The 112,636-nt window shown below is 68.7% G+C and carries 104 protein-coding genes, 1 pseudogene and 1 riboswitch (1 of these 106 cut by a window edge); of the genes and pseudogenes, 58 read left to right on the top strand and 47 right to left on the bottom strand.

Features of this window, described 5'->3' with window-relative positions; all coding sequences use genetic code 11:
- The first annotated feature begins 190 nt into the window (after nt 1–190).
- From BMW54_RS11295 to BMW54_RS11320, 6 genes are all read left to right on the top strand, one after another.
- Nucleotides 191–673 carry a hypothetical protein gene (locus tag BMW54_RS11295; RefSeq protein WP_090055953.1) on the top strand — a complete coding sequence of 161 codons (483 nt, stop codon included), beginning with the start codon at nt 191–193 and terminating at the stop codon, nt 671–673.
- Between the two features lie 469 nt (nt 674–1,142).
- Complete coding sequence (locus tag BMW54_RS11300; RefSeq protein ID WP_090055956.1) at nt 1,143–2,879, top strand: hypothetical protein; 1,737 nt, start codon at nt 1,143–1,145, stop codon at nt 2,877–2,879.
- Between the two features lie 19 nt (nt 2,880–2,898).
- Nucleotides 2,899–3,468 carry a relaxation protein gene (locus BMW54_RS11305; protein ID WP_139206093.1) on the top strand — a complete coding sequence of 190 codons (570 nt, stop codon included), beginning with the start codon at nt 2,899–2,901 and terminating at the stop codon, nt 3,466–3,468.
- 272 nt (nt 3,469–3,740) lie between these two features.
- A complete protein-coding gene (locus tag BMW54_RS11310; RefSeq protein ID WP_090055963.1) occupies nt 3,741–3,920 on the top strand; it encodes a hypothetical protein in 180 nt (59 codons plus the stop codon).
- Nucleotides 3,921–4,075: 155 nt separating this feature from the next.
- On the top strand, nt 4,076–6,703 hold the full coding sequence (mgtA, locus tag BMW54_RS11315; RefSeq protein ID WP_090055964.1) for a magnesium-translocating P-type ATPase: 2,628 nt from the start codon (nt 4,076–4,078) through the stop codon (nt 6,701–6,703).
- A gap of 128 nt (nt 6,704–6,831) precedes the next feature.
- A complete protein-coding gene (locus tag BMW54_RS11320; RefSeq protein WP_090055967.1) occupies nt 6,832–7,311 on the top strand; it encodes a hypothetical protein in 480 nt (159 codons plus the stop codon).
- A gap of 78 nt (nt 7,312–7,389) precedes the next feature.
- Here the strand turns inward: BMW54_RS11320 and BMW54_RS11325 are convergent, their stop codons facing one another.
- The 4 genes from BMW54_RS11325 to BMW54_RS11340 form a co-directional block, all read right to left on the bottom strand.
- Nucleotides 7,390–9,219, bottom strand: coding sequence for a GGDEF domain-containing protein (locus BMW54_RS11325; RefSeq protein ID WP_090055970.1), 1,830 nt, complete (start codon nt 9,217–9,219; stop codon nt 7,390–7,392).
- Between the two features lie 9 nt (nt 9,220–9,228).
- The gene (locus tag BMW54_RS11330) at nt 9,229–9,498 is read right to left on the bottom strand and encodes a hypothetical protein (RefSeq protein WP_090055972.1); all 270 of its coding nucleotides are present in this window, start codon (nt 9,496–9,498) and stop codon (nt 9,229–9,231) included.
- Nucleotides 9,499–9,587: 89 nt separating this feature from the next.
- Complete coding sequence (locus BMW54_RS11335) at nt 9,588–10,382, bottom strand: SAM-dependent methyltransferase (RefSeq protein ID WP_175472840.1); 795 nt, start codon at nt 10,380–10,382, stop codon at nt 9,588–9,590.
- 592 nt (nt 10,383–10,974) lie between these two features.
- Nucleotides 10,975–11,418 carry an REP-associated tyrosine transposase gene (locus BMW54_RS11340; RefSeq protein WP_090055973.1) on the bottom strand — a complete coding sequence of 148 codons (444 nt, stop codon included), beginning with the start codon at nt 11,416–11,418 and terminating at the stop codon, nt 10,975–10,977.
- 376 nt (nt 11,419–11,794) lie between these two features.
- Between BMW54_RS11340 and BMW54_RS11345 the strand changes: the two are divergent.
- From BMW54_RS11345 to BMW54_RS11410, 14 genes and pseudogenes are all read left to right on the top strand, one after another.
- Nucleotides 11,795–12,883, top strand: a pseudogene (locus BMW54_RS11345) (acyltransferase); the annotation flags it as partial.
- An 11-nt stretch (nt 12,884–12,894) separates the two neighbouring features.
- Nucleotides 12,895–13,132: riboswitch (cobalamin riboswitch) on the top strand.
- A gap of 113 nt (nt 13,133–13,245) precedes the next feature.
- Nucleotides 13,246–15,123: a TonB-dependent vitamin B12 receptor gene (gene btuB / locus BMW54_RS11350; RefSeq protein WP_254779296.1), complete on the top strand. Its 1,878-nt coding sequence runs from the start codon at nt 13,246–13,248 to the stop codon at nt 15,121–15,123.
- A 21-nt stretch (nt 15,124–15,144) separates the two neighbouring features.
- Nucleotides 15,145–15,726: a hypothetical protein gene (locus BMW54_RS11355; protein ID WP_090055975.1), complete on the top strand. Its 582-nt coding sequence runs from the start codon at nt 15,145–15,147 to the stop codon at nt 15,724–15,726.
- 23 nt (nt 15,727–15,749) lie between these two features.
- The gene (gene cobO / locus BMW54_RS11360) at nt 15,750–16,352 is read left to right on the top strand and encodes a cob(I)yrinic acid a,c-diamide adenosyltransferase (protein WP_090057051.1); all 603 of its coding nucleotides are present in this window, start codon (nt 15,750–15,752) and stop codon (nt 16,350–16,352) included.
- A complete protein-coding gene (locus BMW54_RS11365; RefSeq protein ID WP_254779298.1) occupies nt 16,349–17,638 on the top strand; it encodes a cobyrinate a,c-diamide synthase in 1,290 nt (429 codons plus the stop codon). Before cobO ends, BMW54_RS11365 begins: the two co-directional genes overlap by 4 nt.
- A gap of 14 nt (nt 17,639–17,652) precedes the next feature.
- Nucleotides 17,653–18,543, top strand: coding sequence for an adenosylcobinamide-phosphate synthase CbiB (gene cbiB, locus BMW54_RS11370; RefSeq protein ID WP_217642655.1), 891 nt, complete (start codon nt 17,653–17,655; stop codon nt 18,541–18,543).
- Nucleotides 18,536–19,561 carry a threonine-phosphate decarboxylase CobD gene (gene cobD, locus BMW54_RS11375; RefSeq protein ID WP_090055982.1) on the top strand — a complete coding sequence of 342 codons (1,026 nt, stop codon included), beginning with the start codon at nt 18,536–18,538 and terminating at the stop codon, nt 19,559–19,561. The genes cbiB and cobD overlap by 8 nt, the downstream gene beginning before the upstream one ends.
- Complete coding sequence (locus BMW54_RS11380; RefSeq protein WP_090055984.1) at nt 19,558–21,021, top strand: cobyric acid synthase; 1,464 nt, start codon at nt 19,558–19,560, stop codon at nt 21,019–21,021. The genes cobD and BMW54_RS11380 overlap by 4 nt, the downstream gene beginning before the upstream one ends.
- Nucleotides 21,015–21,539, top strand: a complete 525-nt coding sequence (cobU, locus tag BMW54_RS11385) for a bifunctional adenosylcobinamide kinase/adenosylcobinamide-phosphate guanylyltransferase (RefSeq protein WP_090055986.1) — start codon at nt 21,015–21,017, stop codon at nt 21,537–21,539. Before BMW54_RS11380 ends, cobU begins: the two co-directional genes overlap by 7 nt.
- On the top strand, nt 21,536–22,579 hold the full coding sequence (cobT, locus tag BMW54_RS11390; RefSeq protein ID WP_090055990.1) for a nicotinate-nucleotide--dimethylbenzimidazole phosphoribosyltransferase: 1,044 nt from the start codon (nt 21,536–21,538) through the stop codon (nt 22,577–22,579). The genes cobU and cobT overlap by 4 nt, the downstream gene beginning before the upstream one ends.
- Nucleotides 22,576–23,115: a histidine phosphatase family protein gene (locus tag BMW54_RS11395; protein WP_090055992.1), complete on the top strand. Its 540-nt coding sequence runs from the start codon at nt 22,576–22,578 to the stop codon at nt 23,113–23,115. The genes cobT and BMW54_RS11395 overlap by 4 nt, the downstream gene beginning before the upstream one ends.
- Nucleotides 23,112–23,828 (top strand): adenosylcobinamide-GDP ribazoletransferase, encoded by a 717-nt coding sequence (locus BMW54_RS11400; protein WP_090057053.1) that lies wholly within the window; start codon nt 23,112–23,114, stop codon nt 23,826–23,828. The genes BMW54_RS11395 and BMW54_RS11400 overlap by 4 nt, the downstream gene beginning before the upstream one ends.
- A gap of 203 nt (nt 23,829–24,031) precedes the next feature.
- A complete protein-coding gene (locus tag BMW54_RS11405; RefSeq protein WP_175472841.1) occupies nt 24,032–24,367 on the top strand; it encodes a thioredoxin family protein in 336 nt (111 codons plus the stop codon).
- 337 nt (nt 24,368–24,704) lie between these two features.
- On the top strand, nt 24,705–25,391 hold the full coding sequence (locus BMW54_RS11410) for a hypothetical protein (RefSeq protein WP_139206094.1): 687 nt from the start codon (nt 24,705–24,707) through the stop codon (nt 25,389–25,391).
- A 246-nt stretch (nt 25,392–25,637) separates the two neighbouring features.
- Here BMW54_RS11410 and grxD read toward each other — a convergent pair whose 3' ends face one another.
- The 4 genes from grxD to BMW54_RS11430 form a co-directional block, all read right to left on the bottom strand.
- Nucleotides 25,638–26,546: a Grx4 family monothiol glutaredoxin gene (gene grxD, locus BMW54_RS11415; RefSeq protein WP_090055998.1), complete on the bottom strand. Its 909-nt coding sequence runs from the start codon at nt 26,544–26,546 to the stop codon at nt 25,638–25,640.
- Between the two features lie 70 nt (nt 26,547–26,616).
- A complete protein-coding gene (locus tag BMW54_RS11420) occupies nt 26,617–27,483 on the bottom strand; it encodes a UDP-2,3-diacylglucosamine diphosphatase (RefSeq protein WP_090056001.1) in 867 nt (288 codons plus the stop codon).
- 73 nt (nt 27,484–27,556) lie between these two features.
- A complete protein-coding gene (locus tag BMW54_RS11425) occupies nt 27,557–28,174 on the bottom strand; it encodes an SGNH/GDSL hydrolase family protein (RefSeq protein ID WP_090056004.1) in 618 nt (205 codons plus the stop codon).
- Nucleotides 28,174–29,418 (bottom strand): aminotransferase class I/II-fold pyridoxal phosphate-dependent enzyme, encoded by a 1,245-nt coding sequence (locus BMW54_RS11430; RefSeq protein WP_090056006.1) that lies wholly within the window; start codon nt 29,416–29,418, stop codon nt 28,174–28,176. Before BMW54_RS11430 ends, BMW54_RS11425 begins: the two co-directional genes overlap by 1 nt.
- Before the next feature lie 118 nt (nt 29,419–29,536).
- Here BMW54_RS11430 and rsgA point away from each other — a divergent pair, with 118 nt between their 5' ends.
- Nucleotides 29,537–30,592 carry a ribosome small subunit-dependent GTPase A gene (gene rsgA / locus BMW54_RS11435; RefSeq protein WP_090056008.1) on the top strand — a complete coding sequence of 352 codons (1,056 nt, stop codon included), beginning with the start codon at nt 29,537–29,539 and terminating at the stop codon, nt 30,590–30,592.
- A 99-nt stretch (nt 30,593–30,691) separates the two neighbouring features.
- Nucleotides 30,692–32,884 (top strand): autotransporter outer membrane beta-barrel domain-containing protein, encoded by a 2,193-nt coding sequence (locus tag BMW54_RS11440; RefSeq protein WP_090056011.1) that lies wholly within the window; start codon nt 30,692–30,694, stop codon nt 32,882–32,884.
- Nucleotides 32,885–32,895: 11 nt separating this feature from the next.
- Here BMW54_RS11440 and BMW54_RS11445 read toward each other — a convergent pair whose 3' ends face one another.
- From BMW54_RS11445 to BMW54_RS11460, 4 genes are read right to left on the bottom strand one after another with little or no spacing between them, the layout of a single operon-like run.
- Complete coding sequence (locus BMW54_RS11445) at nt 32,896–33,912, bottom strand: Csu type fimbrial protein (protein WP_090056013.1); 1,017 nt, start codon at nt 33,910–33,912, stop codon at nt 32,896–32,898.
- Nucleotides 33,909–36,212: a fimbria/pilus outer membrane usher protein gene (locus tag BMW54_RS11450; protein ID WP_175472842.1), complete on the bottom strand. Its 2,304-nt coding sequence runs from the start codon at nt 36,210–36,212 to the stop codon at nt 33,909–33,911. Before BMW54_RS11450 ends, BMW54_RS11445 begins: the two co-directional genes overlap by 4 nt.
- Nucleotide 36,213: 1 nt before the next feature.
- Entirely contained in the window at nt 36,214–36,912 is a 699-nt protein-coding gene (locus BMW54_RS11455; RefSeq protein WP_139206095.1) for a fimbrial biogenesis chaperone, read from the bottom strand.
- Between the two features lie 53 nt (nt 36,913–36,965).
- Nucleotides 36,966–37,475, bottom strand: coding sequence for a Csu type fimbrial protein (locus BMW54_RS11460; RefSeq protein WP_090056021.1), 510 nt, complete (start codon nt 37,473–37,475; stop codon nt 36,966–36,968).
- A gap of 351 nt (nt 37,476–37,826) precedes the next feature.
- Between BMW54_RS11460 and BMW54_RS11465 the strand changes: the two genes are divergently transcribed.
- The 4 genes from BMW54_RS11465 to BMW54_RS11480 are packed head-to-tail and all read left to right on the top strand — an operon-like array spanning nt 37,827 to nt 41,485.
- Nucleotides 37,827–38,021 carry a helix-turn-helix transcriptional regulator gene (locus BMW54_RS11465; protein ID WP_090056024.1) on the top strand — a complete coding sequence of 65 codons (195 nt, stop codon included), beginning with the start codon at nt 37,827–37,829 and terminating at the stop codon, nt 38,019–38,021.
- A 4-nt stretch (nt 38,022–38,025) separates the two neighbouring features.
- Nucleotides 38,026–39,582: an alpha/beta fold hydrolase gene (locus BMW54_RS11470; protein WP_090056028.1), complete on the top strand. Its 1,557-nt coding sequence runs from the start codon at nt 38,026–38,028 to the stop codon at nt 39,580–39,582.
- The gene (locus tag BMW54_RS11475) at nt 39,579–40,313 is read left to right on the top strand and encodes an ABC transporter ATP-binding protein (RefSeq protein WP_090056031.1); all 735 of its coding nucleotides are present in this window, start codon (nt 39,579–39,581) and stop codon (nt 40,311–40,313) included. Before BMW54_RS11470 ends, BMW54_RS11475 begins: the two co-directional genes overlap by 4 nt.
- Nucleotides 40,310–41,485, top strand: coding sequence for an ABC transporter permease (locus BMW54_RS11480; RefSeq protein WP_090056034.1), 1,176 nt, complete (start codon nt 40,310–40,312; stop codon nt 41,483–41,485). Before BMW54_RS11475 ends, BMW54_RS11480 begins: the two co-directional genes overlap by 4 nt.
- Nucleotides 41,486–41,556: 71 nt before the next feature.
- On the opposite strand, the gene BMW54_RS11485 is transcribed toward BMW54_RS11480, so the two are convergent.
- Nucleotides 41,557–43,665 (bottom strand): TonB-dependent receptor family protein, encoded by a 2,109-nt coding sequence (locus BMW54_RS11485; protein ID WP_090056036.1) that lies wholly within the window; start codon nt 43,663–43,665, stop codon nt 41,557–41,559.
- Nucleotides 43,666–43,904: 239 nt separating this feature from the next.
- Between BMW54_RS11485 and BMW54_RS11490 the strand changes: the two genes are divergently transcribed.
- Complete coding sequence (locus BMW54_RS11490; RefSeq protein WP_090056039.1) at nt 43,905–44,747, top strand: class I SAM-dependent methyltransferase; 843 nt, start codon at nt 43,905–43,907, stop codon at nt 44,745–44,747.
- The gene (locus BMW54_RS11495) at nt 44,748–45,281 is read left to right on the top strand and encodes a pseudouridine synthase (RefSeq protein ID WP_090056041.1); all 534 of its coding nucleotides are present in this window, start codon (nt 44,748–44,750) and stop codon (nt 45,279–45,281) included.
- Between the two features lie 44 nt (nt 45,282–45,325).
- Here the strand turns inward: BMW54_RS11495 and dgoD are convergent, their stop codons facing one another.
- The 8 genes from dgoD to BMW54_RS11535 are packed head-to-tail and all read right to left on the bottom strand — an operon-like array spanning nt 45,326 to nt 53,355.
- Nucleotides 45,326–46,477, bottom strand: a complete 1,152-nt coding sequence (gene dgoD, locus BMW54_RS11500; RefSeq protein WP_090056044.1) for a galactonate dehydratase — start codon at nt 46,475–46,477, stop codon at nt 45,326–45,328.
- A gap of 2 nt (nt 46,478–46,479) precedes the next feature.
- Nucleotides 46,480–47,091 carry a 2-dehydro-3-deoxy-6-phosphogalactonate aldolase gene (locus BMW54_RS11505; RefSeq protein WP_090056046.1) on the bottom strand — a complete coding sequence of 204 codons (612 nt, stop codon included), beginning with the start codon at nt 47,089–47,091 and terminating at the stop codon, nt 46,480–46,482.
- Between the two features lie 5 nt (nt 47,092–47,096).
- A complete protein-coding gene (locus BMW54_RS11510) occupies nt 47,097–47,906 on the bottom strand; it encodes an SDR family oxidoreductase (protein ID WP_254779300.1) in 810 nt (269 codons plus the stop codon).
- Nucleotides 47,903–48,805: an SMP-30/gluconolactonase/LRE family protein gene (locus tag BMW54_RS11515; RefSeq protein ID WP_090056049.1), complete on the bottom strand. Its 903-nt coding sequence runs from the start codon at nt 48,803–48,805 to the stop codon at nt 47,903–47,905. Before BMW54_RS11515 ends, BMW54_RS11510 begins: the two co-directional genes overlap by 4 nt.
- Nucleotides 48,805–49,806 carry an L-arabinose ABC transporter permease AraH gene (araH, locus tag BMW54_RS11520; RefSeq protein WP_090056051.1) on the bottom strand — a complete coding sequence of 334 codons (1,002 nt, stop codon included), beginning with the start codon at nt 49,804–49,806 and terminating at the stop codon, nt 48,805–48,807. Before araH ends, BMW54_RS11515 begins: the two co-directional genes overlap by 1 nt.
- Nucleotides 49,807–49,814: 8 nt before the next feature.
- Nucleotides 49,815–51,341 carry an L-arabinose ABC transporter ATP-binding protein AraG gene (gene araG / locus BMW54_RS11525; protein ID WP_090056052.1) on the bottom strand — a complete coding sequence of 509 codons (1,527 nt, stop codon included), beginning with the start codon at nt 51,339–51,341 and terminating at the stop codon, nt 49,815–49,817.
- A gap of 2 nt (nt 51,342–51,343) precedes the next feature.
- Complete coding sequence (locus BMW54_RS11530; protein ID WP_090056055.1) at nt 51,344–52,333, bottom strand: arabinose ABC transporter substrate-binding protein; 990 nt, start codon at nt 52,331–52,333, stop codon at nt 51,344–51,346.
- Nucleotides 52,334–52,356: 23 nt separating this feature from the next.
- Complete coding sequence (locus BMW54_RS11535) at nt 52,357–53,355, bottom strand: 2-dehydro-3-deoxygalactonokinase (protein ID WP_090056057.1); 999 nt, start codon at nt 53,353–53,355, stop codon at nt 52,357–52,359.
- A 104-nt stretch (nt 53,356–53,459) separates the two neighbouring features.
- On the opposite strand from BMW54_RS11535, the gene BMW54_RS11540 reads away from it, so the two are divergent.
- Nucleotides 53,460–54,335: a LysR substrate-binding domain-containing protein gene (locus tag BMW54_RS11540; protein WP_090056059.1), complete on the top strand. Its 876-nt coding sequence runs from the start codon at nt 53,460–53,462 to the stop codon at nt 54,333–54,335.
- 30 nt (nt 54,336–54,365) lie between these two features.
- Here the strand turns inward: BMW54_RS11540 and BMW54_RS11545 are convergent, their stop codons facing one another.
- From BMW54_RS11545 to rpsU, 5 genes are all read right to left on the bottom strand, one after another.
- Nucleotides 54,366–54,983 carry a DedA family protein gene (locus BMW54_RS11545; RefSeq protein ID WP_090056061.1) on the bottom strand — a complete coding sequence of 206 codons (618 nt, stop codon included), beginning with the start codon at nt 54,981–54,983 and terminating at the stop codon, nt 54,366–54,368.
- Between the two features lie 91 nt (nt 54,984–55,074).
- Nucleotides 55,075–56,820 carry a DNA primase gene (dnaG, locus tag BMW54_RS11550; protein ID WP_090056064.1) on the bottom strand — a complete coding sequence of 582 codons (1,746 nt, stop codon included), beginning with the start codon at nt 56,818–56,820 and terminating at the stop codon, nt 55,075–55,077.
- 52 nt (nt 56,821–56,872) lie between these two features.
- On the bottom strand, nt 56,873–57,046 hold the full coding sequence (locus tag BMW54_RS11555) for a DUF1328 domain-containing protein (RefSeq protein ID WP_090056066.1): 174 nt from the start codon (nt 57,044–57,046) through the stop codon (nt 56,873–56,875).
- 228 nt (nt 57,047–57,274) lie between these two features.
- Complete coding sequence (locus tag BMW54_RS11560) at nt 57,275–57,718, bottom strand: GatB/YqeY domain-containing protein (protein WP_090056068.1); 444 nt, start codon at nt 57,716–57,718, stop codon at nt 57,275–57,277.
- A 133-nt stretch (nt 57,719–57,851) separates the two neighbouring features.
- On the bottom strand, nt 57,852–58,067 hold the full coding sequence (gene rpsU, locus BMW54_RS11565; protein WP_029213735.1) for a 30S ribosomal protein S21: 216 nt from the start codon (nt 58,065–58,067) through the stop codon (nt 57,852–57,854).
- 65 nt (nt 58,068–58,132) lie between these two features.
- Between rpsU and tsaD the strand changes: the two genes are divergently transcribed.
- The 5 genes from tsaD to BMW54_RS11590 all read left to right on the top strand — a co-directional run bounded on the left by tsaD (nt 58,133) and on the right by BMW54_RS11590 (nt 62,359).
- Nucleotides 58,133–59,173 carry a tRNA (adenosine(37)-N6)-threonylcarbamoyltransferase complex transferase subunit TsaD gene (gene tsaD / locus BMW54_RS11570; RefSeq protein ID WP_090057057.1) on the top strand — a complete coding sequence of 347 codons (1,041 nt, stop codon included), beginning with the start codon at nt 58,133–58,135 and terminating at the stop codon, nt 59,171–59,173.
- Between the two features lie 153 nt (nt 59,174–59,326).
- On the top strand, nt 59,327–59,686 hold the full coding sequence (gene folB / locus BMW54_RS11575) for a dihydroneopterin aldolase (RefSeq protein ID WP_090056070.1): 360 nt from the start codon (nt 59,327–59,329) through the stop codon (nt 59,684–59,686).
- On the top strand, nt 59,683–60,951 hold the full coding sequence (locus BMW54_RS11580) for a mechanosensitive ion channel family protein (protein ID WP_254779302.1): 1,269 nt from the start codon (nt 59,683–59,685) through the stop codon (nt 60,949–60,951). Before folB ends, BMW54_RS11580 begins: the two co-directional genes overlap by 4 nt.
- Nucleotide 60,952: 1 nt before the next feature.
- On the top strand, nt 60,953–61,444 hold the full coding sequence (folK, locus tag BMW54_RS11585; protein ID WP_090056073.1) for a 2-amino-4-hydroxy-6-hydroxymethyldihydropteridine diphosphokinase: 492 nt from the start codon (nt 60,953–60,955) through the stop codon (nt 61,442–61,444).
- A 60-nt stretch (nt 61,445–61,504) separates the two neighbouring features.
- Nucleotides 61,505–62,359, top strand: coding sequence for a DUF6159 family protein (locus BMW54_RS11590; protein ID WP_090056074.1), 855 nt, complete (start codon nt 61,505–61,507; stop codon nt 62,357–62,359).
- Here BMW54_RS11590 and BMW54_RS11595 read toward each other — a convergent pair whose 3' ends face one another.
- Complete coding sequence (locus tag BMW54_RS11595; protein ID WP_090056077.1) at nt 62,360–63,097, bottom strand: pteridine reductase; 738 nt, start codon at nt 63,095–63,097, stop codon at nt 62,360–62,362.
- Nucleotides 63,098–63,238: 141 nt separating this feature from the next.
- A complete protein-coding gene (locus tag BMW54_RS19040; protein WP_254779304.1) occupies nt 63,239–64,177 on the bottom strand; it encodes a hypothetical protein in 939 nt (312 codons plus the stop codon).
- Between the two features lie 383 nt (nt 64,178–64,560).
- Between BMW54_RS19040 and BMW54_RS11605 the strand changes: the two genes are divergently transcribed.
- Together BMW54_RS11605 and BMW54_RS11610 are read left to right on the top strand one after the other, a co-directional pair.
- On the top strand, nt 64,561–66,669 hold the full coding sequence (locus BMW54_RS11605) for a TonB-dependent receptor (RefSeq protein WP_090056078.1): 2,109 nt from the start codon (nt 64,561–64,563) through the stop codon (nt 66,667–66,669).
- Nucleotides 66,670–66,728: 59 nt separating this feature from the next.
- Entirely contained in the window at nt 66,729–67,922 is a 1,194-nt protein-coding gene (locus BMW54_RS11610) for a class I SAM-dependent methyltransferase (protein WP_090056081.1), read from the top strand.
- Here BMW54_RS11610 and BMW54_RS11615 read toward each other — a convergent pair.
- The 3 genes from BMW54_RS11615 to BMW54_RS11625 all read right to left on the bottom strand — a co-directional run bounded on the left by BMW54_RS11615 (nt 67,919) and on the right by BMW54_RS11625 (nt 72,262).
- Nucleotides 67,919–69,145, bottom strand: a complete 1,227-nt coding sequence (locus BMW54_RS11615; RefSeq protein ID WP_090056082.1) for a multifunctional CCA addition/repair protein — start codon at nt 69,143–69,145, stop codon at nt 67,919–67,921. The genes BMW54_RS11610 and BMW54_RS11615 overlap by 4 nt on opposite strands.
- Nucleotides 69,146–69,153: 8 nt before the next feature.
- On the bottom strand, nt 69,154–70,092 hold the full coding sequence (locus BMW54_RS11620; RefSeq protein WP_090056085.1) for a complex I NDUFA9 subunit family protein: 939 nt from the start codon (nt 70,090–70,092) through the stop codon (nt 69,154–69,156).
- Nucleotides 70,093–70,156: 64 nt separating this feature from the next.
- Nucleotides 70,157–72,262: a transglycosylase SLT domain-containing protein gene (locus tag BMW54_RS11625; protein WP_343124115.1), complete on the bottom strand. Its 2,106-nt coding sequence runs from the start codon at nt 72,260–72,262 to the stop codon at nt 70,157–70,159.
- Nucleotides 72,263–72,408: 146 nt separating this feature from the next.
- Between BMW54_RS11625 and BMW54_RS11630 the strand changes: the two genes are divergently transcribed.
- On the top strand, nt 72,409–74,049 hold the full coding sequence (locus BMW54_RS11630) for a glycoside hydrolase family 17 protein (protein WP_090056089.1): 1,641 nt from the start codon (nt 72,409–72,411) through the stop codon (nt 74,047–74,049).
- Between the two features lie 45 nt (nt 74,050–74,094).
- On the opposite strand, the gene BMW54_RS11635 is transcribed toward BMW54_RS11630, so the two are convergent.
- From BMW54_RS11635 to BMW54_RS11655, 5 genes are all read right to left on the bottom strand, one after another.
- Entirely contained in the window at nt 74,095–74,472 is a 378-nt protein-coding gene (locus tag BMW54_RS11635) for a hypothetical protein (protein ID WP_090056091.1), read from the bottom strand.
- Nucleotides 74,473–74,480: 8 nt separating this feature from the next.
- Complete coding sequence (locus BMW54_RS11640; RefSeq protein ID WP_090056092.1) at nt 74,481–75,296, bottom strand: endonuclease/exonuclease/phosphatase family protein; 816 nt, start codon at nt 75,294–75,296, stop codon at nt 74,481–74,483.
- Nucleotides 75,297–75,379: 83 nt separating this feature from the next.
- Complete coding sequence (locus BMW54_RS11645) at nt 75,380–76,036, bottom strand: thiol:disulfide interchange protein DsbA/DsbL (protein ID WP_090056095.1); 657 nt, start codon at nt 76,034–76,036, stop codon at nt 75,380–75,382.
- A 29-nt stretch (nt 76,037–76,065) separates the two neighbouring features.
- Nucleotides 76,066–76,953, bottom strand: coding sequence for a thiol:disulfide interchange protein DsbA/DsbL (locus BMW54_RS11650; RefSeq protein ID WP_090056098.1), 888 nt, complete (start codon nt 76,951–76,953; stop codon nt 76,066–76,068).
- Nucleotides 76,954–77,026: 73 nt separating this feature from the next.
- Entirely contained in the window at nt 77,027–77,836 is an 810-nt protein-coding gene (locus BMW54_RS11655) for a c-type cytochrome (protein WP_090056099.1), read from the bottom strand.
- 174 nt (nt 77,837–78,010) lie between these two features.
- Here BMW54_RS11655 and yihA point away from each other — a divergent pair, with 174 nt between their 5' ends.
- Nucleotides 78,011–78,655 carry a ribosome biogenesis GTP-binding protein YihA/YsxC gene (gene yihA, locus BMW54_RS11660; RefSeq protein ID WP_090056102.1) on the top strand — a complete coding sequence of 215 codons (645 nt, stop codon included), beginning with the start codon at nt 78,011–78,013 and terminating at the stop codon, nt 78,653–78,655.
- 98 nt (nt 78,656–78,753) lie between these two features.
- On the opposite strand, the gene BMW54_RS11665 is transcribed toward yihA, so the two are convergent.
- Nucleotides 78,754–79,245, bottom strand: a complete 492-nt coding sequence (locus BMW54_RS11665; protein WP_090056104.1) for a GAF domain-containing protein — start codon at nt 79,243–79,245, stop codon at nt 78,754–78,756.
- Between the two features lie 73 nt (nt 79,246–79,318).
- On the opposite strand from BMW54_RS11665, the gene bioD reads away from it, so the two are divergent.
- Genes bioD through dcp form a run of 3 tightly spaced genes read left to right on the top strand, consistent with a single transcriptional unit; the run spans nt 79,319 to nt 82,588 of the window.
- Nucleotides 79,319–79,990 (top strand): dethiobiotin synthase, encoded by a 672-nt coding sequence (gene bioD / locus BMW54_RS11670; protein WP_090056107.1) that lies wholly within the window; start codon nt 79,319–79,321, stop codon nt 79,988–79,990.
- A 36-nt stretch (nt 79,991–80,026) separates the two neighbouring features.
- The gene (locus tag BMW54_RS11675) at nt 80,027–80,362 is read left to right on the top strand and encodes a hypothetical protein (RefSeq protein WP_090056109.1); all 336 of its coding nucleotides are present in this window, start codon (nt 80,027–80,029) and stop codon (nt 80,360–80,362) included.
- A gap of 42 nt (nt 80,363–80,404) precedes the next feature.
- Nucleotides 80,405–82,588, top strand: coding sequence for a peptidyl-dipeptidase Dcp (gene dcp / locus BMW54_RS11680; protein ID WP_090056111.1), 2,184 nt, complete (start codon nt 80,405–80,407; stop codon nt 82,586–82,588).
- A 46-nt stretch (nt 82,589–82,634) separates the two neighbouring features.
- On the opposite strand, the gene BMW54_RS11685 is transcribed toward dcp, so the two are convergent.
- The 4 genes from BMW54_RS11685 to putA form a co-directional block, all read right to left on the bottom strand.
- Complete coding sequence (locus BMW54_RS11685) at nt 82,635–83,594, bottom strand: hypothetical protein (protein ID WP_090056113.1); 960 nt, start codon at nt 83,592–83,594, stop codon at nt 82,635–82,637.
- A gap of 132 nt (nt 83,595–83,726) precedes the next feature.
- On the bottom strand, nt 83,727–84,302 hold the full coding sequence (locus tag BMW54_RS11690; RefSeq protein ID WP_090056115.1) for a hypothetical protein: 576 nt from the start codon (nt 84,300–84,302) through the stop codon (nt 83,727–83,729).
- 127 nt (nt 84,303–84,429) lie between these two features.
- The gene (locus tag BMW54_RS11695; protein ID WP_090056117.1) at nt 84,430–84,942 is read right to left on the bottom strand and encodes a hypothetical protein; all 513 of its coding nucleotides are present in this window, start codon (nt 84,940–84,942) and stop codon (nt 84,430–84,432) included.
- 80 nt (nt 84,943–85,022) lie between these two features.
- Nucleotides 85,023–88,175, bottom strand: coding sequence for a bifunctional proline dehydrogenase/L-glutamate gamma-semialdehyde dehydrogenase PutA (gene putA / locus BMW54_RS11700; protein ID WP_254779306.1), 3,153 nt, complete (start codon nt 88,173–88,175; stop codon nt 85,023–85,025).
- 325 nt (nt 88,176–88,500) lie between these two features.
- Here putA and BMW54_RS11705 point away from each other — a divergent pair, with 325 nt between their 5' ends.
- From BMW54_RS11705 to BMW54_RS11720, 4 genes are all read left to right on the top strand, one after another.
- Nucleotides 88,501–88,980: a DUF2244 domain-containing protein gene (locus BMW54_RS11705; protein WP_175472843.1), complete on the top strand. Its 480-nt coding sequence runs from the start codon at nt 88,501–88,503 to the stop codon at nt 88,978–88,980.
- A gap of 22 nt (nt 88,981–89,002) precedes the next feature.
- The gene (coxB, locus tag BMW54_RS11710) at nt 89,003–89,902 is read left to right on the top strand and encodes a cytochrome c oxidase subunit II (protein ID WP_090056121.1); all 900 of its coding nucleotides are present in this window, start codon (nt 89,003–89,005) and stop codon (nt 89,900–89,902) included.
- 31 nt (nt 89,903–89,933) lie between these two features.
- On the top strand, nt 89,934–91,547 hold the full coding sequence (gene ctaD, locus BMW54_RS11715) for a cytochrome c oxidase subunit I (protein ID WP_090056123.1): 1,614 nt from the start codon (nt 89,934–89,936) through the stop codon (nt 91,545–91,547).
- 164 nt (nt 91,548–91,711) lie between these two features.
- Nucleotides 91,712–92,602, top strand: coding sequence for a cytochrome c oxidase subunit 3 (locus BMW54_RS11720; protein WP_090056125.1), 891 nt, complete (start codon nt 91,712–91,714; stop codon nt 92,600–92,602).
- Nucleotides 92,603–92,697: 95 nt separating this feature from the next.
- On the opposite strand, the gene BMW54_RS11725 is transcribed toward BMW54_RS11720, so the two are convergent.
- Nucleotides 92,698–92,934 carry a twin transmembrane helix small protein gene (locus BMW54_RS11725; protein ID WP_175472844.1) on the bottom strand — a complete coding sequence of 79 codons (237 nt, stop codon included), beginning with the start codon at nt 92,932–92,934 and terminating at the stop codon, nt 92,698–92,700.
- A 41-nt stretch (nt 92,935–92,975) separates the two neighbouring features.
- Here BMW54_RS11725 and BMW54_RS11730 point away from each other — a divergent pair, with 41 nt between their 5' ends.
- Genes BMW54_RS11730 through cyoE form a run of 4 tightly spaced genes read left to right on the top strand, consistent with a single transcriptional unit; the run spans nt 92,976 to nt 96,331 of the window.
- Complete coding sequence (locus BMW54_RS11730) at nt 92,976–93,686, top strand: SURF1 family protein (RefSeq protein ID WP_090056127.1); 711 nt, start codon at nt 92,976–92,978, stop codon at nt 93,684–93,686.
- A gap of 16 nt (nt 93,687–93,702) precedes the next feature.
- A complete protein-coding gene (locus tag BMW54_RS11735; RefSeq protein ID WP_090056129.1) occupies nt 93,703–94,269 on the top strand; it encodes a hypothetical protein in 567 nt (188 codons plus the stop codon).
- Nucleotides 94,269–95,417 carry a COX15/CtaA family protein gene (locus BMW54_RS11740; RefSeq protein WP_090056130.1) on the top strand — a complete coding sequence of 383 codons (1,149 nt, stop codon included), beginning with the start codon at nt 94,269–94,271 and terminating at the stop codon, nt 95,415–95,417. Before BMW54_RS11735 ends, BMW54_RS11740 begins: the two co-directional genes overlap by 1 nt.
- Entirely contained in the window at nt 95,414–96,331 is a 918-nt protein-coding gene (gene cyoE, locus BMW54_RS11745) for a heme o synthase (RefSeq protein ID WP_090056132.1), read from the top strand. The genes BMW54_RS11740 and cyoE overlap by 4 nt, the downstream gene beginning before the upstream one ends.
- A gap of 342 nt (nt 96,332–96,673) precedes the next feature.
- Here the strand turns inward: cyoE and BMW54_RS11750 are convergent, their stop codons facing one another.
- The 3 genes from BMW54_RS11750 to hemH form a co-directional block, all read right to left on the bottom strand.
- Nucleotides 96,674–97,198 (bottom strand): REP-associated tyrosine transposase, encoded by a 525-nt coding sequence (locus BMW54_RS11750; RefSeq protein ID WP_343124116.1) that lies wholly within the window; start codon nt 97,196–97,198, stop codon nt 96,674–96,676.
- Nucleotides 97,199–97,486: 288 nt separating this feature from the next.
- Nucleotides 97,487–98,323: an alpha/beta fold hydrolase gene (locus BMW54_RS11755; protein ID WP_090056137.1), complete on the bottom strand. Its 837-nt coding sequence runs from the start codon at nt 98,321–98,323 to the stop codon at nt 97,487–97,489.
- Entirely contained in the window at nt 98,316–99,437 is a 1,122-nt protein-coding gene (hemH, locus tag BMW54_RS11760) for a ferrochelatase (protein ID WP_090056139.1), read from the bottom strand. Before hemH ends, BMW54_RS11755 begins: the two co-directional genes overlap by 8 nt.
- A 110-nt stretch (nt 99,438–99,547) precedes the next feature.
- Between hemH and BMW54_RS11765 the strand changes: the two genes are divergently transcribed.
- The 5 genes from BMW54_RS11765 to BMW54_RS11785 are packed head-to-tail and all read left to right on the top strand — an operon-like array spanning nt 99,548 to nt 102,355.
- Nucleotides 99,548–100,240, top strand: coding sequence for a lipid-binding SYLF domain-containing protein (locus BMW54_RS11765; protein ID WP_090056142.1), 693 nt, complete (start codon nt 99,548–99,550; stop codon nt 100,238–100,240).
- Nucleotides 100,241–100,284: 44 nt separating this feature from the next.
- On the top strand, nt 100,285–100,530 hold the full coding sequence (gene tatA, locus BMW54_RS11770) for a twin-arginine translocase TatA/TatE family subunit (RefSeq protein ID WP_090056144.1): 246 nt from the start codon (nt 100,285–100,287) through the stop codon (nt 100,528–100,530).
- A gap of 12 nt (nt 100,531–100,542) precedes the next feature.
- Complete coding sequence (tatB, locus tag BMW54_RS19045; RefSeq protein WP_254779307.1) at nt 100,543–100,977, top strand: Sec-independent protein translocase protein TatB; 435 nt, start codon at nt 100,543–100,545, stop codon at nt 100,975–100,977.
- Nucleotides 100,964–101,722, top strand: coding sequence for a twin-arginine translocase subunit TatC (tatC, locus tag BMW54_RS11780; RefSeq protein WP_090056146.1), 759 nt, complete (start codon nt 100,964–100,966; stop codon nt 101,720–101,722). Before tatB ends, tatC begins: the two co-directional genes overlap by 14 nt.
- A gap of 3 nt (nt 101,723–101,725) precedes the next feature.
- A complete protein-coding gene (locus tag BMW54_RS11785) occupies nt 101,726–102,355 on the top strand; it encodes a hypothetical protein (protein ID WP_090056148.1) in 630 nt (209 codons plus the stop codon).
- 223 nt (nt 102,356–102,578) lie between these two features.
- Here BMW54_RS11785 and BMW54_RS11790 read toward each other — a convergent pair whose 3' ends face one another.
- Together BMW54_RS11790 and BMW54_RS11795 are read right to left on the bottom strand one after the other, a co-directional pair.
- Nucleotides 102,579–103,925, bottom strand: coding sequence for a S41 family peptidase (locus tag BMW54_RS11790; RefSeq protein WP_090056150.1), 1,347 nt, complete (start codon nt 103,923–103,925; stop codon nt 102,579–102,581).
- Nucleotides 103,926–103,939: 14 nt separating this feature from the next.
- Nucleotides 103,940–105,109 (bottom strand): murein hydrolase activator EnvC family protein, encoded by a 1,170-nt coding sequence (locus BMW54_RS11795; RefSeq protein WP_090056152.1) that lies wholly within the window; start codon nt 105,107–105,109, stop codon nt 103,940–103,942.
- Between the two features lie 372 nt (nt 105,110–105,481).
- Between BMW54_RS11795 and gltB the strand changes: the two genes are divergently transcribed.
- The 4 genes from gltB to BMW54_RS11815 form a co-directional block, all read left to right on the top strand.
- Nucleotides 105,482–109,930, top strand: a complete 4,449-nt coding sequence (gene gltB / locus BMW54_RS11800) for a glutamate synthase large subunit (RefSeq protein ID WP_090056155.1) — start codon at nt 105,482–105,484, stop codon at nt 109,928–109,930.
- A complete protein-coding gene (locus tag BMW54_RS11805; RefSeq protein ID WP_090056157.1) occupies nt 109,927–111,363 on the top strand; it encodes an FAD-dependent oxidoreductase in 1,437 nt (478 codons plus the stop codon). Before gltB ends, BMW54_RS11805 begins: the two co-directional genes overlap by 4 nt.
- A gap of 98 nt (nt 111,364–111,461) precedes the next feature.
- Nucleotides 111,462–112,220, top strand: a complete 759-nt coding sequence (locus BMW54_RS11810; protein ID WP_090056160.1) for an NRDE family protein — start codon at nt 111,462–111,464, stop codon at nt 112,218–112,220.
- Nucleotides 112,221–112,356: 136 nt separating this feature from the next.
- Nucleotides 112,357–112,636, top strand: partial view of an SDR family NAD(P)-dependent oxidoreductase gene (locus BMW54_RS11815; protein ID WP_090056161.1) — the start only. 515 nt of this gene lie beyond the right edge of the window; the window shows 280 of its 795 coding nt (coding positions 1–280); the start codon lies at nt 112,357–112,359; its stop codon lies off the right edge, out of view.

Genomic DNA, 112,636 nt, shown 5'->3' on the forward strand with positions numbered 1-112,636 from the left:
CCAGTGTCCTCATCGACACTCTCTCTGGATTCGATCGGATGCGATGCTCTTGGCGAACGTGAGGAATGGGGTGGAGCGCATGATCCTGCACTCCGCAAGCGGCATCCATCGCAATGGGTCGCTATGGAAGGTGGGTCGCAGCATTGGAGACCGTTGCAGGTCATTCATCGGATGAAGTGAGGAAGTACAGATGGGTTTCGTTCTGAAGGGCGGATTGGCACACGATCCACAGCGCAACATCGAGTTCTCCCGCGGACGCATCGAGCCTATGGGCAACGATCGGACGTCGGTGGAGTTTCAGGTCAACGTGTGGCGCGGGGAGGCATTCGTGACGATGCTTGTCCTCGACGGATCGATTACCTTCGAGGAGCCATTCGGCTATCGCCACAAGGCCATCGTGCCTCCGGTTGAGCTGGAGTTCCTGATGGACATCAAGAAAAAGATGGCTCCCGACCTGGCGCCGGTGGAGTACCTGACGTACATCTGCGAGGGAGTGGCTATCACTCTCGGAAACCGTCGAGGAGAAAGGACTGGAAGCGAATGCACGGTGGCGGTGCGGAAGGACGCGTTCGTAGCGGTTGGTATGGCAGAGCCGACCGGCGCACCAGTGCTGGATGACAGCTACGTGTTGGCCGTATTCGTTGACGAGGCCGGGGGTGCGCAAGGTGACTAATCGGTATTCGGACGCGGTCCGCACGACGTTCCGCTCGGCGACGGATGTGAACACCGGTGCGGTGCTCGATGAGAACCGCCTCGATGAGCTAATCAGGTACGCGCACAGCGATGGGTCGGGAGTCGGGGCTGGCGAGAGCCTTGCGCACTGGGCGCACGAAAAGCTGAAGGCGCATCCCCCGCTCCTGCCAATGGGCACGAGGTATGTCGCCTACTCGGGTTCCGATAGGTCAGGGGCATCGAACGGCCGTGTTGCAAGACTTCATGTTGAGAGCTCTGGCGGTCGTGCAGGGTTGATAAGCGAGACGCCATGGGGAAAATTTCTAAATGACGCTGACCGCGATCCCGAAGTATCCACTGCTGTCGATAAACTCAAACGCTTCCTTGATGACGCGGGGATAAGACCTGCCCGCGGGGATGCCTCGGGTGCCCTCGAAGACACCCTCTGGAACTACGGCAGCGCACCCTTCATGGAGAACGCCATCCGTAGCGGTTTGCCCATCATCGGTTTCGTCGATGGCGCGGATCCGGGGCGCGGGTATGCGCGGCACGAGTTGCCGACGCTGCTGCGGAGTCCGTCGACGGTGTTCAACGGTTACGCGGTGCGGGACATCGTCGGCGATCCGCGTCGGTTCACGGCGGATGCGGCGGCGCAGTTCAAGGCGATGGAGTGGTCCGCGATCCAGGCGGTGACGCTGTACAGCGGCCGGCCGATCCCGGCGGCGGAGTTCCGTCGCATGGTGGACCTCGGGTATGGCTACGACGCGGCGAAGAACACGCTGTTCGGGCGCCCCGTGGACGACGTGATCCGGCGTCCGCTCGACGAGGTGGCGGAGCTCGGGCACCGGTGGTCGCAGTGGCATGCGTCGCGTCAGGGACATGGGCATTACCGGTCGCCGCTGGAGGCCTGGCGGCGGATGACCCGCGATGGTGTATTCGCGGACGACGTGCGCTTCTATCCCCTGGCGACGACGAATGCGCCGACCCAGGGCGATGCCGTGTTCTCGCACGCCGCGGGTCGTCCTCCGATGTCGGGCGGACGGGTGCTGGGCGCGCTAGGGCAGTGGGGGCTCGCGCTGGACACGGTCGCGACGGCACGAGAGGTCGAAGCGCTGGATGCGGGCGCCAATGCCATGGGTGCGGACTCGGCGTTGCTGCACTTCGGCGGCCGCCACCTCGGTGCGTGGGGCGGCGCGGTGCTTGGCGCGAAGACGGCGGCGACGCTCGGCGCGGGTACGGGCCCGGGCGCGTGGGTGGCCGGCATGGCGGGCGCGGTCGTCGGGGCGGCGTCGGGCGAGGCGGTGGCGCGTGCCATCGACGACGCCCGCGCGTTCCATCAGATGGATCGCGAAGGCCACCACTGGCGGATGGATGCGGCGCATCCGGAACGCGGGTGGACGCGCAGCGTCTCGCGCGTCGATCCCGACGCGCCGCGCCCGGCCGGTGTCGGACACGGCGCGCCGGCGTACCGCACCGAGACGTTCCGGGCCACGCCGGATATCGCGAACGAACTCGACTACCGCGCCGCGGGCGTGCAGGTGCAGCTCGCTCTCGCGCATCCGGAGCCACCGCGCGATCCGCACACGCTGCCGGCGGACGCCCTCGACACGCCGAGCCTGCGTGAGGCGCCATGGCAACGCAACGCCGTCACGGGCGCGTGGTCACGCGACGTGACCGTGGGATACCTCGAGCACGGGCTGCCACGCATGCACCGCGAAGCGGCCTCGCCGGAACGCGCCGCGTCGCTCGACGCGGCGGCGCAGGCGATCGTGGCGGCGAACGCGTCCCGCACGCCCGAGGCGATCGCCTCGCAGTACATGGCGATGTGGCGGGAGAGGGGATGGGACCGGTTCGGGCCGCCGGAAGCCGCGGCGATCGACGCCGACCGCGCACCCGTCACCGCGCGCGACTCCATGCGCGACGCGCCGGCGCAGACGGAACCCGCCCGCCCGGTCAGCCCCTTCGAGGCGCGGCTGGACCGCATGCTGGATGCGGCGGCCCGTGGGGACTGGGGCGCGTTCGGCGACGACGTGCGCGCCATGGCCTCGTCGCCCGTCGCGGAGGCCTTCCGCGAGCGCGCGGTGATGCAGGTGGACCACCAGGAACAGCTCGCGGCGCAGGAACGGCAGCTCGCCGAACAGCAGCAGTGGATCGAGGTGATGAGCCAGCAGCAGACCCAGCAGATGTCGCGCGGACGTTCGCGCTGATCACGACAGGAGAGACACCATGGAAGAGCAACGGATGAATGCGCTGGCCGACAAGACGGCCGCGTTGATGGAGCAGTTCCGGCGGCAGGCCGCCGAGACGCAGCAGCGGTTCGAGGCCACGCAGCGCGTGCTGGATGACCTCGCCGGCACGGTGCCCGGCGTGGTGCGGCGCTCGGCGGACGACGTGCTGAGGACGGTGCCCGGTCGCGTCGTCGAGCAGCTCTCGGCGACGGTCGGCGATCTCGCCTCGGGGTACGAGATGCGCCTCGCCGAAGCGTCCTCGGCGGCCGCCGCCGCCGCGAACGGCGTGGCGACGCAGCTGGCCCGGCTCGAGCGCCTGCATCGGCACCTCGTGTGGAAGGTCGTGGGCGTCGCCGGCGCGAGCCTCGTCACGCTCGGCGTGGCGACCTGGATGCTGGGTGCGCACTACGTCGACGAGATCCGCCAGAACCGTGTGCAGGCCGACCTGATGCGGGTGATCAATACCGCCGATGTCATGCTCTGCGAGGGTCGTCTCTGCGCGAACGTCGAGGCCAGGGGCCCGAAGTTCGGCGAGCGTGGCGAGTATCGCCCGGTGCGGCCGCGCTGACCATCCGCGGGCCTTGACCGGCCCGCGTTGCGGCGCGACAATTCCGCGGCTACCCGGCGGCATTTCGCCCGGTGGCACCCTCCTTACCTTATTCAGGCATATGGACGTCTACCCTAGTCGACGCGCCGGCTCCCGCACGCATCGGGTCCCGGCGCTGGCAAAACTCATCGCCCGCGGCGACCGCACCCGGTCGGCCGGCGCTTTCCTCCGCTAGGGAAAGTCCGGCTCTCCTCGTCGGAAGCTGCGAGCTTCCGTTATCCGAGGATCGAGCCATGAATCTCCAGATCGAAAAGACCGGGCCGCGCATGTTCGGCCGCCGTCTCGCCTTCGCACTCGCCCGTCGCCGCGCCACGGCCGCCGTGCCGGCCAAGCGCACGATCACCGTGCCGCGTTCGCTCGAAGGTGCCGAAAGCCCGGCGAAACCGGTCGATGGCAAACTCCAGCAGCCATGAACTGCGACATAGACAGTACGGCGCGGCCCGAGCCGTCCGCCGTCCCTTTGCATAGCGATACCGAACGTCGGCTTCCCGCCGGCGCGCCCGCCTTCGGCAGCTAGCCGCGGGGCGCTCGCGCCTGTCCGGACCGCCGTCCGGAAAGGCAGCGAGCCATGAAGACCCACACCTCGCAGGCGGCCGTCGCCGCCCGTACCTACGCCATCGCCAGCGCGGACGCCTACCGTCCCGCGGACGAACTCCTGCGTGCGCTGGACACGCGTCCGGACGGCCTCGACGAGGCCGCCATCGCCGAGCGCCTGGATCGCGACGGCATCAACGAAGTGGGCCACGAGAAGCCGCCGCACTGGTCGATCCAGCTGCTGCACGCCTTCCGCAACCCCTTCATCATCGTGTTGCTGGTGCTCGCGGTCGTACAGCTGGTCACCGAGCCGGACGACCTCACGGGACCGACCATCATCGCGGTGATGGTCGGGATCAGCGTGCTGCTTTCCTTCACCCAGGAATTCCGTTCGTCGCGCGCCGCGGAGAAGCTCAAGGCGATGGTGCGCAACACGGCGACGGTGACGCGCCGCGCCGATGACGGCCATGCCGAGCGCATCGAAGTGCCCGTCGAAGAGCTCGTCGCGGGCGACATCGTCCATCTCGGCGCCGGCGACATGGTGCCCGCCGACCTGCGCCTGCTCGCGGCGAAGGACCTCTTCATCAGCCAGGCCATCCTCACCGGCGAGTCGATTCCGGTGGAGAAGGTCGCGCCGAACGGCGCCGCGAACGCGGACGCGTCGTCGGGCCCGCTCGACCTGCCGACGGTCTGCTACATGGGCACCAACGTGGTGTCGGGCACCGCGACCGCCGTGGTGCTCGCCACCGGCGCGCGCACCTATCTCGGCTCGCTCGCGCACACGTTGTCGGGCGAGCGCGTGCAGACCAGCTTCGATCGCGGCATCTCGTCGGTGAGCTGGCTGCTGATCCGCTTCATGGCGGTGATGGTCCCGATCGTCTTCGTGATCAACGGCTTCGACAAGCACGACTGGCTGCAGGCCTTCATGTTCGGCCTCTCCGTCGCGGTGGGCCTGACGCCCGAGATGCTGCCGCTCATCGTCACCGCCAACCTCGGCAAGGGCGCCATCGCCATGTCGAAGCGCAAGGTGGTGGTGAAGCGTCTGAACGCGATCCAGAACTTCGGCGCGATGGACGTGCTGTGCACGGACAAGACCGGCACGCTGACGCTGGACAAGATCGTGCTCGAGCGGCACGTCGACCTCGCCGGCGGCGACTCGGACGAAGCGCTCGACTACGGCTACCTCAACAGCCGCTTCCAGACTGGCCTGCGCAACCTGATGGACAAGGCCGTGCTCGCGCATCGCGATCTCGAGCCCATGGCGGGGCGCTTTCGCATCGTCGACGAGATCCCGTTCGACTTCCAGCGACGCCGCATGTCGGTGGTGGTGACCGACGGGCGGGGCGAGCAGCTGCTGATCTGCAAGGGCGCGGTGGAGGAAATGCTCGCGATCTGCACGGAGGCGCGCACCGGCGATGTCGTCGAGCCGATGACGGACGAGAAGCGCGCGGAGATCCGCGCGATGACCCGTCGCCTCAACGACGACGGCCTGCGCGTGCTGATCGTCGCGATCCGTCGCGACGCGGCGGCCGACCGTGCGTATGGTGTCGCCGACGAGGCGGGCCTCACGGCCGTCGGATGCCTCGCTTTCCTCGACCCGCCGAAGGACTCGGCGGCCACGGCCATCCGCGCGCTCCACCACCACGGCGTCGCGGTGAAGGTCATCACCGGCGACAACGAGGCCGTCACCCGGAAGATCTGCGCCGAAGTGGGCCTCGACGTCGCCTCGTCCGCGCAGGGACGCGACATCGAACAGCTCGACGACGACGCGCTCGACGCCATGGTCGAGACCACGACCGTCTTCGCGAAGATGTCGCCGGTGCAGAAGGCGCGCGTCGTGAAGTCGCTGCAGCGCCGCGGACATACCGTCGGCTTCCTCGGCGACGGCATCAACGACGCGCCGGCGCTGCGCGAGGCCGACGTCGGCATTTCGGTCGACACGGCGACGGACATCGCCAAGGAGTCGGCGGACATCATCCTGCTCGAGAAGAACCTGATGGTGCTGGAGGAGGGCGTGGTGGAAGGCCGCGTCACGTTCGGCAACATCATGAAGTACATCAAGATGACGGCCAGCTCGAACTTCGGCAACGTGTTCAGCGTGCTGGTGGCGAGCGCGTTCCTGCCGTTCCTGCCGATGCTTCCGCTGCAGATCCTCGTGCAGAACCTGCTGTACGACCTCTCGCAGCTGTCGATTCCGTTCGATCGCATGGACGAGGAATACCTGCGCGAGCCGCGCAAGTGGGACGCGGGCGACATCGGCCGCTTCATGGTGTGGATCGGCCCGGTGAGTTCGGTGTTCGACATCACCACCTTCTGGCTGATGTGGCACTACTTCGGAGCGACCGACGTCGCGCACCAGTCGGTGTTCCAGTCCGGCTGGTTCATCGAGGGCCTGCTCTCGCAGACGCTGGTCGTGCACATGATCCGCACGCGGCGCGTCCCGTTCCTGCGCAGCATGGCGTCCGCGCCGGTGCTCGCGCTGACGGGCGCGATCATGGTGATCGGTGTGCTGATCCCCTATTCGGGCCTGGGCGCGCGTATCGGCATGCATCCGCTGCCGGGCGTCTACTTCGCCTGGCTCGCGCTCACGCTGATCAGCTACTGCGTGCTGACGCAGGTGGTGAAGACGATCTACATCCGTCGTTACGGCACCTGGTTGTAGCGGCGGGGAAGGCGCGCTCCTACGTCTGCCCGGTCGGGTGCGCTACGGATTCGCATGGGCCGCGATGGACATACGGCCATCGCGCGAAAACGTCTCATAGGTGCTCCACCAACGAAGGAGACACCGCGATGTTCCGAAAGACCCTTGCCGCCGTCCTGTTCGTGATTCCCGCCGCCGCGTTCGCGCAGACGGCGCCGACCGCGCCGCGTTACGTCGACGCGATCGACTGGCCGGCCTCCGAAGCGGGCATGGATCGCTTCTTCAACGCCGAGGTCAAGCTCGGTGCCGGCTTCGACAAGATCTGCGGCGACACGTTCTGCGAAGGCGAATACCCCAACGTCCGTCCGATGCAGCTGCGCTGCTCGGTCGACACCACCAAGGGCACCATGAAGCAGTGCCTATGGCTGTTCTCGGGCAGCACCGCTTCCGTCAATGCCAAATCCGGCGCGGTGCAGACCACGGCGAAGCTCTTCAAGTGCAAGCTCAACCTGGCGAAGGACACGCCGGTCGAGTCGTTCTACCAGGTCATGGAAGGCGACGATCCGCTCAACGCCAAGCTGCCGATGACCAACCGGTCGGTTTACGACGGCCTGATGGGCTGCCTGTAACGTCCTGAAACCGATCGATCGGGTGTTCCGATGATCGAAGCGCACGCCGTTCGCCGGCGTGCGCTTTTTTTCGCAAGCTCAGGGGCTTGCCACCCGGATCGTCGGCGCCGGTCGGCCGATCGCAGGTGCGCGTGACGGAACCTGCGTTTCGTTCACGGTCGCCAGGATCACGCGATCGCGCCCCTCGTCCTTGCCGCGATAGAGGGCGTCGTCGGCGACCACCAGGAGGCGATCCAGGTCGTGTCCCAGGCGCGCGGTGCACGCGACACCGAAGCTCGCCGTGACGCGCGCGCTCGACGGCGACCCCGCGGGCGGCACGGCGATCGCGGCGCGAATCAGTTCGGCGCGGCGCATGCCCGCCGCTTCGTCGGCCCCGGGCAGGAGGATCGCGAACTCCTCGCCACCCAGACGACCGAAGACGTCGTCGCCCAGGAGATGGTCGCGGCATTCGGCGACGACGCGCAGAAGCACCCAGTCGCCTTCGGCGTGGCCGAACGTGTCGTTGATCAGCTTGAAGTGATCGAGATCGAAAAGGATCAGGCACGACGGCTTGCCTGCCTTGCGCGCGGATGCCAGGGACTGCCCCGCGCGTTCGACGAAGTGCTGGCGGTTGCTGATGCCGGTCAGGCTGTCGCGACGGGCGAGCCGCATGAAGCGGACCTGCGCGCGCTTGGTGCGGATGAGCCACAGCGCGATAGCGGCCACGATCGTGAGCAACAGCACGATGTACAGCCGGCTGCTCTCCATCGAGCGGCGATCGACTTCGCGTTGCAGGTGCAGGATCTGGTTCTGCCGGTCGAGGGCGTCGGTCTCCATGCGGCTCGAGGCGACCTGCTGCTTCACCGACTCATAGGCCAGTGCGCGCGCGGTCACGTCGTCGAGATAGCCCTTGTCCGCCTGCATGTAGCGCTCGAGCCATTGCGTCGCAGCCTCGAAATCGCCGCGCTGCTTCGCCACGAGGTACAGCGTGCGCAGGGCCACCGCGAGCGGCTCGGAGTACTCGCCCGACGACGAACTGGCGACGGCGGCGCGCGCGTATTTCTCGGCGATGTCGGGATGCCCGACCTCATGATGCGCCTGGCCGAGCAACGATTCGACCTGGGAGGTCAGGATCGAGTACTGGATGCCCAGGATCTGCGTGTAGTGCGGCTCGAGTGTCGCGATGGCGACGGCCGGCCTGCCTCGCGCCAACGCGCTATCGGCGATGTCGGCGCGCAGTGCGTTCGCCACGAGCGATTCGCCGACCGCCGTGCATTCGGCGATCCCCTTCGCGAAACGCGGATCGTCGCCATCGACGCGCTTGCCGCGATACAGGGCGTGCATCTTGATGAACGACCGTTTGCAGGCGTTCTCGCCCGACGGCGTCTCCTGGATGGTCCGGTCCGCGTATTCGGCGGCGAGGTCGTACTGCCCCGCGGCGGTGAGCATCTGCGCCGCTTCGGCCAGTCCCTGGTAGCGCGCCTGCGGATCGACGATCTCCGGTAGCGTGTCGATCAGGTCGGTGAGCCGTGAAAACGCCTCACGGTAACGGTGGCCATTGCCGAGGATGTTCACCAGCGTCGCCGTCGCACGGAAACGCAGCGTCTTGTCGGGCGATCCACCGATCACGGCTTCGAGCAGGGGTACCGCTTCTTCATAGTTGCCGGCGTACGCGGCCTGCCACGACTGCAGGTATTGGAGGTGCGCGCGTTGGGCAGGGGTCAGGCTGGCGGCGCCCCGGCCAAGTCGCTCGATCGTCGCCGCGAAGGCGGCATGGGCCGATGTCTTCGTCGCGTCCGCGCTGGCGAGTGTCGCCGACGCGTCTTCCCCCGGCGCGACCTGCGCCGCCGCCGCACTCACGAACAACGCGCCCGCCAGCGATATGATCGCAAGCCGGAGGTTGCACGCGAAACGGAGACGGCGTTTCACGGCGGAAGATCAGGCGGTATGGCGACGCAGGCGCACGGACGCCTCTTCGTCGTCCTCCTGGTCCTGCTGCTCCTCGGGTTCGTCTTCCATCAGGATGGCGTAGAAGACACCCGGCGCGATGCTGTGACGCAGCGCGAGGGCATCACCGGAAACGATCGCCTGCGCGGCGTCGTCTTCGACGGCCGCATCGGCGAGCTCTCGGGCAAGGTGATCCGGAGTGGCCGTGCGCAGACTCGCGTCCGCGCCCATGCGCTCCAGGAAATCGATGACGTTCGACATGGCATTCCCCTGTGGGTACGCCGACCGCCCCCTGCGGCCCGCGCGCCTACCGATCATAGCGCGGCTTGCCGCGGCTCGCAGTGAAGGGGTCACCCCCGGCCGTCGATGGCCGCCAGGCGCGCGCGGATCCCGGGATCGGACGCGAGTTCGCTGCACGGCGGGATGGCCAGGGTCTCCGCCATCCCGAGCGGCGTCCCGGGCAGCGCGGAAAGCGCGATGCGCTCGATCCGTGGCCGTTCGAAGGGCAGGGTGGGGGCCCGGTAGACGATCGCCGGGTGGTCTCGCGGGTAGTCCCGCGCGAGCACGTCGACGAGGATCCCCAGGCGGCGCGGGTCCGTGTCGAAGCGCCCTTCGCCCAGATCCCCGGTCAGCCCGACCTGCCACAGGATCAGCCAGGCGGCCGTGTCGACGACCCGGCGGTGGAGCATGAACTGGGTAGCCCCGTAGTGCTGGCACCCGACGCGACCCGGGTCGAGGCCGAGGTCCGCGTACAGGCAATCCTCCGACGAGACGCCCGGCTCCATCAGTGCATCGAAACCCTCGGCGCGTGCCCGCGCGATCGCATCGTGCGGTGCCTGGGCGAACACCCCAGGATGCCCGTAGAACACCCCGCAGACGCGTCGTCCGGCACGAACCTCCGCGAGCATGACGTCCGCCATCTCACGATAGGTTTCGCCGCGCGGCTTTCCCTCGGCATAGAGCGGCTGCAGGCTGCGAACGTCGGCGTGCATCCGCCGCACCCAGGCTTCCACGACACCGTCGGACACGCCGACGAACACGATGTCGGCCGATGCGATGTGACTCCGGGCCAGCGGCGTCAGATGCGAGCCCAGCGTCATGCCAAGGCCGACGCAGGCCAGCATGCCGCGCTGCGATTCCGTCATTCGTTACCCCCGAGCCCCGTCCGGGCAATGGTAGCGCACGGTTGCGGAAGCCCGTTGGAGCGCACCTGGGCGCGATGCTTTCCTGGAAGGTGGTCGCGACGCCGATCGCGGCCGGGTCCGCTCCAACGGAGGCGGGTTGGAGCGCACCTGGGCGCGATGCTTTTCTGGAAGGTGGTCGCGACGCCGATCGCGGCCAGGTCCGCTCCAACGGAGGCGGGTTGGAGCGCACCCGGGCGCGATGCTTTTTGTGGAGGTGGTCGCGACGCCGAATCGCGGCCAGGTCCGCTCCAACGGAGGCGGGTTGGAGCGCACCCGGGCGCGATGCTTTTCGTGGGAGGTGGTCGCGACGCCGGATCGCGGCCAGGTCCGCTCCAACGAAGGCCCGTTGGAGCGCACCCGGGCGCGATGCTTTTCGTGGGAGGTGGTCGCGACGCCGGATCGCGGCCAGGTCCGCTCCAACGGAGGCGGGTTGGAGCGCACCTGGGCGCGATGCTTTTCGCGGAAGGTGGTCGCGACGCCGATCGCGGCCAGGTCCGCTCCAACGGAGGCGGGTTGGAGCGCACCCGGGCGCGATCGCAGGATGGGGGTGCGATCACAGCCACACGGCGTTCCAGTACGGATAGTCGTTCACGGACGAGACCAGGCCCGCGCGCAGTGGATTGCCTACGATGTATCTCGCCGCCTTGATCACCGAGTCCTCCGATCGAAGCGCTCTCTCATGGAAGCCGCGCTGCCAGATGGGTCCCCGTCCGACGGCACGCGCTGACGACGCCTTGAACCGGCTCATCAGCGTCGAAAGCGACTGATCCTGGAGTCGCACGAGCCCATGCCAGTGGTCAGGCATCAGGACCCACGCGAGGCACTCCGCGTCGCCCCACGTCGCCGCGTCATGACAGACGCGACTCGCCGCCCGTGCGGATGCGATGCAAGCGAATAGCGGATATCGCCGGTTGACGGCGGTCGTAACCAGGTAGACCTGGCCAGGTAGCGAGGCCCTGCCGAGGCGAAGTCGCGCGGTTCCGGATCGATGGGGCATATCGAACGATGTGCCAATGCGTGTACGGAGTTAAACGGAGGCTTGCCGTCGCTCGCTGAAGGCGCGGCCCGCGTCGTCCAGGTGGTCGTAGCGCCCAATCGCGGCCAGGTCCGCTCCAACGAAGGCGGGTTGGAGCGCACCTGGGCGCGATGCTTTTCGGCGGAGGTGATCGCGACGTCGATCGCGGCCAGGTCCGCTCCAACGGGGCGGTTGCTTTCCGTGGAGGTGGTCGCGACGCCGATCGCGGCCGGGTCCGCTCCAACGGGTTGCCGCGATGGCCGAGTCGGTGGGCGTGCCTGCGAAATGCCACAGCCGGAGCAGGGAATACGCCGTCGCCGCCGCGATCATGGTCCGATCGCCAGGGGGATCACACGCCATGCCACGCACGCCGGGACTCGACACGCTGCGCGCGATCGCCATCGTCTGGGTGATGCTGTTCCACAGCTACCTGGTCGGCGGACTAGGCGATGGTTTCGGGTTCCTGGAGCGTTCCGGATGGATGGGCGTCGACCTGTTCTTCGCGTTGAGCGGCTACCTGATCGGCTCGCAGGTGTTCGTGGCGCTGCGCGATCGGGGGACGATCGACCTCACCGCGTTCTACATGCGTCGGGCGACGCGTATTCTTCCGGCGTTCGTCGTCGTGCTCGCGCTTTACGCATGCTGGCCCGCCTGGCGCGAGACGCCGGGCATGCAGCCGTTGTGGCAGTTCCCGACCTTCACCTTCAACCTGCTCTTCGACAACGGCGACAACTACGCCTTCTCGCATGTCTGGTCGCTTTGCGTGGAGGAGCACTTCTACCTCCTGTTCCCTTTTCTCGCCATCCTCGGCAGCCGCGGATCGTCACCTGCGCGTTTCGTCGTCATGTGCACGGTGGTGATCGTGGGCGGCATGTGCCTGCGGGCATGGCTATGGCAGCACGAGATCGCGCCGCTGCGCGCGACCGGCGCGAACGTCGGCCTGGCGTACCTGCGCTACCTCTACTATCCGACCTGGTCGCGCCTCGACGGCCTGCTCGCGGGCGTGGTGCTGGCGGCGTGCCGCGTCTATCGGCCGGCGACCATGGCCTTTCTGCACGCACGGGAGGGCACCGTGCTGCTCGCCGCGGTTACACTCCTGGCGCTGGCGCTCGTCCTCTTCGATGGTGCGCGGACCGACTTCTGGCCCTGCGTCGTGGGCTATCCGCTGCTGGCGCTCGCTATGGCGCTGTTCGTCGCGGCAGCCAGTGGCGACACCTGGCTGGCGAGACTGCGGGTGCCTGGCACGGCGTGGCTCGCGGCGGCGTCGTATAGCCTCTACCTGAGCCACAAGGGCGTCTTCACGCTCGTGGACTCCGTTCTGGACGGCCATCTGGAAGGCCATCGCTTCGCGCGTTTCGTCCTCTATGCCGTCGCGACGCTCGCCGGCGGCGCGGCGCTGCACTACGCGGTGGAACGCCCTGTGCTGCGCTGGCGTGACCGCCGTCGTCACGCTTCCGCTACAATGCCGCCTCCCAAGGTGATCCATGGCGTCAGCGCCACGGATTGAAACGGGAATCCGGTGACGCGCGTGGCCTTAAGGCCTCGCGCCATTCCGGAGCTGCCCCCGCAACGGTAGGCGAGCAACGAGGTCGGCATCGAAGCCACTGTGTCCGCGAGACATGGGAAGGCGCCGTCCGGCAGGGTTCCATCCCTGCGCTCGCGAGCCCGGAGACCGGCCATGGGTTCACCGGACAGGCGGAGGGCCATGTCGTGGGTGGCTGGCCGTCGGCCGGCAGTCCCGCGTCTTCCTGCGTCCGTCCCTCGCCATTCATGCCGCACGGGTCGGTGCGGTTCGCAGGGAGTCACCCAGTGTCGTTTCGTTCTTCCACCCTCGCGGTCGCCATCGCGTCGGGTCTCGTCGTTCCCGTCGCGGCGTTCGCCGCCGACGCCTCTTCCGACCTCGACGGTGTCGTGGTCACGGCCAGCCGCACCGAGCAGACGCAGAACCAGGTGCTCGCCGCGTCCACCGTGATCGATCGCGCGGAGATCGAACGCCTGCAGCCGCGTTCGCTCGCCGACCTCCTCCGCGCCACGCCGGGCATCTCCATCGCGAACAACGGCGGCCCCGGGAAGTCGACGTCCGTGTTCCTCCGCGGCACGGAATCGGACCACGTGCTCGTGCTCGTCGACGGCGTGAAGATCGGCTCCGCGACCTCCGGCACCGCCGCGTTCCAGGACATTCCCGTCGACCAGATCGAGCGCATCGAGATCGTGCGCGGTCCCTATTCGAGCCTGTACGGCTCCGACGCGCTCGGTGGCGTCATCCAGATCTTCACCCGCCATCCGCAGGGCGCCTTCGCACCGAATGTCTCCGTCGGCGTCGGCAGCTACGACACGCTGCGTGGCGCGGTGGGCTTCGCCGGCCGCGGCACGCAGGGCTGGTATTCGGTGGAGGCGAGCCATGAAAAGACCGACGGCATCAACGCGTGCCGCGGCAAGCCCAGTCCGCGCGGCGCGGGTTGCTACACGTACGAACCGGATCGCGACGGCTACCGCAACAACGCGCTGTCGCTGAAGGGCGGCTGGCGCTTCGACGAACAGTGGGACGCCGACGCGACCGCGACGCGCACCGAGGGTCGCAACCACTACGACGGCACCAGCAGCAACTTCGCGGAGTCGGCGACGCAGGTGCTTGGCGGTCGCGTGAGGTACAAGCCCGCGAAGGACGTGCTCGTGACGGCCAATGTCGGTCGCAGCGAAGACCTGTCCACCGACTACCTGTATGGCGACTATGCCGACACGTTCAACACGCACCGCGACCTCGCCTCGTTGCAGGCCGACATCGGCCGTGTGGGTGGCGCGGCCGGCCTCACGACCCTCGGCTTCGACTGGCAGCGCGACCGCGTCGTGGGCAGCACGGATTACTTCGTGGACGCCCGGCGCAACCATGCCCTGTTCGCGCAGTGGCAGCAGGAGTTCGGCGACAACTCGCTGCAGGCGAGCCTGCGCCGGGACGAGAACAGCCAGTTCGGCGGAAAGACGACGGGCAGCCTGCAATACGGCTACGCGCTCACGAAGTCGCTGCGCGTTACCGGCAGCTACGGCACGGCGTTCAAGGCACCCACGTTCAACGACTTGTACTACCCGGACTACGGCAATCCGGACCTGCAGCCGGAAACGTCGCGGAACTGGGAGCTCGGGCTGCGCGGCACCCCGGGCTGGGGAAACTGGTCGTTCAGCGCGTTCCAGAACCGCATCGATCACCTCATCGTGTTCGACTCGAGCCTGACCGGCCCGCTGTTCCCGTTCGGCGGCGCCAACAACATCGACAAGTCGCGCATCCGTGGTGTCGAGCTGTCCGGCGACACCACCCTCGGCGACTGGCGTCTCGCCGGCAACGCCACGTGGCTGCAGCCGGAAGATCGCGGCGACGACGCCTCGCGCGGCAACCTCTTGCCGCGTCGCGCGCGCCGTACCGCGAACATCGACGTCGATCGCAGCTTCGGCGCCCTCAGCATCGGCGCCAGCGTGTTCGGCTCCGGCTATCGCTACGACGACACGGCCAACCTGCATCGCCTGGGCGGCTATGCGTTGACCGACCTGCGCATGGCCTATGCGATCGACGCCGCGTGGAAGGTCGAGCTGGCCGCGAAGAACGTGTTCGACCGGCACTACGAGACCGCGCGCTGGTTCAACCAGCCCGGCCGCAACTGGATGCTCACGCTGCGTTACCAGCCGCGTTCGTAAACCACCTACCGAGGTCATGCGATGAAACCGTTGTCACGCCCGCTGTTCGCCGCCGTCGCCGCGCTGTTCGCGCTTATCATGATCGGCACGCGCTTCCACCATTTCGGCGATGTCTTGCACCTGCCCGACGCGTCGATGGCGCTGTTCTTCCTCGGCGGCATCTACCTGCGCAAGCACCTGGCCTTCGTCGGCTTCGTCGTCCTGTCGGTGCTCGTCGATTGGTACTCGGTGAGTTACGCGGGCGTGAGCGACTTCTGCATTACCGTCGCGTACTCGTTCATGCCGCTGGCTTACGCCGTGCTCTGGTACGCCGGCCGCCTGCTCGCGCCGCGCTACGACGGCTCGCTGAAGTCGCACCTGGTCGTCTTCGGCGGGCTGCTCGTCAGCGCGACGCTGTCGTACGCCATCTCCAACGGCGCGTTCTACTGGCTCGGCGGGCGCTACACCGAGCCCAATGCGACGCAGTACGTCCAGCGCTTCCTGCAGTGGGCGCCGCTCTTCGTGCGCGCGGCGGCCGCGTACGTCCTCGCGGCGCAGGTCGTGCAGGCGCTGCTGTTCCGCTTCGCCCCGGGTGCACGTGACGGCAGGGCCGCCCGCGCATGAACGATGCGACGCCATGGCGCGACATGGACGACGAGGCGCGTCACCGCGACCGCATGCGGCGGAAGAAGGAACTGATCGATCGTCGCATCGCGAAGGCGACGATCGACCGCGGCGTGCTGGTGGTGAACACCGGCAACGGCAAGGGGAAGAGCTCGTCGGGCTTCGGTATGCTGGCGCGGTCGCTTGGCCATGGATTCCGCTGTGGCGTCGTGCAGTTCATCAAGGGTAGTTTCTCCACCGGCGAAGAGGCGTTCTTCCGCATGTTCGAGGACGGTCCGCTCGAGTACCACGTGATGGGCGAGGGATATACGTGGGAGACGCAGGACAAGGCGCGTGACGTCGCCGCGGCGATGGCCGCGTGGGAGGTCGCGGAGCGCATGCTTGGCGATCCGTCCTACGATTTCGTGTTGCTGGACGAACTCAACATCGCGCTGGTCAAGCATTACATCCCGCTGGAACGCGTGCTCGATGCACTGAAGGCGAGACCGGCCTCGCAACACGTGGTCGTCACGGGGCGCGGCGCGCCGGACGCCCTGGTGGAGGCCGCGGATACCGTCACCGAGATGCGGGTGGTCAAGCACGCCTACCAGGCGGGCATCCGCGCGCAGAAAGGTATCGAGCTTTGACACGCCATTGCCCCGCGTTGCTGGTGTCCGCGCCCGCGTCGGGACAGGGCAAGACGAGCGTCACGGCGGCGATGGCGCGTGCGCATGCCCGTCTCGGTCGCCGCGTGCGGGTCTTCAAGACGGGGCCCGACTTCCTCGATCCGATGATCCTCGAGCGCGCGAGCGGCGCGCCCGTGTACCAGCTGGACGCCTGGATGGGCGGCGAGCAGGACGTCCGTCGTCGCCTGTACGACGCGGCTGGCGAGGCCGACCTCATCCTCGTCGAAGGCGTGATGGGGCTGTTCGACGGTTCGCCATCGAGCGCCGACCTCGCCGTGTCGTTCGGTCTTCCGGTGCTCGCGGTGATCGACGGCAGCGCGATGGCGCAGACGTTCGGCGCACTGGTCCATGGCCTGGCCACTTACCGCGACGACCTCGTTCTGCGTGGCGTGCTCGCCAATCGCGTCGGCAGCGCGTACCACGCGCAGCTGCTTCGCGAGAGCCTGCGTCCCGCCGTCGACTGGTACGGCACGCTGCCACGCGACGCCGCGATGACCCTGCCCGAGCGCCATCTCGGGCTCGTCGCGGCGGAGGAACTCGCCGACCTGGACGCGCGTCTCGATGCGCTCGCCGACGCGTGGCTGGCGAAGGGACCTGCCGACCTGCCTCCGTCCGTGCCGTTCGCGCCACCCGCACCGATCCAGACATCGGTGCGGCTCGACGGCGTGCGCATCGCGATCGCGCGCGACGCGGCGTTCGCCTTTCTCTATCCCGCCAACCTGGCCGTGCTGCGAGCCGCGGGCGCGACGCTGACGTTCTTCTCGCCCGTCGCGGGCGAGACGCTGCCGCCTTGCGACGCCGTGTGGCTGCCCGGCGGTTACCCCGAGCTGCATCTGGACGCGCTCGCCCGCAACGACGCCCTGCGCCAGGCCCTGCACGCGCATGTCGACGCGGGGCGCCCGTTGCTGGCCGAATGCGGCGGCCTGCTCTATGCGCTGGACCGCCTCGCCGATCGCGAGGGCCGTGGCGCGTCCATGGCTGGCCTTCTCGCCGGCGACGCCGCACTGCAGCCGCGACTCGCGGCGCTGGGCATGCAGGCCGCGGCGTTGCCGGAGGGCACGCTGCGCGGTCACTCGTTCCATTACGCGCGCGCGGCGATCGACGCGACGCCGATCGCCGATGCGATCAACCCGAACGGCGGCCCGACGACGGAGAAGGTCTACCGCCGCGTGCGCATGACGGCGAGCTTCGTGCACTTCTACTTCCCGTCGAACGCCGATGCGGCGGCGCGACTGTTCCTGCCGTGAACATGGCGGTGGCGATGATGCTGGCACTGGCACTGGATGCGCTGCTGGGTGAAGCCAGGCGTTTCCATCCACTGGTCGGTTTCGGCCGGATCGCGAGCGATGTGGAGCGGCGTCTGTACCGCGACGACCGTGGCGCGGGCGTCGTCGCCTGGGGCGTCACGGTGGCGATACCGGTCGTGGCGCTGTTCGCGTTTCGCGCGAACGTCGGCGCGCCGCTCGCGTTCGCGATCGACGTGCTGGTCCTGTATTTCGCCATCGGCCGGCGAAGCCTGGGCGATCACGCGCGACCCATCGCGGAGGCGCTGCGCGCGAACGATCTCGCGGCGGCGCGGGTGGCCGTCGGGCGCATGGTCAGTCGCGATGTCGACGCGCTGGATGCCACGCGCGTCGCGGCGGCCGGCACGGAGTCCGTGCTCGAGAACGGCCACGACGCCGTGTTCGGCGCGCTCTTCTGGTTCGTCCTGCTGGGCGCGCCGGGCGCGTTGCTCTTCCGGCTCGCGAACACCCTCGACGCGATGTGGGGATACCGCACGCCGCGTTACGAACGCTTCGGCTGGGCGGCCGCGCGTATCGACGACGTCCTCGGATTCGTCCCGGCGCGGCTCACGGCGCTGACGTACGCCGCCATGGGCGATACATCCGCTGCGCTACGCGGCTGGCGCACCCAGGCCCCGGCGTGGGACAGCCCGAACGCCGGCCCCGTCATGGCGGCGGGCGCGGGCGCGCTCCGCGTTCGTCTCGGCGGCGCCGCGCCCTACCACGGCCGCTGGGAACCGCGGCCCGAGCTCGGCGAAGGATCGCCGCCCGACGCGACGACGATCGACCGCGCGCTACGGCTCGTCGACCGCGGCGTCGTCGCGTGGCTTGTCGCGGCGTTGGTGGTGGGAGTCGCCTCGAATGCTTGAGCACGGTGGTCGTCTCGCCCGTGCGGCCCGTCGTTATGGCGTGCCCGTGGAGGCCTGGCTCGATCTCTCGACCGGCATCAGCCCGTTCGCCTGGCCCGTCACGTCGATGCCGGCGGCGGCGTGGCATCGGCTGCCTGAAGAGGATGACGGTCTCGCCGATGCCGCGCGCGCGTACTACGGCAGCGCGCATCTGCTGCCCGTCGCCGGTTCGCAGGCCGCGATCGCCGCGCTGCCGCGACTGCGCGCACCGTCGCGCGTGGCGGTGATCGCGCCGGGCTACGCGGAACATGCGCACGCGTGGCGGCAGGCCGGACACGCGGTGACGACCTTGCCATGGGCCGACCTGCGCGAACGCGCGGGCGAGTTCGATGTCGTCGTCCTGATCCGCCCGAACAATCCGACCGGCGAGTGGCTCGGCACCAGCGACATCCTCGCATGCCATGACACCGTTGGAGCGCACCCGGGCGCGACGGGTGCTCGCGCCGCGCCTGCGAGGGAACAAGATAACCCCTGGCTCATCGTCGACGAGGCCTTCATCGACACGCGGCCTGACGACAGCGTCACGCCCCATGCCCGCGATGGGCTGATCGTGCTCCGCTCCGTGGGCAAGTTCTTCGGGCTCGCCGGCGCCCGCGCGGGCTTCGTCGCCGCGGCGCCGCCGATCCTCGATGCGCTCGCGGAGATGCTCGGTCCGTGGACGCTGAGCGGGCCGACGCGCCACGTCGTGACGCGCGCGCTCAACGACCGGGTGTGGCAAGCCTCCGCGCGCGAGTGCCTGCGCCACGCGGCGACCCGACTCGCGACGCTGCTCGGCAGGCACGGACTGACGCCGGATGGCGGCAGCGATTTCTTCCAGTACGTGCGGCGCCACGATGCCGCGGTGCTCGCCGACCGCCTCGCACGCCATGCGATTCTCGTGCGCGCGTTCGACGACCCGTCCGCGCTGCGCTTCGGACTTCCCGGCGACGACGCGGCGTTCGCGCGGCTGGATCGCGCGCTGGCCGAGGTGACGCGATGAGCGCGCGCGTGCTGATGGTGCAGGGCTGTACGTCCGACGCGGGCAAGAGCACGGTGGTCGCCGCGCTCTGTCGCTGGCTGAGACGACGCGGCGTGGCGGTCGCGCCGTTCAAGCCGCAGAACATGGCGCTCAACTCGGCCGTCACCATCGACGGCGGCGAGATCGGCCGCGCGCAGGCCGTGCAGGCGCAAGCGGCCGGCGTCGCGCCGCATACCGATTTCAATCCCGTGCTGCTCAAGCCCAACAGCGACACCGGGGCCCAGGTCATCGTCCATGGCCACCCGGTCGGCAACATGGACGCCGTCGGCTACCACGCGTACAAGCGCGTGGCGATGGAGGCGGTGCTCGCCTCGCACGCGCGGCTGGTGGCGGCGTATGACGCCGTGGTGGTCGAGGGGGCGGGAAGTCCCGCGGAGATCAACCTGCGCGAGCGCGACATCGCGAACATGGGTTACGCCGAGGCGGTCGATTGCCCGGTGATCCTCGTCGCGGACATCGACCGGGGCGGCGTCTTCGCGCATCTCGTCGGCACGCTCGCGCTGCTGAGTCCGGGTGAGCGCGCGCGTGTCGAGGGGTTCGTGATCAACCGGTTCCGCGGCGACATGGCGCTACTGGAACCGGGACTGGACTGGCTCGAGCGCGAGACCGGCAAGCCCGTCCTCGGCGTGCTGCCCTACCTGCATGGACTCGTGCTGGAGGCCGAGGACGCGCTGCCGCGGGAGCGCGTATCGCGATCCGCCGCACGCCTCCGCGTCGCCGTGCCCGCGCTGCCACGCATCAGCAACCACACCGACCTCGATGCGCTGCGCCTTCATCCCGAGGTCGACTGCGTGTTCGTCGGGCCGGGGGAGACGTTCCCCGCGTGCGATCTCGTCGTGCTGCCTGGCTCGAAGTCGACGCGCTCCGATCTTGCATGGCTGCGCGCGCAGGGCTGGGACACGGCCATCCTGCGCCACGTCCGTTATGGCGGCCGCGTGATCGGCATCTGCGGCGGCCTGCAGATGCTCGGCCGTGCGGTCCACGATCCACGCGGCGTCGAAGGACCGCCGGGATCGGCCGACGGCCTCGGCCTGCTCGACCTGGAAACGGTGCTGGCGCCGGAGAAGCAGCTGCGCAACGTGCGCGGCACGCTGGCCCTCGGTAGCGCCGCGGTGAGCGGCTACGAAATCCATTGCGGCATCAGCGAAGGCCCGGCGATGGCGCGTCACGCCGTGTCGCTGGACGACGGGCGCAAGGACGGCGCGCGGTCCGACGACGGGCGCGTCATGGGCTCGTACCTGCACGGCCTGTTCGATCATCCCGACGCGCTCGCGTTCCTGCTCGGCGATAGCGGGACGAGCGCACCCGCGTTCGACATCCGGGCCTTGCGCGAGGCGACGCTCGATCGTCTGGCCGACACCGTCGACGCGCACATGGACGTCGACGCGCTGACTCGACTTCTGGGAGGCGCACCGTGCTGACGCTGATCCTCGGGGGCGCGCGCTCGGGCAAGAGCGCCCTGGCCGAACGCATCGCAACGGACAGCGCGCGCGAGGTCGTGTACGTCGCGACGGGGCAGGCGTTCGACGAGGAGATGGCCGCGCGCATCGCACACCATCGGGCGCGACGACCGGCGTCCTGGCGATCGGTCGAAGAACCCCTCGCGCTCGCGGCGACCCTGCGCGCGCATGCCGCGACGGATCGTCTGCTGCTCGTGGACTGCCTCACGCTCTGGCTCTCCAACCTCCTCGGCGCCGACGACACCGGCGAGCGCCTCGTCGCGGAGCGCGCCGCGCTGTTCGACGTGCTTCCGGACATACCGGGCGACGTCGTATTCGTCAGCAACGAGGTCGGCCTCGGCATCACGCCGATCGGTGAGCTCACGCGACGCTTCGTCGACGAAGCCGGCCGCCTGCACCAGGCGCTGGCCGCGCGATTCGATCGCGTGGTGTTCGTGGCCGCCGGCCTGCCCATGACATTGAAAGGAACACCGCCATGAACGACTGGCTCGCGACGCCCTGTCGCGTTCCCGACGACGACGTCGCCGCCGCCGCGACACGACGCCAGGCGCGGCTGACCAAGCCCGCCGGTTCCCTCGGGCGGATGGAAGACCTCGCCGTCCAGCTGGCCGGCCTGCAAGGACGCGAACGTCCCACCGCCGAGCGTGTGTGGATCGCCGTCTTCGCGGCCGACCATGGTGTCGCCGTCGAGGGCATCTCGGCGTACCCGCAGGCCGTGACGGGCGAGATGCTGCGCAACTTCGCTAGCGGCGGCGCCGCGATCGCCGTGCTCGCGCGCGAACTCGACGCGACGCTCGACGTGGTGAACCTCGGCACGGTGAACGATCCCGGCGACGTGCCCGGCGTGCTCCGCCGCGTGATCGCGCCGTCCACGGCCAACATCGTCACGCACGACGCCATGACCTTGGAGCAGCTCGACGCCGCGCTCGCCGAGGGTGAGGCGAGCGTGCGGCGGTCGCTCGCCGCGGGTACCGACATCTTCATCGGCGGCGACATGGGCATCGGCAATACGACCTCGGCGAGCGCGCTGGCATGCGCGCTGCTGGGCGCCGCGCCGGACACGCTGGCGGGCGCCGGCACCGGACTCGACGCCATCGGCATCGCGCGCAAGACCGACGTGATCGCTCGCGCGCTGCATCGCCATTCCGACGCCGCCACGTCCCTCGAATGGCTGCGCCGCCTCGGCGGTTTCGAGATCGCGGCGCTGACCGGCGCCTTCGTCGCCGCCGCGCAGCACGGCGTGCCGGTGCTCGTGGATGGTCATATCGCGAGCGTGGCGGCACTGGCGGCCGTCGCGTTGCGTCCCGACGCGCGGCCGTGGTTCGTCTTCGCGCACCGGTCGCACGAGCGTGGTCACGCGCGCGTGCTCGCGGCGCTGGACGCCGAGCCGCTGCTCGACCTGAGCCTGCGCCTCGGCGAGGCGAGCGGCGCGGCGATCGCGGTCCCGCTGCTCCGCCTCGCCTGCGCGCTACACGGCTCGATGGCCACCTTCGCCGAAGCCGGGGTGTCGGAAGCATGAGCATCGATCTTCTCCGCCACGGCGACACCGCTCAGCGCAGCTACCGCGGCCAGCTCGACGATCCGCTTTCGTCCCTGGGCTGGACGCAGCTGCGCGACGCGGTACGCGGCCGGCGATGGGATCGGATCGTGTCGTCCTCACTGGCGCGCTGTGCGCGCTTCGCCGAGGAACTCGCCGCGGCCACGGACACGCCGCTGCGCATCGATCCGCGCCTCATGGAATACCACTTCGGCGAGTGGCAGGGCGTGCCCATCGAAACGCTCGCGGAACGCGACGCCGACGCGCTCGGCCGCTTCTGGTCCGATCCCGTGGCGCATCCGCCGCCCGGCGCCGAGACGTTCGAGACCTTTCGCGAGCGGCTCTCTCGCGCTCTGGACGACGTCGCCGCCGAAGCGGCGACGTCGAACGTGCTCGTCGTGACGCATGGCGGTGCCATACGGCTCCTGCGTTGCGTCGCCGAGGCGCGGCCCTTCGGCGACATGGCCGGCATCGACGTTCCTCACGCGTCGCTGCATCCGCTGGCGTGGTCGCGCTGATGCGCGGTCTCGCGCTCGCGTTCGGATTTCTCACGCGCTTGCCCGTGCGCATCGCGCATGTCGACCGGTCCGCGCAGGCGGCGTCGCTGAAATGGTATCCACTCGTGGGCGCCGTGCTCGGCGTCCTCCTCGTCGGCGCGGCGGCATTGCTGCATGGCATGCCCGCGTTGCCCGCCGCCGCGCTGCTCCTCGTGGCGTGGGTCGCGCTGACCGGCGCGTTGCACCTCGACGGCCTCGCCGACAGTGCCGACGCATGGATCGGCGGCATGGGCGACCGCGAGCGCACGTTGTCGATCATGAAGGACCCACGCAGCGGCCCCGCGGGAGTGGTCGCGCTCGTACTCGTGCTGCTGCTGAAGTTCGCTGCGCTCGCGACGCTGCCGAACGTCTGGTGGCTCCTGCTGCCACCGCTTCTGGGCCGCGCAGCGATCGTCGCATGGTTCCTCACCACGCCCTACGTGCGCGCGGCGGGCCTCGGCGACTCGCTGCGTGGTGCACCGGCGCGGGGTTGCTATAGGGCGCTGGCGTGTGTCGTCGTGGTCTGCGTGGCGGCCGGCGGCCGCGGCATCGTCGCGCTTCTGGTCGCGGCGGCGACGGCGTGGGCATGGCGTCGTGCCGTGATGCAACGGCTGGGCGGTTTCACCGGCGATACCGCGGGTGCGCTGGTGGAGCTGGTCGAGGCGACCACGCTGATGGTTCTGACCGCGACGTGATTGTCGCGCCGCGGGTTCATCGCGCTCGCCGTTCGACCATAGCCTGGCCCACGTTGCGTTTACGCATTCCACCTCCGGAAAGACGCATTGGTAGTGCTAAGCAGCGCTTGCCTTCGTTCGAGCGAAGAGCGTATGAGGGCGTTACAGGGATGATCGATCCCAGAGGGTGGGGTTGCCATGACCAATGAATGGAGGAAACAACGATGAGCGATGTCACTTCCATCGACGATGGAACCGCAACGGAGTGGTTGTCACCTCGTGACATCACTCTTGCGGTTGTCATGTTTTGGGCCACATTTAGTGATCCTTGCAGGCCGTATGCCGTGGTGTTCAAAGGCGTCGCGGCCGGGAATGCCGACGTGAGGCTGCGTTTCGCCTCGGTGGACGTAGACGCCGCGCTAAACACGGTTCGTGAGCAGGACATTCGCCAAGTACCTACGACGCACTTTTTTCGTAATGGGCAGCTCATCGACAGAGCCGTTGGCTACCTCTCCACAGAAGCACTCAAAGCTAAAATCGAGGCGTTGCTGAACGCATGATCGGCATGGCGAGGCAGCGACGGTCGCGTCGATAACGACAAGCGATGCGCTGCTGAAGCCGACGCCGCCGATCCCACTGATCGCCTGGCAGGAGGCAGGAACGCGCCTTTCGGGGGGCACCTCAAACGCGCGCTCCTGCATCGGTTCGTGGCCGAGTCGACGCCGTCTGAGTTCCGGGCGTCACCCGCCTCTCGTTACGGGCACCGTCGTCCGACCTTCCGGTATTCCCCGGCAGGCTGTCTCGCCACGACGTCGCACGATGCTTCGTACCGTCCGTCGACATCGCACGTGCATCGCGCCGCGTCGAGCGCCGGTCGGATCACCGGGAGAAGCAACGATGCAAACGAATATGAGAAAGCGTCCGGCCGTGCGGCTACGCGCGCTTGCCGCCGCGCTCGCGCTGACGGGCGTCATGGCGTCGACGGCCGTGGCGACGGGACAGGAGCGGCCGCTGGGCGCGATCGACGTGGCCGAGCGAACGGCGCTCGAGCGGCGGATCGAGACGCTGGCCAACGAGGCCGCGAACCGCCGTTCGTACATCGAGGAGGATCCTCTGCCCATTCACATCCGCGTGCGCTTCGACGTCGCCGCGGAGACGCTGATCATGGAAGCGGACGAACGCCTCGGCCCGCTTTCGGGCACGGGCGCGCTCGAGGACATGGAGATGGAGGTCCACGAAGCGATCCGCGCCCTTGTCAACGACATCCCGGGATTCCAGGGGCTGCGATGGCTCTATGGTGGAAAAGACATGTACTTCTGGTTCCCTCAGGACCGGCGCACGAGTCCAAGTGAAAGGACGGGGGCGCCGACTTCGGGTGTGCTGATCGATGCCGGCCACGGTCATTATTATCATCATGGCTTCAAAGACTGGCGACCGCAGCGTGACGTTAGAAGGATTTCCCGATTATCCGGTCACGTTCGTCGCGAAACCGGCTGGATGCGAGCAAGGCTGCCGCGCCGCGAGCGAGTTGGCAGCATCGAAGGACGACCTCGAATCGGTCACTCTGAAGTACCTCTGCCTTGACGAAGACACAGGCGCTCCTGTGACCCTATCCGTCGCAGCTGAAGACTTGCAGGGCGTCAAGAGCCCGGAGCGGCAAGTGACGCTTGCATGCATTCCGCGGCCAGATTGAGAGGAACCCGTTCGACGGGCTCGCACCATGTCGAGCGCTCGTCTGAGTGCAAGGAAACAACCGATGCACAGGCGTTCGGAACGGTAAAAAAAACGGCGCCCGAGGGCGCCGTTTCGTTATGAAGCATGTCGCGAGCTTTACTCGCCGATCTCGCGGATCCAGGCCTGCATGCCGCCGTCGACGCTGTAGACCTGCGTGAAGCCGTGCGCGGCGAGGCGCTTGGCCGAGTCGACGCTGGAGACGCCGGAGTTGCAGATGAAGGCGATCGGCGTGTCCTTCGGCAGCTGGGCGAGGGCTTCGTAGCCTTCGTTCTCCAGGATGCGGGCCGAGGCGATCGGCGCGATCTGCGCACGGTAGACCGCGGGGCGGTTGTCGACGAGGACGATGTCGCCGGCGTCGACGCGCGCCTTCAGTTCCTGCACGGACATCGAGGCGATCTCGACGGCGCCCGGGAACTTGAGGCTCAGGCCTTCGCCCTGCACGGTCGACACCCAGTCGATCACGATGCCCTTCGCGCGCGCCGCGCTGCCCGGATCGAAGTGCACCTCGATGCCGTTCGCGACGACGACGATGTCATGGTCGCCGGCGGGAGCGAGCTGGAAGCCGGCGCTGTGGTCGGGACCGATTTCCAGGTGCAGCGCCTGGCCCTGTGCGTTGGCCATGCCGCCGCGGATGGCCTCGGCGGCCTTGTCGGTGATGGTGATTTCCGGCGGCGTGCGATCGGGCGGGGTGGCACCGAACAGCGTGTGCAGCTCGCCGCTGGTGTACAGCTGGCGGATGATGTCCGAGCCGCCGACCAGCTCGCCCTTCACGTAGAGCTGCGGAATCGTGGGCCACTGGCCGAATTCCTTGATGCCCTCGCGGATTTCCGGATCCTCCAGCACGTTGACCGTGTGGTAGGCCGGGATCACGTCGTTGAGGGTGTTGATCGCCGCGGCGGAGAATCCGCACATCGGCTGCTGGCGCGTCCCCTTCATGAACAGCACGACGTCGTGCTGGCCGAGCAGGGATTCGATGCGCTCGCGCGTGGGTGTATCGAGGGCCATGGGGTCACCGCGGGAAGGAAAGGGGCCATTTTACCGGCATCCATCGCACATGGGCCCGATCCGGTCCGTTTCAACCCGCTATCGACACCCCACGGAGGGCGGAAAGGTCCGCCCGGCAGTCCGCCAGGGGCGCGAACCCGCGCACCGCCTCGGGCGAGGGGAGCACCGTCTCACGGCTGGCGCGACCCAGGGGCGTCACCCGCTCGGTCCAGTGGATCAGTTCCATCGCGCCCGTGAAGTCCTCGATCAGGGCGGTGCAGTGCTCCACCCAGTCGCCGTCGTTGAGGTAGAGCACGCCGTCCATGGGGCGTACGTGGCCGAAATGGATGTGGCCGCAGATGTGTCCGTCGAGGCCGCGCTCGCGGGCGTCGTCGGCGACGCGCTTCTCGTAGCCGCGGATGTACTCGAGCGCCGCGCCCACGTGCGACTTCAGGATGATCGAAAGCGGCAGGTAGGGCAGCTCGAGGCGCAGGCGCACGGCATGCACGCGCCGGTTCGCCCAGCAGATGAAGCGGTGCAGGGTGTCGCCGAGCGCGTTGATCCAGCGGCGTCCCACGTGTTCCGGGTCGAACTCGTCGCCGTGGCTGACGCGGTAGCGGCGCCCGTCGGCACCTTCGTGGATGGCGTCGAGCTCCACCCGGATGCCCGCGAGGGTGCTGCCGGCGAGCCCGCGCATCTGGAAGTCGTGGTTGCCCGGTATGTAGATCACCTCGACCCCGCGCGCGGCGAGCGCGACGAGTTCGGCGATCACGGCCGTGTGGTCGGAATGCCACCAGTGGCGCTTGCCGAGCGCCTCCAGGTCGACGATGTCGCCGACGAGGTAGAGCCGCTCGCAGTCGACCTGGCGGAGGAAATCGAGGAGGTACGCCGCCTTGCAGTCGGGCGTGCCGAGGTGCACGTCGGAGATGAAGGCGCTGCGGCAGGTGAGCTTCGCCATGGCATCGGTTCCCGGGGTTGTCCCGGGTGCCCAGTCTCGGGCCGCGAGGTAACCGCGGCATGGCGGTCGTGTTTCAGCGCCGTGGCAGCTCGCGCAGCGCGGCCCTGGCCTCGGGGAGGATCGCGTCCACCCAGAGCGCGTACTGCGCGGCCGAAGGATGCAGCCCGTCGGCCACCAGCATGTCCGGCGCCGCCCCGGCCTTGCGCGAGGCGGGCGTCACGTCCACCCAGCGCGCGTGCAGGCGCAGCGTTTCGTCGCGGGCGATGGCGTTGAAGGTGTCGATGTCGCGCGCGATCGCCGCGCGGTCGCGGCCTTCCGCGAAGGCCGTCACGCCCCAATCTGGAATCGACACGACAACGACGCGGCGCGCGTCGCCGGCGAACGTCGCCGCGCGCTCCAGCAACTGGCGGAACTGCTCGCGGTATTCGCTCGCGGCACGGCCGCGGTACTGGTTGTTCACGCCGATCAGCAGCGTCACGAGGCCCCAGCGCCCCTGCGGCGCGGCGGCATCGATCGCCGCGGAAAGCTCGTCCGTGGTCCAACCGGTCGTGGCGATGATGCGCGGCGGGTCGACGTCGATCCCGTCCGCGCGCAGCCGGACGGCGAGCTGCTCCGGCCAGCGTCCGGCCTCCGGCACGCCCTCGCCGATGGTGTACGAGTCGCCGAGGGCGAGGAACGTCGGCCGCGCCATCAGGCGACGGCGCTCGCCGAGGGGATCGTTTCGTCGGCCATGCGGGTCAGCACGCGGTCGACGCGCGTGAACACCTCGGCCAGCTGCGTGGGCTCCGGCAGAAGCGTCAGGCGCAGATGCCGGCTGGCGGAGAGATTGAAGCTGGTGCCCGGCACCACGAGCACGCTCTCCTCTTCGAGCAGGCGCAGCGCGAAGGCGGTGTCGTCGAAGTGGGGCATCGCATCGGCGCGGATCTGCGGGAACGCGTAGATCGCGCCGCCCGGCGCCACGACGTCCAGGAACGGGCTGGCGGCCACGTGCTCCAGAACGACGCGGCGTGCCTCGTGCAGGCGTCCGCCGGCGGCGGTGAGCGCGCCGATGGTCGGCTTGTCGAGCAGCGCGGGACGCACCGCCCACTGCGCGGTGACGTTCGCGCAAAGACGCAGCGCGGCGAGCAGCTGCAACGCGTCGCGGTACTCGGCGGTTCGCGCCGGTGCGCCGGAAAGACTCATCCAGCCCACGCGATAGCCGCAGGCCCGGTGCACCTTAGACAGGCCGCCGAAGCTCACGCAGGGATGGTCCCCGGCGACGGCCGCGAGCGGCTGGAAAGGCGTGCCGTCGTAGAGGATCTCGTCGTAGATCTCGTCGCAGAGCAGCAGCAGGCCGTGCCGGCGGGCCACCTCGACGATGCGCTCGAGCAGCGCCTTCGGGTAGACCGCGCCCGTGGGGTTGTTCGGGTTGATCAGCACGAGCGCGCGCGTGCGCGGTCCGACCAGCGCGTCGATTTCGTCGGGGTCGGGCAGGTGGCCGTTCTCGGCGAGGCAGCGGTAATACCGCGGGCTGCCGTCGTTGAGGATCGTCGCGGCGCTCCACAGCGGGTAGTCGGGACTCGGCAGCAGCACCTCGTCGCCCGGCTGGAGCAGCGCGCGCAGCGAGATGTCGATGAGTTCGCTCACGCCGTTGCCGATGAACACGCGCTCGATGTCGACACCCGTGGCGCCACGGGCGCGCTGCTGGCCGACGATGGCTTCGCGGGCCTCTTCCAGGCCTTGCTCATGGCCGTAGGCTTCGCTGTCGACGAGGTGGGCGCCGATGGCTTCTCGCAGGTGCGGCGGGGTGGTGAACCCGTAGCGGCCGGGGTTGCCGATGTTCAGCTTGATGATCGGCTGGCCGGCCGCTTCCATGTCGCGGGCGCGCCGGGTGAGGGCGCCGCGGATTTCGTAGCGCACTTCCGCCAGGTGCGCGCTGGGCTTGATCGAGGACACGTCGGGCCTTCCATAACTCGCCGCCGGGCCCTTTCCCGGCGGTCGTCATCCGATCGTAACAGCGTCCCGATGGGCCCGCGAGGCGGAAAACGGCCGCGGAGCGGGCATAATCGCGCCCATGACCGACACCCCGGACCTGGCGCGCCTGCGCCGTATCGGCTGGCGCGACCCCGCGCTGCCGGACGATCCACGCCGCCTCGCGCGCGTGGTGGCGCAGCATCGTGCCGGTTACGAGGTGCACGACGGCTCGGTCGCGTTCAACGCGCAGCCCGCCGGCGTCTTCCTCAAGCGCGGCCTCGATCCTTCGCTACGGCCGGCCGTGGGCGACTTCGTGCTGCTCGACCACGCGAACCATCCGGTCATCGAGGCGATCCTGCCGCGCCGCTCCGTGCTCACCCGCGCGGCGGCCGGCGAGCGCTACGAGCGGCAGATCATCGCCACGAACATCGACCACGTACTGGTGCTCACCGGCCTGGACGGCGATTTCAACCCGTCGCGCATCGAGCGCTACCTCACGCTGGTGGAAGGCTCCGGCGCCCGTCCCGTCGTGCTGCTCGGCAAGGCCGATACCGGCGTCGACGTGCAGGCGGCGCTCGACGCGCTGGTGGCGCGCCTGCCCGCCGACGCCGCGGTGCACGCGATCAACGCGAAGGATCCGTCCACCGTCGCGCTGCTTGCGCCTTACCTCGGCCCGGGCATGAGCGCCGTGCTGGTGGGTTCGTCCGGCGCGGGCAAGTCCACGCTCACGAACACGCTGCTCGGCGAAGAACGCATGGCCACCGGCGCCGTCCGTTCCCACGACAGCCGGGGCCGGCACACCACGACGCACCGCGCGCTGCTCAGTCTGCCGACCGGTGGCTGCCTGATCGACACGCCCGGCATGCGCGAGCTGAAGCTCACGGGCGAGGAGAACCTCGACCTCTTCGCGGACATCGAAGCGCTCGCCGCGCAATGCCGGTTCGCGGACTGCAGCCACGGCAACGAGCCGGGCTGCGCGATCCAGGCCGCGCTCTCGTCGGGCGAGCTGTCGCCGCAGCGCTGGCGCAATTACCTGAAGCTGCACGACGAACGCGAAGAACAGGCGGCCACGCTCGAAGCGCGGCTCAAGCGCAAGGCGGGACCGAAACATGGCGCGAAGCCGCGCCGTGGCGACTGGTCGCGCGATCCCGACTGACGCGAGCGCCACCTACGCGCATCGCGCCGGTGGCCGACATACGCCACGACGTCCCACGACTAACGTGCTCCGCCTCTATCGCGAAGCAGGGAGTCGTTCATGGCCATTCGTTCGCGCGGACGCAACGTACTCGCGCTCGCCATCCTGTGCGGCATTGCGCCGCCCGGGCACGCGGCGCAGTTCACGCGCGGCGTCGTGGTCGAACGCGGGCACGCGGAGCAGTTCCTGCCCGGCGACCTGATCGCGGTCGCCGATCCGGGGAGCATCGCGTTGCGCATCGGGGCACGCGCCACCGTAGACGGCGAGGGTCTTTCCATCCGCCACGGCGGGGCCGGTGACGCGACGCGTCGCTCCCACGGCATCGTCGCCGTCGACGGTGCCGTGCTCGCGCTGAGCCACAGCAGCGTCTCGATGCGGGCGCCATGGTCGACCGGCCTGCAGGTGCAACGCGATGCGAGCGCGTGGCTCGACACCGTGCGCATCGATATCGGCGCGGATCACGGCACCGCGCTCGCGCTCAGCGGTGGATCCGCGCGCCTGGATCGTAGCGTGCTCGATGCCGGGCGCGGCCACGCGATCGACACCCGGTTCCCGAACGGTGGCACCGCCACCGTGACGATGCGCGACAGCGCCGCGCACGGACACATCGAGACCGGCGACGTGGGACTCGTGCTTCGCGTCGTCGACAGCACGCTGGTCGGCGACATGATCCGGAGCGGCGCGGGCATGCTCGACGTGTCGCTGAGCGGAAGCACCTGGCGCGGCGCGGCGCACGGTCCCACCTCGTTCGCGCTCGAGCGAGGCACATGGACGATGACTGCGGACAGCGGCATCGGCGACATCCGCGTGGGCCGCGATGGGCGCGTCGCGCTCGCACGCACGGGCACCTTCGGCACGCTGCGCGCGGGCACCTGGCATGCGGAACCCGGCGCTGCGCTCGTGCTGCGTACACGCCTCGATGCCGGCGGCACGCTGGCACGCCAGGGTACCGACCGCCTGCTCGTCGCGGGCGACGTGGATGGCACGACCGCGGTCGAGGTCGTGCATACGGGTGGAGCTGGCGCGAACACGGCCAACCCACGGAGGCCCAACGGCGCGAGTGACGGCATCAGCATCGTGCAGGTCGGCGGGCATGCCACGGCCGATGCGTTCCGGCTCGCGGGCGATCACGTCGCCGTCGGCCCGTGGCGATACCAGCTGCACGCATACGCTCCCGACGTATCCGATCCATCGCAACGCCTCGTGGCCGGCGAAGGCGGGTTCTGGGATTTCCGGCTGCAAAGCACCCGCGTCGATCGCCACGGGAGGATGCCGGGACAGGACGCATTGCGCGGCGGCGCTCCCGATCGCGCGGCTCTGATGGCCCAGGTGCCGGCCTACCTCGTGCACGATCACGCGCTGATGGGCTTCGGCCGCGCGGCGATGGACGCGTTGCAGGCGGACGATACCGACGAGGCGCGCGAGCCGGCGCTGCGCGCCCGGGCGTTCGGCGGCGACAGCCACTACCGGAGCAGCCTCGGATTCGTCGACTACGGCGTCGACTACGTAAGAACCGATCGTGGGTTGCAGCTCCTGATGGACACGCCTGTCACCAGTACGGAAGGCACCGTTCTACGGCTGGGAGGCGGGCTCCTCGCCGGAAAGTCGTCCGTGCGGACGGATACGGCCGAAGGGCGCGCGTCGGCATCCACGTCTGCCGCAGGACTCGCGTTGTTCACCCGCCTGTCCACCGACGGCGGCTGGCGCCTGGCCGGCGGACTCGTGGCGACGCGATACGTCACGGCGGTCTCGGCTCCCGGCAGAGGCGAAACGCTGCCTGCGCGACACGCGCACGGGCTGGACACCTCGCTGTCGCTCGCCTGGCGTTGGCAGCTGGGGACGCACGCGGTGCTGGAACCGGGTGCCGCATGGCTTTCGCAGTGGCTTTCGACGCACGGCGCCACCGATCGCGACGGCATCGTCCTCGCGCCGACCTCCGCGCGCCGCGCGGTGTCGCGCATCGGCGCACGCGCATCGATGCCGTTCGCCCCCGAAGGGCGGACGCTCTACGCATGGGAAACGTATCTCGACGTGCGCTACGAGGCAGCGTCCGATCGGGCGGCGAGCGCGACGCTCTCCGGTGAGCGCTTCGCCGCGGGCCGCGCGGGCGCTGCCACCGTGACGTCGCTTGGCCTGCGCGCCGAGCTGTGGTCGCGCACGAGCGTGTGGCTGGAGGCATCCCGTCGCACGCGATCCGGCCGTGCCGGCGAGGCGGGCCTGCGCGCGGCCGCCGGTGTCTCGGTGGTGTTCTGACAGCTCGACGGTCAGTACGTCACCGTGACGGTGACCGTATCGCTGTATCCGCCCGCCGCGGCGGCCGGCTGCACGGGGACGCGGCCGTAGACGGTGAGGGTCTGCTCCGACCCCGAGCCGGTACCTGTCGCGGTGTCACTGTTGAACGTGTTGCCCCAGCGCTGCGTGCGTTGGCTGTCGCGGTACAGCTCGTAGGCGACGAAGCCCGATCCGGAGGCCATGCGTCGCGTCGATCCCGAGGCGTTCTGGCCGTTGTCGAGCCCGACCTGGAACGGCGAGCGGTTCGTGCAGGTCATCCTCAGCAACGACGTCTGATCGGATGGCGTGCGAAGGAAGCCGGGCACGTTGCCGAAGTCGAGTGCCGTGGCGGTCGTGATGGTGCATGCCTTCGCCACGGAGGACGTCACGGTCGACGATGGCCCCGCGGCCGTGCCACCGCCGCCGCCGCCGGTCTGGCACCCGGCGGGAAACGTGCCGAGGCTGAGCAGCGCCTCGTTGTACCGCCACGCGATACCGTTGGCCGCGGCGCCGCCCGCCAGCGTGGCGCTGTAATTGCCGGGTGAGAGCGACGGCTGTGGCGTCGGGATCCGTCCGTACACCGTCGCCGAACCGGTCTGCGTCTGCGGATTCGACAGGATGGTGAACTGCAACTGGAAGGGCAGCGGTGCATAGGTCGCGTTGCCGATGGGGCCGAGCACGCTGGTTCGCTGCGAGTCCTTGTAGATGTCGTAGCGCATGCGGTCGTTGCTGGCGTTGATCATCGTTCTCGGCGACACGGCACCCTGGTCGTCCGGTGCCATGCCGAGACATCCGGTGAGGTACACGCCGTAAAGGCCGCCGAGCAACCCGCCGGTATACGTGCAGCTGTAGTTGATCGTCGCCACCGTGTCGACGGCGGAGCCTGTCGGCTGCACGGCCGGGAAGGCGAGCGTGGTGATGCTCGTGACGCTGCACGTGGTCACCGCCTGCGCGCGCCCCGCCACGAACAGGGAGGCGACGCAGATCAGCACGATCGCGAGCCACTTCATGGCTCGCTCCGACAGGTGAGCGGGCCGATCTCGGGCAGGTCGCGCGCGCCCTTCGGATACGTCAGCTGCGCCCGGCAACGCGTGTGGTCGGGCAACTCGGCCTGGAGCGATGTGTCTCCCGGCAGGTTGTCGAGGTAGACGAGGCCGTCGTAGCCCACGAACGCCTCCTCGCCGGCTGGTGTGACGACACGCGTGCCGACGGCGAGCGGCTGCCCGCGACCGTCGACGAGGATGACCGACGCGGCGCGCACGCGCCGGATCGGGAAGCGCACGACGACACCCGAGCGATCGGCGGGCGCGACGATGGTTTCCACGCGCGAGACGCGGTCGTCGGCGGGCAGGTCCAGCGGGTCGATGCTGAGGCGATTGTCCTGGTAGGCGTTGAGGCGCGACACGAGCAACAGGCCACGCGCATCCGTGACTCCGGTGCGGCGGTTTTCCAGCAGCACCGGAATGTCGGCGGCACCCTCCGTAGTCACCAGCGCGAACGCGTCGTCGATCCGGCGGGCGGCGAACGCATGCCCACCCATCAGCACGACCGCGCCGTTCGCGTCCGCGTAGCCGTAGGTCGACGCACCCATCGTGCTCGCGCCGATCGTGAGCTGCCCGCGATTGCCCAACCAGCCCACTTCGCCGAGCCCGCCACCGTCGGCGCCGCCGCGGCCCTGCACGTGCCAGCCGAAGCCGCCGTCGCCGTCGATGGGGCGGCTGGCGTCGACGATCCCCGCCGTGTCCCCGCGGTCGCGCTGCAGGGAAGTACTCCACGTCGTGCGTTGGTCGAGTGCCACGGTGACGCCGACGAAGATGCTGCGGTCCGCCGCGTCGTCGAGGTTCTGGTTGTAACTCGCGTTGAAGGAGATGCCGCCGCCGAGCGTGCGCAGCAGGAAGAGGCCGGCGTAACGCGACGCCTCCTGGCCGGCGTAACGCAGGCGCACGAGGTTGGCGCCGAAGCTCGTGTCGCGGACGTTGAAACCGATCAACGCGCGATCGCTCACTCGTGGCGGCGGCGATCCGTACCCGGCCGCCACGTCGCGATAGCGTGCGTCGCCGCGCACGGTGTCGAACGACGCGTTCACGTAGCGGCCGTTCCAGGCGTAGCCCAGTCCGTACTGCGCGCCGCCACCGCGCGAGACGGCATACGACCCGTTGACCAGATGCGCGCCGCCGGGATTCCAGATCGCGCCGGCGCCGGCGGTGCCGCGCCCGTCGCCGGCCTCGACGTGCGATTCGAGGGTCAGGCGGTCGTCGACGCCACGGCGCCATGTGCCGCTGACGACGGGCGCGCTGGCGTAATCGAACGAGTCGATGCCGTAGCCCTGGCGAACCTTGCCGAGTTCCACCGACCAGTCGTCGAGCCCCGCCCGCAGCAGCTGGCGTGCCGAATAGAAGGGAAAGGTCACCGTACTGCTGCGCCCGAGCGCGTCGGTGAGGACGACCTGCGCCTGGCCCGCCTGGTCGACCCCGGGCACGGCGGTGAGCTGGAAGGGGCCCGCCGGCACCCGGCCGCTGTATTGCCGAACGCCGTCCACGTACAGCTCCACGGCCGACGGCGCCGTCGCCTGTCCGAAGAACTGCGGAAGCGGCGTCGTGACTGTGTAGGGCTGCAGGGCGAAATCGCTGCCGTACGCGATGCCGCCGATGCGCGTCGCGCGAGTCCAGGAAAGATAGCCGGTGAACGTGTCGCCGACCGTCAACGCCTGCGCGCGGTCGGGGAACGCGAGGCGCCACTGCGTGTCCAGGCGCACGGTACCGCCACGCCATCCGTCCTCGCGCGTTTGATAGCGACGGGTCAGCGACGTGTTGCTGAGCACGCCGAGGCCGTCGCTGAAGCCGCGCAGTTCGGCATAGCCGCTCACGTTGCCGAGGCCGTCGCCGTGCGCGGCGTACACGTCGTAGTTGAGCAGCAGGCCGGTGCCGCTGACCGCCTTCATGGCGCTGCGCTCCGGGCGGTTCAGCACGGTGGTGGGCAGCGACAGCCTCTCGGGCGGCACGTCGATCGTCACCTGCTGCCGTGCCACGTCGTAGCTGTAACGGAGGTCCGGGATCGACGCGAGGCACTGCTCGCGCTCGTCGGCGCCGCTGGCGAAGCCCAGGCCGCGCAGGTCCGCCGGCGTCGCGCAGAGCGTGCCGTCGCGGCGGACGAAATGGACGAGCCTGCCGGTGGCGCTGCCGTTGAGCACGACCTCCAGGTACAGGTCCTCGCCGACCGTGCGCACGCGCGGATCCACCGTCGGGGGCGGCGGCACGGCGAGTGCCTCGGTCGTCGTGGCGTGCGCGGCGCCCGCTTCGAACGCCAGCACGCTAGCGGCGGCCCGGGTCCACGACCAGGGTCGACTCCGCCGTCTCACCGTTGATCCTCGCGCGCAGGGCACCGCCGCCCGGTGGCGTCGCACCCGGCACGCGCCACTCCATCGTGGCGCCTGGCAGCGCGTAGCCGACGAGACCCGGCAGCAGCGACATCCGGTCCCCCTTCGCATCCTGCCGCACCACGTCCGCGATCTGCGCGTGGCCGGTGCCGGTGTTGCGCACGCGCAGTACCGAACCGCCGGGCGTGGCATCCCAGCTCGCCTGCAGCGTCGCCTTGACGGTCGGATCGCCGCGTGGCGCGAGGAATACCGGCACCGAATACCGCAGCACGAACTTCAGTCCCTCCGTGTCCTTTCCGTTGACCGGCAATTCGTCGACCAGCACGCGATAGGCACCTTCGTTCCCGTCGCCCGGAGGATCGATCTGACGGATGACACGCACCATCTGCCGATCGCCGGGCGCGATCGTCACCATCGGCGGGCTGACGACCAGATCGCGCGACGCTTCCAGGTAATCCTTGCCGTCCGCCTGCGTCCAGCGGAACACGCGTACCTGCGCGTGGATCGCGTCGTTGCCCGTGTTCGTCAGCCACAGCGCGTCGGCGCGGGTGACGGCGGCGAAGCGCATGCCGATCGGCGACACCTGGAGACCGCTCGCGCTGGCGCTGGGCAGGGACCCTGCGGCGGTGGCCATCGCGAGGGCCACCGCGATGGCTCTCGCAACGGGGGGCGCGCATCGACGCACCGTCAGTACGTGATGGTGGCGGTGATGACGTCGGTGTACGCGCCGGCCGGGAAGTTCGTGCTCGGCACGCGTCCGTAGACGGGAATGTTCTGCACGGTCCCCGTACCGCTACCGGCGAACACGTTGCCGCCGGTGCCCGTCGTGCTGCCCCAGATGTCGGCCGCGCCGCGCGACGGATTGCGGTAGAGCTGGTAGGGCACGAGCGCGGTGCCGTTGGTCATCGCGCGCGTCGTCGCGCTCGTCCCGTTCTGTCCGTTGTCGAGCGCGATCGTGTACGGCGCGCTGGGAGTGCAGTTCACGTTGAGCGCGCCCTGGTTGTCGACGTTCGTCGCCGTGGAGGGCTGGGTGCCGAAGTTCACGTCGGTCGGTGCGGTCGTGCTGATGTCGCACGCCGCCGTGATCGTGATCCGCACGTTGAACGTGGTCGTGGCGGTGGCGGCCCGAAGCTGTGGCGTGGCCACGGCGGCCGAGCCGAGCGCGGCGAAGACGAGGGGACGAACGAGGTGGCGCATGGCGATCTCCGAAGGTGGCGCACGCCGGAACACCGGCGTTGCGGGACGTGGTTCCTTCGGCTGCAAGAATCGGTGCGCGTGCGGTCGCCGCATGTGAAATTCCGGCCACGCTGCCGGATCGGCCTAGCGATGCCGAAAGTGCACAACGCCATGTCAAGGCTGCTTGACACGCCCCGCGAGAGCGCGCAGGATGATGTCAAGTGTGCTTGACACCCATGGCATCAGGGGAAAGACCATGCGAGCGGTGCTTCCGTCACCGGCGGTCGAGACCGTCGCCATCTGGGTACTGCCGACGCTGCTGTTCTGCTTCGGCGTGGCGAAGTGCGCCGTCCTGCGGCACTACCGCGACCAATGATCAACCGCGTTCGCGAACTCCGCGGCGAGCTCGGCTGGTCGCAGGCGGACCTCGCCGAGCACCTCGACGTCTCGCGTCAGACCGTCAACGCGATCGAGACGGGCAAGTACGATCCGAGCCTGCCGCTGGCGTTCCGCATCGCGCGGCTGTTCGGCCTTCCCATCGAATCGATCTTCACTCCCGGGGAATGACTGCATGAAGCGACCACCACGGATCGCCATCGTCGTCGCCATCGTGGCGGCCGTCCTCTCGGGACGCCAGTGGACGAAAGCGCACGGCGAGCCGTCCGCGAGCCCGTCCCCGCCCGCCGTCACGCGGCCGGCGCCACCGCGCGTGTGGCGCGTCGGATCGGTCGAGCTGAAGCCTTGCGAATTGCCGCAGGCGCATTCGGGGCTGTCAACCGCCGCGTGGTGCGCACCCTTCGACGTGCCCGAGGACCGTGCGAATCCCAAGGGACGCCACATCGCCTTGCAGCTCGCGCTCGTGCGCAGCAGCGCGCAGGTGCCGGCGAGCGACATCGTGGCATTCATCGCGGGCGGTCCCGGGCAGTCGGCCGCGGAGAGCTATCCGGCGATCGCCGCGGCGATGGCGCCCCTGCTGCAGCATCGCAACGTGCTGCTGCTCGACCAGCGCGGCACCGGTGGCTCGCACCCGCTCAGCTGCCGGGACGCCGGGCCGGGGGCGCCGGCCGGGGCGGACGAGGCGCATGGCTTCGACGCGGAAGCGGTGCGGAAGGAAACGCGGACCTGCCTCGGTCAGCTGTCGAAGGACGCCGATGTCCGTTTCTACACGACGACCGACGCCGTCGCCGACCTGGAAGACGTACGCCGCGCGCTGGGCTCGCCGAAGCTGGATCTGCTCGGGGTCTCGTACGGGACGCGCGTGGCGCAGCAATATGCGATGCGTCATCCCGACGGGCTGCGCACGCTGATCCTCGACGGCGTCGCGCCGAACGGCCTGGTGCTGGGCGAGGATTTCGCGGTGAACCTCGACGCGGCGCTGAAGGCGCAGTTCGCGCGTTGCCACGCCGACGAAGCATGCCGCAAACGCTTTAACGATCCTTACCAGACGCTCTACCAGCTACGCGACGCGCTGCGCGCGAACCCGCACAAGGTGACGTTCCGCGATCCGCAGGACTATTCCTCGGTGCAGCGCGTGCTCAGCGAGTTCTCGCTCGCGACGGTGGTGCGCATGTTCGCCTATTCGCCGGAAACCGCCGCGCTGCTTCCGCTGTCGATCGACGCGGCGGCGCACGGCGACGTCGGTCCGCTGCTCGGGCAGGCGAAGCTGCTCACCGGCGATCTCGGCGACACGATGGACGGCGGCATGCAGTACTCGGTCATCTGCACGGAGGACGCCGACCTTCTCCAGCCGCGGCCGCAGGACAAGGACACGATTCTTGGCGACACGCTCATCGAGGCCTTCCGCGCGGCCTGCTCGGTATGGCCGCACGGCGAGCGCCCGGCGAACTTCCACGCGCCGCTGAAAAGCGACGTGCCGGCCCTGCTGATGTCCGGCGAGTTCGATCCGGTGACCCCGCCCCGCTACGGCGACGACGTGGTGAAGGGACTGCCGAACGGCCGCCACCTCGTGCTGAAAGGGCAGGGCCACAACGTCGTGGCGCGAGGCTGCATGCCGCGCGTGCTCGAGCGCTTCATCGACAAGGCCGACGCGAAGGGGCTGGACGTGAGCTGTCTGGACCGCCTGAGGCCCTTGCCCGTATTCGTCGGATTCAACGGAGCCACGCCATGATCGAGGTGAGGGAGCTGCACAAGTCGTTCGGCGAGGTGCGCGCGGTCAACGGTGTGAGTTTCGTCGCCCGCGACGGAGAGATCACCGGCCTGCTCGGTCCCAACGGCGCAGGCAAGACCACGACGCTGCGCATGCTCTTCACGCTGATGAAGCCGGACACCGGCCAGGTGCTCGTCGACGGCGTGGACGCGGCGGTGGATCCGGATGCCGTGCGCCGCCAGCTGGGCGTCCTTCCCGACGCGCGCGGCCTGTACAAGCGCCTGACGGCTTCCGAGAACATCGATTACTTCGGCCGGCTCCACGGACTGCCGCCGGCCCTGCTGCGCGACCGTCGCGAGGCGCTGATCGACGCGCTGGAGATGCGCGACATCGCGACGCGCCGGACGGAGGGCTTCTCGCAGGGGCAGCGCGTGAAGACCGCCATCGCACGCGCGCTCGTCCACGATCCGCGCAACGTGCTGCTGGACGAGCCGACCAACGGGCTGGACGTCATGGCGACGCGCGCGATGCGCCGCTTCATGCGGCAACTGAAGGACGAGGGGCGCTGCGTGCTCTTCTCCAGCCACATCATGCAGGAGGTCGCGGCGCTCTGCGATCGCATCGTCGTGATCGCGCACGGGCGCGTCGTCGCCGACGAGGCGCCGGCGATGCTGCTCGAACAGACGGGCGAGGCGACGCTCGAGGACGCCTTCGTGAAGATCATCGGCACGGACGAGGGGCTCGCGGCATGACGGCTTTCTCCACGGTCTACTGGAAGGAAGTGCGGGAGAACCTGCGCGACCGCCGCACGTTGATCAGCGCGCTCGTCACCGGCCCGCTGCTCGGCCCCGTGATGTTCATCATGCTGATGAACGTGATGGTCACTCGCGAACTGGCGAAGACGGACCGGCCGCTGACCGTGCCGGTCATCGGCGCGGAGCTCGCGCCCAACCTCGTCGCCGCGCTCAGGAGCGCGAGCATCGACGCCGGCCCGGCGATACCCGACCCCGAGAACGCGGTGCGCGAGCAGCGTACCGACGTCGTGGTGAGGATTTCGCCGCGTTATCCCGAGGCCTGGGCGAAAGGACAGCCCGTGCAGGTGGAGCTCATCTACGATTCGTCGCGTCGCGACGCGTCGGCGCCGATCATGCGCGTGCGCGGCCTCGTCGAGAGCTACGGCCGGCGCGAAGGGGCGATGCGGCTGATCGCACGCGGCATGTCGCCGAACACGGCGTGGCCCGTGCAGGTCGCGGACCGCGACCAGGCGACGTCGCAGTCGCGTTCCGCGCTCATGTTCTCCTTCCTGCCGTACTTCTTCGTGCTCACCGTGTTCCTGGGCGGCATGTACCTCGCGATCGACCTCACCGCCGGCGAGCGCGAACGGCAGTCGCTCGAGCCGCTGTTCGTCAATCCGGTGCCACGCTGGCAGATCCTGGCCGGGAAGCTCGGCGCGATCTGCACGTTCGCCCTGGTCAGCCTGTTGCTCAGCGTCGCGGCCTTCGCGACCGCGCCCTGGTTCATCCCGACGGAGAAGATCGGCATCGCGCTGGATCTGGGCTGGCGCTTCGGCTCGCAGGTCGTGTTGCTCATGCTTCCCATGATCCTGCTGCTCGCCGCGTTGCAGTCGCTGGTCTCCGCGTTCGCCAGAAGCTACCGCGAAGCGCAGACCTACCTCTCGGTGCTGATGATCATCCCCGTGCTGCCGAGCCTGCTGCTGTCGGTCGTCGCCATCCGCGCCGAGCCCTGGATGTACGCGGTGCCGCTGCTCGGACAGAACCTCGGCATCGTGCAGCTCCTGCGCGGCGACGGCATGACGGCGTGGGAGATCGGCCTGTGCATGGCCGGTGGCTTCACCGCGGCGATCCTCGCCATCTGGGCCACGGCGACGATGTACCGCTCCGAGCGCCTCGCGATCTCGGGATAGGAGGCCCCGAAAGCGTGGCTACCGGAGGGTGGGAGCCGATCGTATCGGCGATGGCGTCGCGACGGCGTCCCTTATCGCCAGCGCACGTCCACGCCCACCAGCAGCGTCCGCCCCGGCGCCGGCTCGTAGTAACGCCCGTTGCCGTCGTTGACGATCACGGAACCGACGACATGCCGGTCCGCGACGTTGTCCACGCGCGCGAACGTGTTCACGCGCCACGGTCCGTCGTCGAAGACGTAGCCACCCGACACGCCGAATAGCGCGTAGCCTGGCGCCGACTCCGTACCGAGGTCGTTGACGGACGTCGAACCCATCGCGCTCATGTCGACGCCGGCCTGCCAGCCGCGATCGGCGCCGTACTTCAGCGCGGCGTAGCCGGTCGAGCGCGGCACGCCGGGAATGCGCGTACCGGCGGCGACCGGCGTGTCGGGCGCGGCGCAGCCGGCCGACACGCAGGTGAGGAACGGTGAGCGGAAGCTGGCCTGGATCCGCGTATAGGCCGCGACCAGGTGCAGGTCGCGCGCGAGCTCGCCATCGAACGAGAGCTCCACGCCCTGCCGGCGCGAGCTGGCGATGTTCTGGTAAGTCGTGCGGCCGCCCAGGTTGGTCGCGACGGCGAGTTCGTCGTCGCTGTCCGCGCGGTAGACCGCGAGGCCCGCCTGGACGCGGTCGGTGGGTCGCAGCTTGATGCCGATCTCCTCGTTCCGCGAATGCGAGGGTTTCAGGTCGAACGCCAGGCCCGCGCCACGATCCGCGCGGTAGCCGAGTTCCGAGAACGTCGGCGTCTCGAAGCCGCGTCCCCAGTTCGCGTAGGCGTGCAGCCAGGGCGCCGCTCGCCAGAGCACGCCGAACACCGGCGTGGTCGCCGAGTACGTCACGCTGCCGCTGTCGTCCGGGTTGCCGGCGGCGACGTAGCGGTCCGTCGAACGGAAGCGGACCTCGCTGTGGCGCGCGCCGCCCATCAGCGTCCAGTCGTCGGCGACTCGCCAGGTGGCCTGGGCGTACTGGTCGAAGTCGAACACGCGGTCGATCTCGTTGCGCCGCTTCGCGCCACGCACGCCGAGCGAGCGGCCCACGAAATTCTCGTAACCCTGCCGATGCTGCGTCTGGTTGTCGTAGGCCAGGCCGGCGGCGATCTCGAACGGCCGGCCGGCGAGCGTGTCGCGCCACGTCCAGCGCGCGTCGCCGCCGCCGTATTCGTTGCCCAGGTCCACCACGCCGCCCGAATTGCCCGGCTGCGATGACTGCGTCGCCACCGGGATCGACAGGTACTGCAACACGCTGCGCCTGCCGTAATAGCCCATCACGCGAAGGCTGTTCGCGTCGTCGAGGCGCTGGTCGTAGATGAGACCGGCCTGTTGCTGGTCCACCGACTTGCGCGTGTCGAACGTGTTCGCGACGGCGGCCACCTGGCGGGGATCGGCCTTGTACTGCGCGCGCGTCAGGCCCAGCGGATCCTGCGCGTCCGGCACGTCGAGGGCGTTGAGGACGAGGGTGAGCTTCGCGTCCTCGTCGATCTTCCAGCCGATCTTCGCGTTGCCCGATTCGCGTCGCGCGGCGCTGTGGTCGCGATAGCCGCTGGTGCGGAAGTGGGTGACGTCGACGTTGTAGTCGACCGGACCTTCGACGCCCCGCGCATTGACCGACGAACGGAAGTTCCCGTTGCTCCCGCCCGCGACGCCGAAGCGCAGCTCCGGCGGCTGCGTGCCGTCGGCGGTGAACAGCTGCACCACGCCGCCCGACGCGTTGCCGTAGAGCGCCGAGAACGGGCCGCGCAGCACTTCGACGCGATCGGCGGAATCGAGATTGAAATGCGACACCTGCCCCTGGCCGTCGGGCATCGTGGCTGGGATGCCGTCCGTGTAGAGCCGCACGCCCCGGATGCCGAAGGTCGAGCGCGCGCCGAAGCCGCGGATCGACACCTGGGCGTCCTGCGCGTAGTTCTGCCGGTCGCGCGCCACGATGCCGGGGATCGCCTGGACGCGTTCCGAGAGGTTCACGTCGAGCGAGCCATCGGGCGGCGTCGCCGCGACATCGATGGCGGCCGGGATGTCGTAAGGCGACTGCTCGCTGCGCGTCGCCGTGACCACGACGGGAGCGAGACGAGCCTCCTGCGCGGCCGCGGCCGTGCAGAGCGCGAGCAGGATGCCGCCGGCGAGGGGACGAAGATGGGGCCGCATGGGGAGTCCTTCCGGGGGAACCCGCATCATCCACGATCCCGCGTCGCGATTCCGTGGGAACGCACGCACGAACCGCGAATACCCTCTTCCGTGGGAGCGGACCTGGCCGCGACAGCTTTTCGCGACACGCTCAGTCCCTGTCGCGCCCCAGCGAAAAGCCGTCGCAGCCAGGTCCGCTCCTACCACCGCGGGGGCATGCTAGCCTTCCCGCCCACCATCCCAACGCATCGGTACGCGCCATGAAGAAGTTCGTCATCGCCAGTGTGATCGGTCTCGCCGTGTCGGTCGGCGCGCAGGCCTTCCAGGCCGACCAGCCCGCCGCGCCCACGGCCCCGGCCAGCGCGGGTGCCGCCAGCGCCGCGCTGATCGACAAGGCAGTCGCGGGCACCTGGCGCACGCCGGCGTTCGTGGCGCGCGACAAGTACCGCCATCCGGCGGAGACCCTGAAGTTCTTCGGCGTCCGTCCGGACATGACGGTGATCGAGATCTATCCGTCGGGCGGCTGGTACACCGAGATCCTCGCGCCGTACCTCAACCCCAACGGCCATTACGTCGCCGCCATCGAGAAGGGCTCGAAGGGCGTGACGGCGATGAAGAACAAGTTCGCGGACAAGCCGGCCCAGTACAAGCTGGCCGAGATCCGCGAGTTCGATCACAAGGCGCCGGACCTCGGCAAGCCCGGCTCGGCGGACATGGTGCTGACCTTCCGCAACGTGCACAACTGGGCCGCGGACGGCACGGCCGAGGCGATGTTCAAGGCGTTCTTCGCGGTGCTCAAGCCCGGCGGCGTCCTCGGTGTCGAAGACCATCGCGCCGACAAGGGCAAGAAGGTCGACGACGTGGTGAACTCGGGTTACCTGCCGACCGATTACGTGATCAAGCTCGCGACCGACGCCGGCTTCCGGCTGGACGGCCAGAGCGAGGTCAACGCCAATCCGAAGGACAACCACGATCATCCGAAGGGCGTGTGGACGCTCCCGCCCGTGCTCGAACTGGGCGAAACGGACAAGGCGAAGTACCAGGCGATCGGCGAGTCGGACCGCATGACCCTGCGCTTCGTGAAGCCTGCTTCCGCGAAATAAGTGCTGCTCGCGTTGAACAAGCCCTTCGGGGTGCTCTGCCAGTTCACCGACGAAGGCGGCCGGCGCACGCTGGCCGACTTCGTGACGCAGAAGGGTGTGTACGCCGCCGGACGGCTGGACCACGACAGCGAAGGCCTTCTGCTGCTGACCGACGACGGCAAGCTGCAGCACCGCCTGGCGGATCCGAAACACAAGCAACCGAAGACGTATGTGGTGCAGGTCGAGGGGACGCCGACGGAGGAAGCGCTCGAACGCCTCCGTCGCGGCGTCACCCTCAACGACGGGCCGACGCTCCCCGCGGGTGTCGAGGCCATCGACGAACCCGACTGGCTATGGCCCCGCGATCCGCCCGTGCGTTTCCGCAAGACGGTGCCGGATGCGTGGTTGCGCATCGTGCTGCGCGAGGGGCGCAATCGGCAGGTGCGGCGCATGACGGCGGCGGTGGGATTGCCGACGTTGCGGCTGATCCGTGAATCGATCGGAGAGTATCGGCTGGACGGGCTGGGCCTGGGCGAAACCCGGCTCCTTCGCTAGCGCGAATCGCCGATACGATCGGCGATTCCGGTTGGACGAACGGTTCACCACTCCGCGACCGACCCATCCGGGTGCCGCCACAGCGGATTGCGCCAGTCGGCGACGTCGCGGTTGCGCTCGATCACCAATGCCTCGTCGACCTCGATACCGAGGCCGGGTGCCGTGAACGGATGCGCGTAGCCGCCCTCGTCGAGCTTCAGGGCGTCCTTGTTCACGACGTAGTCGAGCACTTCGCCGCCGCGGTTGTAGTGGATGCCGATGCTCTGCTCCTGCAGCGTGGCGTTCCAGGCGACGAAGTCGACGTGGAGGCACGACGCGAGCGCGATGGGGCCGAGCGGGCAATGCGGCGCGAAGGCCACGTCGTAGGCTTCGGCCATCGCGGCGAGCTTCACGCATTCGGTGATGCCGCCGGCGTGCGAGAGGTCGGGCTGGATGATGGAGATGCCGCCACGCTCGAGCACGTGCTTGAACTCGAAGCGCGAATACATGCGCTCGCCGGCGGCGATCGGAATCGACGTCTGCGCGGCGATGCGTGGGTAGTACTCGGCCTGTTCCGCCAGCACCGGTTCTTCGATGAAGAGCGGGCGGAAGGGCTCCAGTTCCTTGACCAGCACCTTGGCCATGGGCGCGGACACGCGGCCATGGAAGTCCAGGCCGAACTCGATGGTGTTGCCGAAAGCTTCGCGGATCTCCGCGACACGGGCCACCGCCGCGTCCACGGCCTTGCTCGATCCGATGATGCCCATCTCCTCGCAACCGTTCATCTTGAACGTGTCGAAGCCGTGCGCGAGGCGTTCGCGTATCTGCGCGATGACGTCGGCGGGCCGGTCGCCGCCCACCCAGCAGTACGTCTTCATGCGATCGCGCACGCGGCCGCCGAGCAGCTCGTAGACGGGCGCGCCGAGCGCCTTGCCCTTGATGTCCCACAGCGCCTGGTCGATGCCGGCCATCGCGCTCATGAAGACCGCGCCGCCGCGATAGAAACCGCCGCGGTACATCGTCTGCCAGATGTCGTTGATGCGCGCCGGGTCCTTGCCGATCACGAACTCGGAGAGTTCCTGGACGGCGGCCTCGACGGTGCGCGCCCGGCCTTCGACCACCGGCTCGCCCCAGCCGACGATGCCCTCGTCGGTCTCCATCTTGAGGAACATCCAGCGGGGAGGAACGCGGTACGTGGTGATCCGGGTGACTTTCATGTTCAGACCGAGCGGTAGGCTTTGACGAAGGCGGCGGCGCGCTCGCGCGTGCGCGAGACCGGCTGTCCGGGTTTGTACAGATCGCTGCCGAGTCCCGCGCCGATGCAGCCGGCGTCGAGGTACTGGCCCAGATTGTCGGGCGTGACGCCGCCGACCGCCAGCAGGGGCAAGTCCGGCGGCAGCACCGCGCGGATCGAGCGGATGTACCCCGGGCCCAGGTTGGACGCCGGGAACAGCTTCAGCGACTGGGCTCCCGCGGCCAGGGCCACGAAGGCCTCGCTGGGCGTCGCGAAGCCGATGGACGCGTACATGCCGCGCTTGATGCCCTGGCGTACGACCGCCGCGTCCGTGTTCGGGGTCACCAGCAGATGGCCGCCCAGGTCGGCGACCTCGTCGACGAGTTCCGGGGTGAGCACCGTGCCCGCGCCCACCAGCGCGCGGTCACCCGCCGCCTGCACGGCCAGCGGGATGCTGCGCCGCCAGTCGGGGGAGTTCAGGGGGATCTCGATGGCGTCGAAGCCCTCGGCGATCAGCGCCTCGACGTGGTCGACGGCTTCGTCGGGCGTGATGCCGCGCAGGATCGCGACGAGGGGGAGGGCGGTGGGCCAGGCCATGGGGATCACTCGTGATAGAGCTGGGAACGGCCACCGTCGATGCGGATGTCGGCGGCATTGATGTAACGGGCTTCGTCGGAGGCGAGGAAGAGCGCGGTGTACGCGATTTCTTCCGGTGTCCCGATGCGCTTGTTGGGCAGGATCTCGGTCTGCTTGCGGCGCTCGGCCTCCGGATCCGGCGCCGCGGCGAAGCCGGCCTCGGCGATGGCGGTGAGCACGAGCCCCGGCGAGATCGAATTCACGCGGATGCCGCGCGCGGCGTATTCGATGCCCAGCGCCTTGGTCAGGCCGATCAGGCCGTGCTTCGCCACCGGGTAGGGGAAGCAGTGCGGAATGATCTTGTGGCCGTGCACCGAGGCGATGTTGACGATGCTGCCGCGACCGAGGCCGAGCATGCCCGGCAGCACGGCCTTCGCGCAGTTCCAGGCGCCCTTGAGGTCGACCTCGAAGCAGCGCGTCCATTCGTCGTCGCTCAGGGACAGGGGATCGTTGAAGACGTTGATGCCCGCGTTGTTCACCAGCACGTCGGGCGCGCCGAAACGCTCGGTCGCGGCGTCGACCATCCGCTGGATCGCGTCGGGGTGAGTGACGTCGGCCTCGAAGAGCATGGCCTTGTCGGTGTTCAGTCCCGCGAGCGTCTCGCGTGCCTGCGCGTTGTCCTCGAGCACGTTCAGCACGACCGACGCCCCATGCGCGGCGAAGAGCTTCGCGGTCGCGGCGCCGATGCCCTGCGTGGCACCGGTGACGATGGCGACTTTGCCGGCGAGGCGGGGCAGGGGCGTCGTGCGCGGATCGGGCTGCATGCCGGCGTTCATGCGCGCACCTCGTGGCCGTAGCGGGCTTCGGGAAGGCCGCGGCCACGCGGCGGCGTGCCGATGAAGATGGCGCCGTCGAACGGCTCCACTTCGGCGAGGTATTTGTTGGCTGACGTGATGACCATGCGGTCGAGATCCTTTCCTGCGAAGCTGACGCAGCTGGGCTGCCGCGCCGGAAGATCGATGGTGGCGTCGATGCGGCCGTCCGGCGCATAGCGCACGACGCGCGACGCGCCCCATTCCGCGTTCCAGACGTAGCCCTCGGCGTCGACCGTGGAGCCGTCCGGCTCCATTCCCGCGCGCAGTTCGGCGAACACGCGGATGTTGGCGACGTCGCCCGTGGCGGCATCGTAGTCGCACGCCATGATCTGCGCGGTGGGCGAATCGGTGAAGTACATCGTGCCGCCGTCGGGGCTGAAGCAGATGCTGTTGGTGATGGCGGCCTTCGGCAGCGCCAGGCGATGGAGCCGGCCGTCGTGCGTGAAACGCCAGAACGAGGCGATCTTCGCGGGGCTTCCGTCGTCGTTGCGCGGGCCGGATTCGTTGAGCGTGCCGAAGACGAAGTTGCCGGCGCGGTCGCAGCGCCCGTCGTTGGCGCGCATGCCGGTCAGGTCGGGCTCGATGTCCGCCAGCACCTGCAGCCTGCCGTCCTGCGTATAGAAGCGCGCCACCTGCTTTTCCATGGCCAGCAGCAGCACGCCCGCTTCGTGCGTGAGCGCGAAGCAGCAGACGCGGGCGGGCAACGTGTGTTCGTCGATCTGGCCCGTTTCCGGGTCGTAGGCGTACAGCGTCGACGTGGCGATGTCGGTCCAGCGGACGCGTTGGGTGAGGTCGTCCCAGATCACGCCCTCGGCATGGGCCTGGCGGTGCCCGGACAGCGGTTTGAAGGTATCGGTCATCAGCGGGCCTGTCTGCGGTTCTTGAGCTGGTCCACCAGCACCGCGATCAGCAGGATCGTGCCACGGACGAGGTACTGGTAGAAGGCGTCGATGTTCATGAGGCTCATCGCATTCTGCACGGTGCCCATGATGAGAACGCCAACGATCACGCCGCTGATGCTCGCCCGGCCGCCCATGAGCGACACGCCGCCCAGCACGCAGGCGGAGATCACGTTGAGTTCGAAGCCTTCGCCCGCGTTGGGCTGGCCGCTGGTCATGCGCGAGGCGAGGATGATGCCCGCGAGCGCGGCGATCACGCCCTGGATGAGGAAGATGGCGATGCGCACGCGGTCCACCGCGACGCCGGCGAGGCGCGAGGCATCCGGGTTGCCGCCGATCGCCAGCGTATTGCGGCCGTAGATGGTCTTGTTGAGCAGCACGCCGAAGACGACAAAGCAGGCCAGCGTGACCCAGACCGGCACCGGCAGGCCGAGCACCGAGGCGCTGCCGAGCGTGAAGAAGGCTTCGTTGCTGACGCCCACGGCCTGGCCGTGCGAGCTGATGAAGGCGAGGCCGCGCACGATTTCCATCGTCGCCAGCGTGGTGATCAGGGCGTTGATCTTGAGCTTGGCGATCACCGCGCCGTTGACGAAGCCGACCAGCGCACCCGCGGCGAGGCTCGCCGCGACGCCGATCGCGACGCTGCCGGTGGCATTGGCGACGATGGCGCAGAACACGCCCGCGAAAGCCACGGTCGAACCCACGGAGAGGTCGAAATCGCGCGACGCGAGGCAGAACATCATGGTGCACGACACCATGCCGATCTGCGACACGGACAGCAGCAGGCCGACCATGTTGTCCCACGAGAAGAAGTACTGCACCGAGGCGCTGAGCACCGCGAACAGCGCGATGAAGATCAGGATCAGGCTGTAGTCGTCGACGACCTGCCAGAACAGGGCGCGGCGGCGCGTGGCCGGGGTGTCGCGGGTGGCGCCGATGGCGGCGGCGGAGGACTCGGTCATGGGCTGTCTTACCTGGCAGGCGTGGGGGTGGCGCTGGCGCCTTCGGGGAGGGCGGCGGCGAGGACGTTGGCCTCGTTCGCCTCGTCTCGGCTGAACTGGGCGACGATGCGTCCGCGGCACATGGCGATCACGCGATCGGACACGCCGAGCACTTCCGGCAGTTCGCTCGAGATCATCACCACCGCCACGCCGCGCCCGGCCAGCTCATAGAGCACGTTGTAGATTTCGTTCTTGGCGCCGACGTCGATGCCGCGCGTGGGTTCGTCGACGATCAGCACGCGGAGGTCGCGCTCCGCCAGCCAGCGCGACAGCACGGCCTTCTGCTGGTTGCCGCCGGAGAGCAGGCGGATTTCCTGCCGGCGGTGCGGCGTGCGGATGCGCAGGCGGTCGATGTAACCGTCGGCGGTCTTCGCCTCGACGCGGTCGTTGACGAAGAGCCCGGCGACGAGATGGTTGCGCCGCGCGCTGATGTTGATGTTCTCGGAGACGGAGCGGACGCCGATGATGCCGTCCTCCTTGCGATCCTCCGGGCAGAGCACCAGGCCGTGGCGGATGGCGTCGCGGATCTGCGACGGCTTCACCGGCTGGCCGTCCACGGCGACGTCGCCGGTGAGGCGGCGGTCGGCGCCGTAGATGACGCGCATGATCTCGGAACGGCCCGCGCCGACGAGGCCGAAGAAGCCGACGATCTCGCCCGCCTTCACCTCGAAACTCACCGGTTGCTGCACGGCGCGGCCCGAGACGTTCTTCACGGAAAGGCGGATGTCGCCATGCTCGCGGGGCCGGTAGCCCCAGATGTCGCCGATGTCGCGGCCGACCATGCGCTGCACGAGGGTGTCGCGCGTCACGCCTTCGAGGGTGTCGAAGTCGGCGACCTTGCGGCCGTCGCGGAAGATCGTCGCGGCGTCGCACAGCTCGAAAATCTCGTCGAGGCGGTGCGAGATGTAGATCATCGCCTTGCCCTGCGCGCGGAGGTCGCGCACGAGGCGGAACAGCACCTCGGTCTCGCGATGCGACAGCGAGCTGGTGGGTTCGTCGAGCGCGAGGATCTTCGCGTCGCGCAGGATCGCCTTCACGATCTCGACCATCTGCCGCTGGCCGATCGAGAGTGCCTTGAGCTTCGCGCGCGGATCGAGGTCGACGCCGAGCGCGTCCAGGCGTTCGCGCGTCCACGCCAGCGCGCGGCGCCGGTCGACGAGGCCGAAGCGCGTCGGCAGGCGGCCGAGCAACAGGTTCTCCATCACCGAAAGTTCGGGTACGTACTGAAGTTCCTGGTGGATGACCGCGACGCCCGCGTCGATCGCGTCGGCGGCCTTGCGGAAGTCCATCGCGCGACCGTCGATCGCCACCTCGCCCTCGTCGGGGATGTACTCCCCGCCGAGGATCTTCATCATCGTCGACTTGCCCGCGCCGTTCTCGCCGAGCAGGCCGTGCACGCTGCCGGCGCGCACGCTGAAGCCGACGTCGGAGAGCGCGCGCACGCCCGGGAAGCTCTTCCCGATGTGGCGGAACTCGAGGCGCGGAGCATCCGTCATCGTCAGAGCCCCATTTCCTTGCGCACCTCGGCCGAGTTGGCCTTGGTGATCAGCTGGCCGGTGGTCAGCGTCAGCTGCGGCGGCGCCTTGTCGTTCTTGATCCACTCGTACATGTTCACCGAGGTCTCATAGCCGTGGCGCTTCGGGCTGATCAGCACGCTGCCGAAGAAGCCGGTCGGCTCGCCCTTGGCGAACTCGTTGAGCGCCGAGTTGCTGCCGCCGATGCCCACGCCGATCATGTTGTCGGCACGGAAACCGCGACCCTCGGCGGCACGCACGGCACCCAGCACGGCCTCGTCGTTGAGGCCGAACGCGACCCAGTGCTTGTACTTCGGGTTCTGCGTGATGGCGATGTTCGCGGCGTTGAACGCGTTCTCCGTGTCCGTCTTCGCTTCCGGGGCGTTGACGATGTTGGCGGTCGGGAATCCCGCGGCGGTCAGCGCCGCGATGGCGCCGTCGGTACGCTCCTTCGCGGTGGGCAGCTGGTCGTAGGAGATGCGCAGGGCGCCGGTCTCTTCCGGATTCCAGCCGCGCTTCTTCATCTCGTCCGCGATAGCCTGGCCGACCTGCTCGCCGATCTTCGACGCCGAGATGCCCATGTGCGGGACCGTGTCGATCGCGTTGCCCGAACCGTCGACGAGGCGGTCGTCGACCGTCATGAGCTTCAGGCCGTCCGCTTTCGCCTTGGCGACGATGGACGGGCCCAGCTTCACGTCGGGCGTGCAGATGATGAAGCCCTGCGCATGCTGCGACTTGAGATTGTCGATGGCGGTGAGCACCTGGCCGCCGTCCGGCGCGCCGATCTTCACCAGCGTGAAGCCTTTTTCCTTCGCCGCCTGTTCGGCGTACTTCCATTCGTCCTGGAACCACGGTTCCTCGGGCTGCTTCACGACGAAGCCGATCTTGACCTGGTCGTTGCCGCCCGACGAGCAGGCGGAAAGCGTCAGGGCCAGTGCGAGCACTTTGAGGCCAGTGGCGATCTTGTTCTTCATGCGGTCCCTCCTCTTGGATTCAGTCAGTCGACCAGGCCGCGTTCGCGAGCGACGGCGATGGCGCCGTAGCCCGCGAGGTCGCGTTGGTCGTCGTCGTCCAGCACCGTGACGGTGCCGGAGAAGAAGTCGTCGCCTTCGACCAGGCGGGCGATGGCTTCGCGCAGGATCGGCTTGCCGCTGATGACGAAGCGGGTGCCCGGGCTCATGCGAATGGCGCTGGAATTCTTCAGCGTCAGCAGATCGGAGCCGAGGACGGCACCGAGCAGGAAATTGGCGCGCGCGTTGGCGTCGTACACGGCGAACTGGTCGAGGATGCGCACGCTGAAGCAGGCGCGACCGAGACCGATCTTTTTCGCCGAGTTCGCGCCCGCCAGCAGCATGTCCGTATCGACCTGCTTCGCGAAACCTTCCTTCAGCGACCCCGCGAGGATCGTGTCGTGCGAGATCACGTGCAGCAGTTCGCCGGCGAGCGTGGTGACGCAGCCCTCGATGCGCCGCTTGCCGTCGATGCTGACGAACTTGGAGTGCGAGCCTGGCAGCACGATGACGGTGGGTTCGTCGATGCCGAGGCGCTCCACCAGCGCGAAGGATTCGACCTCCTCGCCGCGCATCATGTCCATCGCCTCGCAGTTGTGCAGGCCGATGTGATCGACGGCGTTGCGCACGCCGGGCACGAACCAGATCGGCTCGCGCCACACGTTGGGCACGAGGCTTTCGCGCATCGCGCCGGCGAGGTCGCCGATGCCGGCGGCGGCGGGTACGTGCGGAATCTCGCAGAGACCCACGTTCGACGTGATCATGCCCGAGGCGATCACGCGGCCGATGTCGGCTTCGCCGAGCGACGCCGTCGCCAGCGCCTCGCCGATCGTCTCGCGCACGCCTTCTTCGAGCTTCGTCTTGCTGCCGGTGATCGCGGTGTCGCGCACGCCGACCTGGCGGGCGGCCTGACCGGCGACGTCGCCGTCCTTCCAGACGGTGACCCGCGTGTTGGTGGTGCCGGTGTCGATCGTGAGGATGTTCATCGATGGTCCGCTCGAAATCGCCCCGGATTCTTGGCGTTGCCTGACAAGGCAGGCAAACTAGAATTTCTTCGGGGTTTCCCCAAGTTTTTTTGAATGAGTCCGCAATGAAGCGCTCGCTACCCCTCCATGCCGTGCGCGTGTTCGAGCTTGCAGCGCAGCATATGAGCTTCACGAAGGCCGGCGAGGAACTCTCGCTGACGGCCGCGGCGGTCAGTGCGCAAGTCAAATTGCTGGAGTCGTATCTCGGCACGCCGTTGTTTGTGCGTAGCAACAATCGACTCTCGCTGACGGCGGCCGGCGAGAACTATTTTCCTCGTATTCGCGACGCGTTTCGTGCACTGCAGCATGCCACGGACCAGCTGATGGGGCAGCGCGACGCCTCGTTGCGGGTCGCCGTTCCCCCGACGTTCGGTACGAAGTGGCTCGTGCCACGGCTCTTCCGGTTCTTCGCGCGGCACCCGGCGATCGCCGTCGAGGTCGTGACCGACGGTGGCGACGAGGGCACGTGGGACCTCTCCGTCGACGATCGCGTCGTCGAAGGTGTGGAGCAGTCCATCCTCGTGGTGAGCGGCTACACGCCGGTGTGCGCGCCATCGCTCGCGGGCGCGCTGCGCGGACCTGAGGATCTCGCCGCGCAGATGCTCCTCCACGAACGCCCGGGGCGTCGCGCGGCCGCGGCGGTCAGCTGGGACCAGTGGTTCGAGCGGGCTGGCGTGGAGCCGGGGCCGGTATCGCGGGAGATGGGGTTCGGCGACGGCACGATGATGCTGCAGGCCGCCATCGAGGGGCAGGGCGTGGCGCTGGCGCAGGAACTGCTCGTGGCCTACGACCTCGCGGCCGGACGCCTGGTGGAGCCGTTCCGCCTTCCGCTACCGCTCCAGCACACGTATTACCTTGCGGTGTCACGCGACGCGGCCGATCGCGAGGAGCTGGCGACGTTCCGCGCATGGCTCACCTCGGAGCTCGCGCCCGCGGCGTGACGATTGTCTACCGAAGGGGGGGGTGGCGCTTCAGCCGCAGTCGCGGGCCGCGCGCTTGCGCCGCCACCAGATCACGCCGAGGGCCAGCAGCGCGCCGGCGATGGCCAGCCATACGCCCGTCTGGCCGCGGTGGATCCACATCGCCAGCCACTCGTGGTTGTGCGCGCCGAAATACCCGAGGTACACCCAGATCGGCACGCTGATGGCGGCCGCCAGTCCATCGAGGAGGAGGAAGCGGAAGAAGCCGACACGATGCGTGGCGCCGGCGGTGATGAACACCGCGGTGCGCATGCCGGGCAGGAACCGCGCGACGAACATCATGCGATTGCCGTAGCGCTCGAATTTCTCCTGCACCTTCGCATAGCGCTCGGGCGTCAGCAGGCGCGCCACGAACCGCCAGCTCATGATCCGGCCGCCGAAATGACGACCGAGCAGGAACATCGTGGAATCGCCCACCAGCACGCCCGCCATGCCGACGCCGACCATGGTGTGGACGTCGCCGTAGCCCAGGCCCGTGATGATGCCGCCGGCCACGAGCGTGATGTCCTCGGGCAGGGGCAGGCCCGCCCCGCAGAGCATCAGCGCGAAGAAGACGGCGAGGTAGCCGTTCCTTCCGAAGAAATCGACGAGGTCGTTGAGCAGGTCCATCAGTGGTGCGCGAAGCCGGCTGGGGCCGGTCCCCTGGAGGTACGAAGTCGGGATGATCCCACGGATCGCGTTACGGCTGCGGTGCGATGCATCATTCGCCATCCATGGGTGCGGGGGTCGCGCGGGCCGCCAGGAGCACGCGAAGTTCGGCTTTTTCGGTGTCGTCGAGCACGCCTTCGCGCGCGCGGGCGATCAGGTACTCGCGACGTTGTGTCGTGGCCTGGCGCTGCATCTGGGCCAGCGCGTCGAGGAATTCGACGCGCTGCATGTCCGCCTCGCCGATCACCTCGGCGGCCATGAGCTTCTGTAACGACGCGTACTCGGGCCGATCCATGAAGTGCTCGACGAGCACGGCCGGGTTGATGCCGGGGCGGGCACGGGCCACGTCGACGAGTTCGGCGAGCAGGCCGACCCCCGGTCGATTCAGGCGCAGGAAGGCGTAGGGCGGCTCGACCTCCTCGGCAAGCGCCGGCTGCGCGAGCAGCAGCGTGATGGCGCTGCGGACGAGGCTGCGCTGCACGTTGGCCGGACGGGCCTGGGCAAGACGGGCATTCGCCTCCGGCTCGGCCTCGAGCACGGCGCGGGCGCCGGTGCGCCGCTGCAGTTCCTGGCCCATCAGGTCGCGGAACGCGCCGTCCGGCAGGCGTGCGATAAGCGGGCGCGCCCGCTCGGCCAGGCGGGCCCGGCCATCGATCTTTGAGGTGTCCACATCGCGGGCCAGTTCCTCGAAGAAGTACTCCGACATCGGCATCGCGTCGGTCATGCGCTTCTCGAAACCCTCCTTGCCTTCCTTGCGGACCAGTGTGTCCGGATCCTCGCCATCGGGCAGGAAGAGGAAGTGCGCCTGGCGGCCGTCGCGCATGCGCGGGAGGATCGACTCGAGCGCACGCCACGCGGCCTGCCGGCCGGCGCGGTCGCCGTCGAAGCAGAAGTAGACGTCGGGAGCGGCGCGGAAGAGGACTTCGGCATGCTCCGGTGTGGTCGCGGTGCCGAGGGTGGCGACGGCAATCGGCAGGCCGGCCTGGTGCAGGGCGATGACGTCCATGTAGCCCTCGACCACCATGATCCGGGTGAGGGTCTGGTTCGCCTGCTTCACCTGCCACAGGGCGAACAGCTCGCGACCCTTGTGGAAAAGCGGGGTTTCCGGCGAATTGAGGTACTTCGGGCTCTGCTCGGACGACAGCACGCGGCCGCCGAAGGCGATCACGCGGCCACGGCGATCGAGGATCGGGAACATGACGCGCTCGCGGAAGCGGTCGTAGCGGTTGCCGCGCTCGTTGCTGGCGACCATGCCGGCCTCGTTGAGCAGCTGGCGTCGCCGGTCGGTGGTGCCGAGGGCCTTGAGCACGCCGTCGAAACCCGCCGGCGCCCAGCCGATGCGGAAGCGCTTCACGATCTCGTCGTCGAGGCCGCGCCGGTCGACGTACGACCGGGCCTCGGCGCTGTTGCCGAGCTCGCGCTGGTAGAAGCTGGCCGCCTCGTCGAGCAGCGTGTAGAGGTCGCTGCGGTCCTCGCGCGGCTTGTCGTCGCGAGCGCCCTCGTAGGGCACCTTCAGGCCGACCGACTGGGCGAGTTCCTCGATGGCGTCGGGGAATTCGAGGCGGTCGTAGTCCATGATGAACTTGATCGCGCTGCCGTGGGCGCCGCAGCCGAAGCAATGGAAGAACTGCTTCTGGGGGCTGACATAGAACGAGGGCGAGCGCTCGTTGTGGAACGGGCAGCAGGCCGTCCACTCGCGCCCCGCCTTCTTCAGCGGGACGCGCCGTTCGATCACGTCGACGATGTCGACGCGGGTCAGGAGCTCATCGATGAAATTGTCGGGGATACGGCCACGCATGAGCCCCCTAGGATGCCACGCATCCGCTTCCGTATGGAGTCTGGCGGACTCGTCAGAACGCCATGTGGAACACGCCGATGACGGCGAGGATCGCGAGCACGAAGAGGATCAGGAAGATGGCGAAGCAGACCTTGGCGATCGTCGCGGCGATCCCCGAGACCCGGCTGAAGCCGAGCGCGCCGGTGACCAGGGCGATGAGGCCGAAGATGATGGCGTACTTGAGCATGGGAGACCTCCGTCGGGCGCCGGAGGAACACCCGCCAGTCGCGTGGGGGAGGATGCGGACGTGAACGTGGGGGTGTCGTGAAAGGGGCAGGTTGCCCCCACCACGGCGAGCCGTTGGTAGGAGCGCGCCCTGCGCGCGACGGCTTTTCGCCGCTGCGCCGAAGCTGGCGCGCCAGCTCGCGGGCACGGCTCCAAAACATGTCGCGCAAGGCGCGCTCCTACGGGCGGATCAGGCCAGCTTCGCCTTCACCTTGCCCGCCACGGCGGCCATGTCGGCGCGGCCGGCGGCCTTTTCCTTGATCAGGGCCACGACCTTGCCCATGTCGCGAGCCGAGGTGGCGCCCGATTCGGCGATGGCGGCGGCGATGATGGCGTCGAGCTCCGCCTCCGACAGCTTGGCGGGGAGGTAGCCGTCGATGATGCCCATCTCGTAGCGTTCGATCGATGCCAGGTCGTCGCGGCCGGCCTTGTCGTACTGCTCGATCGAGTCGCGGCGCTGTTTCTGCATCTTTTCGAGCACGGCGAGCACCTGGGTGTCGTCCAGTTCGATCCGTTCGTCGACTTCACGCTGCTTGATCTGGGCCTGGACCAGGCGGATCACGGCCAGGCGATCCTTTTCCCCGCCCTTCATGGCGGCCTTCATGTCTTCGGTGATCTTTGCCTTGAGGCTCATTTCTTTTCTCCGGGACGACGAAAAGCCGGCTTCACCTTTCGGCAAAGCCGGCTCGGGATTTCCGCCTGAACGCGGCAGCGGCATAAACGCGCCAACCGCGACACCAGCCCGGCCACGGGGGCCGGCGGGTGCATCAGTACATGCGGGTCCGGCGCGTCGTGTCGCGGGACAGACGGCGCAGGTGGCGCTTCACAGCAGCAGCGCGCTTGCGCTTACGCTCCTGGGTCGGCTTTTCGTAAAATTCGCGCTTGCGCGTTTCGGCCAGCACGCCAGCCTTCTCGCACGTACGCTTGAAGCGGCGAAGGGCAAGCTCAAACGGCTCGTTCTCGCGGACTTTAACGCTCGGCATGGAAACTCCACTTGTTTAAACTGACCCGTGAGACCGGGTGAGCCGTGGATTATAACGTGATCGAAATGAAAAATTCAAAGCCCGTGCTAGGGGTGGAAACGTCCTGTGACGAGACGGGCGTCGCGCTGCTGCGCTGGGACCCCGAAAACCCGGGCCGCGGGCTGCTCTCCCATGCCCTTTTCAGCCAGATCGCCCTCCATGCCGAATACGGCGGCGTCGTGCCGGAACTGGCCAGCCGCGACCACGTCCGCAAGCTGCTCCCGCTGGTCCGCGAGGCCCTTAAGAGCGCCGGGCTCACCCCCGCCGACCTTGGCGGCGTGGCCTACACGGCCGGTCCGGGTCTGGTCGGCGCCCTGCTGGTCGGGGCCTCCGCCGCCCGCGCCATGGCCTGGGCCCTCGGCGTGCCGGCGATAGGCGTCCACCACATGGAAGGACACCTGCTGGCCCCGCTGCTCGAGGACGATCCCCCGGAACCGCCGTTCGTGGCGCTCCTGGTCAGCGGCGGTCATTCGATGCTGGTCGAGGTCAAGGCCATCGGCGAATACCGGATCCTCGGCGACACCCTGGACGACGCCGCGGGCGAGGCGTTCGACAAGACGGCCAAGCTCATGGGCCTGCCATACCCGGGCGGTCCCGCGCTGGCGAAGCTGGCGGAGCAGGGCACGCCGGGCAAGTTTCGCTTCTCCCGGCCCATGGTCGATCGCCCGGGGCTGGATTTCAGCTTCTCGGGCCTGAAGACCCAGGTGCTGCTGGCCTGGCAGGCCTCGGACAAGAGCGAGCAGACCCGGGCCGACATCGCGCGCGGCTTCGAGGAGGCCATCGTCGATACGCTGGCCATCAAGTGCCGCCGGGCGCTGGAGGCCACGGGCGCGAAGCGCCTCGTGATCGCCGGTGGCGTCGGCGCGAACAAGCGGCTGCGCGAGCAGCTGGCGCAGGCCGGGCAGGCGGACGGGTTCCGCGTCTACTTCCCGCGTCTCGCGTTCTGCACCGACAACGGCGCGATGATCGCGCTCGCCGGCGCCATCCGCCTCGCGTCGGGTCAGCATCAGGACGAAACCATCCAGGTTCATCCGCGCTGGAATCTCGAGAGCCTGCCGGCGGCGTGACCGCGCCGGGGCCGCGGCCCTGCGGCTCCTCGCGAAAAGCGGTCGCGCCCGGGTGCGCTCCCACGACATCTGGGGTGTGGGAGCGGGCCCGGCCGACTTGCGAAATCGCCGCACCTCGCCGACCCTGTACTACCCCCTCCACGCCCTGATTCCATGGACATCGTCTTCATCGAGGACCTGCGCATCGACGCGGTCATCGGCATCTACGACTGGGAGCGCCGGATCCGGCAGACGCTGTCGTTCGATCTCGAGATGGCCTTCGACAACCGCCGTCCGGCCGCGAGCGACGACATCGAGCACACTCTGAACTACAAGGCGGTGTCGAAGCGGCTGCAGGCGTACGTGGAATCGACGAGCTTCGGCCTCGTCGAGACGCTCGCCGAGCGCTGCGCGGAGATCGTCCGCGAGGAGTTCGGCGTGAGCTGGGTGCGCCTGAAGCTTTCCAAGCCCGGCGCCGTGCGCGGCGCACGCGCGGTGGGCGTGCGGATCGAGCGCGGCACGCGTCCGGCATGATCGACCTCGGCGCCATGCTGGGCATGCTCGAAGAGACCATCGCGTCGCCCGAACTGCGCCGCGTGGTCCTCGTGGGCGGCCTGTTCGTCGCGGCGTGGCTCGTGGGTCTGCTCGGCCGGCTGTTCCTGCATCGCGTCGTGCGCGCTGCGACCCGGCACACGGCCTGGCGCTGGGACGACGCCCTCTACGAGTTCGGCGCGTTCCGCTGGATCGCGCGCATGCTGCCGGCCATCGTCGTCTATTACGGCATCGGAGTGCTCCTGCATCGCGACGACGACGGCATCGCCACCTTCGTGCGCAACCTCGCCGTCTGCTGGATCATCGTGTGCGTGATCGCCGCGATGGGCCGCGCGCTGCTGGCGTTCGAATCGCTGTACAGCGCGACGCCGGCCGGAAAACGCTCGATCAAGGGCGTGGTGCAGCTGCTCCAGCTGGCGCTGTGGATCGTCGCGCTGGTGCTCGTGATCACCAAGCTCACGCACCAGAGCATCGGCCTGCTGCTTTCCGGCATCGGTGCGATGTCGGCCGTTCTCCTGCTCGTGTTCAAGGACACCATCCTCGGCTTCGTCGCCGGCATCCAGCTGAGCACGAACGACATGCTGCGCGTGGGAGACTGGATCACGATGGCCTCGGCGGGCGTCGACGGCGACGTCATCGACATCACGCTGCATACGGTGAAGGTGCGCAATTTCGATCGCACCATCGTCACCGTGCCCACCTGGAAACTGATCTCCGAATCGTTCCAGAACTGGCGTGGCATGTCCGAGTCGGGCGGCCGGCGCATCAAGCGCGAGCTCTACATCGACGCCGCCTGCATCCGTTTCCTTGAAGACGACGAGATCGAGGCCTTCGGCAACGTGCACCTGCTCAAGGCCTATCTCGCACGCAAGCGCGACGACATCCGTCGCTGGAACGAGGCGCTCGGAGAGGCGGGCAAACTGCCCGTCAATCGTCGGCGGCAGACGAACATCGGCGCGTTTCGTGCCTATGCCGAGGCGTACCTCGCCGCGCACCCCGATGTACACGATGCGATGACCCGCATGGTGCGCATGCGCGACCCGGGCCCCCAGGGCGTGCCGCTGGAGATCTACTGCTTCACCAACACCGTCGTGTGGCTCGATTACGAGCGCATCCAGGCCGACATCTTCGATCACCTCATCGCGATCCTGCCGGCCTTCGGGCTGCGACCGTTCCAGCAGCCGTCGGGCGGCGACGTCCGCGACGGCGTCGGCGCGCTGCGACAGTCGATCGCGGAGGTGGCTTGACATGGGTCGTGCCTGGCTCAGCCTCGGTTCCAACGTCGATGCCGAGCACTGGCTGGCCGTGGCGGTCGCGGAACTGCGCGAGCGGTTCGGCGCGCTCGACGTGTCGCCGGTCTACCGGAGCAAGGCGGTGGGCTTCGACGGTCCCGATTTCCTGAACCTCGCGGTCGGCCTCGACAGCGACCTCGGTCCGGAAGACCTCAACGACTGGCTGCACGCGCTGGAGGACCGTCACGGGCGCGTCCGCGGCGGCGACCGTTACGCCAGCCGCACGCTGGACGTCGACATCGTGCTGTACGACGACCTCGTGCTCAGCGGGGAAGGGCACCTCGAACTGCCCCGCGGCGAGCTCCGCCACGCGTTCGTCCTCAAGCCGATGGCCGACATCGCGCCCGACGTCCGCCACCCCGTCGACGGACGCAGCATGGCTGAGCTGTGGGCGGCTTTTCCCTGGGAAAGCGAACCGCTCTCGCCGGTGGCCAACTTCTTCCCCTAGCGACGCCCCCACCAAGATGCTACAACGCGGTCCACATCGGACCGCCAGGGGAGCAGGGGAATGGGTAAGTTCGCACGCAGTTGGGCGCTCATGAAAGCCAGCGCCAACATCCTTCGCCAGGACAAGGAGCTCATGCTCTTCCCGCTGCTCGCGGGCGTGGCGTCGCTCATCGTCATCGCGAGCTTCGCATGGCCGATCTTCTCGCTGGCCTCGCATGGCCAGGCGGGATTCGAGGGGCAGCGGCAGAGTCCTTCCACGTTGTTCCTGCTTGTCAGCTTCGCGTTCTACGTCGTGCAGTACGGCGTCGTGATCTTCTTCAACGTCGCCCTCGCCGCAGCGGCGCTGATCCGTCTCGGCGGCGGCAACCCCACGCTGGGGGACGGCATGCGCGCCGCCACGAGCAAGCTGCCGAACATCATTGGCTACGCGCTGATCGCGGCGACGGTCGGCATGATCCTGCGCGCGTTGCAGGAACGTTTCGGCCTCATCGGCCGCATCGTCGTCGGCATGCTGGGCTTCGGCTGGACGGTCGCGACCTTCCTCGTGGTTCCGGTGCTCGCGGCGCAGGACATCGGCCCGGTCGACGCGGTGAAGCGTAGCGCCTCGCTGCTCAAGCGCACGTGGGGTGAGAACCTCATCGGCAACGCGGGCATCGGCCTCGCCGGCGGCATCCTCACCTTCTGCCTGATCTTCGTCAGCGCGATCCTGTTCTTCCTCGCCGCAAGCACGCAGTCGTTCGCACTGATGATCGCCGTGGGCGTCGCCGCCGTGGTCGGTCTCGTCGCACTCAGCCTGTTCCAGACCGCGATGCACGGCGTGTATTCCGCCGCGCTCTATCGCTACACGGAAGAAGGCGATCCGGGCCAGGGCTTCGACGTCGCGCTGATCGAATCGGCGTTCCGTCCGAAGAACTGATCAGATGTTCAGGGCGCGTCCGCCGTCGACGCGGACGACCTGACCCGTCGTGTAGTGCGCGTCGAGCAGCAGCCAGCGCACGGCTTCCGCGACATCCGCTGGCTCGCCCTTGCGAGCCAGCGGCGTTTTCGCAATGAGCGCTTCGGCGGCTTCTTCCGGTTTGCCGGAGGCAGGCCAGAGGATCGCGCCGGGTGCGACGGCGTTCACGCGGACCTCGGGCGCGAGATCCTTCGCCAGCGAGAGCGTGAGCATTCCCAGCGCGGCTTTCGCCATCGAGTAGATGGGGTGTTGCGCGAGGGGGCGCTCGGCGTAGATGTCGACGATGTTGACGATGCTTCCGCCGCTGGCGCGTAGTGCCGGGGCAGCCGCCTGCGAGAGGAAGAACGGCGCGCGCGCGTTCGCGGCGAAGAGATCGTCCCACTGCGCCGGCGTCGCGCTGCCGATGGGTGTGGGATAGAACGACGATGCATTGTTGACGAGGCCATCGAGACGGCCGAATCGCGCCGTCACGTCGGCGACGAGCCGGGCAGGGACGTCCGCCTCGCCCAGGGCGCCGGCGAACGTCGCGGCGCTGCCCGCGCGAATGCCGTCGAGCTCGTCCGCGAGCGCGCGCGCGTCGTCGGCCGAGCGGTGATAGTGGATGGCGACGTCGCAGCCTGCTTCATGCAGGCGACGCACGATGACCGCACCGACACGGCGCGCGGCGCCGGTGACGAGAACGACCGGTGGTTTGCTCATCGTGACTTCCCTCGCTTTCCGTGGCGCGGGTAGCGTGCCGCAATCGCCCGGCCGTGGGAAGCGCGCTGTCGCGGAAGATCCCGTTGGAGCGCACCTGGGCGCGATGGCTGCTCGCGCCAGACAGCGCCTTCGGGGTGGTTTCTAGCGGGCCGCCGACTTCGAACGGGACGCGGTCTTCTTCGGAGCTTTCGCCGTGTTCGCCGCCGCGACCTTCTTCGTCGTCGCGCGCTTGCGCACGGCCGCCTTCTTCACCGCCTTTCCGGCAGGAGCCTTCGTTTTCCGCTGCGAGGCGGGCTTGGCGGCCGCTCCGTCGACCGAGCCCTTCGAGCGCGATCGCACGCGCGTCTTCGTCGGGGGTGCCGAGCCGCGTGCGGCGCGTGCTCCACCGGTTTCCTTCGTATCCTCTGCGCCAGCGAGATCGGTGGTGCTCTCGTCCCGATGATCCACGGTCGCCACCTCGCGCTTCGTCGCCTTGCCGCCCGGCGGCTCGTCGTCGATGTGCACCTCCCCGCTGAACAGATCGATGGCCGTTTTCGCGACCTGGCCGGTGTCGTAGTACGCGTATGCGCCGACACCCAGCGCACCGACGATCGGCAGCCAGCGGGAGATGCCCTTGCCGACGGCGCGTTTCGAGACGCTGACGCCGATGCGACTCGCCACGCGCTGGAGCACGCTCGTGGCGGCGGTGCGGAACACGAGTCGATCGCCGACGCGAATCGCGACATCGCGAAACGCCTGCGCGGCGGTATGGCGGAACAGGCACCAGAGCATCTGCTCGCGGCCAAGCTTCGCCGTCTTGCCGTAGGCGGCCGCGATGTCGCTGACCAGCTGGCCCTGGATGCGCCAGATCGCGACCAGCTCGGGCAGCACGGTCAACCAGCCGAGCGGCCCGGGCGGCAACGCCAGCGAGCCGGCGGTAAGGGCCGCCTTGTTCGCGGCCGCGCTCGCCAGCCGGCGGCATTCTTCTTCCGCCGTGCCCTTGCTGGCGCGGGGCACTTCGCTGTCGGGGATGCGGCTGACGAATTCGAGGATGGCCCGGGCGACGGGGCTGTCACCCCGGTCGGCGCCCGAGGCGGGCACGATTTCTTTCGATGTCGATGAAGGCTCACGGCTCGCCATCGTCGTCTCCACGTATGCGATGGCGCATCGTCGCGTCGGCGGCGTAAACGAACCGTGTCTGCAGGAGCGGCCGTGGCCGCGACAGCTTTTCGCGCGTGGTCCCCAAGGTGGCGCGCCAGCAGGTCCCACAGACAGGGCCTCCGGCCGTTGTGGGAGCGGACCTGGCCGCGACGGCTCTTCGCCCCGGTCCCCAAGGTGGCGCGCCAGCTTCAGGGCATCGCCTCAGGAGCTGTCGCGGCCAGGTCCGCTCCCACGACGGTGGCCGGCTTCCGAGGAAAGTGACCGGAAAGGTCCGGGGTACACACTGTGTTGAAACAATATAACGTTCCCCGGACACGCCCCCCATGACGCCTGCACGCCTCGCTTTCAGCATCGCCCTCGCCCTGTCCGTCGCCCCCGCCTTCGCGGACGACGCGGCACCTCAGAAAGCCACCACGCTCGGCGAGGTGGACGTGTCTGCCCGCCTCGACGAGGCCCGAAACAGCCTCTCGCCCGATACCGGCAGCAGTCAGTACGTGATCGATCGGCAGACCATCCAGGCCTTGCCGCTAGGCGACTCGACGCCGCTGAACCAGGTGCTGCTGCAGGCGCCGGGCGTCGTGCAGGATTCGTACGGGCAGCTGCATGTCCGTGGCGACCACGCCAACCTGCAGTACCGGGTGGACGGCGTGATCATCCCCGAAAGCATCGGCGGCTTCGGGCAGACGCTCGACGCCCGCACCATCCAGAGCGTGAAGCTGCTCACCGGTGCGTTGCCCGCCCAGTACGGCGACCGCACCGCCGCGGTGGTCGACATCACGACGCGCACGGCGGCGAAGGATGGTGTCGGCGGCAGCGTCGGCATCACGGGCGGCCAGTTCGGCACCGTGAATCCGAACGCCTCGCTGTTCGGGCGCAGCGGCCGGTGGAGCTGGTTCCTCACCGCGAACTATCTCGAGAACGATGTCGGTATCGAGAATCCCACCTCCAGCCGGAAGCCGGTCCACGACCACACGAACCAGGTGAAGGCGTTCGGCGACGTGTCGTACCTGATCGACAACGACACGCGCCTGAGCTTCCTCTTCGGCGCCACCAACAACCGTTTCGAGATCCCGAACAACCCGGGCCAGACGCCGCAGTTCGGTTACCTCGACGTGACCAACTTCGACTCGGCGCGGCTCGACGAGCGCCAGCGCGAGACGACGCGGTTCGGCGTGCTCAGCCTGCAGGGCAAGCTCGGCACGACGGCTTACCAGGTCTCCGCCGGCCAGCGTTACAGCGGCCTCGATTTCACGCCCGACGACATCGGCGACCTCATGTTCAACGGCATCGCGTCCGACGTGCGTCGCGCCAACCGCGCGAGCACCCTTCAGGCCGACTTCTCCACGCCGCTGGGAGACGATCACACGCTGCGCTACGGCATGTACGCGTCGTTCGAGCGCGCCACGTCCACGAACGACGCGCTCGTGTTTCCCGCGGACGCCGCCGGTAACCAGACCTCCACGACACCGCTGAACATCGTGGATGCAAGCCGCGTCATCGCCCGGACCTACGCCCTGTACCTGCAGGACGAATGGAGCATCGGCGAGAAGTGGACGGTGAACTACGGCGTGCGTGCCGACCGCTACGACGCGTTCCGCCCCGAGAGCCAGCTGAGTCCGCGCGTGGGTCTCGTCTACCAGCCGACCGACAGCACGACGATCCACGCGGGGTATTCGCGTTACTTCACGCCGCCCGCCTCGGAGTCGATCAGCCCGACGTCGATCGCGAAGTTCGCGGGGACGACCAACGCCCTGCCGGGCGACGGCAACGACACGCCGCTCGCCGAGCGCTCGAGCTACTACGACGTCGGCATCTCGCAGAAGTTCGGCGACGCCTGGACGGTCGGCCTCGACAGCTACTACCGTCGCGTGTCGCGCCTGCAGGACGAAGGCCAGTTTGGCGCGGCGCTGGTGTATTCGACGTTCAACTACGACCAGGGCAAGGTCAAGGGCGACGAACTGACCGTGAACTACGACGGCGGCGCGCTCACCGCGTACTTCAACTTCGCGTACAACCGCGCCGTGGGCAAGCGCATCATCACGGGCCAGTACAACTTCGATCCGGACGACCTCGCCTACATCGCCGACCACTTCATCCATCTCGACCACGACCAGAAGTACACCTCGTCGGGCGGTATCAGCTATGCCTTCGCGGACACCACGCGCATCGGCGCCGATTACCTGTTCGGCTCCGGCCTGCGTCGCGACGGCATCGTTCCGAACGGCGCGACGCTGCCGTCGTACTTCCAGCTGAACCTCAGTGTCGCGCACGACTTCAACCTCACATCGGCGGGCACGACCCATGCGCAGCTGGCGCTGGTGAACGCACTGGATCGCACGTACGAGATCCGCGACGGTTCGGGCATCGGCGTCGGCGCGCCGCAATTCGGTCCGCGCCGCGGCGTCTTCCTGTCGATCCAGCAGGATTTCTGAGGTGTCCGGGGCGTCCCCATCCGCTATCCTGTCGGTTCGCTTCACGAACTGCCCGACGCATGACTTCCAGACTGCCCGAACCCGGCGCCGACGAGCGCGCGCACTCCGATCACCTTGCCGATCTCCTGCGTGAGGAGATCGCCTCGCACGGGCCCATGCCGTTCTCGCGGTTCATGGAGCGCTGCCTGTACACGCCGGGCCTGGGCTACTACAGCGCGGGCAAGGCGAAGTTCGGCGAAGAGGGCGATTTCATCACCGCGCCCGAACTCGGCAGCCTGTTCGCTCGATGCGTCGTCCGCGCGTTCGTGCCGGTCCTGGCGTCGCTGGGGCCGGAGGCCGATTTCATGGAGATCGGCGGCGGCAGCGGTGCGTTCGCCGAAGCCGCCCTGCTGGCGCTGGACGCCGCCGGGCACGTGCCTCGCCGTTTCATGATCCTCGAGCCGAGCGCCGATCTGCGCGAGCGCCAGCGCGAGCGCCTGCATGCCAATCTTCCCGCGGCGCTCTTCGCGCGCGCGGTCTGGCTCGATGGCCCGCCGGAAGAGGACTGGGACGGCGTGCTCTTCGCGAACGAGGTGATCGACGCGCTGCCGACGACCCGCTTCGCGATGCGCGACGGCGAGGTCTACGAGGAGCACGTCGTGCTCGACGGCGACCGCCGCTTCGTGCGCAGCGACCGCCCCGCCGACGCGCTCGTGGGTGGCGCCGTGCGTCACGTCGAACGCGACCTCGGTCGCGATTTCGCGACCGGCTACCGCAGCGAGATCCTTCCGCAGCTTCCGTACTGGATCCAGGCGGTCGCCGGCAGCCTGCGCAGCGGCGCGATGCTTTTCGCCGACTACGGATACACCCGCGGCGAGTTCTACCTGCCCGAACGCGACGACGGCACATTGCGCGCGTTCTATCGCCACCGCGCGCATGGCGACGCCTTCCATCTTCCGGGCCTGCAGGACCTCACCGCCTCGGTCGATTTCACCGCACTCGCGGAGGCCGGCAACAGCGCCGGCTTCGGCGTCGCCGCGTACATGCCGCAGGCGCAGTTCCTCATCGCCAGCGGGTTGCAGGAACTCTTCGAGGACGATTACCTCGCGCTCACCGACGAGGCGGCGCGGTATCGCTTGTCGCAGGAAGTGAAGAAGCTCACGCTGCCCGACCAGATGGGCGAGCGCTTCCAGGTGATGCTGTTCGCCAAGGGTATCGACGCCGCGGCGCTGCCGGAGGGCGTGATGGCGGCGGACCAGGGATCGCGGCTCTAGGCCGACTTCACGACGGCGGCGATGGCCTGCGCCTGCGCCTTCTTCATCGCCTCGCCGATCGCGGGACCCTGCAGACCTTTCTCCACGAATGGCTGCGACGTGACCGCGGCGGCCGCGTCGCGGCACGCGCGCAGGTAATCCGCCTGCGGATACGCGGCATCTTCGCAGCCGAGGCGGCCCCGCTTGTCGGCCTCGCACGCGAGCAGGAACGTCTCGAGGCGCTGCGGACGGCGTAGCGCGCCAAGCGCTTCCAGCAGGCGCAGGATCGTCGTCGGCTTCAGCTCCAGCGCCATGTGCGCGTTGAGGTGGTGTCTGCACACCATCTCCGCCATGAACGCGTACTCGACCGGCACCTTCAACCGCGCCGACATCGCGCGAACCGGCTCGATGCCGCGCTGCTCGTGCATGATGTGGCGTGGCAGGACATCCGCCGGCGTCAGCGCCTTGCCGAGATCGTGCGTGAGCGCGCACCAGCCGACCAGCGCGTCGCCCGGGGCGAGCCTCGCCGCGGCGTCGAGCACCATCTCCACGTGCACGCCGGTGTCGACCTCGGGATGGTATTCCGGCCGTTGCGGCACGCCGTAGAGCGCGTCGACTTCCGGAAACAGCACGCGCAGCGCGCCGCTTTCGCGAAGCACGCGCAGGAATGCCGACGGCATCGGTTCCGCGAGGGCCTTGCGGGTTTCCGCCCAGACGCGCTCGGGCACGAGATGGTCGACCTCGCCGTCCTCCACCATGCGCCGCATCAGCGCCATCGTTTCCTCGGCCACGCGGAAGCCCAAGGGGGCGTAGCGCGCGGCGAAGCGCGCCACGCGAAGCAGGCGTACCGGATCTTCGGCGAAGGCATCGGAGACGTGCCGCAGGACACGAGCCTCGATGTCGCCCACGCCCCCGAAGGGATCGACCAGCGTGCCGTCGTCGCGCTCCGCGATCGCATTGATGGTGAGGTCGCGCCGCTCGAGATCCTGTTCGACCGTGACGGACGGATCGGCATGGAACGCGAAGCCGTGATAACCACGGCCGGTCTTACGCTCCGTACGCGCCAGCGCGTATTCCTCCTTCGTGTCGCCGTGGAGGAACACTGGAAAATCCTTGCCGACGGCGCGATAGCCCGCGGCGAGCATCTCGTCCGGCGTGGCCCCGACCACGACCCAGTCGCGATCGACGACGGTGCGTCCGAGCAGTTTGTCGCGGACGGCGCCGCCGACGAGGTAGATGTCCATGGGTCCGTTCAGCGACGGTGGCGACCGCGCGCCTCGTCGAGGCGACGCTGGCGCGCGGACGGCCCGAGCAGGCGGGGCAGCCATGCGCTCAGGCGTTGCGGGTGGATGCCGAGCTGCGCGAAACCGTCGGTCTGGCCGACCGAATCCGTGAGCAACGAGCGGAAATTGTCGGGCGTGAACGGCTTGCCCGGCGCGAACTGCGCGAGCTGCGCCTGCAGCCGTCCGAGCGCGTCCGGCAGTGGCAGCACCAGGCGCCGCCGTCCGCGTGCGTCGCGAATGGCCCTGACGAGGTCGAGCAGCGTCCACACTTCGGGACCGTAGAGTTCGTAGGTGCGCAGCACCGAGGCATCGTCGGCGACGCAGCGCGCCACGGCCTCGGCGACGTCTCCCGCGTACGCGGCCGCCATCTTCGCTTCCGGTCGTGGCAGCGGCACCACCGGCGCGATGCGCAGGAGGCCGTCGAAACGTGTGACGAGGCCATCACCGGGGCCGAACAGCGTGCTGGGTTCGTAGATCGTCCAGTCGAGCGTGGAGGCCTTCACCAGCGCTTCGGCTTCGCCGCGCGAGCGCAGGTACCCGGACGACCCGCGTCCCGCGTTGAGCGAACTCATCATGTGCAGGCGATGCACGCCCACGTCGCGGCACGCGTCGACCACCAGGCGCATCAGGCCGACGTGCACGCGTTCGAACGTCTGGCGTCCGCTTTCGTTGAGGATGCCCACCATCTGGATCACGGCGTCCGCGCCCGCGATGTGCCGGCGCAGGACGGCCGGGTCGTAGACATCGGCGCTGACCACGGTAACGCCGCGGCCCACCGCGCGTTGGCGATGGGCTTGCCGGTTGCGGGACAGCAGGAGCAGTTCGTGCCCGTCGGCGGCCAGTCGCGGCACGACATGGCCGCCCAGGAACCCGGTACCACCGAGGATGACGATGCGCTGGCGTTTCATGGCGAGCTCCCGGAAGGCGACGACCCGGGCAGCGTAGGCCGCTGGCGTACCGCCGCCAACCGGTTCACTGCTGCGGATCCTGTGGGGTCGGCGCCGACGTGGCGCTGGCGGGCGCGGGCTCCATGGCGGCGGGCGTCGACGCCGGCGCCGGCGTGGCGACCGCCGGTGCGGGGCAGCTCACCGGCTTGCGCACCGCGCCGCTGGTCGGCAGCGTGTACGTGCTGCCGAACGGAGTCATGCGCGTGGCGATCGGCAGGGCATTGCCATTGAGGCGCCAGTCGTAGATCACGGCGAAGGCCATCACGCGCGCCACGTACTCGCGCGTCTCCTTATAGGGAATGCTGACCACGAAGAGGTCGGGCTCGAGGTTCCCGCGCGCCGCGACCCACTGGTCGACCTTGTTCGGGCCCGCGTTGTACGCCGCGCTGGCCAGCCACGGCGCACCGTTGAAGCGGGCGGCCATCTGCGCGAGATAGCGCGTGCCGAGCACGATGTTGGCGGTGGGCTCGTAGAGGCTTTCGCCTCCCGTCCACGAGAGGCCGTTGCGTTGTGCGACGAGCGCGGCCGTCGACGGCAGCAGCTGCATGAGGCCGCGCGCGTCCGCGCCGGAGCGCGCGTCGCTCATCCAAGCGCTTTCCGCGCGGATGATCGCGTAGGCCCACGGCGCTTCGATGCCCGCCTGGCTCGACTGCTCCACGACGCCGTCCTGCCGCGCGAGCGGGAAGCGCTGCTCGTACAGCCGCAGCGCGTCGCCCGACGAGAGCCCGAAGACCGCGCGGTCGTACCAGCCCTTGCGGAAGGCGAGATCGGCGGCCAGGCGCTGTGTGTCGGCGTCGCGACCGGCCAGCGCGGCGGTCCATTCGCGCCGTGCCAGCTTCTGCAGCCCCACGGCATAGAGTTCGAAGGCCCGATCCAGCCCGGGATCGCCGAGCAGGGCGGCCTCGCGGGTTTCGTCCGTCGCCATGCGGGCGGGGCAGATCGCGTACGCGGCATCCACGCGGTCGGCGGCGAGGAATCCGAAATAGGTCGCCTCCTGCGCGACGGACTGGTAGATCGCCTTCGCTTCGCCCTGGCGGCCGAGCTTCGCCAGCACGAACGCACGGAAATAACGCCACTCGCCATCGTCCTTCTGCGACGCGCCGAGGGCGTCGAGCGCGCTCAGTGCCGCGGGCCAGTCCTGGCGTGCGAGGGCGACGCGCACGCGCCATTCGCGCGTGGCATCGGTCTGCGCACCGGCGGGCAGGGCGGCCAGCCGGTCGAGCGCGGAGGCGTCGAAGTCGGTGGCATGGAACAGCGCGAGCGCGTTCTCGATCGCGCCGGTCTGCTGCTCGCTCAGGCTGAAACGCGGGCGCAGCGTCGTCCAGGCGGTATCGGCCGCGGCCGACTGCTTGCGCGCCATGCGCTGCAGCGCGAGGGTGACCGCCTGTCGATGGCGTGGCGTGTCCGGCCAGTTCGCCGCGGCGGACAGCGCGGTGGCGGGATCGTTGAGCGCCTGGGCGATGCGTTGGGCTGCGATCGCGTCCTCGGGCGGCAGCCACGGCGCAAGTGAGGCGACGGTGCCGCCCTTGCCCGCGTCGGCCGCGATCTGGATCCGGGACCAGAGGCGCTCCGGCGTCAGCAAGCCCTGGTCGTGCGCCGCCGCGATGACGGGATCGCAGGCGTTCGGCAGGCTCGCCTTCTTCCACAGGTCGGCGAGGTCGCGCTCGAAGACCAGGGGCTCGCCGCGCGACAGGCGTGCCTGCAATGCGAAACAACTCAGCCCGTCGCCGAGGCCGGGCTGGTACATGGCGGTGAAGGTCGCCCAGTCCTTGCGTCGCGCCAGTTCACCCAGGAAGTCGCGGCGGAGGTCGGCGGCGGGAATCATCCCCGGATAGCGCGACAGATAGGCGTCGACGCGCGCACGGTCGAGCGTGCGCAGATCGTGGCTCAGCGCCGCCGCCTCCAGATAGGGGAACAGCACGTAGTTCTCGAGTCCGGCCGCCTGCGCGCGCCATGCGTCGCCACCCTGCTGCGCGCTGGCATAAGCCTGGCGGAAGCGGAGGCGCTCGGCCGCCGAACCTTCGGCCTGCGCGGCGACGACCGTGCCGACGCCCATGGCGACGAGCGCGAGGCGGGCCAGGATGCGCAAGGGGCGGGCGGCATGGCGCGCGGCCGGGGCGTTCGTCATCATCGGGTTCCTTCACGAGTGCATACCGACCGGATTGTAAGGTAACCGTGCGCGCAGGCCGGATGAACGGACGCGATGGCGAACATCGCCCTTATCCACGCGGCCCGCTAAGCTTGTACCGTTCACCCCTGGACACGACTCGGAACGGCATGTCGCCCCCATCCTCCCTCGCGCGGCTTGCGCGACCGCTCGCATGGATCGTCCTCGTCATCGCCGCCGTGTTCGGCGTGGCGTACTGGTGGCTGCTGGGTCGCCCCGTCGATCTGCCGGATTCACCCACGGCGAAGATCGCCTGCGTCTCCTATGCGCCCTATCGCCTCGACGGCGAGACCCCCTTCGATCCGAATGCCTTCATCTCACCCGAACGCATCGACGCCGACCTGAAGGCTCTGTCGACGCGATTCGATTGCGTCCGCACGTATTCGATGGGACAGGGCCTGGGCGCGGTGCCCGACATCGCCGGTCGCTACGGCATGAAGGTGCTGATGGGCATCTGGCTCGGGCGCGACACGATCGCCAACGAGCGCGAGATCAAGCTCGGCCTCGAGGCGGCGAAGCGCGACCACGCGAGCCTGCGCGGCATCGTCGTGGGCAACGAGGTGCTGCTGCGCGGCGAGCTTTCCGAGAAGGCGCTGGCGGCGTACATCGAGCGCGTCAACGCGGCCACCGATGTCCCGGTCACCTATGCCGACGTCTGGGAGTTCTGGCAGAAACATCCCGGCCTGGCCAAAGCGGTCGACTACGTGACGATCCACATCCTGCCCTACTGGGAGGACGAACCCGTCGCGCCGGAGAAGGCCGTGCGCCACGTGGCGGACGTCTACCAGCGCATGAAGGCGGAATTCGCCGGACGCCAGGTCATGATCGGCGAGACGGGCTGGCCGAGTCAGGGGCGCACGCGGCGCGAGGCGAGCGCCAGCCTCGTCAACGAGGCGCGCTACGTGCGCGAGTTCCTCAACTACGCCGCGACCGTCGACATGCCGTACAACGTCATCGAGGCGTTCGACCAGCCGTGGAAGCGCGATCTCGAAGGCACGGTCGGCGGCTTCTGGGGCATCTTCGACGTCCATGCCGAGCCGAAGTTCGCGATGGTGGGACCCGTGGTGGAGGAGCCGCGCTGGACGTGGGCCATCGCCGCGGGTGCGCTTGGCGCCCTGGCTTTCGTCGTCGGCGGCGCGGCGCGCCGGCGTTGGCGGGGTGCGGCGGGCTGGAGCGCGCTCGCGCTCGCCGGCTTCGCTTCGGGCACGGCGCTCGCGGCGCATGCGCGCCTGCTCCTGTTCGCCTGCCGCGACACGACCGAATGGATCGTCGGCGCCGTCATCGGCGTAGCCGGTGGCGTCACCGCCTTCCTGCTGGCACGGGCCATCGCCGCACGCCTCGCCGCGCCGATGAGCCCGGCGGCCGTCGCGCCGCGTCCCGCCGAGCGTCGTCGCTGGGGCATCCAGTGGGCGGACACGTTCACGCCGCAGCGCTTCTTCTGGATGTTCGTGCTGACGCTGTACGGCATCCTGATGGTGTTCAACGGTCGCTACCGCGACTTCCCCGTCGGTCTGTTCGCGCTGCCCTGCGTGGGCTTCTTCGTGCTGGCGCTACTGCGCACGCGCGATGCGATTGCGAAGCCGCTGGTCGAAGAACGCCTGCTCGCGGTCTGGCTCGTGATCCTCGGTGCCGCTGTCGTGGTGCAGGAGCGGGGCATCAACGCCGTGTCGTGGGGCTGGCTGCTGCTCAACCTGCTGCTCGCCGTGCCGGTGATGGTCGAGTGGCGCCGGGCGGCCGCCCGGGCGCCGTAGCAACCCGGCGGAGTCTGGGAGCCGATCGCATCGGCGATCGATGCGTCAGGCGACCGCGGGATGTGCGCGGTCGACCTGCACGCGCACCAGCCGAAGCGCGCCGATCAGCAGCGCGAACGCGCCGGCTTCGTAGCAATACAGCTGCAGGGCGACGACGCCCAGCGATGTGGCGACGACCGCGGCCACCGTGCTGCGCAGGAAAAGCGACACCAACGCGGCGACGGCGGCGGCATAGCCGTAACCATAGCTCAGGAAGCCAAGGACGATCAGGTTGCGCGTGCCGCACCACCAGGGGCCGTGGCCGGCTTCGCATGCGTAAGCGATGTGCGGCGGCTCGATGAAGCCATAACGTACCCACGTGGCGACGATCGCCGCGATGACGATGACGACCCAGGGCAGGGCGGCGCGAAGACGGGAAGGCATGCGTGGGTTCAGTCCGATGTGGCCGCACCCGCGGCCTGCGCGAGAGCGATGGGCAGGCGGATTTCGGCGGCGATGGGCAGATGATCGGAGAACGCGCGGGGCAATGTCCACGTCCGCTCGAGTGCGATGTCGGTGGACGTGAGGATATGGTCGAGCGCGCGCCGCGGTTTCCAGCTGGGGAACGTGGGCGTCGGCGTCGCGGGCGGCTGGAGTGCCGTCTTCGCGAAGAGGTGGCGCATCTCCGCGCTGGTCGGCTCGGTGTTGAGGTCGCCCATCAGCACGGCGTGCGGATACGGCGCGAGCAGTTCGGCGATGAAGGCGAGCTGTCCCATCCGGGCCGCCGCGCCAAGCGACAGGTGGGCGATGACCACCACCAGCGCGTCGTCGCCCTGGCCGAAGCGCACGAAAAGGGCGCCGCGGCCCTTGATCCGGCCCGGCAGCGGGTAATCGATGACTTCCGACGGTTCCAGACGGCTGAGCAGGCCGTTGGCCGAATGCGCCACGCGTGCCATCGGCCGGTTCGGCTGATGGCTCCAGTACGGCATGCCGGCGGCCTCGGCGATGTAGCGGGTCTGGTTGAGGAAGCCGGAGCGCAGGCTTCCCGCGTCGGCCTCCTGCAGGCCGACCACGTCGAACTCGTGAAGCAGCTCGGCGAGCGAATCGAGGTTGGCGAGTTTGGCCCGGCCGGGCAGCACCGCGTTGACGCTCCGCGTGACGTAGTCGCTGTAACGCTGCACGCTCGCACCGGCGAGGATGTTGCAGCTCAGCAGCCGCAACGTGCACTGCGGCGAGGCGGGCTGGAGTTTCGGCGAGGCGCGGGTCATGGGTGTCGCATCGTTCTCGACTGGCCTTGAGGGCCAGAGGATGCCCTCCGCCGTGTGAACGGAGGGCATCGGTGGGCGAGGGCTTACTTGCCGCCCTTCAGTTCCTTGTCGACCAGGTACTTCGCGACGCCGTTGAGTTCGTCGAAGCTCTTGATCGAGTTGCTGCGGTACTTGCCGTCGACGACGATCGTGGGTGTGCCGTCGATGCCCCAGCCCTGGATGAGTTTTCCGTCGGCGAGGATGCGCTTGCGGATGCCGTCGTCCTGGGTCGCGAGCTGGATGAATTTCTGCGCGTCCACGCCGTAGTTCTGCTTGTACCAGCCAGCCAGCTCCTCGATCGTGCGCAGCGGGTAGTGGTCCATGTGGATGGCCTTGAACAGCGCCGCGTGCGCCGCCGGAGGCACCTTCAGTGCCTGCGCGGCGTAGTACGCCTGCGCGTACGGCAGCCAGGCGTCGTTGAACGCGGCCGGCACGGCATGGAACACCACGCCCTTCGGCAATTCCTTCTGCAGCTTCTCGGCGTACTCCTCGTAGTGCGCGCAATGCACGCAGCCATACGAGAACACTTCCACGACCTCGACCTTGCCGTCCTTCGGATCGAGGCGGCCCGGCGTGGTCGTGGCGACGTATTCCGTGCCTTCGGTGTACGCCGGCTTGGCGGCGGCGTCTTCGGCGGGGCGAGCGCTGCACGCGGCGGTCAGCGCGAGGCCGACGAAGAGGATGGAAAGACGCTTGAACATCGGGATCTCCTGTAGGGGTCGAAGCGCGGTCACTTGCCCGCGGCTTCCTTGCTGACGAGCCACTGGACCAGCTCGACGGACTGCGGATAACCACCGGCGCTGCCCGGCGTGAGACGGTACTTGCCGTTCACGACGATCGTCGGCGTGCTATCGACCTCGTACGCACGGATCAGTTCATCGGCCCGCTTCATCTTGGTGTTGATGGTGAACGAGTTGGCCGTGGCCACGAAGTCTTCCGCCTTGATGCCGGACTTCGCGTAGAACTTCGCCACGTCGTCGATCGTCGGCCAGCCCGACGGCGCCTTCGGCTTGCCCGTCTTCTGGTCCATGATGCCGAGCTCGCCGCTCTTGAACACGGCGTCGAACATCGCGTCGTGCGTCTGCTTGTCGACGCCCAGCGCCTGCGCGGTGAGGTAGGCGCGCTGGAGCAGGGGCCAGTTCTCGTCCGGGCGGAACGAGGCCGGCGTATAGGTCATCACCGTGCCCTTCGGCAGGCTCTTCGCCAGTTCGTCCACCACGCCGTGGTACTGGAAGCAGGCGGGGCAGCCGTACGAGAACACCTCGGTGACTTCGATCTTGCCCGGGGTGCTGGTCGGCTGCGCCGGGTCGATGCGGAAGTAGTTCTTCCCCTCCACCCACTTGCCGTCGTCGACGAACGGCTTCGGGTCCGGGCGCTTCGCGTCGTCGGCGTCGGTGGATGCCGCGGGCGTCGGCGCGGCCGCGGCCGTGCCCGTCGCCGCCGGAGCGGCGGTCGTGGCGGGTGCCGGCGTCGTCGCGGGGGCGGCGGGCGCCGCGGCCGCGGTCTGGGCCGGCGCGGGGGTGGAGCCGGCCGCTGGCGCGGCGGTGTCGCCGTTGCCGGAACCGCAGGCCGCGAGGCCGATCAGGGCCGCGCAGAGGAGGGGAAGGCGCATACGCATGGGGGGTCCTTTTCTTACCTTCTGAAACGAGAACGGGCCCGAGGGCCCGTTCGATCTTCACACTTTAACGCCATCAGGGCGTCGCGGGTGCGGCGGACGAGCCCGGCTCGTTCGTGTGCAGCCCCTCGATGAAGCTGGCGACGGCCGCCATGTCCTTGTCGCTGAGCTTCTGCGCGATCGTGATCATGATCTTCGCGTGGGGACCCGCCGCCGCTTCGTCGGCGTCGTGGAACGCCTTCAGCCGCGCCTCGACGTACGCGGCATGCTGGCTCGCGACCTGCGGGTAATGCGCGCCCGGGTTGCCGCGTCCATCGGGCCCGTGGCAGGCCATGCACGCGGGCACGCCGCGTGCCGCGTCGCCCATGCGGTAGAGGCTCTCGCCCTGCTTGACCAGCGCCTGGTCGGCGACGCCCGGCAGCGACGTCTTGCTCGCGAAATACGCGCCGATGTCGTGCATGTCCTGTTCGGACAGCGGGGCGGCGAACCCCGCCATGATCGGATTGTTGCGCTTGCCCGATTTGAAATCGGCGAGCTGCGCGGCGATGTACTGCTCGCTCTGGCCGGCGAGGCGCGGATACTGGGCGTCGGTCGAATTGCCATCCGGCCCGTGGCAGGCGCCGCAAGCCGCGGCCTTGCCCTGGCCGGCCGTGGCGTCGCCCGGCTTCAGCGCGGTGGTGGCGCCACCCGGTGCGGGCGTCGTGGCGGCATCGGCCGTCGGCATGCCCGGTGTGGCGGGATCGGTCGCGGGATTCGCGCCCGGTTTCGCGGCGGTGGCGGCCGGCGCCGGCGCGGTGGCCGGTTTGGCGGGAGCGGCGGTCTGGGCCGCGGCTGCATGCATGACGAGCAACGCGGTGATGGCAGCGACGGCGTGCCGAAACTTCATGAGTCTCTCCAAAAGGGGAACCTTCCAAGACCGGGCGCGCTCCCTGCCGCGCCGCATCCAATCGATTATGGGGGGCGTTGGAGAGCCCGGTCAAACCGTGCCGGTGCCCGGGCGGGCGGCCGAATCGCATACACTGCCGGGCCTTACGTTTCCGCTGCGCCGACGGCCTTTCCCATGTCTTCGAATCCCCTGAACGGTGCCCGCTTCGTGCTGGCCGCGAACGAAATCACCCAGCTCCCGTACGACCAGGGCGCCGAGGTGGCCTTCGCCGGCCGCTCCAACGCGGGCAAGTCGAGCGCGCTCAATGCGCTGACGGGGCACAACGGGCTCGCGCGCACGTCGAAGACGCCGGGGCGCACCCAGCTGATGGTGGTGTTCGACCTGCCGCCGCTGAAGATCGAGGGCGCGGCGCCCATCGACACGCGCCTGGTCGACCTCCCGGGATACGGTTACGCGAAAGTGCCCGAGGCCATGCGCAAGCACTGGCGCGGCGAGATCGACGCGTACCTGAAGATGCGCCGCAGCCTGCGCGGCATCGTGCTCATCGTGGACATCCGCCATGAGCTGAAGGACTTCGACCGCACGATGCTGGAGTTCTGCGCGGCGACGGAGCTCCCCTGCCACGTGCTGATGACCAAGGCCGACAAGGTCTCGCGTGGGCAGGCCTCGGCGGCGCTGGAGGCCCTCCGCAAGGATTTCCGCAAGAACGGCGTGCCCGGCACCGCGCAGATCTTTTCCTCGCCCTCGAAGATCGGTGTGGAGGAGGCGAGGGCTCGCATCGTCGAGCTGCTGCAGACGCCGCGCCCGCACGAGCTCTGAGGCGGCGTGAATCGCCGATACGATCGGCTCCCACCCCTCCGGTAGCCACCTACCGAAGGGTGGGAGCCGATCGTATCGGCGATGGCGCGCGCGAGTCGTCAGGCTTCCAGCGTGCGCATGAACACGGCGCAGAGCGCCTCCATGCCCTTGCGGTCCTCGTCGTCGAAGCGCGCGACCGACGGGCTGTCGACATCCCACACGCCGTACAGCGTGCCGTCGGCCTTGACCAGCGGCACCACGATCTCCGAGTTCGAGGCGGCGTCGCAGGCGATGTGTCCGGCGAATTCGTGGACGTCGCGCACGAGCTGCGTCTGCCGCGTCTGTGCCGCCGTACCGCACACGCCGCGGCCGATGGCGATGCGGATGCAGGCCGGCTTGCCCTGGAAGGGGCCGACGACGAGCTCGGTGCCGTCGAACAGGTAGAAGCCCGCCCAATTGAGATCCGGCACGACGTCGTAGACGAGCGCGGCGAAATTCGCCGCGTTGGCGATCGCGTTCGTCTCGCCGTGCATCAGGCCCTCGGCCTGCTGGACGAGGTCCGCGTAGAGGGCGGCCTTGTCGTCGGTGGCGATGGCCCTGGCTTCGTACATGACGGTTCCGGTGTTTCGATGGGGATGGGCCGTGTATGGTGCCACGTCCCCGTTCCCGCAAGGCCGCTCCCCGATGTCGCGACACCTCTTCGTCGCCGGTACCGATACCGGCATCGGCAAGACCCACGGCGCGCAGGCGCTGATCCACGCCCTGGGCCAGTCCGGCGCGCGCGTCGCGGGCATGAAGCCCGTCGCCAGCGGCTCCGCCCGTACCCCCGACGGGCTGCGCAACGAGGACGCGCTCGCCCTGCAGGCCGCCAGTTCGCCCGTTCCTGCCTACGCGCTGGTGAATCCCATCGCGCTGGAGGAAGCCGTCGCCCCGCACCTCGCCGCGCTCCGCGAGGGCGTGGCGATCGGCTGGCCGCCGCTCGACGACGCCTTCCGCCGGCTCGGGCGGGACTACGACCGCGTCGTCGTCGAGGGGGTGGGTGGATGGCTGGTGCCGCTGGCGGAGGGGATGTCCGCGGAGGATCTGCCCCGGCGCTGGGACCTGCCCGTGGTCCTGGTCGTCGGCATCCGCCTCGGCTGCATCAGCCATGCGCGACTCACCGCCCGCGCGATCGAGGCGGACGGCTGTCGGCTCGTCGGCTGGATCGCCAACCGCGTCGATCGCGACATGCCGCTGGCCGACGAGAACATCGCGACGCTCCGCGAATGCCTGCCCGCGCCATGCCTCGGCGTGCTGCCGCATGGGCTCGCTCCGGCCGACGCCGCGCGTCTGCTGAACATCGCGGCGCTGGCCTGACGGCCCCTTCACGCCCGCGCGAATAACTAGGAAACCATGACGACCTACTTCCTTTCCGTAAAAGACATGGCGAAGGCCAAGGGCCCGGACCCGGACCTCTCGTTCGAAGGCATCGGCCCCGAAAAGCTCGCGTCGGACATCGCCGAAGCGATGCGAAGCGACGGCCTGTTCCAGCGCTGGCGCGCCAAACAGCCCGACCCCGACGAGGTCGATCCGAGCCTCGGCGTCACGGATCCCGGCGCCACCGCGAAGGGCGAGCTGTCGAACGACCGGAACGACGTGCAGCTGACGACCAGCCTGCCGATGCGGATCGTGAAGCACCGCCTGAACCTGCTCATCGGCAGCAGCTGGGAACTGCGCGACACCAAATAAAACGCTAGAGTCGGGGCCTTTCACCCAGGGAACGCCCCCTCCATGCCGAAGGTCCGCACGCTCGTGATCGCCACTTCGATCGCCCTCACCGCCGCCTGCTCGTCCTCGAACGACACCGAGAAGACCGCCCCGGCCGCCGCCGGCACCGCGCCTGCCGCCGCCGCGACGGCCGCGTCCGCACCGGTCGCGCACGAGAACCCGTTGCTGACGGCGAGCACGCTGCCCTTCCAGGCGCCGCCGTTCGACAAGATCACCGACGGCGACTACCAGCCGGCGATCGAAGAGGGAATGAAGCAGGAGATGGCGGAGATCGACGCCATCGCCAATTCGTCCGAAGAGCCGACGTTCGAGAACACGATCGTGGCGATGGAGAAGTCGGGCGCCCTGCTCAGGCGCGCACGCGCCGCGTTCGACACCCTCTCCGGGGCGTATACGAACGACACGCTGCAGAAGGTCGAGGAGGCGGTTTCGCCGCAGCTCGCCGCCCACAGCGATGCGATTTACCTCAACGACAAGCTCTTCAAGCGCGTCGAGGCGATCCACGACAAGCGCGATTCCCTCAACCTCGATCCGGAATCGGCTCGCCTCCTGCAGGTGACCTACGACAACTTCGTCCATGCCGGCGCCAGGCTCTCGGAGGCCGACAAGGCGAAGCTGAAGGACCTCAACAAGGAAGAGTCGACGCTCAGCACGAAGTTCACGCAGCAGCTGCTCGCCGCGACCAAGGCCGGCGCGCTCGTCGTGGACGATCGCAAGGCGCTCGATGGCCTCTCGGAGAGCGATATCGAGGCCGCGAGCGCGGCGGCCAAGGAGCGCAGCCTCGACGGCAAGTTCGTCATCCCGCTGCAGAACACCACGCAGCAGCCGTCGCTGCAGTCGATGAACGACCGCGCCACGCGCGAGAAGCTGTTCAAGGCGTCGTGGGAGCGCGCCGAGCATGGCGACGCCAACGACACCCGCGAACTCGTGTCGCGCATCGCCCAGCTGCGCGCCGACCGCGCCAAGTTGCTCGGCTTCGCGAACTACGCGGCCTGGAAACTCGACGACCAGATGGCGAAGACGCCGGAGGCGGCCGAGAAGTTCATGGAGCGCCTCGTGCCCGCCGCCGTCGCGCGCGCGAAAGCCGAGTCGGCCGATATCCAGAAGGTGATCGACCAGGAGAAGGGCGGCTTCGAAGTACAGGCGTGGGACTGGGACCACTACGCCGAAAAGGTCCGCAAGGCGAAGTACGATCTCGACGAGGCGCAGGTGCGTCCGTACTTCGAGCTCGACAACGTGCTGCAGAACGGCGTGTTCTACGCGGCCAACCAGCTGTACGGCATCACGTTCAAGGAGCGCAAGGACATCCCGGTCTGGCAGCCCGACGTGCGCGTCTTCGAGGTCTTCGACAAGGACGGCAGCTCGATGGCGCTGTTCTACGCCGACTTCTTCAAGCGCGACAACAAGAACGGCGGCGCATGGATGAGCAACCTCGTCGACCAGTCGAAGCTGCTCGGCAACAAGCCCGTGGTCTACAACGTCACGAACTTCACGAAGCCCGCGTCCGGACAGCCGGCACTGCTCTCGTTCGACGACGTGACCACCATGTTCCACGAGTTCGGCCATGCGCTGCACGGCATGTTCGCGAACAGCCAGTACCCCTCGCTGTCGGGCGCGAACACGGCGCGCGACTTCGTCGAGTTCCCGTCGCAGTTCAACGAGCAGTGGGCGTCCGACCCGAAGGTGTTCGCCAACTACGCGAAGCACTACCAGACGGGCGCGGCGATGCCCGCGGAGCTGGTGGCGAAGATCAAGAAGGCCGGTACGTTCAATCAGGGCTACGCGATGAGCGAGCTCATCTCGGCCGCGTTGCTCGACATGCGCTGGCACATGCTCCCGGCGGGCGGCGCGAAGCAGGATGTCGACGCGTTCGAGGCCACCGCGCTCAAGGACGCCGGCTTCACGCTCGCGCAGGTGCCACCCCGTTACCGTTCGAGCTATTTCCAGCACATCTGGGGTAACGGCTACGCCGCCGGCTACTACGCGTACCTGTGGACGCAGATGCTCGACTCGGACGCCTTCCAGTGGTTCAAGGAACACGGCGGCCTGACGCGCGAGAACGGTCAGATCTTCCGCGACAAGATCCTCTCGCGCGGCAACACGGAAGACCTCGGCAAGCTCTATCGCGATTTCCGTGGCAAGGATCCGAGCATCGAGCCGATGCTCAAGGATCGCGGCCTGAAGTGATCCGCCGGTGCGGTGTGGAGCGCAACGCTCCACACCGCCTTCCCGCTTAGCGGGTCTCGCAGATGCCCGTCGGCTGCGATCGCAGTTCGATCCTGCCGAACTTGAGATTGCCGCCCGTCCAGTGCAGACCCTGCAGTTCAGGTCCCGTGACGCGGAAGCAGGCGCGGGTGTCGCCCTTCTTCACCTGCGTCGTGTGAACGGGCTCCATGACGCTGTTCTTCGTCTGCAGGAACGTCAGTGTGGCGTCGCTTTCGGCGGGCGCCGCGAGCGTGACCTCGACAGTGTCGCGTCGGCACCTGAAGACGAAGTGCGCGTCGTTGCCGTCGGCCTGGTCGCCGGTCAGCATCTGGAAACCGGTGGTCGGTTCGATGCCGACGAGCAGATGGCTGCTCGGCGCGATGATCGTGTCGCCGATGTCGCCACGGCCAGCCATGGAACCGAGAGGCAGCTGCGCGGGATCGACGATGGCGCACGCGTCGCCCTCATCCGCCGTCTGGATCGACACGTTGTCGACATAGGCGCCGTCCCTGAGGTTCAGCAGAATGTCGTCGACCGTGCCGTGGCCGTTGCCATGCAGGCGCATGCGCACGCGCTGCTCGGTCGCGCGATGCTCCACACCGACGACGTCCCGTCGCGTCGCATCCCGCTCCAGGACGCTCGCCAGTGCGACGTCCGTCGGTGCGCCGGGCGGCAGCACCAGGGTGAAGGAAACCATCGGCTGCGGTCGCGCGAAGTGCAGGTTCAACGAGACCGACGAGCCATCGTCTGCCGCGCCGACCGCGAGTCCGGAGGCGTATTCGTCGGGATTCGGCACGGCTTTGATGGCGGCCGTGGTGCCGTCGCGAGTGGACAGCGTGATGCCGGTGACGTTGACCACGTCGCCCGGAAGGATAGGGCCCGGCCGGGCGTCGTCGAAAGTCTGGGTCGCGGCTGCCGCGAGGCTGTGAAGGGGAAAGAGTGCGAGCGCTGCGCACGGCAGGATCGCGAGGGGGCGGGGATGTCGCATGGGGTCATTCCTCCCTGGAATGGTAGTTCGGCCTCAATGGCCGCGCGCATGATATCAGCGCGGTCTGCCATTCCCGGGAGGTGTTGCGCGAATCGCGTCCGATTCCAACGCAGAAGCGGCGTTGGCGTCAGGTCAGGGGATCAGCGAGATCTTCGATATCTGCAGCATGCCGCCCCGCCAGGCGATGCCCTGCAATTCGTAGAGCGGCTCCGCGTGGAATTCGAACGTGGTGCACAGGCTTCCCGACGCGTCGTTGCGGCTCGAGCGCGGGCGCTGGATGTTGAAGGTCTGCATTTCCTGCAGCAGGCAGTTGAGGAACGCGAGATGCACGTCGGTCGCATCGCAGAGCGTTCGCACTGTGCAGCGGATCGTGGCGAACGCATGCCGGAAGATCAGCCGGCAGTCGTTTTCGCTGCGGTAGCAACCCGTGAGCACGTTGCCCTCGTCGGTCTGCTCGATGATGGCGTCACGCTCGCCCGTCGCGATGACGAGGTGTTCGAGCGGATGGATGGTCCGCGCGGGGATGATGCCGAGCTGGTCGTCGCCGAACAGCTGCTCGACCGGTTCGGGGCCGAGATCGCGGCGACCGTGTAGCAGTTCGCGGATTTCCGGATGTTCCCAGCCGCGGCTCCGTCGCTGCATGTCCCGCGTCGTCGCGCGCCGCTGGCGCGGCAGGATCGGCGGCACCTTCGCTGGCACACGCGTCACCGGTAGTGGCGTCCTCACTGGTCATCCCTCCGTGGTGGTGGGCGCCATGTCCGTCGGCGCCGCCACAGCAAACCAACGCATGCCGTGCCACGCAATAGGCCTTAAGTTGTAGGCGTGGGGCGAGCGCCTAGCGCATCTCGATGTTGTCGATCTGGGCGCCATCGCGGAGGAGGATCACCATTTTCTCGATCGGCGCGCCGTCGGGGGTGCTCAGTCCGATGCGCTGGCGCATGTCGCTCGCACCGTGCCGCAGGCCAACCGTCCATGCGTGCTCGTTGCCCCGTCCATACGCCATGACGACGGTTTCGGCGGACGACGATGCGGAACCAGGAAGGACGATGCCAAGATCGACGCGCTTCCACGTTTGCGGGTAGTGGAAATAGATGGCGACGGTGGCGACCGGTGCGCCTTCGGGCATGCCGATCGCCATGCCCGACGCGATGTCGTCGCCATCAGCGACGGCGACGATGGCGGCCGGCTTGCCGCCCAGCGGCGTTTCGATGCGGAAGTCCGGCAGCGTGATCTGTTCACCGATGGCGATGGTCTGCGCGGTGAGGCTGTCGAAGCCTTCGATGGCCGCGGGCGAGACGCTGGGCGGGATGCCGGCGAAGGTCGTGGCGGCGAGAATGATGGGGTACATGGCGGTTCCTCCCTGGAAGCCGTGGGCATGGGACGCCGGGCCGGCACCCGCCGAAGCGGGAACCGGCCCGGCCGACGGCGTTACTCGCCGATGGTCAGCAGCGACGCGTTGCCGCCCGCCGCGGTGGTGTTGATCGTGAGCGTGCGCTCGCCGGCGAAGCGAAGCAGGTAGTGCGGACCACCGGCCTTCGGACCGGTGCCCGAGAGGCCTTCGCCGCCGAAGGGCTGCACGCCGACGACCGCGCCGATCTGGTTGCGGTTGACGTAGCAGTTGCCGACGCGCGCGCGGCTCTGGATGAACTCGATCGTATCGTCGATGCGGCTGTGGATGCCGAGCGTCAGGCCGAAGCCGGTGCCGTTGATCTGGTCGACGACCCTCTCCAGCTCCGAACCCTTCCAGCGGATCACGTGCAGCACGGGGCCGAAGATTTCGCGCGTCAGCGTGTCGAGCGACGGGATCTCGTAGGCGCGCGGCGCGAAGAACGTCCCGTGTGCGGCGGCTTCCGGCACCGGCACTTCGGCGATCTTCTTCGCCTCGCGGTCCATGCGCGCGACGTGGTCGACGAGGATCTTGCGGGCGTCTTCGTCGATCACCGGGCCCACGTCGGTCGAGAGCAGGCCGGGATCGCCGACCTTCAGTTCGGCCATGGCGCCGGCGAGCATCGAGATCACCTTGTCGGCGATGTCTTCCTGCACGAACAGGACGCGCGCGGCGGAGCAGCGCTGGCCGGCCGACTGGAACGCCGAGGCGATGACGTCCTTGACGATCTGCTCGGGCAGGGCCGAGGAGTCGGCGATCATCGCGTTCTGGCCGCCGGTTTCGGCCACCAGCGCCGCGATCGGCGCGTTGCGCGCCGCGAGCGCGCGGTTGATCGCCCAGGCGGTCTCGGTCGAGCCGGTGAAGGCCACGCCCGCGACGCGCGGATCGCGCGTCAGCGCGGCGCCGACGGTCGCGCCGTCGCCCGGCAGGTACTGGAGCACGTCCACCGGCACGCCGGCGGCGTGCAGCAGCTTCACCGCGACGTAGCCGACCAGCGAGGTCTGCTCGGCGGGCTTGGCGATCACCGAATTGCCCGCGGCGAGCGCCGCGGCGACCTGGCCGAGGAAGATCGCGAGCGGGAAGTTCCACGGGCTGATGCAGACGAAGACGCCGCGGCCGTTGAGGAACAGCTGGTTGCTCTCGCCGGTGGGGCCGGGCAGCTGTTCCGGCTGGCCGAACAGGCGGCGCGCCATGGTCGCGTAGTAGCGGAGGAAGTCGGCCGCCTCGCGGATCTCGGCGATGGCATCCGGCAGGCTCTTGCCCGCTTCGCGCACGCACAGCGCGATGAACTCGGCGCGGTTGTGCTCGAGCTGCTCGGCGGCGTGCTCGAGGATCGCGGCACGGCTGGCGGCCGGCAGGCGGTCCCAGCCCGGCTGCGCCTTCACGGCGGCGGCCAGCGCGGTCTCGACGAGCGCCTGGTCGGCGTTCTGCACGGTGCCGATGATGCGGCGGCGATCGGCCGGATCGGTGACCTCGGTCTTGCCGCCGGTGGCGGTGGCGCCCGCGACGAGCGGCACGGCGTTCCACGGACCGCTGTGGCGGTTGACGGCGTCGGCGAGCTCGTTGAGCTCGTTGTCGTTAGCGAAGTTCATGCCCATGGAGTTCTTCCGGAGTTCGCCGTAGAGATTGACCGGCAGGGGGATACGGGGGTGGGGGATCGAAGCGAAGGAACGCACGATCTCGCAGGGATCGGCGACCAGGTCGCGCACCGGCACGGACTCGTCGACCACGCGGTTCACGAAGCTGGTGTTGGCGCCGTTCTCGAGCAGGCGGCGGACCAGGTACGGCAGGAGGTCTTCGTGGCTGCCGACCGGCGCGTAGACGCGGCAGGGCACGTTGAGCTTGTCCTTGCCGATCACTTCCGCGTAGAGATCGGCGCCCATGCCGTGCAGGCGCTGGTTCTCGTAGGGCCGGCCCTGCGCGATGTGGTGGATCGCGGCGATCGTGTGCGCGTTGTGCGTGGCGAACTGCGGATACACGGCGTCGCCGCCGGCGGCGAACAGGCGGCGGGCGCATGCCAGGTACGAGACGTCGGTGTTCGGCTTGCGCGTGTACACCGGGTAGCCGGCGAGGCCGCCTTCCTGCGAGCGCTTGATCTCGGCGTCCCAGTAGGCGCCCTTGACCAGGCGCACGAACCAGCGGCGGCCGGTGGCGCGGGCCTTCTCGGTCACCCAGTCGATCACGAACGGCGCGCGCTTCTGGTACGCCTGGATCACGATGCCGAGGCCGTTCCAGCCCTCGAGCGACGGGTGCTCGAAGACGTCGCCGATGATGTCGAGCGAGAGCTCGAGGCGATCGGTTTCCTCCGCGTCGACGGACAGCGCGATGCCGTTCTTGTACGCCAGCTGCGAGAGCTCCAGCAGCTTGGCGCCCAGCTCGGCGCGCGCGCGGGCGCGGTTGGCCACTTCGTAGCGCGGATGCAGCGCCGAGAGCTTGACCGAGATCGACGGGGCTTCGAGGTTGTTCGGGAACGGACCGCGCGCGCCCAGCGCGTTGATCGCGTCGCGGTAATCCTGCTGGTAACGCTCGGCCGTCGCCTGCGTCAGCGCGGACTCGCCGAGCATGTCGTACGAGTAGCGATAGACCGCGTGCTCCTTCTCGGCGGAGCGATCGAGCGCCTCCTTGATCGTGCGACCCATCACGAACTGGTGGCCCATGATGCGCATCGCCTGGCGCACCGCGAGGCGCACCACCGGCTCGCCGGCGCGGCCGACAAGGCGGCGCAGGGCGGAACTGAAGTCGTGGCGCGTCTCCTCGGCGAGGTTCACGAGGTGACCCGTGAGCATCAGGCCCCAGGTCGACGCGTTGACGAACAGCGACTCGCTCTGGCCCAGGTGCTTCTTCCAGTCGGCGTCGCCCAGCTTGTCGCGGATCAGCTTGTCGGCCGTGGCCTTGTCCGGAATGCGCAGCAGGGCCTCCGCCACGCACATCAGCAGCACGCCTTCCTCGGACGAGAGGTCGTACTGGCGCATGAACGATTCGACGGCGCTCTGGTCCTTGGCCCGCGCGCGGACGCGCGTCACCAGACCGGCGGCCACGTCGATCACGTGCTCGCGCTCGGTCGGCGGCAGCGTCGCCTGCGCCAGCAGGTCGTTCACGGCCTCGGTTTCGTCGCGCAGCCAGGCGGCCGTGATGCGCGCACGCGCCGGCTCGACGCCGGTCGGAAGTTCGGGACGAAGAATGGTGGGGTTCACTGGGGGCGTGTGGGGGGCGGGGGAGACCGCCCATTGTAGGGTAGGTTGTGGGGGTGTGTGTGGAGCGCCTCGGGAGCGGGGATGGGGGATGGGAAGTGGGGGCGGCACAGCCGGCATGCGTATGAGGTGCGCCGGGACACCGCGCTGGCGTCGAGGCAAGCACGACGCTTCCGATCCCTCGGGCCATCGCCGGGGTCGCGCCCCCACTTCCCATCCCCCATCCCCCGACTTCCAGCTCCCCTGCGACAACGCGCCACCTTCCAACCTTGCTGCATCTTGACCAGCGCCCTATCATCCCGAAGGTTCCAGGCACGCTTAGGCTCCCATGTTCGTGCTTCGACCGACCGTCGCGGGTCACCCGCGCGTGTTGTGGCTCCGGCCCAACCGTGCGCTGGACAAGCGCGGTCTGCGTCGGACGATCATCGGCCTTGCGGCGATAGCCCTGGCGACGGCCGCGCTCGGCGCATGGCAGGGGAACGTATTCGCCCCCGTCTTCGCACTGCTCGAAGCCTTCGCCGTGGGGTTCGCGCTTGGCGCGGCCTGGCGGGCCGGCGGCAGGGGTGAACGCATCGCGATCGGGCCGGATACGCTGGAGGTACGCGCCATACCGGGACACCGGACGGTCCGTTTCCAGACGTATTGGGTACGGGTCGGGCTGAAACAGGGGGATGGGCGCCAGCGCCTGTTGCTCACGTCGCACGGCAACGAGCTCGAAATCGGCGCCTTCCTTGGGGAAGAGGAACGGGCCGAGGTGTCAAGGAAACTCATGGTGCTGCTGTCCGAGGCTGGCCAGTCGCGCAGGTAGGTTCAATAAAGGTGCAAGACACATGACATCTGGCGGCATCGGACGATCGATATCGGCGTGGGCGGCGGGCGCCCTCGCGCTGTTCGGAGGGGCGGCGTGGGCCAATCCCGAACCGAACCAGCTGAACATGACCAAGGGCGCAGCCGAGTGGTCGCCGTACGCCATGCACATGGTGGCCCTGTGGGTCTGCGTCGTGATCGGCATCGTCGTGTTCGGCGCGATGTTCATCGCCATGTTCCGCTTCCGCAAATCGCGCGGCGCCGTCGCCGAGAAGTGGTCGCACAGCACCAAGCTCGAAGTGGTGTGGACGGTCATCCCCGTCATCATCCTCATCTTCCTGGCCCACCTCGCCACGGGTGGCCTGACCTCGTTCGCCGACACCACGAATTCCGAGATGACCATCAAGGTCACCGGCTACCAGTGGAAGTGGCGCTACGACTACGTCGATTACAAGGGCAAGGGCGTCGACCAGGTCGGCTTCATCTCGAAGCTCGAAGAGACCTCCGACCGCACCCGCCAGCTGAAGTCCAACCTCGACCCGGACAAGATCAAGGTCGACGGTTACAACACCTACCTGCTGGACGTGGACAAGCCGCTCGTGCTGCCCACGAACACCAAGATCCGCTTCGTGATCGTCGGCGGCGACGTCATCCACTCCTGGTGGGTGCCCGCGCTGGGCTGGAAGATGGACGCGATCCCGGGCATCGCCAACGCGGCCTGGACGAACATCAAGGAGCCCGGCGTCTACCGCGGCCAGTGCGCCGAGCTCTGCGGCCAGGACCACGGCTTCATGCCGATCGTGGTCAAGGCCGTGCCCCGCGCCGAATTCGAACAGTGGCTGGCGACGCAGGAAGACGAGGCCAAGGTGCAGAAGGCCGCGCAGACCGCCCAGACCGTCCCCGCCCAGGCCCCCCAGGGCTAATCCGATCAAGTTAAGGTAGAGGTGCAAGGCCATGGCGCACGCAGCCACCCACGACCACCACGATCACCACGGGGCCCCGAAAGGGTTCTTCCAGCGATGGGTGATGTCCACGAACCACAAGGACATCGGCACGCTGTACCTGATCTTCTCGCTGACGATGTTCTTCATCGGCGGCGCCTTCGCGATGGTCATCCGCGCGGAGCTCTTCAAGCCGGGCATGCAGCTCGTGCAGCCGTATTTCTTCAACGAAATGACGACGATGCACGCGCTGGTGATGATCTTCGGCGCGATCATGCCGTCGTTCGTCGGCCTCGCGAACTGGATGATCCCGCTCATGGTCGGCGCGCCGGACATGGCGCTGCCGCGCATGAACAACCTGTCGTTCTGGATCATGCCGTTCGCGTTCATCCTGCTGCTCTCGACGCTGTTCATGCCGGGCGGCGGTCCCGCCGGCGGCTGGACGATGTACCCGCCGCTCTCGCTGCAGGGTGAGTCGATCGCGTACACGATCTTCGCCGTCCACCTGATGGGCATCAGCTCGATCATGGGCGCGATCAACATCATCGCCACCATCCTCAACATGCGCGCGCCGGGCATGGACCTGCTGAAGATGCCGGTGTTCGTGTGGAGCTGGCTGATCACGGCGTTCCTGCTGATCGCGGTGATGCCGGTGCTCGCCGGCGCGGTCACGATGCTGCTGACCGACAAGTACTTCCACACCAACTTCTTCAATGCCGCCGGCGGCGGCGACCCGGTGCTGTTCCAGCACATCTTCTGGTTCTTCGGGCATCCCGAGGTCTACATCATGATCCTGCCGGCGTTCGGGATCATCTCGGAGATCATCCCGACGTTCTCGCGCAAGCCGATCTTCGGGTACCGCGCGATGGTGTTCGCCATCGCCTCGATCGCCTTCCTCTCGTTCATCGTCTGGGCGCACCACATGTTCGCCGTGGGCCTGCCGATGGGCGCCGAGATCTTCTTCATGTACGCGACGATGCTCATCGCCGTGCCGACGGGCGTGAAGGTGTTCAACTGGGTGTCGACGATGTGGGGCGGCTCGATGACCTTCGAGACGCCGATGCTGTTCTCGATCGCCTTCGTCATCCTGTTCACCATCGGCGGCTTCTCGGGCCTGATGCTCGCGCTCGCGCCGGCCGACTTCCAGTACCACGACACGTATTTCGTGGTGGCGCACTTCCACTACGTGCTGGTGACCGGCGCCGCGTTCTCGATCATGGCCGCCGCGTACTACTGGCTGCCGAAGTGGTCGGGCAACATGTACAGCGAGACGTGGGGCAAGATCCATTTCTGGTCGAGCGTCATCTCGGTCAACGTGCTGTTCTTCCCGCAGCACTTCCTGGGCCTGGCGGGCATGCCGCGCCGCATCCCCGACTACAACGTCGCGTTCGCCAACTTCAACATGATCAGCTCGATCGGCGGCTTCTGGTTCGGCGCCTCGCAGCTGATCTTCCTCGGCGTCGTGATCCACTGCGTGTTCTTCTCGAAGAAGAAGGCCGCGGACCGTTCGTGGGAAGGGGCGAAGGGCCTCGAGTGGACCGTGCCATCGCCGGCCCCGTTCCACACCTTCGACGTGCCGCCGGTCATCCACGACGACGAGCTCGCCCACGGCAACACGGAACACTGATCGATGCACGGCATGACGGATACCGACATCGAGGCGCGCCGCCGGCGCGCCCGCCGCACCGCGCTGATCGCGGGCGGCTTCGCGGTCGCGGTGTTCGTCATCTCGATCCTGCAGATGCTGAAGGTCTGACCGGCTAAACCAAGCGACATCCACGGGAAACCACCATGGGTCACCAGCAACACGACGTCTACTTCGTACCGAGCAAGAGCTACTGGCCGATCGTGGCCGCCGTCTCCATGTTCGTCACCGTCTTCGGTGCCGCGCACTGGCTGAACGCCGAGCCGGGCCAGACCGGGTTCGGCAAGCCGCTGTTCTGGGTCGGCATCGCCATGATCCTGGGCATGTTCTTCGGGTGGTTCCGCTCGGTGATCAACGAATCGCTGGCCGGCAACTACAACGGCCAGGTCGACCGCTCGTTCCGCATGGGGATGATGTGGTTCATCTTCTCCGAGGTCATGTTCTTCGGCGCGTTCTTCGGCGCGCTGTTCTACGCCCGCCTGTTCGCGGTGCCCTGGCTCGGCGGCGAAGGCCACGGCGTGCTGACCCACCAGTTCATCTGGGAAGGCTACAACGCCGCGTGGGGCGCCTCCGGTGGCGGCGGTCCCGAGAAGATCGGCGGCGCGTTCCAGACGATCCCGGCGTGGGGCCTGCCGCTGCTGAACACGCTGATCCTGCTCTCGTCCGGCGTCACGATCACCATCGCGCACCACGCGCTGAAGGCCGGCCACCGCACGACGCTGCTCGTCGGCCTGGGCGCCACCGTGCTGCTGGGCTGCCTGTTCCTGTGGTTCCAGGCGCACGAGTACGCCGAAGCGTACGAGCACTTCAACCTCACGCTCGGCAGCGGCGTCTACGGCGCCACGTTCTTCATGCTCACCGGCTTCCACGGCATGCACGTGACGCTCGGCACGATCATGCTGGCGATCATCTGGGTGCGCTGCGCGAAGGGCCACTTCTCGAAGGACGACCACTTCGGCTTCGAGGCCGTCGCCTGGTACTGGCACTTCGTCGACGTGGTCTGGCTGGCGCTATTCCTCTTCGTCTACGTGCTCTGATCCAGAAAAAGCCGCCGAAAGGCGGCTTTTTCATTTTCCCCGCACCCCACCGGCACCAAATGCCGCACCGCGCCTTGGCCCCCCGGCCGGGCGCGCTAGAATTGGCCGACCCCGTGGGGGTGCAGCCAACCCATGAAGATGCCCAGCGCCACCATGGCGATGAGCAGCAACGACAGGCCGATGCGACGGGTGAGCGCCCAGACGGTGCGCTTGCTCTGGCCCTTGTCGGTCATCATGAAGAACAGGGCCTGGCCGAGGTTGAACAGCACCACCAGCAGCAGGATCACCAGCGCGTATTTATAGATGGTTTCCACGTGACCCTTCCGCCCCATTGCGACAATCCGAGTATAGCGGTGGCGACGCGGGGTCTTGCATGACCTTTCTGCGCCGTCCGACGTGGTTCGCTGTCGCACTCACGGTGGCCGGTGTGCTCGTTTTCGTGCGCCTGGGCGTGTGGCAGCTCGATCGGGCCGGCGAAAAGGACGAGCTCCTGCGGCGCTTCGCCGCATCCGCCGCGGCGGGCGTCGAGGAATTCGGGATGATCGCGGACGCGCCGCCGGAGGATCGCTATCCGCGGCTCGACGTGCGCGGCAGGTTCGTGCCGGGCCACTACTACGTGCTCGACGACCAGACGCATGCAGGACAGGTGGGCGTGCACGTCTATGCGCCGTTCTCGCCCGAGGGGCGCGATCCGTACCTCCTCGTCGATCTCGGCTTCCTGCCGAAGGAGCAGGGCGCCAACCCGAAACTGCCGCCGTTGCCCGCCGGGCCGACGCACGTCCACGGGCTCTACGCGCCCACGCCGGGCGTCGGCATACGCATGGGCGGCAATCCGCTGCCGGGTCAGACGGGCGCGGAGAAGACCATGGTCTACGTCGATCTTGGCGAGATCGGGGCGGACCTCGGGCACTCGCTGTATCCTCGCGTGCTGCTGCTCGATCCCGATCCTGCGACGCTGTACGCGCGCGACTGGACACCGGGCTTCATGCCACCGGCGCGGCATCGCGCCTATGCCTTCCAATGGTTCACCTTCGCGCTGGCCGCGGTGGTGATCTTCGTCCTCCTGCATCGCAAGCGTCGCTAGGCCGCGTTCACGACCCATGACCGATCCGATCGCCTCTCCTGAAAAAGCACGTGCCGGCCGCCTGAAGCTGGTGCTGATCATGCTCGTGTTCCTCGCGCCGATCGTCGCCGCCGGCCTGCTCACGCTGTCCGGCTGGCAGCCGCAGGGCATGGGCAACGGGCAGCCGATCGTGCCGCAGCGCAGCCTCGCCGACGTGCGTGTCGACGTCGACGGTGCGCCCTGGGCATGGCGTGACAGCGAGCCGCGCCTCACGCTCGTCGCGCTGCCCGGGCCTGGCTGCGCGGCGCGGTGCCTCCAGACGCTCGCGCTCATGCGCAACGCGCGCATCGTACTCAACCGCAACGCCGACCGGCTGCGCCTGCTGTACATCGGCGCCGCGCCGGAAGGCGCCGATGCCTCGTCGGTGATGCGCGATTACGCCGTCGGCACCGATCCGTCGAACGCGTTCGATGCGTTCCGGCCGACGGAGCCGGACAGCGTCGCCGCCGTCCTCGTCGAATCCAACGCCACGGCGCTCGCCTGGTATCCGGCCGGTTTCGATCCGAACGGCCTGCGCAAGGACCTGCAGAAGGTGATCCGCTGATGTCGCCCCGTGCCGTGAAGACGCTGCGCACCCTTGCGCTGCTTGCCGCGCTGTTCGCCTTCTGCGTCGTGATGTTCGGCGCCTTCGTGCGCCTGTCCAACGCCGGTCTTTCATGCCCCGACTGGCCGACCTGCTACGGCAAGGCCACGTGGCCCGGCCATGCGCAGGACATCGCGCGCGCGAACGAGGCGTTTCCCGATCGCCCGTACGAAACGCACAAGGCGTGGCGTGAGCAGGTGCATCGTTTCCTCGCCGGTAGCCTCGGCGTGATGGTGCTGGCCATCGCCGTGATCGCCGCGTGGCGACGTCGCTTCGCGACGGTCGCGGTCGTGGTGGCCGCCATCTTCGCGGCGGTGGGTGTCGTGATGTACATGCGTGGCGAACACGTCGTTTCGTCGTTCCTGTCCGCACTTGCGATCGCGCTGCCGCTGGTCGCCGCCGCCACGCTCGACCGGCCCGACGCATGGAAGGTCGGCGTCGCGGCGCTCGCCGTGATCATCTTCCAGGCGATGCTCGGCATGTGGACGGTGACGCTGCTGCTCAAGCCGATCGTCGTCATGGGGCACCTCCTCGGCGGTCTCGCCACCTTCGCGCTGCTCGCCTGGGCCGCGCTGCGCTGGTGGCGCGTCGGCTCGTCCGATGACCGCTACGCCGCGCTCCGGGCGCCGGTGGCGATCGGCATCGTGGTGCTCGTCTGCCAGATCGCGCTCGGTGGCTGGACCAGCTCGAACTACGCCGCGCTGGCCTGCGGCACCGATTTTCCGAAGTGCCTGGGCCAGTGGTGGCCGCAGACCGATTTCCCGCAGGCGTTCGTGCTCTGGCGAGGCATCGGTGTGAACTACGAAGGTGGCGTGCTCGACATGGCCGCACGCAGCGCCATCCAGATCGCGCATCGCATCGGCGCGCTCGTCACGTTCTGCTACCTCGCGTGGCTTTCGCACCGCCTCGCCCGTCATGGGCTGCGCAAGGTCGGCATCGCGGTCGCCGTGGTCCTCGTGGCGCAGGTGTTGCTCGGCATCGGCAACGTCCACCTCGGCCTGCCGCTGCCCGTCGCGACGGCGCACAATGGCGTCGCCGCGCTCCTGCTCTTCACCCTGCTGGTGGCCCTGGCGAACACGCAGCGCCTGCCCGCGTCGGAGTCCCCGTGAGCGCCCTCGGTCAATACCTCGAACTGACGAAGCCGCGCGTCGTCGCGCTGCTCGTCTTCTGCGCCGTCATCGGCATGTTCCTCGCCGTGGATCCGAACGGCCAGCGCGTCCTGCCGACGTGGCACGCCGTCGTCTTCGGCACGCTGGGCATCTGGCTCGCGTCCGCGTCCGCCGCCGCGTTCAACCACCTGATCGACCAGCGCATCGACAAGGTCATGGCGCGCACCTCGCACCGGCCGCTCGCCACGGGGCAGCTGACCTCGTTGCAGGTGTTCGTCTTCGCGCTGTCGCTGGGCATCGTCTCGATGCTCGTGCTCGTGTTCCTCGTGAACATGCTCACCGCGGTGCTGACGTTCTGCTCGCTCATCGGCTACGCGGTGATCTACACCGCGTACCTGAAGCGCGCGACGCCACAGAACATCGTGATCGGCGGCATCGCCGGCGCCGCGCCGCCGATGCTCGGCTGGACCGCGGTCACCGACTCGCTGCATCCGTACGCGTTGCAGCTGCTGCTGATCATCTTCGTGTGGACCCCGCCGCACTTCTGGGCACTGGCGATCTTCCGCGTCGACGACTATTCCCGCGCGCAGGTGCCGATGCTTCCGGTGACGCATGGCGTGACCTACACCCGCTGGCACATCCTTTTCTATACGATCCTGCTCTTCGTCGTGACGCTGCTGCCGTTCTTCACGGGCATGAGCGGCCTGATCTACCTGTTCGGCGCGGTGGTGCTCGGCGCGGGCTTCCTCTGGTACGCGATCCGCCTGCTCAATCCGCCCGACGAACTCTTCGCGATGAAGACGTTCAACTACTCGATCGTCTACCTGATGGTGCTGTTCGCCTTCCTGCTCGCCGACCACTGGCTCGTCGACCCGGTCATCCAGACGGGCCTGCATTTCGACCCGGTGGCCTGATACCCCCGTATCCAGCTGTGTGTGGGAGCGGCCCCGGCCGCGACGGCTTCTCGCCCCGGTCATCAGGCTTGCGCGCCAGCTCGCAGGTTCGGCCTCAAAGGCTGTCGCGGCCAGGTCCGCTCCCACACCCGGCCGCGACGGCTTCTCGCCCCGGTCATCGGGCCCGCGCGCCAGCTCGCAGCTTCGGCCTCAAGAGCTGTCGCGGCCAGGGCCGCTCCCACACCCGGCCGCCACTGTGGGAGCGGCCCCGGCCGCGACAGCTTCTCGCCCCGGTCATCAGGCTTGCGCGCCAGCTCGCAGGTTCGGCCTCAAGGGCTGTCGCGGCCAGGTCCGCTCCCACACTCACAGCCAGACGGCATTCCAGTAAGGGTAGTCCAGTGCTCTTCTAACCAGCCCGGCTCTGACGGGATTCGCAACGATGTACCGTGCCGCTTCGATCAAAGACGCGCCCGAGCGAACCGCGCTGTCGTGATATCCGCTCTGCCAAATGGATCCCCGCCCTGTCGCGCGCGCGGAACACGCTTTGAATCGCGACATGCATTCGGGCAGCGAAGTGCAGCCCAACTCGAGGAGACCGTGCCAGTGATCCGGCATGAGGACCCACGCAAGCAGTGTCGCGTCGGACCAGGTCGTCGGATCGTGGACGACGCGACTTACGGCGCGCGCAACCTCGGTATCTGCGAATAGGGGAATCCTGTCCCGGGTCGCTGTCGTCAGGAGGTAGGCATGTCCTGGAATCGATGATCGTCCTCGCCGGAGGACGGCTGTACCCGGTCGTATCGGCATCGGGACAGGGTGTCGAATAGGCTTCGCATCGAGTGCAGGCCACTCCCGATGCCGTGATGTGGGCTGCGCCCGGAACATCATGTGGGAGCGACCCCGGCCGCGACGGCTTTTCGCCCCGGTCGTCAGGCTTGCGCGCCAGCTCGCAGGTTCGGCCTCGAGGTCCGTTCCCGCCACCGATCGCCGTTGTGGGAGCGGCCCCGGCCGCGACAGCTTTTCGCCCCGGTCATCGGGCTTGCGCGCCAGCTCGCAGGTTCGGCCTCGAGGTCCGTTCCCGCCACCGATCGCCGTTGTGGGAGCGGCCCCGGCCGCGACAGCTTTTCGCCCCGGTTGTCGCGCTTGCGCGCCAGCTTGCAGGTCCGCTGCTTGCAACTACAGCGCGGCGTGCAGCCAGTTCGCGACGGCTTCGGGATGTTCGAGGTGGAGGTGATGGCCGCCATCCATGTGAGTGACGCGGATGTCGTCGACGCAGTCGATGCGGATCTGCAACGCTTCCGGTTCGAGGTAGGGCGGATGCGGGCGGGCGAGCAGGAGCGACGTGGGCGCCGCGAGGCCGAGCAGCAGCGCCATCACCTGGGTTTCGGCGAGCCGGATCGCGGTAGGACGGGACAGCCGGGGATCGCTGCGCCAGCTGTATCCGCCCTCGACCTCACGGAGCCCTCGCGCGACGATGTGCGTCGCGAGGCTGGCGTCGAGGCCGCTGGCGAGCGCACGGGCGCGGGCCGCGTCTTCGATCGACGCGAACACGCGCAGGGGGCGGTTGCCCTCGGCTTTCGATGCCATCGCCTCGCGGAAGCGGTCGAGGGTGCGCGAGCCGTCGTCGCCGAGCGGGCCGAGGCCTTCGATCAGCGCGAGCGCACGAATGCGTTCGGGTGCGGCGATCGCCACCATCGTCGCGACGCCCGCGCCCAGCGAGTGGCCGAGCAGATGGAAGCGTGGAAGGGCGAGCGCGTCGGCGGCGGCGAGTACCGCGCGCGCATAATCCACGTGCTGGTAGACGGTGCCCTCGGGCAGGTGCGCCGAGTGGCCGTGGCCGGGGAGATCGAGCGCGATCACGTGGAAGCGGTCGGCCAGTCGTGGCGCCAGCAGCGCGAAACTCGCCGCGTTGTCGAGCCAGCCGTGCAACAGGATGAGGGGCGCCGCATCGGGTTCGCCCCAGCTCAGGCCGGCCAGTTCCAGGCCGGGAATCGCGACCTTCAATTCACGCATCGCTGCTCACCGCGCGGGCGCGCTCGCGGGCCGCGGCGAGGCGGACGGCCTCCGCCGCGGCGTCGTAATCCGGGGAGAACTCCGGCCAGCCCTGGCCATGGCGCAGCACGAGCGACGCCAGCGCGCGCACGTGCGACGGCGTCGCGTTGAGGCAGGGGATGTAGCTCAGGGTTTCGCCACCCGCTTCGCGGAAGAAATCGGCGTTCTGCATGGCGATCTCCTCGAGCGTCTCGAGGCAGTCGACCGCGAAGCCCGGACTGATCACGTCGATGCGCTTGAGGCCCTTCGCACCCAGCTGCTTCACGGTCTCGTCGGTGTAGGGATGGAGCCAGCGCTCGCGTCCCACACGAGACTGGAAGCTGATCAGCGCCTCGTCCTCGCCCATGCCCAGCGCCTCGCGCAGCAGTCTCGCCGTGGCGTGACACTGGCAGAAATACGGGTCGCCGGCGCGCAGGTAGCGCTCGGGAATGCCGTGGAAGCTCAGCAGCAGCTTTTCCCCGCGGCCGTTGGCGGCCCAATGCGCCCGGACGCTCGCCGCCAGTGCCTCGATGTACGCCGGCTCGGCGTGGTAATCATTGATCTGGCGCAGTTCGGGTGGCCAGCGCAGGCCCTTGACGGTGTCGGCGACGGCGTCGAAGACGCTCCCCGTCGAGGTGGCGGAGTACTGCGGGTACAGCGGGAGCACGATCAGGCGACGCACGCCCTCGCGCTGGAGCTCGGCGACGCGGCTCGCGACGTCCGGTCGCCCATAGCGCATGGCCAGCGCCACCCGGACGGGCCCCGGCACGACGGCCGAGAGTTCCGCCTGCAGCGCCGCCGCCAGCGCCTCGCTGCCGGTCCGCAGGGGCGAGCCCTCGGGGGTCCAGATGCGGGCGTAGGCATGGGCGGAGCGCTTCGGGCGGATCCGCAGGATCACGCCGTGCAGGATCGCTTTCCAGAGCAGCCGCGGGTATTCGATGACGCGGGGGTCCCCGAGGAACTGCGCCAGGTAGGGCCGGACCGCCGCGGCGGTGGGCGCGTCAGGTGTACCGAGGTTAACCAGGAGGACGCCGACGCGGGGCAGGACGTCATGGGAATGGCCGGCGAGGCCGGTATAGTTCGGGGTACCTGGCATGGGCGTATGGCGCTCGCGGGGATCCTTCCAGTCTGCCACAGGGCGGGCTGCCGGTTCCCGCGCCGATTGCCGCAGCCCGCGCCATCCCGTGCATGAAAGGAGCCCACACGATGACCCCACGCCCGTCCCGACTGCTCGCCCTCGGCCTTCTCGCCTTCGTTCCCGCGATGGCGGCCCAGGCGGCCGATCCGCCGAGAAAGCAGGCGACCGAGGCCGTCCGTGTGCTCAAGGAGATGATGAACGACGCTCCGGACAAGTCGATCCCGTCGGATCTTCTGAAGAACGCCTGCGCCGTCGCGATCATCCCCGGCATGGTCAAGGGTGGCTTCGTCTTCTCCGGCGCCAAGGGTGAGGGCCTCATCGCCCAGAAGCGCGACTGCTCCGGTGAATGGTCGAACCCCAACTTCATCTCCACCGCGGCGGCCGGCGTCGGCTTCCAGGCCGGCATCCAGTCGATCGACGTGATCCTCGTCTTTCGCACCCACAAGGGCGTCGACCAGATCATCGACGGCCAGTTCACCATGGGCGCCAGCGCCTCCGCGGCCGCCGGCCCGGTCGGCCGGTCGGCCATGGCCGCGACCAACGGCAAGATGAACGCGGAGATCTACACCTATTCCCGCGCCAAGGGCCTCTTCGCGGGCATTTCGCTCGACGGATCGCGCATCAGCATCGACGACGACTCCAACGAGGAGATCTACGGCCCCGGCATCACGGCCCGTCGCATTTTCGAGGGCGGTGTCACGAATGTTCCAAGCGAGGTCAACGCGTTCAGGGATACACTGGAGGAGTACACTCAGAAGTAATCCCCGTCCCAGACCGGCGCCCCGGCGGTGCCCCCGAGGTTTCCATGAGCATTACCCATATCGTCCTCCTGCTGCTTGTCGTCGTGCTGATCTTCGGCACGAAGAAGCTGCGCAACATCGGCTCGGACCTGGGCGGTGCCATGCGCGACTTCAAGAAGGGCATGGACGGCGACGACGACACCCGCCAGACCCGCCAGGGCGACGAGAAGCTCCGCGCCGACCCGCCGCCGGCCGCCCAGGTGCCGCCGGCCCACAGCGAAGCCGGCGAGCCGCGCGACCGCACGCCCTGATCCGGCAGCGCCATGATCGACATCAGCATCGGCAAGCTGCTGCTCCTTGCGGTGGTGGCGCTCATCGTCCTCGGACCCGAGCGCCTGCCGCACGCCGCCCGCACCGCGGGCGCGTTGCTGCGGCGTGTGCGTAACGGCTGGGACAGCGTCCGCGCCGAGGTCGAGCGCGAGATCCACGCCGAGGAGATCAAGCGCACCCTGCGCGAGACCGCCGACAACGCCCGCGCCACGCACGACAGCGTCCGCAAGGACTTCCGCGACGCGGGCGAGGGCTTCCGCGATGCCGGCGCCCGGCTGCGCGAGGCCGGCGACAGCATGCGCGACACCATCACGGAAACCCAGGCCGCACGCGTCGAGCCGCGCGACCCCGATCCGGCGGTCGACATGCTGCCATTGAACCGCGACGGCAAGGCGCCGTCGGGAACGGAACCGCATGACCGCACGTGAACCCGATCCGTCCCCGGAGGACGTGGTCGAAGAAGGGCTGTTCTCGCACCTGATGGAGCTCCGCTCCCGGCTGATGCGCGCGATCGTCGTGCTGCTGCTGGTGCTGCTGGCCCTCGTCCCGATCGCCAATTACCTCTACGCCGAGCTGGCGCGCCCGCTCGTCGAGCGCATGCCGCACGGTGCGCACCTCATCGCCACCGAGGTCGCGAGCCCGTTCGTCACGCCGCTGAAGCTGGCCTTCTTCGTCGCGCTGTTCGTCAGCATGCCGATGATCCTCTACCAGCTCTGGGCGTTCGTCAGCCCGGGCCTGTACCGGCATGAGAAACGCCTTGCGCGACCGCTGCTGGTGGCGTCGCTGGTGCTGTTCTATTCCGGTTGCGCGTTCGCGTATTTCATCGTCCTGCCCGCGGCGTTCAAGTTCCTCAACGCCGTGACGCCCGAGGGCGTCGCGATGATGACCGACATCACGCATTACCTCGACTTCGTGATGTTGATGTTCTTCGCGTTCGGCCTCTGCTTCGAGGTGCCGGTCGCCGTGGTGATCCTCGCCGCGATCGGCGTCGTGGATGCCGAGAAGCTCAGCAAGGGACGCGGTTACGCCATCGTCGGCGCGTTCGCGATCGCCGCCTTCATCACGCCGCCCGACCTGCTTTCGATGATCATGCTGGCGGTGCCCATGTGCATCCTTTACGAGCTGGGCCTGCTCGCCGTGAGGTTCCTGCTGAAGCCGGCTCCCGCGGAGTAACGCATGGGGGCCTCGATCGGCTGGTTCGCGGTCAAGGGAAAGCACGGCGACGAGGTGCTCGCCGCGATGGACCTCGTGCGAAACGGCAAGGTCGCCACGCACCCCGGTCGGGGTTATTCGCTCGACCTGCCGAACGGCTGGTTCGTCGTCGTGTCGCGCTTCGCCGCGCCGCTGATCGCCGAGGCGGAGATGCGCCGCCTCTCGCGCGGCTGCACCGTGCTGGTATGCGAATACGACGATCAGGTCATGGTGAGTTCGTCCGCCTGCTACGTGAACGGGCTGCGCAACTGGCGCGCGGAGCACGACGGCCAGCAGGACGATTCACGGCACCTCTCCACCAGTGGCGGCCTGCCGCCCGCGTTCGACGCGATCCACGCGCGCATCGAGGCGATGCAGGACGCTGCGGATGCCGAAGGTGACGACGTCGACCATTACTACTCGCTGCCGGTCGAACTGGCGCAGAGTGTCACGACGTTCCATGCCGACCTGCCGGCCTCCGCCTACGGCGCCGCGGCGTGCGACGGTTGGTCGTTCGCCGATGCCACGCCATCCGCGCCGGTCGATCCGGATCTGCCGCGCAAGGCGCGCCGGGCGGTGGAGAAAGCCACCCGCCCGTGGTGGAAGCTCTGGTAAGACCCCAAGACCCGACCGCTACGGTAGGAGCGGACCTGGCCGCGACAGCTTCTCGCCCCGGCCTCCAGCCTCGCGCGCCAGCTCGCAGGTTCGGCCTCAAGAGCGATCGCGGCCAGGTCCGCTCCAACAATAGCGGTGGCCCTTGTGGGAGCGGACCCGGCCGCAACAGCTTTCCGCCCCGGTCATCAGGCTCGCGCGCCACTTTTCGGCCGCTCGCCCAACGTCACCTGGCCCGATTCAGCGCCAGGCCCTTGAGCACGTTCAGCGCCTGCGAGAGCGCGTAGTCCTCGAGTGCGAGCTTTCCGTCGTCGTCGCTCGTCGTCGCATCGATCGTCGAGGCTTTCTCGTTCGCCAGGTGGTTGCGCAGGTCGGCCTCGGAGCCGATCAGCTGGGGCGCGGCATCCGACTTGTTCACCGAAAGATCGGCCAGCGCGATGTCGGGCTTGATGCCCTCGGCCTGGATCGATGTGCCGTTGGGCGTGTAATAGCGCGCCGTGGTGATCTTCACGGCATGCGTTTCGTCGAGCGGGATCACCGTCTGCACGACGCCCTTGCCGAACGTGCGGCGGCCCATGATCAGCGCGCGATGGTTGTCCTTCAGCGCGCCGGACACGATCTCCGCCGCCGACGCGGTGCCGTTGTCGGCGAGGATCACGATCGGAGCGCCCTTGAGCAGGTCGCCCGGGTGCGCGTCGAAATGCAGGTTGGCGTCGGGCAGCCGGCCCTTCGTGGTCACGATGGTGCCGCTGTCGAGGAACGTGTCCGCGACGCCGACCGCCGTGGTGAGCAGGCCACCGGGATTGGAGCGCAGGTCCAGCACCGCGCCCTTGGGCGCGCCGTTCTTCTTGATGTAGTCGGAGAGCTTGCGGTCCAGGTCGGTCGAGGTGTCTTCCTGGAACTGGCTGAGGCGGATGTAGACGTACCCCGGCTCCAGCGGACGCACCTTCACGCTGGTGACGTTGATGCGCTCGCGCACCAGCGGCATGTCGATCGGCTTGTCCGACTTCTCGTGGAGGATCGTCAGCACGATCTTGCTGCCCGGATCGCCGCGCAGCTTCTTGAACGCGTCGTCGATGTTCTGCCCGTCGACGACCATGCCGTCGACCTTGAGGATCGTGTCGCCCGGCTTGATGCCCGCGCGCGAGGCGGGCGTATCGTCGATCGGCGCGACGATCTTCAGCATGCCGTCGACCTGGAGCACCTCGATGCCGAGCCCGCCGTACTGGCCGGTGGTGTCCTCGTCGAGTTCGTCGAGGCCTTCCTTGTCGAGGTATTCGCTGTGCGGATCGAGGTTCTGCAGCATGCCGCCGATCGCGGCGTTCATGATCTTCTTGTTGTCGAGCTTCTCGACATAGGCCTGCTGCACGATGTGATACACCCGCGTGAAATTGCGGATGTCCTCCAGGCTCACCGTGTCGTCGGCCTGCTGCACCACGGCCGCCGCGGTGGTGGACGACGCGGCGGGCGCGTCGGGCTGCCGCACCGGTTTCGCCTGCTGGGCCTCGCTGGCGGGAATCGCCAGCACGCCGAGGGCGAGCGCGAGGGCGAGGCGAAGGGGGTGCTGGCGCATGCCTGTCTCCGTGATCAATGCCGTTTGCCGAGCCATGCGCGCGCGTCGATGGGCTTGCCGCCCTGGCGCAGCTCGAAGTAAGCGCCGTTGTCGCCGGCGGGCGCCGCGGCGGTGCCGACGGGCTGGCCGGCCTCCACCGTGTCGCCCACGCCGTGCAGCAGCGTCTCGTTGTTGCCGTACATGCTCATGAAGCCGTTGCCGTGATTGACGATGATCATCATGCCGTAGCCGCGCAGGAAGCTGGCGAACACGACGCGGCCGCGCGCGACCGCCTTCACCTCGCTGCCGCGCGGCGCGACGATGATCACGCCGTTGCCGTAAGCGTGCACGGGGCCACTCGCGGGCCAGGGCAGGTTGCCGCGCAGGTTGCCGACCGGCGCGCTCGGCGCGCCCTTCGCGGGCGGCGGCGCCTCGGCCGCCTTCGCGGCCTCGTCGATCACCTTCTGCAGGCGCGCGACGAGCGCGTTCATGTCCTGCTCGTTCTGCTTCAGGGCCGCCATGCGCTGGGCCTGGTCCTTGTACTTCGAGTCGGCTTCGGCGACGAGCTTCTGCTGCGACGCGCGCTGCTTCTCCAGCTCCGCCGCGCGCTGCTCGCGCTCCTTCCGGGTGGCCTCGAGCTTCTGCTGTTCGGCCGTGATGGCGGCTTCGACCTCCTGCAGGCGGGAAAGATCCGCGAGCAGCGCCCGAATCCGCTCGACGCGGTTCTCCTGGAAGTAACGGGAGTACGCCAGCGCGCGGGAAATGCGGTTCACGTCCTCGTCGCCCAGCAGCAGCTGGAGGTCGGAGCCCCGGCCGAGGGTGTACGTGGCACGCAGGAGGTCGCCTAGCGCCCCTTTCTGCGTATCGAGGCCGGCCTGGATGGCGGCCCGCTGGGCGTTGAGCTGTTCCAGGTCGTGCCGGCGATGCTCGAGCTCGGTATCCGTGTCGCGGACCGCCCGGGCCGCCGCCGACACCTGCTCGGCCTGCTTCGCCAGCGCCGCGTTGGCCGCGTCGCGGCTGTTCGCCGTCTCGCGCTGCTCGCGCGTCAGCGCGTCGATGTCCTTGCGGACCCCCTCCAGCTTCTGCCGGGCGTCGTCCTGCTCGGCCCGGGCCTTGCCCTCCTGCGCGGCGCGGGCCGGCGGGACGGGTGCGAGAGCGGCGATGGCGAGGGTCAGGAGGAGGGGCAGGCGGTGGAATGGGCGCATCGTCCGATTATTACCCATCGCGCCCCGACTGTAGGAGCGGACCCGGCCGCGACAGCGTCTCGTCGGGCTCGCACCTCTGTGGGAGCGGACCCGGCCGCGACAGCTGTCGAGGCTGAACCTGCGAGCTGGCGCGCCAGCCCGATGATCGGGGCGAGAAGCTGTCGCGGCCAGGTCCGCTCCTACGCGCCCGCTCGTCGCGACCATACCCGTAAGAATTTCGTTTGGACGTCCAAAAACTTTGACGCAACGCCGCAAATATGTCTAAAGTGAGCCGCATGCCCTCCGCGTGTACGTGAAAGTCGACCGTTCCAGGTCGCGGGGCCACGTGCACGCAATGACCCAGCACCAACCCAATGCCCCAGGAGGCGGACGGTGAAGCAAGGCACTCCGCGCCTCTACGACGAGGCGTTCGAACACGACAGCTGCGGCTTCGGCATCGTGGCGCAGATCGACGGCCACGCCAGCGCGGCGCTGGTCGATACCGCGTTCGCCGCGCTGGCGAAACTTTCCCACCGTGGCGGCGTCAACGCCGATGGCGTCAGCGGCGACGGTTGCGGCGTGCTCGTGCGCCGCCCGGTCGAGTGGCTGCGCGCCCTCGCGGGCGAAGCGGGCATCGCGCTGGCGACGCATTTCGCCAGCGGCGTCGTCTTCCTCGATCCCGCGGGCGACGAGACCGCGGCGCACGTGCTCGAGGACGAACTGGCGAAAGTCGGGCTCCGCGTCGCCGGCTGGCGCGACGTGGCCGTGGACGCGTCGGCCTGCGGACCGCTCGCCGCGGCCTCGATGCCGCGCGTGCGCCAGGTATTCGTCGACGCGCCGAACGAGCTGTCGCCGGCCGCGTTCGAGGCCGCGCTGTTCCGTGCGCGCCGCCGCGCCGAACTCGCGCTGGCCGACGACGAGCATTTCTACGTGGTGTCGCTTTCCGGCGAAGTCGTCGGCTACAAGGCGATGGCCGCGCCCGGCCACCTCCGCGACGTCTATCCGGATCTGAAACATCCCGCGCTCGTGGCGGACGCCGTGGTGTTCCACCAGCGCTTCTCCACGAACACGTCGCCGCAGTGGCGGCTCGCGCAGCCGTTCCGCTTCCTCGCCCACAACGGCGAGATCAACACGATCCGCGCCAACCGTCGCTGGATGCAGGCGCGCACTTCCGTCATGCGGTCGGAACGCGTCGACCTCTCCGACATCGGTCCGCTCGTGCGGCAGAAAGGCTCCGACTCGGAAAGCCTCGACAACGCGCTCGAAGTCCTGCTGATGGGCGGCATGGATCTCCTGACGGCGATGCGCGTGCTCGTGCCGCCGGCGTACGCGGCGCGCGAGGACATCGACGAAGACCTCGCGGCCTTCTACGAGTACTACGCGCTGCACAGCGAGCCGTGGGACGGTCCGGCCGGCCTCGTGATGTGCGACGGCCGCTACGCGGCGTGCACGCTCGACCGCAACGGCCTGCGTCCGGCGCGCTGGGCGCTGTCCGACGACAACCACCTGATCGTGGCGTCCGAAGCGGGCCTCTGGGACGTTCCGTCCTCGCGTATCGTCGCGAAGGGCCGCCTGGCGCCGGGCGAGATGATCGCCGTCGACTTCCGCGAGCACCGCCTGCTGCGCGACGCCGACATCGACGCGATCAACCGGGCCCGCGCGCCGTTCCGCGACTGGCTGCGCGACGGCGTCACCTACCTCGAATCCGACCTGATCGATCCCAGCCTCGCCGCCGAGCCGCTGCCGGCCGACGAGCTCCGCCGTTACCAGAAGCTCTACGGCCTCTCGCGCGAAGAGAGCGAATCCGTGCTCAAGGTGCTGGCGGAGACGGAAGCCGAAGCGACCGGCTCGATGGGCGACGACACGCCGATGGCGGTGCTCTCGCGGCAGATCCGTCCGTTGTTCGACCGCTTCCGCCAGGGCTTCGCCCAGGTGACCAATCCGCCCATCGATCCGCTGCGCGAACGGCTGGTGATGTCGCTCGTGACGCAGATCGGTCAGGAACGCAACATCTTCGATCTCGGCCCCGAGAACGCGAAGCAGATCCTGCTCAACTCGCCGATCCTTTCCCAGCGCAAGCTGCGCCAGATCCTCGCGAACCCGGATTACGCCGATACCCCGCGTTTCGATCTCATGTACGGCGCCGGCGAGACGCTGGAGCAGGCGCTGCGTCGCATCTGCGACGACGTCGAGGCCGCCGTGCGCGGCGGCGTCAGGGTGGTGTTCCTCAGCGATCGTTACCCGCGACGCGACCTGCTGCCGATCCACTCGCTGCTGGCCACGGGCGCGGTGCATGCGCGCCTCGTCGACACGGGCCTGCGCTGCCAGTGCAACATCATGGTGGAGACCGCGACGCCGCGCGATCCGCACCACTTCGCCTGCCTGATCGGTTTCGGCGCCACCGCGATCTATCCGTGGCTGGCGTACCAGAGCCTGTTCGACATGGGCCGCAGCGGGTACATCCGCAACGGCGAAGGCGCCCCGCGCGAGATCGGTCGCAACTACCGTCGCGGCATCCGCAAGGGCCTGCTGAAGATCCTGTCGAAGATGGGCATTTCCACCGTCGCGGGGTATCGCGGCGCGCAGCTGTTCGAGATCGTCGGACTGGCGCCGGAAGTCGTGGCGCTGTGCTTCCCCGGCACGCCGTCGCGCATCGGCGGCTCCACGTTCGACGACCTCGAGCAGGAGCAGCGTCTGCTCGCGGCCGAGGCCTGGGACGAGGCGCAGTCGCTCCGCGCCGGCGGCCTGTTCAAGTATGTGCACGGCGGCGAATTCCACATGTACGGCCCGGACGTGATCGCGAGCCTGCAGGTGGCCGTGCGCACGGGCGATTACGCGGACTACGAGAAGTACGCGCGACATGTCGACACGCGTCCGCCTTCCGCGCTGCGCGACCTGCTCGTGCCGCGCGAGGGGACGCCCGTGCCGCTCGACGAGGTGGAGCCCGTCGAGGCCATCCTGCGGCGCTTCGATTCCGCGGGCATGTCGCTCGGCGCGTTGTCGCCGGAGGCCCACGAGGCGCTCGCGATCGCGATGAATCGCCTCGGCGCGCGCAGCAACTCGGGCGAAGGCGGCGAAGACCCGTCGCGCTACGGCACCGATCGCGCCTCCAAGATCAAGCAGGTGGCGTCGGGCCGCTTCGGCGTGACGCCGGCGTACCTCGTCAACGCCGAAGTGTTGCAGATCAAGATCGCGCAGGGTGCCAAGCCCGGTGAAGGCGGTCAGCTCCCCGGCCACAAGGTCGACGCGACCATCGCGCGCCTGCGTTACGCGAAGCCCGGCATCGGCCTGATCTCGCCGCCGCCGCACCACGACATCTATTCGATCGAAGACCTCGCGCAGCTGATCCACGACCTGAAGGAAGTGAACCCGCAGGCGCTGGTCTCCGTGAAGCTCGTCTCGCACGCGGGCGTCGGCACGGTCGCCGCCGGCGTGGTCAAGGCGGGTGCCGATCTCATCACGGTGTCCGGCCACGACGGCGGTACCGGCGCGAGCCCGCTCACGTCGATCAAATACGCCGGCACGCCGTGGGAACTCGGTCTCGCAGAAACGCAGCAGACGCTGCGCCTGAACGACCTGCGCGGCCGCGTTCGCCTGCAGACCGACGGCGGCCTCAAGACGGGCCTCGACGTCATCAAGGCGGCGATGCTCGGCGCGGAGAGCTTCGGCTTCGGCACCGGTCCGATGGTGGCGCTCGGCTGCAAGTACCTGCGCATCTGTCATCTGAACAACTGCGCGACGGGCGTCGCCACGCAGCATCCCGTGCTGCGTCAGAAGCACTTCCTCGGCTTGCCCGACATGGTGATGAACTACTTCCGCTTCATCGCGGAAGACGTGCGTCGTCACCTCGCGCGCCTCGGCGTGCGGTCGCTGGCCGAACTCATCGGCCAGAGCGAACGCCTGGAGCAGCGCGACGGCGTGACGCCGGTGCAGGAGCGCCTCGACCTCTCGCCGCTGATCGGTGAGGACGGCCTCGGCACGCAGGTGGATTTCGCCTGCACGTTCGCGCGCAATCCGATGCGCGATCCCGCGTCGCTGGCCAACCGTATCGCGGCCGACACGCGCGCGGCGGTCGCCGACGGTCTCGGCGGCACGTTCCATTACCCGATCGTCAACACCGATCGCGCGATCGGGGCGCGGTTGTCCGGCGACGTAGCGCGCCGCTGGGGGGATGCCGGCATGGGCGACAAGCCGGTGAACCTCCACCTCACCGGCGCGGCGGGGCAGAGCCTCGGCGCGTGGAACGCCGCCGGCGTGCACATCGAGCTCATCGGCGAGGCCAACGACGGCGTCGGCAAGGGCATGGCCGGTGGTCGTCTCGTCGTGCGCCCGCCCGCCGACTCGCCGTTCGCCAGCCAGGATGCGTCCATCATCGGCAACACCTGCCTCTATGGCGCGACGGGCGGCGAGTTGTTCGCCGCCGGCCAGGCGGGCGAGCGCTTCGCCGTGCGCAACTCGGGTGCGCTGGCCGTCGTCGAGGGCGCGGGCGATCACTGCTGCGAATACATGACGGGCGGCGTGGTCGCGGTGCTCGGCCGCACCGGCCTGAACTTCGGCGCGGGCATGACGGGTGGTTTCGCCTACGTGCTCGATACCGAGCGTAACTTCGTCGACTGCTACAACCACGAGCTCGTCGACATCGTCCGCATTTCGCACGAAGGCATGGAGCACTACATGCAGCACCTGCGCCAGCTCATCGCGCGCCACGCCGAACTCACAGGCAGCGCCTGGGGCCGTCGCGTCCTCGGCGATTTCCGCGGCCTGCTGCAGCGTTTCTGGCTGGTGAAACCCAAGGCGGCGAGTCTCGACGCGCTGGCCGAAGAACTGCGGAGTGCCGCATGAGCGCGAAGGACTTCCGATTCCTCGACATTCCGCGGCAGACGCCGCGGACGGTGCCCGTCGCGGTGCGCGTGCTCGGCTATGGCGAGATCTCCGGTGACTTCGCGTCGTCGGAAGCCGCCTCGCAGTCCGGCCGCTGCATCGATTGCGGCAATCCGTATTGCGAGCATGCCTGCCCGGTCCACAACTACATTCCGAACTGGCTGAAGCTCGTGCAGGACGGCCGGCTCTTCGAAGCCGCGACGCTGATGCACGAGACCAATCCGCTCCCGGAGATCTGCGGTCGCGTCTGTCCGCAGGATCGCCTGTGCGAAGGCGCGTGCACGCTCGAGCAGGGTGACTTCGGCGCCGTGACCATCGGCAGCGTGGAGCGCTGGGTCACGGACGAGGCGATCCGACAGGGCTGGCGTCCCGATCTCTCGCGCGTTCGCGAGACCGGCGCGCGCGTCGCCATCGTCGGCGCCGGCCCGGCGGGTCTCGCCTGCGCCGACCGCCTGCGTCGCGCGGGCATCGAGGCGCACGTGTTCGATCGCCAGCACGAGATCGGCGGCCTGCTCACCTTCGGCATTCCGCCGTTCAAACTCGACAAATCGGTGGTGCGTACGCGCCGCATGGTGCTGGAAGGCATGGGCGTGCGTTTCCACCTCGGCGTCGAGATCGGGCGCGACATCGAGTTCGACGAGCTCCTCGCGGATTACGACGCGGTGTTCGTCGGCACGGGCGCGTATACCTACGTGGATGGCCAGCTCGAAGGGCGCGACCTCCAGGGCGTGCACGACGCGCTACCGTTCCTTATCGCGAACACGGAACGGCTGCTTCGCGACGAGGCGCCCGCTCCCGAATACGACCTCGCGGGCAAGCACGTCGTCGTGCTGGGCGGCGGCGACACCGGCATGGACTGCAACCGCACCGCGATCCGTCTCGGTGCCGCGTCGGTCACCTGCGTGTATCGCCGCGACGAGCCGAGCATGCCCGGTTCACGTCGCGAAGTCGGCTACAGCCGGGAGGAGGGCGTCCGGTTCCTCTTCCAGCGGCAGCCCGTCGCGTTGGTGGGCGACGGACATCGCGTCACGGCGGTGCGCGTGGTCGAGACGCAGCTCGTCGAAGGCGCTGACGGCCGACCGCGCCCGCAGAATGTCGACGGTAGCGAATCCGAGCTGCGGGCCGACGTCGTGATCCAGGCGTTCGGTTTCCAGCCGAGCCCGCCGGACTGGTGCGACGCCTTCGGCATCGAGCGCGACCGCGGCGGCCGCATCGTCGCTGGCGGCGAAGGCCGCTTGCCGCTGCAGACCAGCAACCCGCGGATCTTCGCCGGCGGAGACAACGTCCGCGGCGCCGACCTCGTGGTCCGCGCGGTCTACGACGGTCGGGAAGCGGCGGCATCCATCGCCCGCATGCTGGCGGCGAAGCGCGCCAAGGCCACGGTCGCTGCCTGAGCGTGCTCTTGGGGGGGGCTCACCGGCGCGGCGCCTGCCCTTGGCCCCGGCGCCGGTGGCAACCACAATAGGCGCATGTTCTCCCGGGTCACGCCCCCATGTGTCTGATCGCCTTCGCATGGCGCGCGCATCCGCGCTGGCGCCTCGTCCTCGTCGGCAATCGCGACGAATTCCACGCCCGACCCACCGCGCCCCTGACCGCGTGGGACGAGGCGCCGCAGATCGTCGCGGGCCGCGATCTCGAAGCCGGCGGAACCTGGGCCGGCGCGAGCGCCCAGGGGCGTGTCAGCGTCATCACCAACGTGCGCGACCTCACCGCCGATCACGGCGGGCTCTCGCGGGGCCTGCTCGTCGCCGACTACCTCGGGTCCAACGTTCCGGCGCGCGAGCACGCCGTGGAATTGATGGCCTCCGCACGCGACTACCGGCCCTTCAACCTGCTGACGTTCGACGCGCACGACGCGTACTACCTCGGCAATCATCCGAGCGCGCGGGCGCAGCCGGTCGAACCGGGCGTGCATGGGCTCAGCAACGCCGACTTCAACGCGCCCTGGCCGAAAACCCGCGCGCTCACCCATCGCCTGACCGACTGGCTGGCGGCCGGCGCGGAGGACGACACCGACGCGCTGTTCGCGATGCTCTCCGACCAGGGCCGCTGGCCCGACGACGTGCTTCCCGATACGGGCATCGGCATCGAGCGCGAGCGCTTCCTTTCCAGCGCCTTCATCGTCGGGGAGGCCTACGGTACCCGCGCGTCCACCGTGATCCTGGTGGACGACGCGAACCGCACCGTCGTCATGGAGCGCCGCTTCGGACCGAACGGCGTTCCCGCAGGAGAGACGCGCGTCGCGGTCTGAGTTCCTCGCGCCCTGATCGAAACCGTCGTTCTTGGCGTGCGCGCGAGACTCTTTTGCCTTTGGAGCGATTGATTCCCGGGCGCCACGCCCCGAGCATGGAAAGGGTCATTCCATCCCTTCGCTCCCGGAGCACGCCATGAACATCGACCTCTCGACCCGCAGCGCCATCGTCACGGGTTCCACCGCGGGCATCGGCCTCGCCATCGCCACCGGCCTCGCGCAGTCCGGCGCCTCCGTGGTCATCACCGGTCGCACGCAGGCGCGCGTCGACGAAGCCATGGCCGCGGTGAAGAAGGCCGCGCCAGGCGCGAAGGTGACCGGTGTCGCCGCCGATCTCGGCACCGCCGAAGGCGCGGCCGCGCTGATCGAGGCGGTGCCCGATACCGACATCCTCATCAACAACCTCGGTATCTTCG

This window comes from Luteibacter sp. 329MFSha (assembly GCF_900111665.1).
Taxonomy (GTDB): Bacteria; Pseudomonadota; Gammaproteobacteria; order Xanthomonadales; family Rhodanobacteraceae; genus Luteibacter.

Coding starts and splice junctions, on each gene's coding strand:
- BMW54_RS11295 (WP_090055953.1), top strand. CDS start 191: ATGGGTTTCGTTCTGAAGGGCGGATTGGCACACGATCCACAGCGCAAC.
- BMW54_RS11300 (WP_090055956.1), top strand. CDS start 1,143: ATGGAGAACGCCATCCGTAGCGGTTTGCCCATCATCGGTTTCGTCGAT.
- BMW54_RS11305 (WP_139206093.1), top strand. CDS start 2,899: ATGGAAGAGCAACGGATGAATGCGCTGGCCGACAAGACGGCCGCGTTG.
- BMW54_RS11310 (WP_090055963.1), top strand. CDS start 3,741: ATGAATCTCCAGATCGAAAAGACCGGGCCGCGCATGTTCGGCCGCCGT.
- mgtA (WP_090055964.1), top strand. CDS start 4,076: ATGAAGACCCACACCTCGCAGGCGGCCGTCGCCGCCCGTACCTACGCC.
- BMW54_RS11320 (WP_090055967.1), top strand. CDS start 6,832: ATGTTCCGAAAGACCCTTGCCGCCGTCCTGTTCGTGATTCCCGCCGCC.
- BMW54_RS11330 (WP_090055972.1), bottom strand. CDS start 9,498: ATGTCGAACGTCATCGATTTCCTGGAGCGCATGGGCGCGGACGCGAGT.
- BMW54_RS11335 (WP_175472840.1), bottom strand. CDS start 10,382: ATGACGGAATCGCAGCGCGGCATGCTGGCCTGCGTCGGCCTTGGCATG.
- BMW54_RS11340 (WP_090055973.1), bottom strand. CDS start 11,418: ATGCCCCATCGATCCGGAACCGCGCGACTTCGCCTCGGCAGGGCCTCG.
- BMW54_RS11355 (WP_090055975.1), top strand. CDS start 15,145: ATGAAACCGTTGTCACGCCCGCTGTTCGCCGCCGTCGCCGCGCTGTTC.
- cobO (WP_090057051.1), top strand. CDS start 15,750: ATGGACGACGAGGCGCGTCACCGCGACCGCATGCGGCGGAAGAAGGAA.
- cbiB (WP_217642655.1), top strand. CDS start 17,653: ATGATGCTGGCACTGGCACTGGATGCGCTGCTGGGTGAAGCCAGGCGT.
- cobD (WP_090055982.1), top strand. CDS start 18,536: ATGCTTGAGCACGGTGGTCGTCTCGCCCGTGCGGCCCGTCGTTATGGC.
- BMW54_RS11380 (WP_090055984.1), top strand. CDS start 19,558: ATGAGCGCGCGCGTGCTGATGGTGCAGGGCTGTACGTCCGACGCGGGC.
- cobT (WP_090055990.1), top strand. CDS start 21,536: ATGAACGACTGGCTCGCGACGCCCTGTCGCGTTCCCGACGACGACGTC.
- BMW54_RS11395 (WP_090055992.1), top strand. CDS start 22,576: ATGAGCATCGATCTTCTCCGCCACGGCGACACCGCTCAGCGCAGCTAC.
- BMW54_RS11405 (WP_175472841.1), top strand. CDS start 24,032: ATGAGCGATGTCACTTCCATCGACGATGGAACCGCAACGGAGTGGTTG.
- BMW54_RS11410 (WP_139206094.1), top strand. CDS start 24,705: ATGCAAACGAATATGAGAAAGCGTCCGGCCGTGCGGCTACGCGCGCTT.
- grxD (WP_090055998.1), bottom strand. CDS start 26,546: ATGGCCCTCGATACACCCACGCGCGAGCGCATCGAATCCCTGCTCGGC.
- BMW54_RS11420 (WP_090056001.1), bottom strand. CDS start 27,483: ATGGCGAAGCTCACCTGCCGCAGCGCCTTCATCTCCGACGTGCACCTC.
- BMW54_RS11425 (WP_090056004.1), bottom strand. CDS start 28,174: ATGGCGCGGCCGACGTTCCTCGCCCTCGGCGACTCGTACACCATCGGC.
- rsgA (WP_090056008.1), top strand. CDS start 29,537: ATGACCGACACCCCGGACCTGGCGCGCCTGCGCCGTATCGGCTGGCGC.
- BMW54_RS11440 (WP_090056011.1), top strand. CDS start 30,692: ATGGCCATTCGTTCGCGCGGACGCAACGTACTCGCGCTCGCCATCCTG.
- BMW54_RS11445 (WP_090056013.1), bottom strand. CDS start 33,912: ATGAAGTGGCTCGCGATCGTGCTGATCTGCGTCGCCTCCCTGTTCGTG.
- BMW54_RS11455 (WP_139206095.1), bottom strand. CDS start 36,912: ATGGCCACCGCCGCAGGGTCCCTGCCCAGCGCCAGCGCGAGCGGTCTC.
- BMW54_RS11460 (WP_090056021.1), bottom strand. CDS start 37,475: ATGCGCCACCTCGTTCGTCCCCTCGTCTTCGCCGCGCTCGGCTCGGCC.
- BMW54_RS11465 (WP_090056024.1), top strand. CDS start 37,827: ATGATCAACCGCGTTCGCGAACTCCGCGGCGAGCTCGGCTGGTCGCAG.
- BMW54_RS11470 (WP_090056028.1), top strand. CDS start 38,026: ATGAAGCGACCACCACGGATCGCCATCGTCGTCGCCATCGTGGCGGCC.
- BMW54_RS11475 (WP_090056031.1), top strand. CDS start 39,579: ATGATCGAGGTGAGGGAGCTGCACAAGTCGTTCGGCGAGGTGCGCGCG.
- BMW54_RS11480 (WP_090056034.1), top strand. CDS start 40,310: ATGACGGCTTTCTCCACGGTCTACTGGAAGGAAGTGCGGGAGAACCTG.
- BMW54_RS11485 (WP_090056036.1), bottom strand. CDS start 43,665: ATGCGGCCCCATCTTCGTCCCCTCGCCGGCGGCATCCTGCTCGCGCTC.
- BMW54_RS11490 (WP_090056039.1), top strand. CDS start 43,905: ATGAAGAAGTTCGTCATCGCCAGTGTGATCGGTCTCGCCGTGTCGGTC.
- dgoD (WP_090056044.1), bottom strand. CDS start 46,477: ATGAAAGTCACCCGGATCACCACGTACCGCGTTCCTCCCCGCTGGATG.
- BMW54_RS11505 (WP_090056046.1), bottom strand. CDS start 47,091: ATGGCCTGGCCCACCGCCCTCCCCCTCGTCGCGATCCTGCGCGGCATC.
- BMW54_RS11510 (WP_254779300.1), bottom strand. CDS start 47,906: ATGAACGCCGGCATGCAGCCCGATCCGCGCACGACGCCCCTGCCCCGC.
- BMW54_RS11515 (WP_090056049.1), bottom strand. CDS start 48,805: ATGACCGATACCTTCAAACCGCTGTCCGGGCACCGCCAGGCCCATGCC.
- araH (WP_090056051.1), bottom strand. CDS start 49,806: ATGACCGAGTCCTCCGCCGCCGCCATCGGCGCCACCCGCGACACCCCG.
- araG (WP_090056052.1), bottom strand. CDS start 51,341: ATGACGGATGCTCCGCGCCTCGAGTTCCGCCACATCGGGAAGAGCTTC.
- BMW54_RS11530 (WP_090056055.1), bottom strand. CDS start 52,333: ATGAAGAACAAGATCGCCACTGGCCTCAAAGTGCTCGCACTGGCCCTG.
- BMW54_RS11535 (WP_090056057.1), bottom strand. CDS start 53,355: ATGAACATCCTCACGATCGACACCGGCACCACCAACACGCGGGTCACC.
- BMW54_RS11540 (WP_090056059.1), top strand. CDS start 53,460: ATGAAGCGCTCGCTACCCCTCCATGCCGTGCGCGTGTTCGAGCTTGCA.
- BMW54_RS11545 (WP_090056061.1), bottom strand. CDS start 54,983: ATGGACCTGCTCAACGACCTCGTCGATTTCTTCGGAAGGAACGGCTAC.
- dnaG (WP_090056064.1), bottom strand. CDS start 56,820: ATGCGTGGCCGTATCCCCGACAATTTCATCGATGAGCTCCTGACCCGC.
- BMW54_RS11555 (WP_090056066.1), bottom strand. CDS start 57,046: ATGCTCAAGTACGCCATCATCTTCGGCCTCATCGCCCTGGTCACCGGC.
- BMW54_RS11560 (WP_090056068.1), bottom strand. CDS start 57,718: ATGAGCCTCAAGGCAAAGATCACCGAAGACATGAAGGCCGCCATGAAG.
- rpsU (WP_029213735.1), bottom strand. CDS start 58,067: ATGCCGAGCGTTAAAGTCCGCGAGAACGAGCCGTTTGAGCTTGCCCTT.
- tsaD (WP_090057057.1), top strand. CDS start 58,133: ATGAAAAATTCAAAGCCCGTGCTAGGGGTGGAAACGTCCTGTGACGAG.
- folB (WP_090056070.1), top strand. CDS start 59,327: ATGGACATCGTCTTCATCGAGGACCTGCGCATCGACGCGGTCATCGGC.
- BMW54_RS11580 (WP_254779302.1), top strand. CDS start 59,683: ATGATCGACCTCGGCGCCATGCTGGGCATGCTCGAAGAGACCATCGCG.
- folK (WP_090056073.1), top strand. CDS start 60,953: ATGGGTCGTGCCTGGCTCAGCCTCGGTTCCAACGTCGATGCCGAGCAC.
- BMW54_RS11590 (WP_090056074.1), top strand. CDS start 61,505: ATGGGTAAGTTCGCACGCAGTTGGGCGCTCATGAAAGCCAGCGCCAAC.
- BMW54_RS11595 (WP_090056077.1), bottom strand. CDS start 63,097: ATGAGCAAACCACCGGTCGTTCTCGTCACCGGCGCCGCGCGCCGTGTC.
- BMW54_RS11605 (WP_090056078.1), top strand. CDS start 64,561: ATGACGCCTGCACGCCTCGCTTTCAGCATCGCCCTCGCCCTGTCCGTC.
- BMW54_RS11610 (WP_090056081.1), top strand. CDS start 66,729: ATGACTTCCAGACTGCCCGAACCCGGCGCCGACGAGCGCGCGCACTCC.
- BMW54_RS11615 (WP_090056082.1), bottom strand. CDS start 69,145: ATGGACATCTACCTCGTCGGCGGCGCCGTCCGCGACAAACTGCTCGGA.
- BMW54_RS11620 (WP_090056085.1), bottom strand. CDS start 70,092: ATGAAACGCCAGCGCATCGTCATCCTCGGTGGTACCGGGTTCCTGGGC.
- BMW54_RS11625 (WP_343124115.1), bottom strand. CDS start 72,262: ATGATGACGAACGCCCCGGCCGCGCGCCATGCCGCCCGCCCCTTGCGC.
- BMW54_RS11630 (WP_090056089.1), top strand. CDS start 72,409: ATGTCGCCCCCATCCTCCCTCGCGCGGCTTGCGCGACCGCTCGCATGG.
- BMW54_RS11635 (WP_090056091.1), bottom strand. CDS start 74,472: ATGCCTTCCCGTCTTCGCGCCGCCCTGCCCTGGGTCGTCATCGTCATC.
- BMW54_RS11640 (WP_090056092.1), bottom strand. CDS start 75,296: ATGACCCGCGCCTCGCCGAAACTCCAGCCCGCCTCGCCGCAGTGCACG.
- BMW54_RS11645 (WP_090056095.1), bottom strand. CDS start 76,036: ATGTTCAAGCGTCTTTCCATCCTCTTCGTCGGCCTCGCGCTGACCGCC.
- BMW54_RS11650 (WP_090056098.1), bottom strand. CDS start 76,953: ATGCGTATGCGCCTTCCCCTCCTCTGCGCGGCCCTGATCGGCCTCGCG.
- BMW54_RS11655 (WP_090056099.1), bottom strand. CDS start 77,836: ATGAAGTTTCGGCACGCCGTCGCTGCCATCACCGCGTTGCTCGTCATG.
- yihA (WP_090056102.1), top strand. CDS start 78,011: ATGTCTTCGAATCCCCTGAACGGTGCCCGCTTCGTGCTGGCCGCGAAC.
- BMW54_RS11665 (WP_090056104.1), bottom strand. CDS start 79,245: ATGTACGAAGCCAGGGCCATCGCCACCGACGACAAGGCCGCCCTCTAC.
- bioD (WP_090056107.1), top strand. CDS start 79,319: ATGTCGCGACACCTCTTCGTCGCCGGTACCGATACCGGCATCGGCAAG.
- BMW54_RS11675 (WP_090056109.1), top strand. CDS start 80,027: ATGACGACCTACTTCCTTTCCGTAAAAGACATGGCGAAGGCCAAGGGC.
- dcp (WP_090056111.1), top strand. CDS start 80,405: ATGCCGAAGGTCCGCACGCTCGTGATCGCCACTTCGATCGCCCTCACC.
- BMW54_RS11685 (WP_090056113.1), bottom strand. CDS start 83,594: ATGCGACATCCCCGCCCCCTCGCGATCCTGCCGTGCGCAGCGCTCGCA.
- BMW54_RS11695 (WP_090056117.1), bottom strand. CDS start 84,942: ATGTACCCCATCATTCTCGCCGCCACGACCTTCGCCGGCATCCCGCCC.
- BMW54_RS11705 (WP_175472843.1), top strand. CDS start 88,501: ATGTTCGTGCTTCGACCGACCGTCGCGGGTCACCCGCGCGTGTTGTGG.
- coxB (WP_090056121.1), top strand. CDS start 89,003: ATGACATCTGGCGGCATCGGACGATCGATATCGGCGTGGGCGGCGGGC.
- ctaD (WP_090056123.1), top strand. CDS start 89,934: ATGGCGCACGCAGCCACCCACGACCACCACGATCACCACGGGGCCCCG.
- BMW54_RS11720 (WP_090056125.1), top strand. CDS start 91,712: ATGGGTCACCAGCAACACGACGTCTACTTCGTACCGAGCAAGAGCTAC.
- BMW54_RS11725 (WP_175472844.1), bottom strand. CDS start 92,934: ATGGGGCGGAAGGGTCACGTGGAAACCATCTATAAATACGCGCTGGTG.
- BMW54_RS11730 (WP_090056127.1), top strand. CDS start 92,976: ATGACCTTTCTGCGCCGTCCGACGTGGTTCGCTGTCGCACTCACGGTG.
- BMW54_RS11735 (WP_090056129.1), top strand. CDS start 93,703: ATGACCGATCCGATCGCCTCTCCTGAAAAAGCACGTGCCGGCCGCCTG.
- BMW54_RS11740 (WP_090056130.1), top strand. CDS start 94,269: ATGTCGCCCCGTGCCGTGAAGACGCTGCGCACCCTTGCGCTGCTTGCC.
- BMW54_RS11750 (WP_343124116.1), bottom strand. CDS start 97,198: ATGATGTTCCGGGCGCAGCCCACATCACGGCATCGGGAGTGGCCTGCA.
- BMW54_RS11755 (WP_090056137.1), bottom strand. CDS start 98,323: ATGCGTGAATTGAAGGTCGCGATTCCCGGCCTGGAACTGGCCGGCCTG.
- hemH (WP_090056139.1), bottom strand. CDS start 99,437: ATGCCAGGTACCCCGAACTATACCGGCCTCGCCGGCCATTCCCATGAC.
- BMW54_RS11765 (WP_090056142.1), top strand. CDS start 99,548: ATGACCCCACGCCCGTCCCGACTGCTCGCCCTCGGCCTTCTCGCCTTC.
- tatA (WP_090056144.1), top strand. CDS start 100,285: ATGAGCATTACCCATATCGTCCTCCTGCTGCTTGTCGTCGTGCTGATC.
- tatB (WP_254779307.1), top strand. CDS start 100,543: ATGATCGACATCAGCATCGGCAAGCTGCTGCTCCTTGCGGTGGTGGCG.
- tatC (WP_090056146.1), top strand. CDS start 100,964: ATGACCGCACGTGAACCCGATCCGTCCCCGGAGGACGTGGTCGAAGAA.
- BMW54_RS11785 (WP_090056148.1), top strand. CDS start 101,726: ATGGGGGCCTCGATCGGCTGGTTCGCGGTCAAGGGAAAGCACGGCGAC.
- BMW54_RS11790 (WP_090056150.1), bottom strand. CDS start 103,925: ATGCGCCAGCACCCCCTTCGCCTCGCCCTCGCGCTCGCCCTCGGCGTG.
- BMW54_RS11795 (WP_090056152.1), bottom strand. CDS start 105,109: ATGCGCCCATTCCACCGCCTGCCCCTCCTCCTGACCCTCGCCATCGCC.
- BMW54_RS11805 (WP_090056157.1), top strand. CDS start 109,927: ATGAGCGCGAAGGACTTCCGATTCCTCGACATTCCGCGGCAGACGCCG.
- BMW54_RS11810 (WP_090056160.1), top strand. CDS start 111,462: ATGTGTCTGATCGCCTTCGCATGGCGCGCGCATCCGCGCTGGCGCCTC.